The sequence below is a fragment of the Amycolatopsis sp. NPDC003676 genome (genome assembly GCF_053587275.1).
Map to the genome: position 1 here is coordinate 1 of NZ_JBSFNS010000035.1, position 83,143 is coordinate 83,143.

Below are 83,143 nucleotides of genomic sequence, written 5' to 3' on the forward strand. Positions count from 1 at the left end.
GCGTACCCGGCCCGGGGGGCCGTGCACGCAGCTCCGTCAGACGCCGACGCGATCCCGCGTTGGGGTGAGTGGGGTGCGGCCGCTGTCTCTTCGGAGTCAGCTTTCAGCAGGTCAAGGCTGGCGGTAAGCGGTTCGCGACGGCAGTCCGGGACGGGCTGATCGCGAAGCACCACATGTACGAGGACAGCCTCGCTGTCGAGGCTGCCTTCGGGGCGCGCCCGGCCTGACCCCTGTCTGGGACGCCATCGGCCCAGGTCATCACCCCTAACCTGGGCAAGTTCAGCCAAGCGCCGGAGCCCGCCGCCGCCCCGGGTTTGAAAAGATCGGCGCATGGCACAGCGACCCGCAACCGACAACCAGGTCCTCGCCGGACGGCCGTTCCCGCTCGGCGCCCACCCGGAGGCGGGCGGCGTCCGGTTCGCGGTGACGTCCGCCGTCGCCGACGCGGTGGAGGTGTGCCTCGTCGGGGACGACGGTTCCGAGCGGCGGATCGAGTTGACCGAACGCACGTTCGGCGTCTGGCACGGCCTCGTCCCTGGCGTCACGGTCGGCCAGCGCTACGGCTACCGCGTGCACGGTCCGTACGACCCGGCACGCGGCTACCGCTGCAACCCGGCCAAGCTCCTCGTCGACCCGTACGCGCGCCGGATCGACGGCAGGCTCGCCGGGCTGCACGCCGCGCAGGGCTTCACCGGCGACCCCGAGCGCGGTCCGATGTCCACTGTGGACTCGTTGGGCGCGGTGCCGCTGTCGGTGGTCACCTCGCCGGGCGGGCAGGACACCGGGATCAAACCCGAGGTGCCGTTCGAGGAGTCGGTGATCTGCGAACTCCACGTCAAGGGCTTCACCCAGCAGCATCCGTTCATCCCGGAGGCGCTGCGCGGCACGTACCTCGGCCTCGCGCACCCGGTCGCGATCGAGCATCTGACCCGGCTCGGCGTCACGACCGTCGAACTGCTGCCGGTGCACGCGTTCGCCGACGAGCCGGCGCTGATCCGCTCGGGACGGCACAACTACTGGGGCTACTCGCCGCTGGGCTACTTCGCGCCGCACGCCGGGTACGCGAGCGAGCCGGGCCGCGAGGTCGAGGAATTCCGCACGATGGTGGCGGCCCTGCACGCGGCCGGCATCGAGGTGCTGCTCGACGTTGTCTTCAACCACACTTGCGAAGGCGGCCCGGACGGCCCGACGCTCTCGCTGCGCGGCCTCGACGCCCCGGCGTACTACCTGCACACCCGCCGCGGCCACATGGCCGACCTGACCGGCTGCGGCAACACCCTCGACGCCGGTTCGCCGACGGTCGTCCGCCTGGTCACCGATTCGCTGCGGTACTGGACGCAGGAGATGGGCGTCGACGGCTTCCGGTTCGACCTGGCGAGCACGCTCGGCCGCCCGCGCGGCGAGATGTTCGACCGCGAGTCCATGATGCTCACCGCGATCACCACCGACCCGGTGCTGTCGCGCTGCAAGCTGATCGCCGAACCGTGGGACGCCACCGGCGAGGGCTACCGGGTCGGCGATTTCGGCGCGCAGTGGGCCGAGTGGAACGGCCGCTACCGGGACACGGTCCGCGATTTCTGGCGCGGCGCGACCGGCGTCCGCGACCTCGCGTACCGGCTGTCCGGCTCGTCCGATCTGTACGACCACAACCTGCGCCGGCCGTGGCAGTCGATCAACTTCGTCACCGCGCACGACGGCTTCACGCTGCGGGACCTGGTGTCCTACAACGAAAAGCACAACGAGGCCAACGGCGAGGACAACCGCGACGGCACGAACGACAACCGGTCGTGGAACCACGGCGCGGAGGGCGAGACCGACGACGCGGCGATCGTCGCGCTGCGCACCCGCCAAGCGCGCAACCTGTTCGCGACGCTGCTGCTGTCCACCGGCACGCCGATGTTCACCGCGGGCGACGAGATGTGGCGGACCCAGCAGGGCAACAACAACGCCTACTGCCTCGACGACGAAACGTCGTGGGTCGACTGGACCCCGACCGAGACCTCGGAGCCGATGCTCGAGTTCGCCCGCCGCCTGATCCGGCTGCGCGCGCACAGCCCGGCGCTGCGGCAGCCGGAGTTCTTCGAGGGCCGCACGACGGTCACCGGCAAGCCCGACCTCGTGTGGTTCCGCCCGGACGGCGAGGAGTTCGACGAGATCGACTGGTTCGACGAGGACCGCCGCACGCTCTGCATGTGGATCGACGGGTCGAACAGCCAGGCGCGCAACCGCGAGGGCGCGCTCGTCACCGACCATTCGTGGCTGCTGGTGCTGCACGCGGGCGCGGAACCGGCCGAGATCGTGCTGCCCGGACCGGAGTACGGCGAGACCTTCAAGCCCACTTTGGACACCAGCACCGCCGACGGCACTCCGGCGAACCCCGGCGTGCTGGAGCCGAAGGCGCGGATCACGGTCGAGGCGCGGTCGTTGCTGTTGCTGCGCGCGCCGCGGGACACGGTGGAGATCCCGCAGCTTTAGTCCCGCACGCTCCGCTCACGGGCGTCAGTATCGATACTCGCGGGTAATCACCGGAACGTGGCGGGCGATTGTTAACGCAATTCGGCGTTCGTGTTGCGGGCGGGAGACGGGAATGCGTCCGGGAGTTCCGCCGAATGGGCGCGTTTCGCCCGACCGGGTGGCGGGAATTTCCGAAAAAGGCCCCGCTGTCAACGGCTTTGGAGGAATCAGGCACACTGACCGTGCTCGCGGAAGCACACTCCGACCACCCTCCCACCCACCGTGAAAAAGGGGCATTGCCATGACCGGCAGGCTCGGGATCGACGACGTCGCACCCATTGTCAGCTGCGGCCGATATCCGGCCAAAGCCGTTGCAGGCGAACATTTCCCCGTCACGGCCACGGTCTGGCGGGAGGGCCACGACGCGGTGGCCGCCACGGTCGCCTGGCGCGGTCCCGGCGACCGCGCCGCGCGCCAGACGCGGATGGCCGAGCAGGGCCGGGGGCTCGACCGGTTCGGCGCGGTGATCGTGCCCGACGCCGAGGGCATGTGGACCTATCGCGTGGACGCGTGGAGCGATCCGTGGGCCACCTGGGAGCACGCGGTCGAGGTGAAGATCGCCGCCGGGCAGGGGCCGGGGGAGCTGGCCAACGACCTGGAGAGCGGGGCGCTGCTGCTCGACCGGGTGTCGCGCCGCCCGGAGCGCCGGGCCGAGCGCCCGCTGCTCGCCGGGGCCGCGGCCGCGCTGCGCGACGACGAACGCGATCTCGCCGAGCGCGTCGGGCCGGCGCTGTCGCCCGAGGTCCGCCAGCTGATGCACGATTTCCCGGTGCGCGAGCTGATCACCAAGGGCCGCGTGCTGAAGCTGTGGGTCGACCGCAAGCGCGCCGCTTTCGGTTCCTGGTACGAATTCTTCCCCCGTTCCACCGGCGGCCTCGACGCGCAGGGCCGCGCGGTGCACGGCACCTTCGCCACCGCCGAGCGCGAGCTGGACCGCGTCGCGGGCATGGGTTTCGACGTCGTGTACCTGCCGCCGGTGCACCCCATCGGCCGCGTGAACCGCAAGGGCCCCAACAACACTCTCGACGCGACGCCGGACGACGTCGGCTCGCCGTGGGCCATCGGCGCGGACGAGGGCGGGCACGACGCGATCCACCCGGAGCTCGGCACGATCGAGGACTTCGACTCCTTCACCGCCCGCGCGGAGGAACTCGGCCTCGAGGTCGCGCTCGACCTCGCGCTGCAGGCCGCGCCCGATCACCCGTGGGTGGTCAAGTACCCGGAGTTCTTCACCACCCGCCCGGACGGCACCATCGCCTACGCGGAGAACCCGCCGAAGAAGTACCAGGACATCTATCCGGTCAACTTCGACAACGACCCGCGCGGCATCTACGACGAGGTGCTGCGCGTCGTGCTGCACTGGGTGTCGCACGGGGTGCGGATCTTCCGGGTCGACAACCCGCACACCAAGCCGCCGGACTTCTGGGCGTGGCTCATCCAGTCGGTGAAGGACGCGCATCCGGACGTGCTGTTCCTCGCCGAGGCGTTCACCCGCCCGGCCCGGCTGTGGGGGCTGGCGAAGCTCGGCTTCACGCAGAGCTACACGTATTTCACCTGGCGCACCACGAAAGAAGAGCTGACCGAGTTCGGCACCGATCTCGTCGCGCACTGGGACCACGGCCGCCCGAACCTGTTCGTGAACACTCCGGACATCCTGCACGAATCGCTGCAGCACGGCGGGCCCGGCATGTTCGCGCTGCGCGCCGCGCTCGCCGCGACGATGTCGCCGACCTGGGGCGTGTACTCCGGCTACGAGCTGTTCGAATCCGAGGCGGTGCGGCCGGGCAGCGAGGAGTACCTCGACTCGGAGAAGTACCAGCTGCGCCCGCGCGATTTCGCCCGCGCGCTCGCCGAAGGCCGTTCGCTGGAACCGTGGCTGACCCGGCTCAACGCCGTCCGCCGCGCGCATCCGGCGCTGCAGGGCATGCGGTCGCTGCGCTTTCACCACGTCGACAGCGAAGCGCTGCTGGCCTACTCCAAACAGGACCCGGCGACCGGTGACACGGTCGTCACGGTGGTGAACCTCGACCCGCACGGAGCGCACGAGGGCACGCTCTGGCTCGACCTTCCCGCGCTCGGCTTCGACTGGTCCGAACGGCTGATCGCGCACGACGAGGTCACCGGCGAGACGTGGGACTGGGGCCAGGCGAACTTCGTCCGGCTCGAACCGTGGCGGGCGGTCGCGCACATCGTGGCTCTGCGCCGCAGGTTAGCGGCCTGAACCCGACAACAGCACTTCGCGAGTGGTTATCCCGGGTCCGTTCGGGATAACCACCATTCAGCACACGCACTCACGACAAGGTGGAACGATGGACGAGGACAGCCGGCCCGGCGCCGCGGCGGGACTGGCGGACGTGCCGCACACGGGGGAGGCGGTGACGGCCGACGGCTTGCTGGTCGAGCCGCAGGCGGACGACTTCGCGCACGCGCACGCGGCGCCGAAGGACCCGGAATGGTTCAAGAGCGCGGTGTTCTACGAGGTGCTGGTGCGCGCGTTCGCCGATTCGAACGGCGACGGCACGGGCGACCTGCGCGGGCTGGCGGGCAGGCTCGACTACCTCGAATGGCTCGGGGTGGACTGCCTGTGGCTGCCGCCGTTCTACGCCTCGCCGCTGCGCGACGGCGGCTACGACATCAGCGATTTCCGTGCCGTGCTGCCGGAATTCGGCAGCGTCGAGGACTTCGTGTACCTGCTCGACGAGGCGCACCGGCGCGGCATCCGGGTGATCACCGACCTGGTGCTGAACCACACGTCGGACGCGCACCCGTGGTTCCAGCAGTCGCGCTCGGACCCGGACGGCCCGTACGGCGACTACTACGTGTGGAGCGACGACGACTCCCGCTACGCCGACGCGCGGATCATCTTCGTCGACACCGAAACGTCCAACTGGACCTACGACCCGGTGCGCGGCCAGTTCTACTGGCACCGGTTCTTCTCCCACCAGCCGGACCTCAACTACGAGAACCCGGCCGTGCAGGACGCGATGATCGACGTGCTGCGGTTCTGGCTCGACATCGGCATCGACGGCTTCCGCCTCGACGCCGTGCCCTACCTGTTCGAACAGGAGGGCACCAACTGCGAGAACCTGCCGCGCACGCACGATTTCCTCAAGCGCTGCCGCAAAGTCGTCGACGACGAATACCCCGGCCGGATCCTGCTGGCCGAGGCGAACCAGTGGCCGACCGACGTGGTCGAGTACTTCGGCGACGCGGAGTCCGGCGGCGACGAATGCCACATGGCGTTCCACTTCCCGCTGATGCCGCGGATCTTCATGGCGGTGCGCCGGGAGTCGCGGTTCCCGATCTCGGAGATCCTGCTGCAGACGCCGCAGATCCCGTCCGGCACGCAGTGGGGCATCTTCCTGCGCAACCACGACGAGCTCACGCTCGAGATGGTCAGCGACGAAGAGCGCGACTACATGTACTCCGAATACGCCAAGGACCCGCGGATGAAGGCCAACATCGGCATCCGCCGCCGGCTGGCCCCGCTGCTGGACAACGACCGCGACCAGCAGGAGCTGTTCACCGCGCTGCTGCTGTCGCTGCCCGGGTCGCCGGTGCTGTACTACGGCGACGAGATCGGCATGGGCGACAACATCTGGCTCGGCGACCGCGACGCCGTCCGCACCCCGATGCAGTGGACCCCGGACCGCAACGCCGGGTTCTCCACCTGCGACCCCGGCCGGATCTATCTGCCGGTGATCATGGACCCGGTGTACGGGCACCAGGCGCTCAACGTCGAGGCGCAGGCGGACAACGCGTCGTCGCTGCTGAACTGGACGCGCCGGATGATCGAGGTGCGCAAGCAGCACCACGCGTTCGGCCAGGGCGATTTCGCCGACCTCGGCGGCTCGAACCCGAGCGTGCTCGCCTACCAGCGCCGGTGGCTGCGCCCGGACGGCCGCGAGGACGTCGTGGTGTGCGTCAACAACCTGTCCCGGTTCCCGCAGCCGGTGGAGCTGGACCTGTCCGCGCACCAGGGCGCGACGCCGGTCGAGCTGACCGGCGGCGTGCGGTTCCCGGACATCGGCGAGCTGCCGTACCTGCTCACGCTGCCCGGCCACGGGTTCTACTGGTTCCAGCTGCTCGAGCCGGAAGAATGAGGTGAGTCCGCTGTCGCACCACGGTTCCCCGCCCGAACTGCCCGAGGTTTCCCGCGCGCTGACCGCCCTGCTGCCGGACTGGCTGCCCGCGCAGCGCTGGTTCGCGGGCAAGGACCGGCCGGTCGACGAGGTCCGCCCGGTCGAGCTGACCGCCTTGGCCGGTCCCGATCCGCTGCTGGTGCACGCGGTCGTCGACGTGGTGCAGGGCGACCGCACCGAGCCGTACCAGCTGCTGGTCGGCAGCCGGTCCGGGGTTCCCGAGGTCGCTTCGGCCGCGGTGCTCGGCGACGGGCTCTACGAGGCGAGCGGCGACGCGGACCTCACCGCCGGGCTGCTGGACCGGATGGCGGCGGGCGAGTCCGCCGGGCCGCTGCGGTTCGCGGCGGAACCGGACGCGACGCTCGAGCCCGGCCTGCGCTCGCGGCCGATCACCGCCGAACAGAGCAACACCTCGCTGGTGTACGGCGGGCAGTACATCCTCAAGCTGTTCCGCAAGCTCAGCGCGGGGACGAACAAGGACCTGCTGCTGCACCGCGCGCTGCAGGACGCGGGCTGCAAGCACATCGCCCGCGTGGTCGGCTCGATCTCCGGCGATCTGCACGGCGAGCCCGCGACGATGGGGATGCTGCAGGAGTTCCTGCCGGACGCGGTCGACGGCTGGGCGATGGCGACCACGAGCGTGCGGGACCTGCTGGCCGAACCGGACCAGGCCGCGGCCGAGGCGGGCGGCGATTTCGCGGGCGAATCCGAGCGGCTCGGCGCCGCGGTGGCCGAGGTGCACGCGGACCTGGCGACCGCGCTCGGCACCGAGCCCGCGGACAGCGACGAGCTGGACCGCACGGTGCGCGCCATGACCGAGCGCCTCGACCAGGTGTCCAGTGTGGTCCCGGAGCTGGCCGTGCACGCGCCCGCGCTGCGCGAAGTATTCGAGACGGTGCGCGCGCACGAGTCGCCGATAGTCATGCAGTACATCCACGGCGATCTGCACTTGGGCCAGGTGCTGCGTACCGTCAACGGATGGCTGTTGCTGGACTTCGAAGGCGAACCGGCCGCCCCGGTCGCGGAACGGCACGCGCTGCGCTCGCCGCTGCGCGACGTCGCGGGCATGCTGCGGTCGTTCGACTACGCGGCGCACCAGCGGCTCGTCGGGCAGCCCGAGAACGCGGACGTGACCCGGCACGCGATGGAATGGGCTCGGCGCAACCGCGCCGCGTTCTGCTCCGGGTACGCCCGCGCCGGCGGCCCGGTCGGCGACCCGCAGGCGCACGCGGGCCTGCTCCGCGCCTTTGAACTGGACAAAGCGGTGTACGAGGTCGCCTACGAGCACGCGAACCGGCCGGACTGGCTGAGCGTGCCCCTGGCGGCGATCGCCCGCAGCACCGACGGAAGCGAGTGACCCCCGTGAACGCTGTCCCCGCGGATCTGCCCTCGGCGGCGCCGTCTCCGCTCGACATCGACCGGCTGCTGGCAGGCGAGCACCACGACCCGCACTCGGTGCTCGGCGTGCACACCGACGGCAGCGACATCGTCGTGCGCGCGCTGCGCCCGGGCGCGACGTCGGTGTCGGTCGTCGCGGGCGAGCGCCGCGTTCCGCTGGAGCGCGTGGCGGACGCGCTGTTCGCCGCGGCGCTGCCGGAACATCCCGGCGACTACCGGATCGAGGTCGGCTACGACAACCACACGGTCGTCACCGACGATCCGTACCGCTGGCTGCCGACGGTGGGGGAGCTGGACCAGCACCTCATCGGCGAAGGACGGCACGAGCGGCTATGGGACGTGCTGGGCGCGCACGTGCGCCGGTACGACACTCCGAACGGCGTCGTCGAAGGCGTGTCCTTCGCGGTGTGGGCGCCGACCGCGCGCGGCGTGCGGGTGATCGGCGACTTCAACGCGTGGGAAGGCCGCGGCCACCCGATGCGCTCGCTCGGGTCTTCGGGCGTGTGGGAGCTGTTCGTCCCCGGTGTTTCCGTGGGCAGCTGCTACAAATTCCGCATCCTCGGCGCGGACGGGCACTGGCACGAGAAGGCCGACCCGATGGCGTTCGCCACCGAGGTGCCGCCCGCGACCGCGTCGAAGGTGACCGAATCGTCGTACGCCTGGGGCGACGACGACTGGGTGGCCCGGCGCGAGGCGACCGACTGGGCGGACGCGCCGATGAGCGTGTACGAGGTGCACCTCGGCTCGTGGCGGCCCGGGCTCGGCTACCGAGAGATGGCCGACCAACTGGCCGACTACGTCGAGGAAACCGGCTTCACGCACGTCGAATTCCTGCCGGTGGCCGAGCATCCGTTCGGCGGCTCGTGGGGTTACCAGGTCACGTCGTACTACGCGCCGACGTCGCGCTTCGGTTCGCCGGACGACTTCCGGTACCTCGTCGACCACCTGCACCAGCGCGGCATCGGCGTGCTCGTGGACTGGGTGCCCGCGCATTTCCCGCGCGACATCTGGGCGCTGGCGCGCTTCGACGGCAGCCCGCTGTACGAGCACGAAGACCCGCGCCGCGGCGAGCAGCCGGACTGGGGCACGCTCGTGTTCAACTTCGGCCGCAACGAGGTGCGCAACTTCCTCGTCGCGAACGCGCTGTTCTGGCTGGAGGAGTTCCACCTCGACGGTCTGCGCGTCGACGCGGTCGCCTCGATGCTGTACCTCGACTACTCGCGCAAGGACGGCGAGTGGCTGCCGAACGAGTACGGCGGCCGGGAAAACCTCGACGCCGTCCGGTTTCTGCAGGAGCTGAACGCGACTGTCTACAAGCGACACCCCGGCGTGGTCATGGTGGCCGAGGAATCCACCGCTTGGCCCGGCGTCACCCGCCCGACGCATCTGGGCGGTCTGGGCTTCGGCTTCAAGTGGAACATGGGCTGGATGCACGACACGCTCCGGTACCTGTCGCACGAGCCGATCCACCGGGCGTACCACCACAACGAGATGACGTTCTCGCTCGTGTACGCGTGGAGCGAGAATTTCGTTTTGCCGCTGTCGCACGACGAAGTGGTGCACGGCAAGGGTTCGCTGTGGGAACGGATGCCCGGCGACGACTGGAACAAGGCGGCCGGGCTGCGCTCGCTGCTGGCGTTCATGTGGGCGCATCCCGGCAAGCAGCTGCTGTTCATGGGCGGCGAATTCGGCCAGCCGAGGGAATGGTCGGAGTCGCGGTCGCTGGACTGGCACCTGCTGGAAACCCCGCTGCACCGCGGCGTCCGCGGCCTGATCCGGCAGCTGAACGCGATCTACCGCGACACCGCCGCGCTGTTCAGCGGCGACGTCCGGCCCGACGGCTTCCGCTGGATCGACGCGAACGACTCGGCCGGAAACGTGCTGAGCTTCCTGCGCCTGGGCGCGGACGGCTCGCGGCTGGCGTGCATCGCCAACTTCGCCGGGGTCCCGCATCACGACTACCGGGTCGGCCTTCCGGCCGCGGGCCGGTGGACCGAGGTGCTGAACACGGACGCGGAGTCGTTCGGCGGTTCCGGGGTCGGGAACCTGGGCGCGGTGGAGGCGACTGAGGAGCCGTGGCACGGTCAGCCCGCGTCGGCGGTGTTGCAGCTTCCGCCGAGCGGGGTGCTGTGGCTGCTGGAGGAACGCGCCTCCGCCGACACCGAGGCTTGATCCGCCACCTGCCACTCCGGCGCGCCGCTGACCCGTGCGGGTCGTGAGGGGAACCCTGAGGGAATCAGATTCCGTGAAGGTGGCCCTCACGTACCCTGCCCTGCCCCGCTCGAGTCCGTCCGGTATTGATCGAGCCGGATGATCTGACCGCTTGCCCGTCCGGTCACCCGGCCTTGCCCGGAATGCCTCCCGGGAGCACCTTTCCCCACCGTCGGTCGGAAAATGACCCACGGAACGTCTTGCCGGTGAAGGCGCTGGTGGGCATACTTTGTTGCCATCCACAACAAACCCGGGGTGGCGCCGCCAGGCCGCCCCTCGAGTGATTGAGGGATGACAATGACGTCCACGCACACCTCTTCCCGGTGGCGGCTGCTCGCGATTCCCGCGGCGCTCGCCGTCGCCAGTGCGGTCGCGCTGACGCCCGCGGGGAACGCCGCCCCCGCCGCCGCTCCGGCCGCCGGGTTCTCCGACGACTTCGACGGCCCGGCGGGCGCGCCCGCCGACGGGGGCAAGTGGAGCTACGAAACCGGCGACAACAACGGCAACAACCACGAACGGCAGTGGTACACCTCAGGCGCGGCGAACGGCGCGCTCGACGGCCAGGGCCACCTCGTGATCACCGCCAAGAAAGAGAACTCCGGCAACAACTGCTGGTACGGCGCCTGCCAGTACACCTCGGCGCGGCTCAACACCGCCGGCAAGTTCAGCCAGGCGTACGGGCACATGGAAGTCCGGATGAAACTGCCGCGCGGGCAGGGAATGTGGCCGGCGTTCTGGATGCTCGGCGGCGGGCAGTGGCCGGACGACGGCGAGATCGACGTGATGGAGAACATCGGCAAGGAGCCGAACACCGTGCACGGCACCATCCACGGCCCCGGCTACTCGGGCGCGGGCGGCATCGGCGCGGCGTTCAACGGCCCGAACTTCTCCGACGATTTCCACACTTACGCGGTCGACTGGTCGCCGAACAAGATCGTCTGGCTGGTCGACGGACAGGCCTACCAAACCCGCACCCCGGCGGACCTGAACGGCAAGAAATGGGTGTACGACCACCCGTTCTATCTCATCTTGAACCTCGCGGTGGGCGGCGACTGGCCGGGCGACCCGGACGGCAACACCCAGTTCCCGCAACAGCTGGTGGTCGACTACGTGCACGTGAGCTGACCACCCTCGCCGCCGGAACCCCGGCGGCACGGAGAAGGCGCGGTCTCCGCGGGCCCCGTCCGGCTCTTTCCCGAGCCGGGCGGGGCCCTCTTCGCGCCGCCCGCGCGGGTACACAGCTTCCGCACGGACGACGGCAAGGAAAATCTCAGGTACCGGGTGTTTGCTGAGCTGGCGGAGGGTCACGAGACGCGGGAGCGGACCATGAACGAGCAGGAGCGAGGCGGGCAGGACCAGGGACAGCCCGGCTACGGCGGACCGGCGCACCCCTATTCGCCGGGAGCGGGCCAGCCGTACCAGCAGGGCTGGGGACAGCAACAGGCCTGGAACCCGCCGCCCGGCGCGTACGGCCCGCAGCCCGGCGGCCAGTACGCCGGTCAGCCGCATCCGACGCAGCAGTTCGCGACGCCGTACCACCGGCCGCAGCGGGCCAGTCACCCGTTGCGGACCGCGGCCGTCACGGTCGGTGCGATCGCGGTGGCAGTCGCCGTCGGGCTCGGGGTCGGGCACTTCGTGTGGACGCCGTCCGCGCCGCCCGGGGTCTCCGGAAACCAGAACTTCGGCTCGATCGGCAACCAGACCAACCCGCCGTCGAACACGGCCATCGACCCGCAGGCGATCGCGAAGAAGGTCAGCGCGGGCATCGTCAACATCAACACCGAACTCGGTTACCAGGGCGCGGCCGCGGCGGGCACCGGCATCGTGCTCACCGCCGACGGCGAGGTGCTCACGAACAACCACGTCGTCGAGGGCGCGACCAGCATCAAGGTCACCGACATCGGCAACGGCCAGACGTACACCGCGTCCGTGCTCGGCTACGACCGGAGCCACGACGTCGCGGTGCTCAAGCTTGCTGACGCGTCTGGGCTGGCCACGGAAACGCTCGGCGATTCGTCCTCGGTGAAGGTCGGCGACGCGGTCGTCGGTCTCGGCAACGCCGGCGGCGCCGGGGGAGCGCCGGTTCCGGCCGGGGGCCGGGTGACCGCGCTGAACCAGTCGATCACCGCGTCCGACGAATCGAACAGCTCGTCCGAGCAGCTGAAGGACCTGATCCAGGTCGACGCGAACATCCAGTCCGGCGATTCCGGCGGCCCGCTCGTGAACGCGCAGGGCCAGGTCGTCGGCGTGGACACCGCGGCCTCGGCCGGGTACCAGTTCAACGGCGGCGGCGGACGGCGCAGCCACGGCGGGCTCGGCAACGGCTTCCCCGGCAGCGGCTCCCAAGGCGACTCGCAGGGCAACGGTTCTCAGGGGTCCAGCGGGAACGAGGGCTACGCGATCCCGATCAACCAGGCGATCTCCATCGCCCACGAGATCGTCGGCGGCACCGGTTCGGACACCGTCCACATTGGAAAGAGCGCGTTCCTGGGCGTGACCGTCAGCGATGCCGGACAGCAGCAACAACAGCAGCAGGGCGGATCCGGCTCCGGCGCGGCGATCCAGCAGGTAGTCCCGGACGGCGCCGCCGCGAAGGCAGGCCTGGCCGCCGGCGACGTGATCACCGCGGTGGACGGCAAAGCAGTCGACTCGCCCACCGCGCTGACCACCCTGATGGATCAGCACCACCCGGGCGACAAGCTGACCGTGACCGTCGTCGACCAGACCGGCCAGCAGCAGAACGTCACCGTCGTGCCCGCCGAAGGCCCGGTGGGCTGACGCGCCGGATTGTCCGGACGGCTGAGTTCGTTCAGTCGTCCGGATAACGCGTGTCCAGCGAAACTTTCTCCCACGCCGCCAGATCCGCGAGCTGCTGCTCCAGCTTCGCCCGGATCCGGTTCACCGCCTCGGGCCCGAGCGGCAGCCGCAGCGGCGCGTCCGGCGTGTCGACCAGTTTAAGAATGGCCTCGGCAGCCTTCGCCGGATCATTCGGCTGCGCGCCGTCCTGTGCGGAAAACCGTTGGCGCATAACGCCTGCCGGAGTGTCGCGATAGTCGTCGATGGGCTCGGAAAACGCCATCGACCGCCCGGCGAAGTCCGTCCGGAACGGCCCCGGCTCCACCAGGCTCACCCGGATCCCGAGCGGCGCGACCTCCCCGGCGAGCGCCTCGGACATCCCTTCCAGTGCGAACTTCGACGTCGCGTAGAGCGCGTGCCCCGGATTCCCGACCACCCCGCCGACCGACGACAACTGCACGATGTGCCCGCTGCGCTGCGCCCGCAGATGCGGCAGCACCGCGCGCGTGACGTTCAGGACGCCGAACACGTTGGTCTCGAGCACCTGCCGCGCCTGCGCGTCGGTCAGTTCCTCGAGCGCCCCCACCAGCCCGTGCCCGGCGTTGTTGACCAGCACGTCGATCCGCCCGTACTCGCTGATCGCCGCGCTCACCGCCGCTTCCACCGACGCCGGATCCGTGACGTCCAGCCGGGCTTTGAACGTCTTCAACCCGTCGAGCGCCGTTGTGTCGCGCGCTGTCGCCACGACCTTTTCCCCGCGCGCCAGCAAGGTTTCCGCGAGCACGCGGCCGAACCCGCTGCTCGCTCCCGTGATGAACCAGACGCGTCCGGACATGCGAACCTCCCCAGAACCAGATAGCTTGATACTCAAACCAAACTACCTTGAGCTTCGAGGGAGTGTCCAGTTGGACTCAGTGGAGGCAGGCCTGCCCGAATGGCTGGCCGTGATGCCGGACGGCGTGGAGGAGCAGGTCGAAGCGGCCCGGCAGCGAATCGGCAGGCTGTCGCGGCAGTTCGAACAGGTGCTGCGCGGCGTGGCGGAGGAATACGGCTTCAGCACGGGGGATTGGCAAGCATTGTCGGCTCTGCACCGATCCGGCCGTGCCGCGGTGCTGACGCCGAAGGAACTGGGAGACCGCCTGGGCGTCACCTCCGGAACCGTCACCGTCCGCATCGACCGCCTGGAACGAGCGGGCCTGGTGGAACGCGTCGCCGCCGCTTCGGACGGCCGCAGCCGCCCCGTCCGCCTGACCCGCAAAGGCCGCGCCCGCTGGGCCGCCGCCACGAAGAAACGCACCGACCGTGAGCAGGCCCTGTTCACGTCGGCCCTAGGCGCGGACGACCTGTCCGACCTGAACGCCCTCCTGTCCCGCCTCCTGACCCGCTTCGAAACCGAATTCGGCCCGTCTTCCCCGCACGATGCCCTCCGTCCGGAGTGACTTCGCCGTTTTTTGTCGGTGGTCGGGTCTAGCGTGAGCGGTACCTGACTGGAGGGAAGATCCATGACCACGCTCAACGACCGCCCGAACACCGCACTGCTCGTCGTCGACGTACAGAACGGCGTCGTCGCAGACTCCCACGAGCGCGACGCCGTCGTCGCGAACGTAGCCGCCCTGGTGGACAAAGCCCGGGCTGCTGACGTCCCTGTCGTCTGGGTCCAGCACTCCGGCGAGGGCCTGGAGAAGGGCAGCCCCGAATGGGGCCTGGTCCCTGAGCTGACGCCCTCGCCCGCCGAACCGCTGGTCGAGAAGTCGTATGGCGACTCCTTCGAAGACACCACCCTGGAATCAATCCTTGCTGACCTGAAGGTCGGTCACCTGGTGGTGAGCGGAGCCCAAACGGACGCCTGCATCCGCTCCACCCTCCACGGCGCCTTCGCCCGAGGCTACGACGCGACCTTGGTGAGCGATGCCCACACGACAGAAGACCTCACCAAGTGGGGAGCCCCGTCGCCCGCGCAGGTCATCGCGCACACGAACCTGTACTGGGGCCACCAGACCGCTCCGGGCCGTACTGCGGGCACGGTCGTCACGGAGGAGGTTGTTTTCAAGACTGGGGCGTGATGCTGTCGCCGCTCTGTTCCTGGCAGGAACGTGGGCACGGTTGCCGCGGAGGGGGTCGCCTTTAAGCCGGGAGCCTGACGCCGTCCCTGCTTTGTCTCCGGCGGGGTGGCGTGCGGGGTCGCCGAGGAGGGGGCGCTTTCAAGGCTGGGGCGCAGTGCTGTCGTCGCTCTGTTCCTGGCAAGAGCGTGGGCAGGGTTGTCACGGAGGAGGTCGTTTTCAAGCTGGCAGCCTGATGTCGTCTCTGCTCTGTCTCCGGCTGGATGGCGTGCGGGGTCGCCGAGGAGGGGGCGCTTTCAAGGCTGGGGCGTGACGCTGTCGCCGCGCTGTTCCTGGCAGGAGCGTGGGCACAGGCGTCACGGAGGAGGTCGCCTTCAAGCCCGGAGCAAGCGGCCGTCGCAGCTCGGAGCGCGCGACCGGAAGCCGGGAACTGGAGCAGGCCCGACAAGCCGGGTCGGTCGGTTCCCCATCGCCGAACCTGAGCCGGGCGGGCCGGGCAATCCGCCAGCGCGGTTCGACCGGCAGCCGAAAGCCGGGTTGGCTCGGTCGAGCCGGTCGGCCCGGGTCCGCCGCAACCGGGTCCGGCCAGCCGAACCTGCCGCGGCACCGCTCTGAGCGCGGCGATCGACCGGGCGGGCGTCGTCAAGCCCAGCCCGCCGGGATCCGCGAACTGGCGACTTGGCTGACGGCGTCCGCGAACCCGCTCGCCGGGCCGCGCCTCGCCCGCAGCGGCGTCCGGCCGATGATGTCCGCAACTCGCGGCCGAGGTCCCAAAGCGCCCAAGCCCGGCAATCCGCCCGATACCGCCTCCCCGCGGCCCACGCAACGCGACCACCCGCAAGACCGATTCAGCCGCGACCCGTATCACTTCCCGCCGCCTCCCGATCACCACCGCTCACGGAAACCGAGCAATCATTTGTCCGTCACATCCAACGGGTGAATCCCGCTTGCCCCCAACCTAAAACCTCTCACTCACCGGAACCCCGCGCCGCACAGCGACAGCCTCGCCGCCCGCAAACCACGAGCGACCCCGGGCCAGAAACCCCTCTGCCACCACGGATTTCCCGGAAACACGCCCACCCTTGGACCGCGAACCCGGGCCCCTGTACCGGAAATACCCCGCCCAACACGCCCCAGGGTCCCTCCCCGCCCCGCGAACCCCACCAGTTACCGTGGCGCGCGTGTCCTCGTTCCGTCCGGTGAGCGTGTCTTCGGGGAACCGGCGGATCAGCTGGGACCTCGTGCGCGGTGGGTGCGTCGTGCTGGTGCTGCTGTACCACGCGACGTTCATGAGCGTCGTCGTGCATCCCGAGCTGGGGCCGCGGCGGTTCGTCTTCCCGCATCAGATCGGGGCGAGCCTGCTGCTCGTGATTTCCGCGTACTTCGCCGCCGTCACGATCGGGCGCGGGTCGCTCGGGCGCTACTGGTGGGGCCGGATCGCGCGGTTGCTGCCGCCGTTCCTCGCCGCGGTCGTGGTGATCTACTTCGCCCTGCGGTACCTCTCGCCGCCCGGCTGGTTCAGTCCGCGGTTCGGCGACCTCGCCGGCAACCTCCTGATGCTCTGGAACTGGAAGCCCGCCGAGTTCCCCTTCCTCGACGGCTCCCACTGGACGATTCCCCTCCAGCTCATGGCGTTCACCGTCGCCGCGCTGCTCTTCCGGAGCAGGTGGGGCCACGGCCGCAAGTTCCGCGTCGTCATGTGGGCTGCCCTGCTCGTCCCGCTCGCGCAATGGCCGCTGCGCATCGCCGGCCCGCCCGAGTGGTACCGCGTCATCGTCGACGGCTTCGGCTTCCACCGCTGGCACCTCTTCGTCGCGGGCATCGCGGTCCGGCTCTGGACGACGAAACGCGTGTCCACGACGGAGTTCGCGTTGCTGGAAGTCCTCTGCGTGACCGCGCACGCCCTGCACGGCGCGACCGTCACCCCCACCGGAATCGACATCGAATGGGGCTCGACGATCGGCATCGCGATCGGCATCGCGGTGATCTCCCTCGCCGCGGCCGGTCCCGACTGGAACCGCTTCATCCCGCCGTTCGCCCAGCGCGCGATCACCTGGTTCGCCGGCGTCTCCTACGGCGTCTTCCTGATCCACCAGGCCATCGGCTACCTCGTGCTGCACTGGCTGTCCGGCCTCGGCCTCGACCCGCTGCTGCAAACCGCCGGGATGATCACCGCCGGCATCCTCCTCGGCTGGGCCCTCACCCGCCTGGTCGAACGCCCCGCACACCGCTTCCTCCTGCGCGGCTACGACTCCTGGACCGCCCGCCGCCGCTCCGACGACGAACCGGCCCCGGTCACCGCCGGAAAGCCCTGACACTCAGCACCCGATCGACGGCGCCCTTCCCTCCGCGTTTGCCCGCGGGTCAGCCTGATCCCGCGCATCCCGTTGCAAGTGCCGCAACGAACGCCCGGGACCTCGGCGGTCCAGCAGAAAACCCTGGTCTATGTCCGGGTCATCCCTGATGCCCGAAAACTGATCATGGCCATAGCGTGAAAGTCCGTCTTGAAGAGAAGAGGACGAAAACGTGCGAAGTGGTCGGTTGGTCGCGGCTGGTGTCCTGGCAGCGAGCGTCTCGGCGTGCCAGCTCCCCGTGCAGCAGGACGGAGGTGACGGCGTCTCCGTCGGGATTTGGCACAACACCGTGAAAGACACGTCGACGCTCACCGGTTCGCCGACGGCGATCAAGATCGACAGCCCCGCCGGATACGTCCGGCTGCGTTCCGGCGGTGCCCGCGACTCGATCACTGTCGAGCGCGAGATCCGTTACCAGGGCGCGAAACCGGAGGGCGTCTGGCATCGCTTGGCCGGCCCGACGCTCGAACTCGACGGAACCTGCGGAACCCAATGCGTAGTCTCCTACACCGTCACCCTGCCTGACCGGGCAGCGGTGACCGGGAAAATGGGAGCAGGCGAATTCGAGGCGGGCAAGATCAGCTCGCTGGACCTGACGATGTCCGCGGGCAGGGTCGCCGTCCAGGACTCCGCCGGGCCGGTCAAGGCCGTGACCTCCGTCGGAGAAGTGGACATCACCCTGACCGCTGCGGCCGACGCCACCATCAGAACCGACGTGGGCGCCGTGTCCCTCACCGTCCCGGGCAGGGACTACGCGGTATCGGCGAAGACCTCGGTCGGCGAACGAAGCGGCACCCTCCCGGACCGGCCGACCGGCGCCCACCGCATCGAGGTCACTTCCAGCGCCGGGGAAATCCGGCTCGACTCCCGCTGAACCAGCCGCTACCAGGCGATCGGGTGCCGCGCCCTGGAACCCTTCCAACCAGCGTGACACGGCAATTCGACTACCACTTCAACCGCTATCCGCCAGCAGGTACGAACCCCGCCCAGCGTACGAGCGCATCCGCGGGTTTCAGTTCGCAGTGATGGGTGGAGGGCTCGGCGCGGAGCCGTTCACCCTGTCTGACGGCAACCGGTCGGCTGGGCGCGGGTGCTGCTGATTTCCACAGCAGTATCCGCGACGTTCCACTGTGGACACCCCGCCGGACCCGGGAATCCTCAGCCCGGCCTCGCGGCGTGACCGCACGGCTCACGACGCGAGCGCGCTCCTCGGAACCCGAGTGCACGGCTTGCAACGCGATCGCGCGGCTCACGATGTGAGTGCGTTCTGCAGAAGGCGGCTGCGTTCCTCGCGACGCGATCGCCCGCCTCGCAGCCCGAACGCCCGCTGCAGAACCCGAGCGCACGGCACGCGACGCGGGTGCGCGCCCCAGAACGAGACCGCTCGGCTCACAACGCGCCCGCACTGATCAAAACCAGCCCGCCCACCTCACAACGCGAACGCCACAGACCGCACCACCAACGCCGCCACGAACACCACCGTGAACGCCAAGTCAATACCGACCCCACCAGCCCGAATCGGCGGCAGCACCCGGCGCACCGGGGCGATCACCGGCTCGGTAGCGCGGTGGGTGATCCGGCGCGCTTGCCCGAGCCACGCGGGTCCGGTAGCGACCACACGCGTCCAGTCCAGCACCATCCGCACTATCAGCACCACGATGAACACGGTCAGGACGTACCCGACCAGGGTCCCGATCAGGCTCATCGCACACCTCGCGTTGTCCGGCGACATCTTTCACCCCCTCCAACGCCCGGCGCCCCCGCGAAGTGTCCGGTTCACCGGAATTCTCAGTCGATTGCCAGAATCCCCCCGATCGGGTATCGAGGAGGGCTCCAGCGAAGGGAGCCGGCGAGTGCGCAGTGCGGCGTGGTTCGGGGCGTCCGGCCGGGCGGGGATGATCCATCGGTCCTGGATGCGGTCCCAGGGCTTCGGCCCGGAAGTATTCGACGGCCGGCCGGTGATCGGGATCGCGGTGAGCGCGTCCGAACTCGCCCCGTGCAACGTTCATCTCGACCGCGTCGCCGAGGCGGTCAAGCGCGGGGTCTGGCAAGCCGGCGGCTTCCCGCTCGCGTTCCCGACGATGGCGACCGGCGAGACGCTCATGCGCCCGACCGCGATGCTCTACCGCAATCTGATGGCGATGGAGGTCGAAGAGCTGATCCGCGCCAACCCGCTCGACGGCGTCGTCCTCCTCTCCGGCTGCGACAAGACGACCCCGGCGATGCTGATGGGCGCGGCGAGCGTCGACTTGCCCGCGGTGATGGTCACCGGCGGCCCGATGCTCAACGGCAAGTTCCGCGGCGGCGACGTCGGCTCGGGCACGCACGTCTGGAAGTTCGAGGAAGAAGTCAAAACCGGGCGGATGACCGAGGAAGAGTGCTTCTTCGCCGAAGGCTGCATGGCCCGCTCGAACGGCCACTGCATGACCATGGGCACCGCCTCGACGATGGCCTGTCTCGCCGAAGCGCTCGGCATGCAGCTGCCCGGTTCGGCGACCTGGCCCGCGGTCGACGCACGCCGCTTCGAGACCGCGCAATCAGCCGGTCAGCGCATCGTCGCGATGGTGGAGGAAGACCTGCGGCCGTCGGAAATCCTGACCCGCGCGGCGTTCGAGAACGCGATCCGGGTCAACGCGGCGATCGGCGGGTCCACCAACGCGATCGTGCACCTGCTCGCGCTGGCCGGGCGCGTCGGCGTCCCGCTCGCGATGAGCGACTTCGACGAGCTGGGCCGTGAAGTCCCCACGTTGGTGAACCTGATGCCGTCAGGGCAATTCCTCATGGAGGATTTCTGTTACGCAGGAGGCATTCCGGTGGTGTTGAGCAGGCTCGCCGAAGCGGGGCTCCTCCGCGCCGACGTCCGCACGGTCACCGGCAAGGCCCGGGAAACCGCGGAATGCTGGAACGACGAGGTCATCACCACGGTCGAGGCGCCGTTCCAGCCGCCGGGCACCGGAACCGCTGTGCTCACCGGGAATCTCGCCCCGGAAGGCGCGGTGATCAAGCAATCCGCCGCGTCTCCGGGACTGCTCGCGCACACCGGCCCGGCGCTCGTCTTCGACACCGCGGAGGACTACCACCGCGTCGCCGATGATCCACAACTGCCAGTCACCCCCGACACGATCCTCGTGATCCGCGGCGCGGGCCCCAAGGGCTACCCGGGCATGCCGGAGGTGGCGAACGTCCCGGTCCCGAAGAAGCTGCTCGACCAGGGGGTCACCGACGTGGTCCGGATCTGCGACGGCCGGATGTCCGGCACCGGCTACGGCACGGTCGTGCTGCACGTGAGCCCGGAATCGGCGGTCGGCGGCCCGCTCGCGCTCGTCCGCACCGGCGACCGGATCACGCTCGACACCCCGGCGCGCGAGCTGACCCTGCACGTGCCCGACGACGAACTCGCCGCCCGCCGCGCGGCGTGGACGCCGCCGGAAAGCCCGTACCGCAGCGGCTACACCTGGCTCTACCGCGAGCACGTCACCCAGGCCCATCTCGGCGCGGACTTCGATTTCCTGCACGGCAACCGCGGTTCCGCCGTCCCGAGGGACTCGCACTGATGCGCCGCCTCGTGAAGACCGCCGCGGGCTGGCAGGTCACCGACGGCGAATCCACCGGCACGCTCCCGCCCGGAACCACACTCGGCTCACTGCTCGCCGGAGACTTCGCCGAAGCGCTGGCGGTCGAGTTGACGCCAGGCGAACCGGGCGAGCTGCGAGCGCCGGTCGACGACGACACCGAAGTGTGGGCCGCCGGAGTCACCTACGAGGTGTCGCGCGAGGCGCGGATGGAGGAGAGCGGCGACGCCGACGTCTACGCACGGGTCTACGAGGCAGAGCGGCCGGAGCTGTTCTTCAAGAGCGTCGGACATCGGGTGCGCGGGCCGGGGGAGCCGATCGGTGTCCGGGATGATTCCACTTGGGACGTTCCGGAACCCGAATTAGCGTTGGTGTGCAACGCGAACGCGGAGATCGTCGGCTACACGATCGTCAACGACGTCAGTTCGCGCAGCATCGAAGGCGAGAACCCGCTGTACCTGCCGCAGGCCAAGACGTACCGCGGCTCGTGCGCGGCCGGGCCGTGGATCGTGCCCGCACAAGACATCCCGGACCCGTACGCGCTCGGCATCACTGTGGAGATCCATCGCGCCGGAGCACGGCGTTGGGCGGGGGAGACGTCCACCTCGCGGCTCCATCGCAGGATCCCGGATCTGGTGTCGTGGCTCTACCGCGGCGACGTTTTCCCGCGCGGCGCCGTCCTGGCCACCGGTACATCAGCCGTCCCCGGCCCGGACGTCACGCTCGAGGAAGACGACGAGGTCACCATCATGATCGAGGGCATCGGCACCCTCCGGAACCCGGTCCGGCGCGGCCGCTCCGCCTGACGTCCCCTTGACGCGGCCCCGCGCGTTCGGCTATTCAATCTCAGTTCACATATCTGTGGAGTATTCATATTCTTGAACGGAGTTGCGGTGCTGCCTCCTTTCCGGTCTACCCGTCCGCGTCGTCTCGCGGCGGTTCTCGCGACGGTCGCAGGGCTGCTCGCGACCACCGCCGGAGCGGCGACCGCCGCGCCCGCGCCGCGGTCGTGTTCGTTCGTCTGCGTGCCGGACACTGTGGTGCTCGACGGCCTGCACCTGGCAGGCAACAAAATCGGCCTGATGGCCGGGAACCCGACGCTGCGCACATCCCTGTCCAATCTGCTGAAGCAGGCCGACGACGCGCTGACCAAGGGCCCGTGGACGGTCGTCGACAAGGAGCGCGTCCCGCCGAGCGGCGACAAGCACGACTACCTGAGCCTCGCCCCGTACTACTGGCCCAGCCAGCCGAAAACGCCGGAGAATCCGCAGGGCTGCCCGTACGTCGACCGTGACGGCCAGGTCAACCCCGAGATGAAGAACGTGCCGGACAAGGCCGAGCGGCTCGTCGCGTTCAACTCGATCTACCAGCTTTCGCTCGCCTGGTACTACACCGGCAAGGCCGAGTACGCCCAGCGCGCCGCGCTCGACCTGCGCACCTGGTTCCTCGACGCGGCAACGAAAATGAACCCGAACCTGAACTTCGCGCAGGGCATCCCGTGCAAGACCGACGGGCGGGGGATCGGCATCATCGAGTTCTCCTACACCTTCACCCAGGTCCTCGACGCCGCCCGGATCCTGGAGGCGGGCGCGCCCGGCTGGACGAAGGCCGACGGCAAAGCGTTCCGCGGCTGGTCGTCGGACTTCCTGACGTGGTTGCGCACCAGCAAGAACGGCACCGACGAGGCAAAGGCGACCAACAACCACGGCACGTTCTACGACCTGCTCACCGCGGCGACCGCGAGCTACGTCGGGCAGCGCGACCTCGCCCGCCGGATCGTCCGTGACTCCGGCAAAGCCCGGATCGACCACCAGATCGCCGCGGACGGCGGCCAGCCCGAGGAGTCGACCCGCACCCGGACGTACCACTACCACACGTTCAACCTGGTCGCCCTGACTCGCCTCGCGCAGCTGGGCAAGCACCTGGGCGTCGACCTGTGGTCGTACCGGAACCCCAATGGCGGCAGTATTTTCGCCGCTGTCGACCACCTGCTCCCCGCGGCGACTGGTGCCGCACCATGGCCGTTGCCGGACATCCACTTCATCCAGTACGCCGCCCTCGACAGCGTGCACGCCGCCGCTGACGCGGGCGACTGGAAGGCCCGGGCCGCGGTCGGCCGCATCCCGGCCCCGCCCGGCGGCGACCTGTTCCCGGTCCGCCCGGCGGCCGAGCAGTTGGACGACGTGTCCACCACCTGACCCCGGTTTCACCCGGACGCGGCACTCGTCGCGTCCGGGTTTCCGGCGGCGGTCGTGAAACGATTCAGAAAGACCGATTCGCCGGAACGGGAAAGGGAAACGCCGTGATCAAGACCAGCCGGAGCGCCGGCTCGCAGGCCCGGCGGGTGACGTTCGTGCTGCCGCTCGACACCCCGCCCGGCCCGGTGAGCGTGGTCGGCGACTTCAACGACTGGCAGCCCGGCCGCCACGAACTCCGCAAACGCTCGAACGGCACGCGCTCGGCCGCCGTGGAGGTCCCGCCGGGCGCCCGGCTCCGCTTCCGCTACCTGGCCGACGGCGGCCGCTGGCTGGACGACCCGGACGCTACTGCCCGGGACGGGCGGGATTGCCTGTACATCGCGGACTGACCGGACCGCATCGGTTCCGCGAGCCAACCCTGCCGCGACCGCGACCCGACCCAGCCCGGCCCCGGCTCGGCCTGGCCTGACCTGCCCCAGCCGCGATCCAGCCCGGCCTGGCCTAGCCCGACCCAGCCCGGCCAAGTCCCGGCCAGGACTAGCTCGGCCAAGCCCGGTCCGATCCAGTGGCCCGGCCCTGCCCGGCGAACGGCCCTGCCCGCCCCAGCCCGGCCAAGCCCCAGCTCGGCCAAGCCCAGCCAAGCTCGTCCGAGCCCGGCCCGGCCAAGCTCGGCGCGGCTAAGCCCGGCCCGGCTAAGCCCGGCTAAGCCCGGCCAAGCCCGGCCCGGCTAAGCCCGGCCAAGCCCGGCCCGGCTAAGCCCGGCCCGGCTAAGCCCGGCCCGGCTCGGCCTAGTCCAGCCCAGCCCAGCCCGGACTGGCCCAGCCCGGCCCGGCCCTGTCGGCCCAGCCCCGTCCGGCGATCAGCCCTGCCCGGCGCAACTCGGGGAACCGCCCGGCCCTGCGGCGCAGTCCGGATCGCGGAAAGCCCGCACGACCCGCGAGCACTCTCGCCCCGCCGCCCGGGACCCGCTGGCACCGCCGCGCGGATTTCGCCGGTGCCAGCGGAAACGCGGCGTCTCGTGCACGACAATCCCGGTTCTCACCGGCACCGGCACCGGCACTCACGAGCCCTGAGCCGCACATCACGTCCCCCTAGTTTTGGAGCACCTGCTCCTTTATTCTCGAACCCATGCCCCGCCCCCGGATCCACGACCCCGAGCTGATCCTCGACGTCGCCGAGCGCCTCATCGCCGACACCGGCCCCGAAGCGCTCACCGTCCGGCGGCTGGCGCAAGAAGCGGGCGTCCCGAACAGCACGATCTACCACTCCTTCACCAATCTCCCCGCCCTGATCGGCCGCACCTGGCTGCGCGCGGCCACTTTCTTCCTCGACGAACAAGAGCGGCTGGTCGACGAAGCCGGCGACCCGGTCGAAGCGGTAGTCGCGGCGGCCGACACCTCCGCCGTAGTCGCCGACGCCCGCCCGGACGCCGCGCGCATGATGATCGCCGTCCCGGCAAAGCGCGTCCTGGGCCCGCAACTTCCCGAAGAACTCGCGGAAGCCTTGCACGCCTTGGACAAACGCCTGGTCCGCCTCCTCGTCCGCCTCGCTCGCCAGCTCTGGGACCGAGGCGACGGCCAGGCCGTCGAGGTCGTCACCGCCTGCGTAGTCGACCTCCCGACCGCTCTGCTCCGTCGCGAACTCGCCACCGGTCCCGCCAGCAGGGAGAGCCGGGAACGGCTGGCCGCGGCCGTCCGCGCGATCCTCGCCCTGGAACCACCGAAAAAGTCCAGAAAGGACTGAAATGCCCACTCTCGCCACCACCGGCGCCGTCCACGTCCTCGACTTCGGCGCGGACGAAAACCGTTTCGCCCCAACGTGGCTGGAAGAAGTCCACACTCACCTCGACACCGTCACCGCGGGCAAGGAACCCGCCGCGCTCGTCACCATCGGCAGCGGCAAGTACTACTCCAACGGCCTCGACCTCGAGTGGCTCACCAGCCACCCCGACGACGCCGGCAAATACGTCACCAGCATCCACGAGCTCTTCGCCCGCGTGCTCGCGCTGCCGGTCCCGACAATCGCCGCGGTCAACGGGCACGCCTTCGGCGGCGGCGCGATGCTCGCGATGGCCCACGATTTCCGCCTCATGCGCGAGGACCGCGGCTACTTCTGCTTCCCCGAAGCCGACATCAACCTCCCGTTCACCCCAGGTATGGCCGCGCTCGTCCAGGGGAAGCTCACCCCGGCCGCCGCCATCGCGTCGATGACCACGGGGAGCCGCTTCGGCGGTCCGCAAGCGAAAGCGCTCGGCCTGGTCGACGAGACCGCCGCGCTGGAAGATCTGCGGGCCGCAGCAATCGAACGGGTCGCGCCGCTGGCGGGCAAGGACCGCGGCACGCTCGCCGCGATCAAGTCCACTATGTTCGGTCCGGCGCTGACCGCGTTGCGGGAGGCGGGAAACTGATCAGGTAGGCTCGCGTACGTGCGGCGGTGGGGCTCGCCGCTCCGGGAATCTCCCGGACAACCGCGGTCGAGACCGCCAACAGTCCCTACTCGAACGGCGAACCGTGTGTCCGTGGAGTAGGAGAAGACTGTGCCTGAAGAACCTCTCGACCCTGACGTCGATCTCCGGGATCCAGTGCAGCAACGCGAACTCGTCCGGCACCACGTGTCGGTGCTCGGCGTGATCGCGCTCGGCGGCGGGCTCGGCGCGCTGGCCCGCTACGGCCTCGCGCAGGCCCTTCCCGCCGCGACCGGCGGCTTCCCGTGGGCGACGTTCTGGACGAACGTCGCCGGCTGTTTCCTCATCGGCGTGCTGATGGTGCTGGTCACCGAGACGTGGTCGGCGCATCGGCTGGTGCGGCCGTTCCTCGGCGTCGGCATCCTCGGCGGCTTCACCACGTTCTCCACCTACGCGGTCGAAGCGCGCAACCTGCTCCAACCGGACACCGTGCCGCTCGCCTTCGGCTACCTCGGCGGAACGCTCGCCGCCGCGCTGCTCGCCGTCCTGCTGGGACACGCGATCACCCGCAAACTCGTCCCGGCGGAGGTGGCTGTCCGATGACCGTCCTCCTCGTTTTCCTCGGCGCCGCGGTCGGAGCGCCGATGCGGTACCTGACCGACCGGGCCGTCCAGTCCCGGCACCAGAGCCTGTTCCCGTGGGGGACGTTCACCGTCAATCTCGTCGGCTGCGTCCTGCTCGGCGGCCTCGCCGGCGCCGGGACCGCGCTGCCCGCGGCGGTCTACTCGCTGCTCGGCACCGGATTCTGCGGCGCACTGACGACCTACAGCACCTTCAGCTACGAAACCGTCCGGCTGGTCGAGCGCCAGTCGTACTTCGCCGCCGCGGCCAACGTCGTCGTCAGCATCGCGGCGGGGGTCGGCGCGGCGGCGTTCTCGTACGAGGCTGTCCACGCCTTGGTCGGGTAGGAATGCGATCTGCACAGCCAGGCTGGCCGGACTGTGCGGATCGCACGGTGACCTCGCTGGAGCTGCTGCTTACGGTGCTGGGAACCGTTCCCCTCCAGGATGAGGAGGTCGCCATGGCCTCGGCTGTCGGTGTCGACGATTACGCGCTGACCAGGGTGCCCGATTCCGCCCGTTACTCGTGGTGGTCGGTCGCTGTGCAGCGGTTCGGCCAGGTTTCCGCGCTGTCGCAGTTCCTGCTCGGCGCCACGATCGGCTTCGGGATGAGTTTCGGGAACGCCGTGCTGGCGTTCACACTCGGCTCGGTCATCCTCGAACTGATCACGATCCTCGTCGGCGTGATCGGCGTCCGCGAGGGCCTGACCACCTCGATGATCGCGCGCTGGACCGGCTTCGGCCGCGGCGGCTCCGCGCTCATCGGGCTGGCCATCGGGATCAGCCTGATCGGCTGGTTCGGCATCCAGTCCGCGGTGTCCGCGCAGGGCCTCGCCGCGCTGGTCGGCGGCCTGCCGGAATGGGGCTGGGCGCTCGTGTTCGGCCTGGTGGTCACCGCGATCGTGGTCCGCGGCTTCCACTCGATGGCGTGGACGGCGTACCTGATGGTGCCCGCGTTCCTGATCCTGGTCGGCTGGTCGGTGGTCTCCGAACTGACCCGGCACGACCTCGGCGCGCTCGTCGCGTCCGCGCCGCCCGGCCCGCACCTGAGCCTGCTGCAGGGCACGACGCTGGTCGCGGGCGGGTTCATCGTCGGCGCGGTGATCACGCCGGACATGACCCGCTTCAACCGCACCACCGGCGACGTCGTGAAGCAGACGCTCGTCGGCGTCACGCTCGGCGAGTACGTGATCGGCCTGGCCGGGGTGCTGCTCGCGCACGCGGTCGGTACGGCGCAGATCACCACGATCGTGACGTCGTCGGTCGGCTGGGTCGGGCTGCTGATCGTCATCGCGGGGACGATGAAGATCAACGACTGGAACCTGTACTCGTCCGGGCTCGGCGTCGTGAACTTCATCGGCACGGTGTCCGGGAAACGGGCGCACCGCGGCCTGGTCACCGCCGTGCTCGGTGTGGTGGGCAGCGTGCTCGCCGCGGCCGGGATCCTGTCGAAGTTCACCGATTTCCTGACCGTGCTCGGGGTCGCGTTCCCGCCCGTCGCCGGGATCATGGTGGCCGAGTACTTCGTGGTGAAGCAGTGGCGCGGCGTCCTGGAGGAGGCGCGGGCCCGCGGCGCGGTGCCCACCGACGCTCCGCTGTGGGTGCCCGCGACGATCGTCGTCTGGATCGCCGCCGCGCTCTTCGGCGAGTTCGTGGACTGGGGCCTGCCCAGCATCAACTCGCTCGTCGTCGCTTTCGTTCTGTACGTGGCCGCCGGGAAGCTCGGCCTGGTCCGCGGGGTCGGCAGGAGTGCCACCGCGGACGCCGAACCCGCCCCGGCCGCCTGATTCCGTTACCTGGAAGGAGATATCTCCGTGCGCATCGGCATCGACGTCGGCGGCACCAACACCGACGCGGTCCTGCTGGACGGCCGCGAGGTGCTCGCCTCGATCAAGACCAGCACCACCGAGGACGTCACCTCGGGCATCGTCGCCGCGATCGACGGGCTGCAGCGGCAGCGCGCGTTCGACCCGGCCGCCGTGCGGGCGGTCATGATCGGCACCACGCACTTCATCAACGCGCTCGTCGAGGCGCACCGGCTGGCCCCGACCGCGGCGGTGCGGCTCAGCCTGCCCGCCGGCGCGTCGCTGCCGCCGATGGTGGACTGGCCGCAGCGGCTGGTCGACGCGGTGTCCGGGCGCAGCTACCTGGTGCACGGCGGCCACGAGTTCGACGGACGGCACATCGCCGAACTGGACGAGAGCGAACTGCGCAAGGCCGCCGACGACATGGGCTCCGCCGGGGTTCGCAGCGTCGCGATCACGTCGGTGTTCTCGCCGGTGAACGCGGAGTTCGAGGCGCGGGCGGCGGAGATCATCGCTTCGCAGCTGCCGGACGTCGCGATCTCGCTGTCCCACGAAATCGGCCGGATCGGCCTGCTGGAGCGGGAAAACGCGACCGTCATCAACGCGGCGCTGCGCGAGCTGGCAGCGCACATTGTGGACGGTCTGGCCGCGTCGGTCACCGGCGCGGGCATCACCGCTCCGCTGTACCTGAGCCAGAACGACGGCACGCTGATGGACGTCGATTTCGCTCGCCGTTACCCGGTGGCGACCTTCGCGTCCGGTCCGACCAACTCGATGCGCGGAGCGGCGGTGCTGTCCGGTTTGGACACTTGCGCGGTGGTCGACGTCGGCGGCACCACCAGCGACGTCGGCGTGCTGCGCCAGGGTTTCCCGCGCGAGGCGACCACGGACGTGAGCGTGGCCGGGATCCGCACGAACTTCCGGATGCCGGACGTCCTGTCGATCGGCATCGGCGGCGGCAGCCGGGTGCGCGGCGACGCGTCCGGCGTAACCGTCGGACCGGATTCCGTCGGCTACGAGCTGACCTCGAAGGCGCTCGTGTTCGGCGGAGACACCTTGACCGCCACGGACATCGCGGTCGCGGCCGGGCGGGCCGAGATCGGCGACCCGTCGCTGGTCGCGCACCTCGATCGGGATTTCGTGAAGGCTGCGCTGGACCGCATCGCGGCGGACGTTTCCGACGTCGTGGACCGGATGCGCACGTCGTCCGAGCCGCTCCCGGTGGTCGCCGTCGGCGGCGGTTCGGTGCTGCTGCCGGACGAACTGGCCGGTTCCGGCGAGGTGCGCCGGCCGGACCACTACGCGGTGGCCAACGCGATCGGCGCGGCCATCGCGCAGATCGGCGGCGAGGTCGACCGGGTGTACGTGATCGAGCCCGGCCGTCGCGAGGCCGTGGTGGACGAGGCGAAGCAGGAAGCGGTCGACCGCGCGGTGGCGGCCGGGGCGAGCCCGGCGTCCGTCGGCATCGTCGACTTCGACGAGGTGCCGATCCCGTACCTGCCCGGCAACGCCACCCGGATCCGGGTCAAGGCGGTCGGCGACCTGCAGCTGGGGGCGTGAACGATGGCTGAGATCACCGAGAAGGACCTGGACGACATCGCGCGCGGCGCCGCGATCCTCGGCACCGGCGGCGGGGGAGACCCGTACATCGGCCGGCTGCTGGCGCATTCCGCGGTCCGCGAGCACGGTTCGGTCCCGCTGGTGGCACTGTCCGAACTGGACGACGACGCGGTGGTGCTGCCGGTCGCGATGATGGGCGCGCCGACCGTGATGGTGGAGAAACTGCCGTCCGCCGAGCAGGTCGGGCTCGCCGCCCGGACGCTGGCCACCTACCTGGGCAAGGAACTCACGCACATCGCCTGCGCCGAAGCGGGCGGCGTGAACTCGCTGATCCCCGTCGTCGCGGCGGCGCAGCTCGGCCTGCCCTTGGTGGACGCGGACGGCATGGGCCGCGCGTTCCCGGAACTGCAGATGGTTTTGCCGACCCTGTACGGAATCCGCGCGACCCCGATGTCCATTGCGGACGAGAAGGGCAACCGCGGCGTACTGGACACTGTGGACAATCACTGGGCGGAGCGGCTGGCCCGGTCGGCGACCATCGACATGGGCTGCTCGGCGATGATCAGCAACTACGCGATGTCCGGCGCGCAGGCCCGGGAGTCGATGGTGCCCGGCACGCTGACGCTCTGCGCGGAACTCGGCGCGCTGGTTCGGCAGGCGCGCGAGGCACACGAGAACCCGGTGGACCGCGTCGTGGCGCGGCTGCGCGGCCGGACGCTGTTCAGCGGCAAGGTCGTCGACGTCGCCCGCCGCACCGTCACCGGGTTCGCCCGAGGCGAGGCCCGGCTGTCCGGAATGGACGGTGACACCGGGACGGAAATGTTGCTGCGCTTCCAGAACGAGCACCTGGTGGCCGAAGTGGACGGTGAGGTGCGTGCTTCGGTGCCGGACCTCATCTGCACGCTCGACCGCGAGTCCGGCGAGGCCGTCACCACCGAGGGCCTGCGCTACGGCCAGCGGGTGACGGTCATCGCGGCCCCGGCGGATCCGCGCTGGCACACGCCGGAAGGCATCGCGCTGGCCGGTCCGCGGTACTTCGGCTACGACCTGGACCCGATCGGGGTCGCCGGATGAGCTGGACGCTGACCGAAGACCACCTCGAAGACCTCGCCCGCGGCGCGGCTGTCCTCGGCACCGGTGGCGGCGGCGACCCGTATGTCGGGCGGCTGCTGGTGCGCGAGGCGATCCGCGAGCACGGACCCGTCACCGTGCTAGACCCGCAAGACCTGGACGACGACGCACTCGTCGTCCCGACCGCGCAAATGGGCGCGCCGACCGTCGTGCACGAGAAGCTCCCGAACGGCGCCGAGCCCGAACTTGCCTTGCGGGCGCTGGAAAAACGCCTCGGCGCGAAGGCCGACGCGACGATGCCGATCGAATGCGGCGGGATCAACTCGATGATCCCGCTGGTCGTCGGCGCGCGGCTCGGCCTGCCGGTGGTGGACGCCGACGGCATGGGCCGGGCATTCCCGGAACTGCAGATGGAGACGTTCGGCGTGTACGGTGTCTCCGGTTCGCCGATGGGCATCGCCGGAGAACGCGGTGAAACCACGGTGATCGACACCGGCGCGGACAACCGGCGGATGGAATGGCTCGCGCGCGGGATCACGATCCGGCTCGGCGGCGTCGCGCACATCGCCGAGTACTCGATGAGCGGCGCGGACGTGAAACGCACGGCCGTGCCGCGGACACTGTCGCTCGCGCTGAGCGTCGGACGAGCGATTCGCCTTGCCCGCGAAGAGAATGCCGATCCGATCGCGGCATTGGCGACCGCGCTCAGCGACACGTTGTACTCGCATCTGCGCGTGTTGTTCCGCGGCAAAGTGTCCGATGTGGAACGTCGCACCGAAGAAGGATTCGCCCGCGGTCGCGCCGCCGTCGTGTCCTTCGAGGGCGACCACAAGCTGGAAATCCTTTTCCAGAACGAAAACCTGGTGGCGCTCGTCGACGGCGACGTCCGTTGCCTCGTCCCTGACCTGATCTGTGTGCTGGAGGCGGAATCCGCCGAGCCGATCACCACCGAGACGCTGCGCTACGGCCAGCGCGTCACCGTGGTCGGGATCTCGACGCCGCCGCTCATGCGCACCCCGGAAGCGTTGGCCACGTTCGGCCCGGCGGCCTTCGGGCTGTCGCACGATTTCGTACCCGTGGAGGTGGCTTCGTGAGTTCGCTCGACGGCCGGGCGGTCGTGGTGCTCGGCGGCGGTTCCGGGATCGGGCTGGAGGTCGCCCGGCGCGCGACGGCGGCGGGCGCGCTCGTCCACCTCGGCGGCCGGTCCGGCGACAAACTGCGGGCAGCAGCGGCGGAACTGGGCCCGACCGCGACCTGGCAGGCCGTGGACACCACCGACCAGGCGTCGCTGGCCGAGTTCTTCGGCGCGCTGGACCGGGTCGACCACCTGTTCACGCCCGCCGCCTCCTACACCGTCGGCCCGATGCGCGACCTCAGCGACGAGGAGGCGGAAAGCCCGTTCGTCACGAAGTTCTGGGGCCAATACCACGCGGTGAAGCATGCCGCGCCGAAGCTGTCGCCGGACGCTTCGGTAGTGCTGATGTCCGGCGTTGCGAGCGTGCGCCCGCCTGCCGCGGCACCGGCGTACGTGGCGTGCAACGCGGCGATCGAGGGTCTCGGACGCGGGCTCGCGGTGGAGTTGGCACCGGTACGGGTGAATGTCGTGTCGCCGGGCACGATCGACGGGAACCTGTGGGCCGGGCGTCCGGCCGCCGCGCGGGAATCGAGCTTCGCGCAGTACCGCGCGGACACGCTGCTGCACCGCGTGGGCCGGGAGTCCGAAGTGGCCGATGCCGTGCTGTACCTGTTCACCAGCACTTACACCACCGGCTCGACGCTGTATCCGGACGGCGGGTACAGCTTGCGCTGATACGCTGACCAGCCATGCGCATCACCGCCGCGGACGTGCCGGCACTCGAACGCGGCGTCGCGCTGCTCGGGTCCGGCGGGGGCGGGGACACCGTCACCGCGGCGGTGCTGCTGCGGCGGCTGACCGAATCCGGCCGCGAACCCGTCGTGCACTCTGCCGCCGACCTGCCGCCGGACACCCTCGTGGTGCCGACCGGCATCGTCGGCGCGACCGCCGCGTTCGCCGAGAAGCTGCCCAGCGGCGACGAATTCGCCTCGGCGATCGCGGCGATCGAACGCTGGACTGGGCAGCGCGCGCAGGCGTTGATGTCCATCGAGATCGGCGGACTGAACGGGCTGCTGCCGCTGGTGGTCGCCCAGGAACTCGGTCTGGCCTATGTGGACGCGGACCTGTCCGGACGCGGGCTGCCGCGGCTCGATCAGCTCTCGGTCGCCGCGACCGGCCGCGGCGTCGCTCCGGCGGCGATGGCCGAACCCGGCGGCCGGGTGGTGGTGCTCGCCGCCGCCGCGGCCTCGGTGGTCGAGAGTGGGATCCGCGCGTTCCTGGCCAGCTCCGGCGGCTGGGCGGCCATCGCGCTCGCCCCGATCCCCGCCGGTGAACTGGCCGAGCACGCCGTCCTCCACACAACGAGCGAGGCGCTCGCCCTCGGCGCCCGCGTGCTGGCGGCAGGGGAGAGCCCGGACCTCGCCGCGCTCGAAGCCGCCCTCGACGGCCAGGTCCTCGCCCGCGGACGGGTGCTGGAGGTGTCGCGGCACATCGGCCCCGGACAGCACGGCCACCCGGGTTTCGGCCGGGGCTCGGCGACGCTGACCGACCATCGCGACGGCGCGTTGCTGCGGCTGGAAATGGAGAACGAATACCTGCTGGCGCTGCGAGACGGGCTGCCGGTTGCGTCCACTCCGGACGTTCTGTCGGTGCTCGACCGCCGTACCGGCGTCCCGCTGCAGTGCGACACTATTCGCGCCGGAGTGGAGGTCGACGTCGTGTGCCTTGCCGCTTCGCCGTTCTGGACCGACCCGCGCCGCCGCCCGCTGCTGGAACCGCGCGCCTACGGAATCGACTGCGATCCGGTGGCAGCCCAGTGATTCTCCGCCAGCTGCTCGCTCTGCCCTCGTGGTCCGGTCCAGTTCGCGTCTGCTCCGGCGAGTCCGGTTTAGACAGTCCATTGAAGACAGTCAAAGCCGCCCTGGACGCCTCCGGCACTCCCGCTCCCGGCGAACTGGTAGTGGTAGTCCGCGCGCTCGGTTCCGACTGGCAGATCGACGCCCTCCTGCGCCGGTGCGCGGACGCCCGCGCCGCCGGAGTCCTGCTCCCCGGAGCCGAACCGCTTGCCGCGTCCCGACTTCTGGCCGAACGGCTGTCGGTGCCGCTGCTGGTCACGTCCGCCGATCCGCTCGATCTGCTCGTGGACGCCCGCCTCGCGCTGGCCGCCCCCGACATCGACCGCGCGGACGCCGTGCTCGCCGCGCACCGGGCGCTGGGGGAGCGGTTGCGTCCGCCGGAAGAAATCGTGACCGTGCTGCGTCGGCTGCTGGACGCTCCCGTCGCCGTCCTCGACGATCGCGGCGAGGTGCTCGCCGGTGAACTCGCCGACGCCGCCCGCGTCCGAGTGCACGAGCCGGTCCCGCAACGCATTTCTCTCCCGGACGGCGTCCTGCTCGCACACCCCGCTGTGCTGCCGCAGCCGTCCGTGTGGCTGGCTGCGGAGCTGCCCGGAGCCAAGTCCCCGCGCGCAGACGTCGCCGCCGCGACCCTGTCCGTCGCGGCCGGTGCCGTGCAACGCTGGCTGCTGGCCCACCGCCTGGAACTGGAACGCGACGCCCGCTCCCGGTCCGCCCTGCTGGGAGATTTGCTGCGCCAGGACACCGAACCCGGCGCTGACCTGCGCCGTCGGGCCGCTGACGCTGGTTGGCGACTAGGCGGCTGGCATGTCGGCCTGCGGATCGGCGTGCCCGCGGACGTCGACACCGTCTCCCGCACGCAGGAAGTCGTGCGCGCTCTCCGGGCCGAGTCAATCGACGCGGTCACCGTCGAACACGGCGAGGGCTGGACCGGCTGGGTCACCTTCGAACAGGAGCCGACTGCCGAACGCGTGCGTGCGTTGTCCGCGCGGCTGCGCGCCGTCCATCGCAGCCTGCGCCGCACGCTCGACGCGCACCTAGGCGTCGGCCGCCCGCACGCCGACGGTCTCACCGCGACAGTCGCCGAAGCCACCGACGCCGCCCGCCTCGCCGCGGCGCGTCCGGAGACCGGGCATTTCCTGCATGTGGACCAGCTCGGCATGGCGCAGCTGCTGCTGGAGTGGACGCGGACGGACACTTTCGAGCCTGCCGCGCGTGCGTTGCTCGCTCCGTTGGTCCCGGTGCCTGGGGATTTGATCCGGACTCTCGCGGCTTATCTCGACGCGGAGTCTTCGCTGGCGGAAACTGCGACGGTGCTGGGGATTCATCGGAATACGGTGGCTGCGCGGATCGGGCGGATCGAGCAGTTGCTGCACGTCGATCTGTCGCGTCCGGACGAGCGGCTGGCCCTGCATCTGGCCGCCCGCGCAGTCATCCTCGCCAGGCCAGCTGAGTAGTACTGGCAGGACCAGCTACGCCCTTGGTGATCAACCGCCCGGAAGGCAGACTCGAGGCATGGGCAAGAACGACTTGGGCGATTTCCTCCGGGCCCGCCGCGCCGGGCTGACGCCGGACGAGATCGGGCTTCCGGCCGAGTTCGGGGCCGGGCGGCGGGTCGCCGGGCTGCGGCGCGGCGAGGTCGCGCAGCTGGCCGGGGTGAGCACCGAGTACTACACCCGGCTGGAGCAAGGCCGTGCCCGGCAGCCGTCCGAGCAGGTGCTGCATGCCCTCTGCGACGCGCTGCGGTTCGACGACATCGAGCGGCGGCATCTGTTCGCTCTCGCGGGCGCCACCGCCGAGCGCACGGACCGGGCCGAGCATTCGTCGCGGTTGCGTCCGGGGCTGCGGCAGGTGCTGGACTCGATGGAGCTCGCGTCGGCGTTCGTCAGCGACCGGAATCTCACGGTCGTCGGCGGGAACGCGTTGTGGGCCTTGCTGTTTCCCGACGTGGCCGAGCTGCCGCGCCGGGAACGCAGCATGGCGCGCTGGACGTTGCTGGATCCGCGGGCCCGCCTGGTGTGGCGGGACTGGGAACGCGTCGCCCGCGACTACGTCCACGGGTTGCGGCTGGCCGCGGCCGCGCAGCCGCGGAATCAGCACATCGCCAACCTCATCGGCGAGCTCATGATGCGCTCGCCGGAGTTCCCGGCGTGGTGGTCGGAACACCGCGTCCAGGAACGCAGCACCGGCCTCAAACGCCTGCGCCACCCGGTCGCCGGCGACCTGGAACTGCAGTACGAGATCTTCACCGCGGTCGCCGATCCGGGCCAGTCGATGGTCGTCTACAGCGCACCGGCCGGTTCGCCGTCCCAGGAACGCCTTCGGCTGCTGGCCAGCTGGGGCCGCGAACCCGCGCCTGCCCGGGATATCGCCGAGTCCTGACCTTCGCTCCTGTCAACCGGGCCCCGCTGTACCTGCGGGGTCCATGCAGTCATGCCCCACGAAAGGACACTTCGCAATGAGCAAGACAATCCTGATCACCGGCGTCAGCACCGGCCTCGGACGCGCCATCGCCCAGCGAGCCCTCGCGGCCGGGCACCGCGTCGCGGGTACTGTGCGCACCGAACAGCACGCGGCCGATTTCCGGGCACTGGACCCGGAACGCGCCCGGGCTTTCGTCCTCGACCTCGCCGACGCGGACCGGATCGAGCCCACCGTGCGGGAGGTCGAAGCGGAACTGGGCCAGATCGACGTGCTCGTGGCCAACGCCGGATACGGTCTCGAAGGCACCTTCGAGGAGTCGTCGATGGAGGATCTGCGCCGCCAGTTCGAGGTCAACGTCTTCGGCACCGTCGCGACCATCAAGGCAGTCCTGCCCAGCATGCGCGAACGGCGCGACGGCCAGATCTTCGTCATCACCTCGATGGGCGGGCACACGACGTTCCCCGGGCTCGCGTTCTACGAGGGCAGCAAGCACGCACTGGAAGGCATCACCGACACCCTCGCCCAGGAGGTCACCCAGTTCGGCGTGCGGGTCACCGCCGTGGCTCCCGGCGCGTTCAAGACCGACTGGGCGGGCCGGTCGCTGGTCCGCGCCCCGCGCAGCATCGCCGACTACGACGCCCTGTTCGACCCGATCCGGACCCGCCGCCAGGCTCTCGCCGGACAGGGCATCGGCGACCCCGAGCGCGCGGGCGACGCCATCCTCAGCCTCCTGGACGAGGAAAACCCGCCCGTGCACCTGCTGCTCGGCTCGGACGCACTGCGCCTGGTCACCGCCGGACGCCGACGCGTCCAGGACGACTTCGACGCCTGGCAGGACCTCACCCTGTCCACCGACTCCGTCGAAGGCGGCGTAACCGTCGCCTGACCCGGTTCGGGAGGGGAACCCAGCGTTCCCCTCCCGGCAGGTCAGACGCGTCCGCGAACGAGGTCGATCAACCGTCCGAGCACGTGATCGCCTCCCGCGCGCAGGCCGTTGTGCTCGTACTCGTTGGTGATCCACGGCCGCAGCGTCGGGATCAGCCGCGCGGTCTCTTCGGAGAACACCCGCTCGACGTACATGTCGTTGGCGTAGATCGCGGCCGCGGCCGGGACCGTGCACTCGCGCAGCACGTCGGCGTCGTACAGCCGCGGCCATTCGTGCGCGGCAAGCAGTTCCGCGGTCTCCTTCATCGGACGGAGGCTGTGGAGGTCGTCGAAGAGCGAGGGGAACACGTGCTCGCCGGTGAACAACGTCCGGTCGGTGCGGAACTCGTCGGGCAGCACCCGCTCGGCGGACCAGCGGGTGGCGAACCCATCGGAGTACGACGACTCGTGAATCACCGAATACAGCGGATTGCGCGCGCTGAACGGCAGCGAGCTCGCGACGTCGTACGCGAAAGCCGGGGATTTCGGGTCTCGCTCAAGCAGATAATGCAGCGCTTCCTCGCCGCCGCTGGCACCGAGGACGTAACCGAGCTGCTGGAACAACCGCGCGGTGAGCGGACTCCCGTCGGGCAGGAGCACGGCCCCGTCGTCGAGCAACGGCAACAGCGCTTCGACGCGCGCGCGATCGCCGGGGTAGCGGAGGTAGTACTGGCGGTTGCGCTCGAGCAGATTGGCGAACGTCGCGGTGTAAACCTCGTCCGGATGCCGCGCGATCGGCGGCAGCCCGCCGGTGAAGAACGCCTCGGCCAGCCCTTCGGGATACTGGGAAAGGTAAGCGAGCGTGCAAAACCCGCCGAACGACTGCCCGAGCACGCTCCACTTCTCGACCCCCAGCTGCCGCCGCACGAACTCCGCGTCGCGCACGATCGCGTCGGCGCGGAAGTGCGTGAGGTATTCGGCCTGCTCGGCCGGCGTGCCGGTGAGCGTGCCGACCGGCGTGGACCGCCCGGTGCCGCGCTGGTCGAGCATCAGAACCCGATACTCCCGCAACGCCCGCGGCAACCAGCTGGGCGTCCCGCGCGACGGCCGCGGCGCCTCGTGCCCGGGACCGCCTTGGAGATAAACGAGAAACGGCCGGTCGAGCCCGTCGGGATCCGCGACCTCCCTGGCGAAGACGGTGATCTTCGCGCCTTCCGGGCGGGAATGGTCGAGGGGAACGGAGAACTCGTGCTCGGTGAGCACCAGGCCGGAAACGCGCACGGTGGTTGCCATACGGGCGATTCAACCAGAACGGGCGCGGGGGAGGCCACGGAAATTGGCGGCTCCGGTCTATTGTGGACAGTTCGGCGCCGGATTCCCGAGCGGTCCGTCGCGGTGTTTCCGGGAAGCCCGCGGCTTTGCCCGGGTCCTGCGGCAGCCGAGCCCGTGCGTGCCGCGGACGAGGGCCGGCACGGCGAAGCTGCTTCCTGCCGGATCGGTCTGGCTGGTTGCGGCGTTGCCGGGAGCCCGAAGGGCGGCTGCGGCGGTTCCTGCGGCAGCCGAGGCCATGGCGAGCGTGGCCGACGGCGAGGTTCGCGGCGGCCTGCTCGCTGAGGCACCCGGCCTCGACTCGCCAGGGCACGCGTCTGTCCAGCACCCGGCCCGGAATCCCCCGCCGGGCGAGCGCTATTCCTTCCCCATCGACCGCCGGATCTCGGCCAGCTTGTCCTTCGCCGCCTCCTTGCGGTCGGCGATCTTCTTGTCCAGCGACTGCAGGTCCTCCGGCCCGCCGATCCCGGCGAGCTCCTGCGAGCCGACCGACGTCGTGTACCGCTTCTCGATCCGGTCCCGCACGAAGTCGAACGACGGGGCGCCGTTGTCGCTGTAATCGGGTTCGGGCAGGGCAGCGGGCGGCGGCGTGCCGGGGCTCTCCACGATCTCCGCGTCGAGCGGCTGCTGCTCGCCGGGCTTGTCCGCGCTCATCGTCTCGCCTCTTCTCGGTTCGTCGGCTCCGCCTTCGACCCTAGCCGACCTCGACGGGGAAGGGCGGATGTTTCGCCGCCGCCGGTCTGCGGTAGCCCATCAGGGAGTGAAAGGAGTCCGCGATGCTTCGCCCCCGCTCGACCGCGCCGCCCGCCCCGCCCGAGCCCGTCCCGCCCGGTCCGGTGGAGCCCGACCCGGTGACGCCGGGACCGGACCGCCCGCTGCCCGACCCCGAACCCCTCCCGCCCGAATCGGAACCCGGCCCCGAGCTGGCGACGGCGGGTCCTTTGTGGACAGTCCGGCCGGAATGAACCGGACGGAAGTCTCGGCAGCCGAGATCCTCGGCTCGTGAAGGGTCCCAGCCTGGCGGGACGGACGGCGCAGGTCGGCCCGTCTGCCAAGATGTCTGCTGATGCCGGTCGGCCCGCTTGCCTAGACGCCCGCTGACGCCGGTCCGCCCGCTTGCCTTGGTCCCTGCTGACCCCGGTCGGTCCGCCTGCCTCGACGCTTGCTGACGCCGGTCGGCCCGCCCGCTAAGGCGCGTGCTGAGGCCGGTCCGCTGCCTGCCTAGATGCCCGCTGAGGCCGGTCCGCCCGGCTGCCTAGAGCCTGCTGGCACCGGTCAGCCCGCCCGCCGAGACGCCCGCTGCCCTCTCCGTTCCGGGCCCGGTCAATCGCCAGCCTCACCGGCGATTGCTTCGCGCAGGCCCCGCCGAAGCCCGAGCACTCCGGGCGTCCCGCCTGCCCGGCGATCGCTTCAGCCGCGAAACCCGCCAGCCTCCAGCGCCGCGTCCACCTTCGACCGGTGCGCCTCCGCCCATTCGTCGAGCGTCTGCGCCTCCTCCTTGGCCAGCTTCGCCCGCGCGTCCACCAGCACCTGCGCCGCGTCCGGCCCCGGCACCACGACCACGCCTTCCTCGTCCGCCACGACGATGTCCCCGGCGTGCACCGTCACCCCGCCGCACCGCGCGGGCTCGCCGAGCGGCGTCACCGCGGCTTTCGTGCCGGGAATCGGGATCACGCCGCGCGCGAACACCGGAAACCGCGCCTCGCGGACCTCCTGCAGGTCGCGGATCACGCCGTCCAGGACAAAACCCGCGATGCCGCGCCGCTGAGCAGTCGCGCAGACGTTGCCGCCGGCCAGGGCGTAGTCGACGTCGCCGGATTCGGCCACGATCACCGCTCCGGCGGGCGCGCGGTGGATGGCCGCGTGCAGCATCAGGTTGTCGCCCGGCGGGCAGCGCACCGGGTACGCGGGCCCGGCGATCCTCGGCACCGGCCCCCACAAGGGGCGCACCCCGTAGTCGAGCACCTGGCCGCGGCCGAGCAGGTCGGCGAGCGTCGTGGTCGGGATGTCGGCGAAACCGTCGTCCATGGACGGCGATGCTCTCACGCGCGGCCCGGCCGGATACCGTTCCGTGGCACCGATCACGGAGGAGAAGATGGCTTTCCGGCACACCGTCGCCGCGTCCCCGGTCGGCGACCTCACTCTGGTCGCCGACGGCAGCGCGCTGGTCGCCGTCTACTTCGACAGCCACAGCCGGACCCCGCGCTTCCCCGACTTCGGCCCGCGCGCCGACGACACCTTCGCCACCGTGACCCAGCAGCTCGACGAGTACTTCGCCGGCCGGCGCCAGACCTTCGACCTCGAACTGGACCTGCGCGGGTCCGACTTCGAACGCCGCGTGTGGCAGCTGCTGACCCGCATCCCCTACGGCGAGACGCGCACCTACCGAGACCTGGCCGTCGAACTGGGCGAACCCGGCGCGGCGCAGGCGGTCGGCAACGCGAACGGCTGGAATCCGCTGAGCATCGTCGTGCCCTGCCACCGGGTGGTCGGCAGCAGCGGCGGCCTCACCGGCTACGCGGGCGGCGTCGCCCGGAAACGGTTCCTGCTGCAGCTGGAGGAACCGCCTGCCGACGATGCCGGACGCCTGTTCTGACGGCCTCACCCCAGCGCGGCGCGACCGTGTTTCCAGTACCCCTGGAACGCGATCGCCTGCTTCGGAACCCCGCGCTCCCGCGTGAGAAACCGCCGCGCGCCGGTGGCCAGCCCGCTTTCGCCCGCGACCCACGTATAGCCCGGCGGATCGGACAGATCGAGCTGGGCGAGGACGTCGAGCGCGAGCCGCCCCGGCAGCCGGTCGTCCTCACGGACCAGCCAGTGGACCTCGGCGCCGAGCGGCACGTCGACCGCGTGGATGTCGTCCCGCGCCCCGACCTCCAGCAAAACCGTGGCCCGCAGGCCAGGCGACGACTCCAGGATCGCCAGCGCGGCGGGAATCGCGCTCTCGTCGGCAAGAAGCAGTTGCGTCACGCCAGCTGGCGGCAGATAGGTGATCCCCTCGTCGAGAATCCCGATCTCGTCGCCGGGCCGCGCGTTTTGCGCGAACCTCGACGCCGGACCGCCGTCGCCGTGCACCGCGAACTCGATGTCCACCTCGCCGGGCCGAGTCGCGCGGATCGTGTAGTTCCGCACCCACGGCCTGGACGCGCTGCTCATCAGCATGTGCTGAACGAGCCAGCGGTTGCTCGACGCGGTGGGAAGGCGCAGCTCGCGCTGGCCCTCGCGCGGGAAGAACAACCGGCACCATTGATCGAAGCCGAGCGGCGCGAAGTCCTCGAGGTCCTCCCCGCCGACGGTGAGGGTCACGAAATGCGTGGACGTCCGTTCGGCGCGCAGCACGGACGTCCGGAGCAGCCGCCTGCTGTCGGGCGTGCGGCGCTGGGGGAGGGTCGGCATGGATGGTCCCGATTCAGTTAGGTAAGGCTTGCCTTCTGAACGGTAGCCGCAGTCCTCATCGGACGGCAAGGGTGCGCGTCCTCGCCTCGAATGCACCCGTCCGTGGTCCTCGCTCCCGGCGGATACCTCCATCCGGGCCAGTTCGCCGAGAGTCGTCTACGCTCGATGATCACTCTCCGTGTCACTCATGTGGGTGACGGTTGACTGCTCAATAACCGGACTGGCCGTGACACTCTGTGTATCACCGGCTGGCGACCACCTCTGGTCCGGCCGAGTTTCTCCACCTGGCGAATGTGCGGATGAACGTGCATATTCCCGTGTCAGGGTCGGTTCTGTGCTGTTCGCGGAGGTGCCGAGAGGTCTGGACAAGCCGTCGAGGGAGTGGCCGCCGGGTGTCGAATCGGTGACAGCGAAGAGTAGCGAAAACCGTCACTCGAACCGTTGGGCGACGCTGAGGGACCGTTCACCGCGACACTGCCAGTAGAACTGGTCGGTGACGCACCGTTTTCGCCAGGATGAGCCCATCCGGGGCGCGCGCCGCACGAACGGCCGGGGTCCGGACAGCCGTCGGAACCGGTCCGCCGGCCGGAAGAGAAAGGGACGACGACCTCATGACGGTGGTTCCCTGCCTCGCCGACCAGCCGCTCCGCACCGGGCATCCGCGCCAGACCGGCGCGCCGCCCGAACCGGGGGAAGAAGCGGTGCTGGTCCGGGCGCCGCAGCAGCTTGGCCGCGAGTGCGAACCGGAGTCCGCTCCGCGACCGCGCGGCGCGGCGAAGCGGGAGAAAGCGGCCCGGCCTGCCGCGGGGAAGCAGTTCGGCGGCGCGGACGAGCAGGCGACGCAGCAGCCGGACGGCGCGGCGGAATCGGATGCGTCGGCCAAGCGCACCAGCTCCGAGCGGCCAGCCGGGAAGACGCTGCCGGAGAAGGCTGAGCCACGTGAACCGGCTCGGTCAGCCGCGGCTGTTCAGGAGGCCGAAGCCAGCCAGCCGAGCGGAACGGCCCGCGTCGGCGGCGTTCGGGAAACCGGTGCCGTCCAGCCGGGCGAGGCAGCCGCGAGCAACGCAGCCGATTCTGCCCAGCCGGGCAACAAGGTCGCGACTGAGGCGGTCGGAAGCGACGCGGCGAAAGCCACCACAGCCGCAGTCAGCGCGGCCCAACCGTCCGAACCGCTCCACCCTGATCCCGAGCACCCCAGCCGGGTCCGCGTAGTGGTCGACTGGGATCCCTTCTCCCGCCCGCCTCGCCGGATCGCCACGCGGGACGAGATGGTCGCCTCCGCGCACCGCGTTCTCGCCCGCCGACAGCACGGCCGCCATCGCAAGCCCGACACCCGCGACCCCTGGGCCACCCGGGCCGCGGACTTCGTCGTCGCCTGGGCGGCCACGCTCCGGATGGCGTTGCTCCTCCTCGCCGGGACCGCGTTCCTCGCCGGCCTCGTGCTGATGGACAGCCCGATCGCGGGCGTCGCGATCACCTCCGTGACCCTCGCGGCGGGCGTCGCGGCTTGGGTCGCCCGGCCGCGAAGGTCACCGTCGCATCGCTGCTGAGAGAAAACCCGGCGAGGTGTCGATCTCGCGCCAGTCCGTTCGACGAGGATGCGACGGCCGGACGAAACCGGCCACCGACCCCGAGGAGCGGGCAATGCGTTTCCTGCTGATGCACCGGCTTGACGAGAGCGCCCCCGAGGCCTGGAACCCGAGCCCCGAGTTCATCGAGAAAATGGGTGCCTTCATCCAGGACTGGACCGAACGCGGCATCCTGATCACCGCCGAGGGCGTGCACCCGTCGGAGAAGGGCGCGATCGTCCGCAAGCCGCGCGGCGCGACCCCGGCGGCGACGGACGGGCCGTTCACCGAGGCCAAGGAGGTCATCGGCGGGTTCGCCCTGGTCAACGCCGCGGACCGGGCCCAGGCGGTCGAGTACGCGCGGCAGTACGCGGACCTGTTCGACGAGATCGAGGTCGAGGTCCGCCAGGTCGTGGAGTCCGAAGACCTCGAGGCCATGGGCGCGCAGTAGCCCAGCGCGCACGGCATCCGGCCTATTCGCGGGCCAAGTCTTTGTCATTCGTTGACCCGCACCGCGCCTCGCGGGGATCTTCGTCCTGGGGACAGGGCGGGGATCCGAGGAGGCAGCGGTGCGGGTCATGCTCACGGCGGTCTTGACAACGATGTCGGCGCTGGCGCCGGTCCAGGCGAAAACAGCCGAACCGGCGGCGAATATCGTGGTGTGCAACAAATACTGCGACGACCGCGCCGCCGACCAGGCGTCCAGCGACCGGATCGCGGTCACCACAGCGCTCGACGACCGCGTCCTCCAGCTGCACTTCGCCGACGGCGACCCGATGGGCTGGGCGGTCGTCGACCACTCGCGCCCGGGCGACCAGGTGTGGCTCGACCGGTCCTTCGACGGCGGCGCGACCTGGGACGGCGGCGCGCAGCTGGGCCTGACCACCGCGCCGTCGGGAGTCGGCGGCTGGCGCACCCAGATGTACAACAACGACGACTGGAACAACCGCGGCGTCGGCGCACTGCGCGCGTGCGGCAGCGCGATCGACAGCGGCCGGATCGCTTGCACGCCTTGGGCTCGCACCCGCTGGAACGCGGCGAACCGCTCGCAAGCGGCGGCGACCGCGATGATGGCGCTCTACGACAACGGCACCGGCTACTTCCGCAACGGCGGCGGCTGGGGCACGGCGGTTTCGCTGGCCGCGGTGATCCGCAACGCCTCGGTCAGCCGGATGGCCAGCTACGACTACGCGATGGCCACGACGTACGACAAGAACGTCAACGCCGGCCGCGGCCAGTTCCGCAACGAGTTCTCCGACGACACCGGCTGGTGGGCGATGGCGTGGCTCGACGCCTACGACCGCACCGGCCAGCAGCGCTACCTCGCCACCGCCAAAGCCGGCGCCGACCACATGCAGACCTTCTGGACCAGCGACTGCGGCGGCGGCATCCGATGGAAAGAAGGCCTGACGTACAAGGCGTCCATCTCCAACAGCCTGTACATCCAGGTCAACGCCACCATCGCTGACCGCACCGGCGACTCGACCTATCGGACACGGGCGCAGCAAGGCTGGGATTGGTTCCGCGGCAAGGGACTCATCGACTCCGACGGCCTGGTGGTGGACGGCGTCGACGGCGCCAGTTGCGCCGCGGCAGGCCAGCGCTACACCTACAACCAGGGCGTCTTCGTCTCCGGCCTCACCGCGCTGTCCAAGGTGACCGGCGACCAGGACTTGATCGGCACCGCGCGTTCGGTCGCCGACTCGACGACGCGCACCGGGTCGTTCTTCACCGGCTCCGACGGCATCGTCCACGACCCCGGCGAGGGCAGCAGCTGCAGCGACGACGGGTCGTACTTCAAGGCCGGACTGGTCCGCGGTCTGGCCGAACTGGACGCCGCGACACCGGACGCGCCGTACCGGGATTTCCTGGCCAGGCAAGCGGATTCCGCCTACGCCCATTCCCGCAACGACTTCGACCAGTACTCGCGCTCGTGGTCCTCCGGCGCGGAAAACGGACCGGGCTGCCAGGCCGCGGCGCTCGCCTTGATGAACGCGACGTACTAGCCCGGCGAGTGATCGACAGCACACCCGTCTCCGCAAGGTCCATCCGGGTACGGTTGACGGTGCCACGGAATCCTGCGTGGTTCATGCGGACGGGGAAGGGCGATCGTGGAGCTGAAGGTCGGGTACAAGGCGTCGGCGGAACAGTTCGGGCCTCGTGAGCTGGTGGAGTTCGCGGTGCGGGCGGAGGAGCTGGGGCTGGACTCGGTGTGGGTGTCGGACCATTTCCTGCCGTGGCGGCACGAGGGCGGGCACGCGCCGTGGGCGCTGGCGTGGATGCCGGCGGTGGCGGAGCGGACCAGCCGGGTGCTGATCGGGACCAGCGTTTTGACGCCGACGTTCCGGTACAACCCGGCGGTGATCGCGCAGGCGTTCGCGACGATGGCGCTGCTGTCGGGCGACCGCGTGATCCTCGGTGCGGGCACCGGCGAGGCGCTGAACGAGATCGCGGTGTCGGGCCGGGAATGGCCGGAGTTCAAGGAGCGGTTCGCCCGGTTGCGCGAGTCGGTGCGGTTGATGCGGGAGCTGTGGAGCAAGGACAGCGTCGATTTCGAGGGCGACTACTACCAGCTGGTCAACGCGAAGATCTACGACCGGCCGGAGCGTCCGGTGCCGGTGTACATCGCGGCGGGCGGTCCGGTGGTGGCGAAGTACGCGGGCCGCGCGGGCGACGGCATGATCTGCACGTCCGGCAAGGGCATGGACCTCTACACCGAGAAGCTGATGCCCGCGATGGCGGACGGCGCGGCCGCGGCTGAGCGCGACGCGTCCAAGGTGGACCGGATGATCGAGATCAAGATGTCCTACGACCGCGACCCGGAGAAGGCGCTGGCGAACACCCGGTTCTGGGCGCCGTTGTCGTTGAGCGCGGAGCAGAAGCACACGGTGTCGTCGGCGGAGGAGATGGAGCGGCTGGCCGACGAGCTGCCGATCGAGCAGGTCGCGAAGCGGTGGATCGTCGCCTCGGACCCGGACGAGGCGGTCGCGCAGATCAAGCCGTACCTCGACGCGGGCCTGAACCACCTGGTCTTCCACGGCCCGGGCCACGACCAGGAGCGGTACCTGTCGCAGTTCGCCGAGGACGTGCTGCCGCGGCTGCGCGCGCTGTCCTGATCACTGTTGCTGCGAAAACCCCCGTCCGGCCGCGCGCTGGGCGGGGGTTTCAGTCTTCGCTGGGGAAGAGGATCGGGCTGAGCAGGTACCGCCTGCGCCCGGGTGCGGGCTCGTTGACCAGCATCGGCGCGATGGCTTTCCGCATGCCGTCGATCATGTCGAGCAGTTCGTCGCGGTCCAGCCAGACGGTGTGCTGCCGGTAGCCGACGAGATCCTCCACCGGATTCGCCTGGCCCCGGCTGAGGTACGCGTCGAACTCGGCGACCAGCGCGGCGGTCGCGGCGGCGAATCCGCGACGGTGGTCGTCCGGGGTCAGCTGCGCGATCGCGTCCTGGCCGATCGACGCGTTTTCCTTGCGCAGCCGGTAAGTGCGCTCGACCGCGCCGCGCACGCGTTGCTCGTCGGCCACCTCGAGGATGCCGCCGTCGGCGAGGAGGTCGACGTGCCGGTAGACCGTCGCCTTCGAGACGTCCGGGAGCAGTGCGCCCAGTTGTGCGGTGGTGAGCGTCCGGTCGCCGCGCAGCGCGTGCACGATCCGCAGCCGTACCGGGTGTCCTAAGAGAGTCAATACGTCCACCCCCGAATGTTCTCACATGGTGCTACTATTCGCATAACTTGAGAACGATGGGGGTCGGGATGAAGGCGAGCGAGGTGGCGACGGCGGTCGTCGAGCAGGCGCGGGACGGGCGGTTCAGCGAGATCGCGACGCGGTTCTCGCCGGAGTTGCGGGCGGCGGTGTCCGGCGCGGCGCTGGAAGCCGCGTGGACTGCGCAGATCGGTGAGCACGGTCCGGTGACTTCGCTGGGCGAACCGGTCGCTGAGCCGGCGGGTCCTGGACTGACCCGGGTGCAGGTGCCGGTCGGCTGCGCGCGGGGCGGGTTTCTCGTCGTGATGTCTGTCGATGCGGCGGGAACCGTTGCGGGGCTTCGGCTTGCTGCCGCCGTGGGGTGGACCAAACCGTCCTATGTGGATGGAACGGTGTTCGTTGAACGGGACGTCGTTCTTTCCGCGGAACCCCATTCGGTGCCTGGAACACTGACCGTGCCGCGAGGGGAAGGTCCATGGCCGGGGGTGGTCCTGCTCAGCGGCGGCGGGATCTTCGACCGCGACGAGACGGCCGGGCCGAACAAGCCGCTCAAGGATCTCGCGTGGGGCTTGGCTTCCCGGGGCGTGGCGGTGCTGCGCTTCGACAAGGTGACACACGCCCATCCCGAGCTGGCCAGCGCGCCCGGGTTCACGATGTCCGCGGAATACGTGCCGCATGCTGTCGCGGCCGTTCGGCTTCTGCAGTCGCAGGACAGCGTCGATGCCGCGCGCGTGTTCGTGGCGGGGCACAGCATGGGCGGGAAGGTCGCGCCGATGGTGGCGCTCGCCGAGCCGTCGGTCGCGGGGCTGGTTCTTCTGGCGGCTGATGCCGAGCCGATGCACGAAGCCGCTGTCCGGGTGGTCCGCCATCTGGCGGCGTTGGACGCCAAAGTCGAGGCGCTCGTCGAGCCGATCACCCGGCAGGCTGCGGCGGTCGCTGAGCCGGCGTTGTCGCCGACCACGCCGGGGGACGGGTTGTTGTTCGGCTATCCCGGGTCGTACTGGCTGGAACTGCGCGAGTACGACCCCGTCGCGACCGCCGCCTCGCTGTCGGTGCCGCTGCTTCTGGTGCAGGGCGGCCGGGATTATCAGGTCACGGTCGAGGACGACCTGTCCCGATGGCAGAACGGACTGGCTGGACCGGCGGTGGACATTCGGGTCTATCCGGCGGACGACCACGAGTTCTTTCCCGGCACCGGGCCGTCCACACCGGACAGTTACCGGCAGCCGCAGCACGTCGACCCGGCGGTGGTGGCCGATCTCGCGGAGTGGCTGACGCGGTGATCGAGGCCCGCGCGGACCTCGACCACCGTGGCGATCACTGCCGCCTGAACCGCCTTCTCCGGCTCGCCACCAGGAATCCGGTGCCTCCGGCGAGGAGGGCTCCGCCGAGGATCAGCAGCATCGGCAGCAGCGGAATCCCGGTCGAGGCAAGGGAATCCGTGCCCGTCGCGCCCGGAGCGGGCGGATGGGCGACCGGAGGAACCGCCGGGCTCGTCGCCGGGGGAGCGGACGACGTGGGCGGGCCGGGCGGCGCGGGCAGGTAGACGCCGGCGTCGATGGTGTGGTCGACCCCGCCCGCCTGGGCGGGAGCGGTCACCGGCGCGTAGCCGTTGCAGAGCCGTCCGGTCTTGGGCGGCACGACGTTCGAGTCGTGCGCCCGGTCCGGGCCGGCGGTCGGGAGCGTGAATCGCAGATCGGTCGCCGGCGGGGTCCCGGGCACGTTGTCCGTCGCCGCGGTGCAGACGTCGAACTGCACGGTGTACTTCTCGCCCGGCTTCAGCTGGTACTCCGCGCCGACGCCGCCGAAGTAGTACTCGCCTGCCTTGTCGGTCTGCGTGGTGGCGACCTTCTTGCCGTCGACGTCGAGCAGGTTGACCGTCGCCTTCGCGAGCGGGACCTCGTCGGTGCGGTTCGGGCCCTGGATGCCGTTGTGGTCGCCGTCGAACCAGACGAGGTTGCCGATCTGGATCGGCGCGTTCGCGGCCTGGTAGGCGATGTCGCCGAGCCCGCCCGCCTTGCCGAAGCTGTTGGCCGGGCCCACGAACGCGTACCCGTGTTTCGGATTGTCCTGCCCGGGCCCGATGCCGGAGTCGACGTCGTAGTAGCCGACGCCGTCCGAGCTGACCGCCTGCGCCGGGTCCAGTTCGGTGCTGATCACCCACTGCTGCTGCGGGATGTAGGCGACCGAACCCTGCGCGGCCTCCTGGTGCAGGCCGTTGCCGGAGCGGTTGGGGTCGTAGAAGTCGCCGTGGAAGTACTCGACCGTGCCCGCCGGTTCGTGGCCGTTGGTCGCGGGCGTGCCGTGGTTCGGGCAGACCCCGGTGCCCTCCCAGTCGTATCCGCCGCCGGGCGCCGCGCACGCCATGGTGATGTCGCCGCCGGACATGCCGGTCGCGACCCCGGTGCGGCCTGGCCGCGGGTCGATGCCGGAGCCGAAGACGTCCATGAACCGGTCGCGGAAGCCGAGGATCATCGAGCCGTCGCGGGTGAACGCGAGGCTCGCCAGTTCCGGCTGCGGATTGATCCCGGGCCCGTGCTTGATGAACTTGTCCCACGAGGCGAACGAGGTGTCCCACGGGTTCCAGTGGTCCATGTCCTCGTCCTGGAAGCCCGCGATGACGTTGCCGCGGAGATAGTCGAGACGGTGCTCGACCACCGGGGTGAACTTCGTGCCGTCGTAGGTGTAGACCACGGCTTTCAGGTCCTCGCGCCGCTTCGTGCTTTCCGCCGAGCAGATGCCGCCGACGTACAGCTTCGCGTCGTGCGCGGCGACCGCGAACGGCCGCCAGTCGTCCGGGCCGGCGCAGTCCGGCATCGGGATCGGCGTCTGCTTTTCGATCTTCGCGGTGTCTCCGGTCGCGTCGAAACTGAGCAGGTTCCGGGTCACCAGGCTGATCGCGTACAGCGTCTTGCCGTCCTCGGTGAGCGCGATCCCGCCGAGGCTTTCCTTTCCGGGGACGTCGACGAAATGCTCGTCCTTGCGCATGTCGACCGCGCCGTGTGCGGTGATCTCCGCGCCCGGCACCTTCGCGAACAGCTTGGGCGCGCCGCCGCCGAGCGGCGTCGTGTAAATCGCGCCGCCGCCCTCGGGGCCGTACGTGGTGAAGCGTTTCGCGAACGCCGACTGGAAAATGCGCTCGCGGTATTTGTCGTATGCCAGCCCCCAGGTGGTGCCGACTTGCGCCTGGGTGTTCAGCACAGTCGGACAAGCCGAGTCGGCGGGGCAGGTGCCGCGGAGATTGCGGTCGAACGCGACCAGCGCGCGGGTGTTCGGATCGGGTGCGCTGCCGTCGCTGTTCACCGCCGGGTTTTGCACCGGCACGTAATAGCGGGCGTCGGGGAGCGTGTGGTCGGCCGGGTTCCAGACGCCGGTGATCACCGAAACGTCCTTGGCCTCGCGCAGATCCACGAACGTCGTGAAACTGTCGAAGTGGTTTTTCTCCGTGGACGCGGGCGCGGCTCGCAAATACGCGCGGTACGGATCCGGAACCGAAACGTCGACGCGGTACCGGCCCCCGGCGAGCGGGGCGGCCGGGTCGACGACGACCTTGCCCGCGGCGTCCGTGCGGCCCCGCACCTGATGCCCGGCGGGGTCGGTGACCAGCACCGACATGCCCGGCTGCGGCGTGTCCATGGTGGCGTTGACGATGCCGGTGCCGAAGAAATCGCGGAGCACTTGGACCGTCAATGTGCCGTCTTGCGCGGCCCCGGCGCTGCCGGCGGCGACCGTCATCGCGCTGCCGCCCAGCACCAGGGCAGCGGCGGCTAATCGGGCCAGCCGGAATCTGCCGCTGGTTCTTCTGCCACCTCTGTTCATGACTGCGGGATCTCCGTTCTCTGCGCGGAATATTCGCGCGGCGTGCCGCAAAGTGCGTAACAGTGAACCAGAAAACGACCTTTCCGGGTACGGCACCGGGATAAACGGACCGGGTGAATCGAAATCCCTGCTACGGTCACTCGCTGTGCTTGCCCAACGGATCGCGCGCCGCTGGCTCGTCGTCGCTGTCGCGGCGATAGTCGCAGTCGGCGCAGGAATATTCTCGTATGTTGCCGCCAGTTCGCCCGATTCCGGCCCGCGCGCGGTCACCGCGGACGAGGCGAGCCGGCTCGCGATCGCGCGATTCCGCAATTACCAGAAACAAGGCCGCGCGGTGACGATCAGTGTCCCCGGCGCGGCGGGCGAACTCGTGATCACCGGTTCGGCCGATTACCGCGCCAAGACCGGTTACGGAGTGCTGAAAGGCAAAGGACGCAACGACTCCGGGAATGGTCTGATCCGGTGGACCGGTGCCCGCGTCGAACTCCGCCCGTTGCCCGCGATCCCCGATCTGCCCCCGGCGAACCCGCCCGCCGACGGCTGGTTCGGCCGCCCGCTCGATCCGACCGCGGGCCCGCTGGACCGGTCATTGGCCATTCTGCTGGGCCTCGGCAGCGACCGGCCGGACAACGCGCAATTGCTGCCGCAGAACGGCGCCGAATGGGTAGGGTCCGATCAGGTGAACGGCCACGCCGTCGACGTCTTCACCGGCCCGGATTCCCGGGAACGGCCCGGCAGCGCGGAATCCGTCCGGTACTGGCTCGACGCGGACGGGGTGATGTACCGGGTGCGGACTTCGGTCCCGGGGGAAAGGAATCCGGTGGTCATTGATTTCGACACGCACGAATTCACTGCGGTTCCGGTTGGCCGCTGATATTTCCTCAGGATTTGGCTAGAGGTCCGGTCCGCCTGTGAGGGCGGCGAGCGTCAGCGCGAGGAATCGCGACACTGCGATCCGTGCCCCTAGACGGCAGTCACCGAGGCCCGGTCCGCCAGCAACGACGCGCCGGGCACCTGGATCTTCGCGACGTCCGGAAACTCCGGCACCGCCGGGACAACCGTAGGACCCGCCGTGCTTGCGGCCGGAAATTGCGGCTGCAGCGGCGGTGCCGCGACCTCGGTGAACGGAATGCCCGCGGGCGGGTTCGCCCTGGTCCAGCTGCCCGAAGGGGAGTCCGCCGCTGCGGGACAGGCAGCACTCGCCGCCAATCCCTCCGGAATCGTATGCAGTGCCCCGGAATCAACGCAGTTTCCGCTGCCCTTGGTCGCGCCGGGGAACGTCCAGCCGACGTCGAGGCCGTTCGCCGCGAAGACGTCGCCGACGATCCGGTTGCCCGTCGGCGGCACGTCCTGGGTCGCGGTGAGCACGAGCCCGGCGTTCGCGTTCCCGGCGATCCGGTTGCGCAGCACCTGGTTGCCGCTGCCGCCGTCGATGCCGATCCCGATGCCCCAGCCGCCGTCGGCCTGCTCGGGCGTCGCCGCCTGCCCATTGGCCGCGACCAGGTTCCCGGCGACCACGGAATCCCGCTGCGGCAACAGCTTCTCCTGATGGTCGGAGTTGGCGGTCAGCCCGACCCGGTTCCCGCTGAACCGGTTGCCGGCGACGTACATCTCGCCGCTGGCGTTCGTGCCCTCGAAGCCGACCGCGTTGAGCTCCGCGACGTTGTCCCGCACGACCGTCCGGCACGGTTTGCATTGGCCGACATAGATTCCGGAATCGGCTCCGCCGGACGTGTACGACTGCTCGATCACCCCGTTCTGCGCGGAAAACGCATAGATTCCGTAGAGACCGTTGCGGGTGGCGGTGACGTGCGAGACCAGGAACGAACTGAGGAAACGGATCGGCTCGTCGCCGGTGTCGTAACCGCCTCCGTGCCCCGGCAGCCCGTCGGCGGCCTTGACCGAACCCGTGACGAGGACGCCGTTCTGCGTGTGATTCCGGACTGTCAGATTCTCCACCGCGACGCCCGGCGCGGACACGACGACGCCGTTGTCCCGCTTCAGCTGTCCGTCGACGACCACCCGTTCCCGCACTTCGCCGCGCAGCGTGACCTTCGGCGTCGTGAGCTTCACCGTTTCGTGGTATTCCCCGGGCGCGACAAGCACGAGATCCCCGGACTGCGCCAGGGAAACGGCGGCGGAGATCGTCGGCGCGTCGGCGGGAACGCGGATCGTGACGCCCGCCCCGTCCGGCCGATGCCCCTCGGCGGAGGAAGAACCGCAACCGCTGACCAGCGCGGCGGAAAGCCCCAGGATCGCCACCATGGCGGGAAAACGCATCCGCCCAGTCTGGCACGAGCGCCGGATTCCGTTGGGGTGATTGTTCGCCGGGCTGGCGGTCGTGCGCTTGGTTGGTGCGTGCCGCGGTCGGCCTGGCTGCGGGGGAGCGGCTCCCTCCCGCTTCCCGGCCAGACACCCGTTCCGCCGAGCCGAATTCGCCTGACGCACCGGAATCTGTCACGCTGCCCGTCGTGAATTCCGCTGAGCGCCGCCCTTCCCGCCGCGCTTTTCTCGGGGCCGCGATGACCGCCGGCCTCGCCGCCGGCTGCCACGCGGCCTCCGCCCCCGACTCCGCCGAGACCCGGCCCGGCCCGATCCCGCCCACCGGCGCCCACCAGGCCGGGATCACCACGCCGCAACAACCACAACCGCACCTGCTGATCGTCACCGCGGATTTTTCCGTTGCCCCAGGCCCCTTTCTCGCCGAATTAGGCCGCACCATCGTGGCCCTGACCGCGGGAACGGAAACCCGCTTCCTAGGCCTGCCCCCAGGCGACCTGACCGTGACCGTCGGAATCGGCCCCCGCCTCGTCCAGACCCGCGACCCGCAACTGCCCGGTGCGAGAGACCTCCCGCCAGCCGCGCACGAGACGATCGACCCGTCCGACCGCGGCGGCGATCTGCTGCTCCAGATCTGCGCCAGCGACCCACTGGTCCCGCCCGTCGCCGCAGCCGCGCTCCTCGCGAAGCCCGGCGTACGCGAACGCTGGCGGCAATCCGGCGCACGCGGACCGCACGTCCCGGTCGCAGCCGGACAGACCGCGCCGAGGAACGTCCTGGGTTTCGTCGACGGCATCATCGGCCCGCACACTCCCGCCGAGCAGCAACGGGACCTGTGGCTCCCCGGCCCGCCTCCGGTCGCGGGCGGCACGATCGCCGTAGTCCGGCGGATGGCACTGGACGTGGCCCGATTCGCCGCGTTGCCGGTCGCCGCGCAGGAATCCGTCTTCGGCCGCCGAAGAGACTCCGGAATCCCGCTGTCCGGCGGCTCCATAGCGGACGGTCCGGACCTGGGCGCGAAAACCCCGGACGGCCGGTACCTCGTCCCCGCCGACGCCCACATCCGCCGCGCCCACGCGAACGTCGTCGGGGCCGGGCTCATGCTGCGCCGCAGCTACAGCATGGACACGCCGGCCCCGGGGCTCCTCTTCGCGAGCTTCCAGAACGACCTGCACACGTTCACCGCCACCCTGGCGAGCATGGAGGCCGCGGACGCGCTGCTGCCGTTCACGACCACCACCGCGAGCGGAACCTTCCTGATCCTCCCGGGCTTCGACGAACACCGGCCGCTGGGATCGACGCTGTTCCCGTCCTGAACGGGCGGCCGGGCCCCGACGGGAGATCTGTTGGCGGAGGGCACGTCCGCTTCAGCGGGAGACGTCTCTGCACAGCAGCTCCGTCGAGCGATGAAATTCCTTATGATGAGGCAAATGAGGGGAAAGATCGCTTTCGACCCACATCTGCGGCGGACGAGTTCGGCGGAGTCCTTGCCCTGGCTGGCCAGGACGGTGACTTTGCTGCGAGTGGGTGAGGACGGCTTGGTCACCCAGGCCAAGACAGATTCCGAAAAACGGGCGATGCTTGGTACCGCCACAGGGCAGGAACTGCTGGTCGTGGCGTGGCCCGGCGAGTGGAGCCAGGACCTCTTCGTCGTCGACGACCTACCGGCGGCACGGCTTGCGGTCGGCCTCCCGCGTCGCAGGGTCGCAACTGCCGAGCCTGCGGGCGAGCGCTACGTGCCCAGCTTGAGCAGGGACTGGTCTCCGTCCGAGTCGCGTGACCTGTGGGCGCGCCTGGCCGGCTTGCCGGATCTGCCCGCAGAGGGAAAGCGGCAACTCGTCGACAAGGAGGCCGAACGGGTATCGGCTCGGCGGATCAAGCCGCTGCTCGCCCGGGAGGATCTTGACCGCGAGGCACGCCAGCGCCTGCTCGCTGGCGTGGAGTGGTGGGACGCGGGGGACCTCGTCGCCGACGACTGCTGCTCTGATGAAGAAGCACTCGAATTGCTGAGCCGGTTTCCGGCCAAGGCCAGTGTTCTCGCAGCCGCGCTGCGGCGGGAGAACGCCAAGCAAGCGGCCATGCACAAGATTGCCGAGCTGTCCGGCGAGGATGCTGCGGAGCTCTGGTGGGACGCCGAGAAATGGCCCGCTGAGGCGAAAGCGCAACTCGCCTCGAGTGTTGTTGACGCAGTGCTCCGTTCGCGGCCGGCGAAGCCGTCGGCTGAAGTGCCAGGGTGGCACAACCGGCGCGACCCGGAGAGTCTGCTCAGGGGTCTGATCGAGCATCTGCCGCCCAGCCGGCGCGGGGAACTACTGGCTCATCCTGAGCACGGCCCCCGTATTCAGCGCGCGTTCCTCGCCGCGGGCGAACTCGCCGATGCCGAACTGCTTGAGTGCTTGCCGGAAGTGAAGGCAGCAGAGGCGGCTGACCTCCTTGCGTACCTGAAGCGGTTTCCGCAGCTCGTCGAGCTGGCTCGAGACGAAACAGGCGACGCGGTGGCCAAACTGGTCGCTGACGGATGGGATCCAGAACAGGCTGCCCGAACCGGCCAGTGGGCTGATCTTGCCGCGGTCGCTCGCGCGGCCAACACGTCCGCCTGTATTGACGCCTTAGTCCGTGCTGCGGTTGTCGAGGGACGACCTGGGCCGCGGGCCGCCTACTACCGGTTCGTCGACCTGATCGCGGGAAACCGGGCGGCATCGCCGTCGCAGCTCCGGAATCTGCTCGATCGTCTGCCGGACGATCACATCCTGGACATCGAGGAGCAGCTTCCCGCCCGAAGCCGCACACGGCGCCTGTGCTCTGAAATCCTTGCCGCGAGGGAGCCGCGCGCCGTGTCGTCTGCCAAACCGGCACCCCCTGAGGAGAGTCTGCCGACGGATGAGGAACTCTCGACAGTGGCAGACCCGCAGGCCGTGCTCGCAGACCTGCTCCGCGACCGAAGCAGAAACAGAGACGCGGTCGTTGCCCATGTTCTCGAATCCGCTTATATGACCGACGAGTTTGCTTGGCGCATGCCTGTGCGCGAGATCGAGCGGCACCCTGTCTACGGGCCGCGGCTCGCGGCGAAAGTTATCGAGATCTGCGGCGATTCGCCGAGCAGATGGCAAGCACTCGCCGCTGCGTGGGGAGCGCAAACGCAGCTTCTTACCTCGACGTTGTTTAAGCGAATAGAGGTGTAGCGGCCGAGGTAGCAGAAACGCGGCGCGGAGAAGCTGATCGTGCTGGTCTGGCCATCGGCCATGTCGTCAGGGGCGGAGTGTCAGCGTCGTGAGCGACGGCTGCGGCTGACAGTCGGTCTCGCGAATTCTTCGCCCTGCATCGCAGCGCGGAGTGCAGTGTCGCAGTCGCCGATCGTCAGACCAAAACCGTAGCCTCGGGTGTTGAATCCCCTTTGGCTCAACGCTCTTGCCATGTCGTATTCGCTGTCCGTCACTTCGCGAGACTGCTCGCTCTGTTCCGGCATTCGCCCGCGGACGTGCTGCGCAAGCTCTGGATATCCCGCTGCTCGGACAACGTTGCGCAGGAACAGCTCGCAGGTCTCGTCGGTGACTCGGTAGCCCGGGTTGTCCAGAAGAATCAGGCGGCCGGTTCTGCCGGAGCTCGCGAAGGCGACCCGGCAGGCAGCGGGCACCACAGCGACCGTCCAGTCGATGTGGGCGATTTCCAAGCTCGCAGAGGGGCCCAGCCGTGCGACGAGCTCGATCAAGTCGGGATCGATTTCGCTGCCGTACCTCTGAAACAAGGCCAGAACAGACCCTGGATGGGCGAGTGCCATCGATTCCAGCATCAGCTGCCACGAAGCGCCTGCCGCGAGCCAGGCACCCTGTACTTGATCGGGAAGGTCTTTCTCGTCTTCCCGGCTCATCCTCCTGGCAAGCGCGTGCTCTTTCTCGGCGAGCGTCGTTGTCGCTGACTCGAAGGTTTTGCCGCTCGAGACAGCATCGAGCCAGTTCGGCAGACTGTCACGGTTGACTGAGTAGTGCATGCCCATGTTTGTCGTGATCTCGGCGTCGTCGAAATGACGCACCGCCATCGCCACGAACCGGTCGTAGTAGCGCTTGTGCTCGCGGGGAGTCCGCCCTCGGCGGACCCAATCGGCGAGAACCATCGCCGCCAACCGCTCGTCGTTCGAGCCGAGAAACCGGTCTATCCGCGCGATGAGGCGTCCTCGACGGGCAAGCTCGGCTTGCCAGAGCGACGCGAGCGGTTCTTCCTGGAGTCGATCCTCGACCTCGCCGCGACCCCACCTCAGATGGGTCTGAAACGCTGACACGGGGACGTTCCCTGCGGCCCATTCCCGTTCAGCTTTGTCGGTCTTGGCGGCAAAGCTGGCGAGACGGCGAGCGGCGGTCAGGTAATCGCGGAGCAGACCCAGTGGGTCACAATGCAGTCCGTCTGGCAGATTCCGGTCTCCGAGTGTGCCGTCTGCGGGCTGTACTAACTCCCGGGTTCGAGCCTGTGACTTCAGCGAACTGCAGTTCGGGTCGGCGTGCCAGCGAGTGCCTGTCTTCGTGCCCCACACCTGCAGCGTGGCACTGGCCCATGGACCGAGCGGAAGATCTTCCTCAAGCAACTGAGGATCTGAAGCACGATCACCGATGACAGGCACCGCCATACAGGTCTCCCACGAGTCGTCGACGTGTTGTGGGAGCGATATCGCGCCTGGCCGCCAGGTTCGTTACGACGAAGGCCAAATCTCCTGGGAACGACGGAAGCCCTGCCTCTCCGCAGAGAAGCAGGGCTTCCGGGCAACGCTGGTGCGCGATACTGGGATTGAACCAGTGACCTCTTCCGTGTCAGGGAAGCGCTCTCCCGCTGAGCTAATCGCGCGAGGTGGAGACGGGATTCGAACCCGTGTACACGGCTTTGCAGGCCGTTGCCTCGCCTCTCGGCCACTCCACCGCATGGGGCTTGAGCCCTCCGAGCGGACGACGGGATTCGAACCCGCGACCCTCACCTTGGCAAGGTGATGCGCTACCAGCTGCGCTACGTCCGCACTACCGTGGCTCCGCAGTCGCGGGCCGGAAGCCCGCACCCCGTCGCCGTGGTGTGAAAGAACCATATCCGACCCCGGCGACCGGCGCGGCACCGGGGGGTTGTTGGCCCGCTCGCGGGGCGGTGATCAGGTCAGATCGTTCGGGATCAGGTGGGTGAGCGCGTCGTCGACGTCGACCCACAGGTGCTCGTTGCCCGGCAGCACGACGTCGTACGTGCGGTCGAGGAAATCGGCCAGCTCCTGCGCGGACGCCTCGAACATGGCGTGCCCGGACGGCGAGTTCAGCTCGATCAGGACCGACTCCGGGTCCTCCACCGAGGGCCGGATGCGGACGTCCCCGTCGCCGGCGTCGGCGAGCAGGCCGTCGGCGAGCAGGTCGCGCGCGTAGACCCATTCGACCCAGCCGGCCCGCCCGGTGCGGAAGGCGGCGACGACGGCATACGGGTCGCGGGTGTCGTAGCGCAGCTCCACCTTCACCGGAACCGCCGGGGTCCGCGGCGCCAGCAGGTCGAAGACCGCCGTCGAGCGGAGCGTCACGTGATCGTTGCGCATCGTCCTACCCTTCGTCTCCCTTCCCGGTCCGGACGACCGAGGACAACGGTGAGACGCACCAGGAGCCCGGATCCGTCGCGAGTGCGCTCGAGATCACCCGTTCGAGACCGTCTGCCCCGAGGTCCGTCCGGTCCGTCGCCGTCCGTGCCGCGCAGCCTTCAGCGGGCGCCCGGTGGGGAGCCACCAGTACATCTTGCGCGGTTCGGCCGCTGTGCGATAGCACCGTCGCACGGATGTCGCGGACGCCCGCACGCGCCCCCGCCCGCGCAAGGCCTTGGTTAGCTCGGGGTTGTTCGGACGGTATTCGCAGGCAGACGCGCTGTAGTCGGATCAAACCACCCGTTTGCAGGCCCCCGAAAGTCGTGGGGTAGGCTGAGAACGCACCGCGAGCGGGCGATTAGCTCAGCGGGAGAGCGCTTCGTTCACACCGAAGAGGTCACTGGTTCGATCCCAGTATCGCCCACCATCAGGTCAGAGGCCCTTTCCGGACATCCGGGGAGGGCCTTCTTGCTGTCCGTACGGCAGCGAAGCGCCGCAGCGGCCTCGCGGAGGCGGTTCCCGGGCCTCTTGAGCGCGGCGCTGGCCGGTCCGGGGAAGACGTCCAGGCGGCTCTCCGTCGCCGCGCACTGCGCCTCGCGGGGCTCGACGACGACCTGGCCGCGCGCCAGCGACGGCCGGCGCTGAGAACGTGCAAGCTGCCCTCCGGCTCCGCCCGGTCGTCGATCGACGGGCGACCACCCTGACCACGGGCCGGGAGCTGCGGCTCCAGGTGCTCCCGCAGCCTGTCCTCGAGCCGCCGCCGCTGCTGCGTCGGCCTCGCGACGAGGCGGCGTCCAGCCGAGAACATCGGCGCTCTGAGCGGCCGTCCGGCGGGTGCGCCGATCGGTTACCCGGATCGGGATGCCTTCCGGTACTCCGTTGTAGCCAGTCGAACGATCTGCCGCTCGCTTCAATCGTGCGGCGAAGATTGAACTGCCCAATCGCGACCTCGCTGTAGCCGGTGAATCAAAGGATGGTCCCGTGAGCCTGCCCGAGAATTGGTGGAGCCCCAGTCAAAGTTATGTCTCGGAGATCCTTTCGCTGCTCGCGGCAAAGCCGGATCGCGATGTCTTTTACTGGCGTGGCGAAGCCTTCTCCGGCGGCGACCTGGTCCGGTCCGTGACCGAAACATTTCGCGCGCTGCGCGATCGCGGGGTGGGCAAGGGGGATGTGGTGGCGATTCTGGTCGCGCCGAACAGCCCTGAAATGCTCACCGCGCGGTACGCGACACATCTGCTCGGCGGAGCCGTGTGCTATTTGCGGACCACCAACCCGGGCACCAGGACGACGGTCCTTCCGCTGGATCAGCAGATCCAGATCCTGCGCGACACCGAAGCCATGACCGTCTATGTCGATGCCGAAAATTCTGAGCGCGCGCTGGAGCTCGCCGACGGCAGCGGGATCCCGGTGACGCGAATTCAGCCCGGGGAACGCGACGAGGCCGAATCTCTGGACCCGGCGCCGTGGGACCCGGACGCGTTGGCCGTCATCGGCTTCACGAGCGGCAGCACCGGGCGGCCCAAGGGCATCCAGTGGCCGGGCCGCGCTTGGGAAGCGATCGCGCGCGGATGGAGGGAGCTCGGCCGTGAATTCGGCTGCGCGTCGATGCTGGTGTCGACCCCGCTGAGCCATGGCGCCGCCGCGATGGCGGACGCGGTGTTCGTCTTGGGCGGGGTGCTCTACGTCCAGGAGAGCTTCGACGCCGAGAAAGTGGTCCGCGCGGTCGCCGCGGAGAAGGACATCTCCTGGACGTTCATGGCCACGAACCACGTGTTCCAGATCATCGACCACCTGCTCGAACGGGGAATCCGCGACCGGGCCGCGGTGGAAGCCGCGGGCTTGTCCTCGCTGAAGCGGATCATCTACGGCGGCAGCCCGGCGGCGCCCGCTCGGACCGCGCAGGCTTTCCGGCTCTTCGGTCCTGTTCTGGCGCAGGGGTACGGCGCGAGCGAGGCCGGCCGGATCACGACCCTCACCGCCGAGGAGCACGGCGACCCGGAGCTCGCGGCCACTGTCGGGCGCCCCTTCCCCGAGGTCGAGGTCGTCGTCTGCAACTCGGACTCGGGCGAGCGATTGGCCGCGGGGGAAATCGGCGAGGTCCGCGTCCGCGGGCCGCAGATGATGGACGGCTACACCGGCGACCCGGAACTGACCGCGCGAGTGCTCCGGGACGGCTGGTATTTCACCGGAGACATCGGCTTTCTCGACGAGCGGGGATATCTGACCCTCCTGGGCCGGGTGGGCGACGTCATCAAGGTCGGCGGCGTCAAGATCCATCCGATCGTCGTCGAGGCGGAAATTCTTTCCCATCCGGGCGTCCGGCACGCTGCCGTCTACAGCGTCCGGGACGAGGACGGCAGCGACCACGTGCACGCCGCGATCGAGTGCCACCCGGACGAGATGGCCGACGCGGAGAGCATTCGCACGAGAATTGCCGAAGCACTTTCCGAATTTCATGTGCCCGAGAAGATCAACGTCCTGGAAAACCTCCCGATGAACGGCATCGGGAAACCGGACCGGGCGCTCCTGCGGTCGAAATTCGCGTGAGGCGGGCCACGTGATTCCTCGTTTAGGCACACCGTTGCAGAGAGAAGGCGGGCAGATGAACTTTCACCTGAAGTCGTACCTGAGCGGCAAAATAGCCGAGGACGTGGCCGAGGGCAAGCGCGATTTCCTCGAGATCGGCCGTCGTTCCGGGGATTACCCCATGGCCACCGCCCGGCGGGACGGGGTGGATTCGGAAGTCAGCGTCTGGTGCAGCAACGACTACCTGGGGATGGGGCAGAACCGCCAGGTCGTCGCGGCCGTGCAAGCGGCGATCGACTTGCACGGCGTCGGCTCCGGCGGTTCCCGGAACATCGGCGGGAACAACCACTACCATGTCCTGCTGGAAAACGAACTGGCGGACCTGCACGGCAAGGAAGCCGCGCTCCTTTTCGTGTCGGGATACACGGCCAACGAAGGCGCCCTCACCGTGCTGGCGAGCATGCCGAAAGACACCGTCGTGTTCTCCGACGCGAAAAACCACGCGTCGATCATCGACGGTCTCCGGCACAGCGGCGCGAAGAAGCACGTCTTCAGGCACAACGACGTGGCCCATCTGGAGGAGTTGATCGCCGCCGCTCCCGCGGACTGCCCGAAGCTGATCGTCGTGGAATCGGTCTATTCGATGTCGGGCAACGTCGCACCGCTGGCCGCGATCGCCGACATCGCGGACAAGTACGGCGCCACGACCTTCGTCGACGAGGTCCACGCGGTCGGCATGTACGGGCCGCAGGGCGCCGGGATCGCCGCGCAGGAGGGCATCGCCGATCGGTTCACGGTCGTCATGGGCACCTTGGCGAAGGGTTTCGGAACGGTCGGCGGCTACATCGCGGGACCGGCCGCCCTGGTGGACGCGGTGCGGACCTATGCGCGCTCGTTCGTCTTCACCACCTCGCTGCCGCCGGCGATCGCGGCCGGTGCGATGGCGTCGGTTCAGTACCTGCGGTCCTCCGACGTCGAGCGAAAGCTTCTCTCGGAGAACGCGCGGCTGCTGCACAGCCTGCTGATCGAGGCCGACATCCCGTTCCTTTCGACCGATTCCCACATCGTTTCGGCCTTCGTGGGCGACGACGAACTGTGCAAGCGGGCGTCCCGGATGCTGTTCGAGCGGTACGGGATCTACGTCCAGTCCATCAACGCCCCCAGCGTGCCCGCGGGGGAGGAGATCCTGCGGATCGCGCCGTCCGCCGTGCACCACCAGAACGACGTCGAGCACTTCGCCCGCGCGCTTCGCGAAATCTGGCAGGAATTGAACATCCCCGCGGCCACCGCCCGGGACTGGGCCGTGTCCGGGTTTCGCGGCGGCGCCGTGCCTGCCGCGGCCGGCGGACTCCTGCCGTAATGACCACGTCAGTCGCCGCCGTGCTGGCCGACGCCGCGGCGCGGCGGCCCCGCCACTCAGCCGTGATCTACGAGTCCGAGCACTTCACCTACGAGTGGCTGTGGGAACAGGCGCGGCGCTGCGCTTCCGCGCTGCGTGCCAACGGAGTGCGGCCGGGCGACCGGGTCGCGCTGCTCCTGGCCGACACCCCGCAGTTCCCGGTGGCGTACTTCGGTGCGCTGGCCGCGGGAGCCGTGGTGATCCCGCTGAATGCCCTGTCCGCCGCGGCGGAGATCGATCACGTGCTGACCGACTCCGCCGCGCAGTTCCTGGTGTGTGCCGCCGCCCTGGTCGTCCAGGCGGCAGAAGCGGCGGAACGGCTCGGCACGGTGCTCTTCACCGTCGGCCCGGGCCCGGCGGGCACGGTCGACCTGGAGAACGCCGCGAGCGAGACGGAGCCGGTTGACGACGCGGCGCCGCGGAATGCCGACGACATCGCGGTCGTGTTCTACACGTCCGGCACGACGGGAAAGCCGAAAGGGGTGATGCTCACCCATCGGAACATTCTGTACAACGTCGAGAAGATGGTCGTCGACCCGTACGCGTTCAGCAGTGCCGACGTGCTGCTCGGATGTTTGCCGCTGGCGCACAGCTTCGGTCAGATCTGCGTCCTGCTCACCGGTTTCCGTGCCGGTATTTCCATCGTCCTGATGTCGAGGTTCTCCGAACGGGCGGCGCTGGCACTCATGAGGGAACACCGGTGCACGGTATTCATGGGCGTGCCGACGATGTACGTCAAATTGCTGGACGCGGTGGCCAAAGGCGAGCAAGTTCCTCGGCTCGACCGCGTGTACAGCGGGGGATCGGCGCTTCCCGCCGCAATCCGGGAGGACGTCCAGGCCGCATTCGGATGTCCGGTCTACGAGGGCTACGGGGCGACCGAAACCTCGTGCAGCGTCGCCTATCACCACCCCGGTCTGCCCTTCCGGCCCGAGACGGTCGGAGTGCCGATCAACGACATCGCTGTCGGCATCGCGCGACCGGAAGCGGGCCGGATCGACCTGCTTCCCGCCGGCGAGGTGGGCGAGATCGTGGTGAGCGGCCCGACGGTCATGGCCGGCTATCTCGGCCTGCCGGACCTCACCGCCGAGACGGTGGTGGACGGCTGGTTCCGCACGGGGGATCTGGGCAGGCTGGACGAGGACGGCTACCTCTCGGTCGTCGGCCGCAAGAAGGACTTGATCCTGCGCGGCGGCTACAACGTCTATCCGCGCGAGATCGAGGAGATCCTCCTCGGGCACCCGGCCGTGGCGCAGGTGGCGGTGATCGGCGTTCCGCATCCGGCGCTCGGCGAGGAGGTGTGGGCGATCGTCGTCCCCGCCCGGCCGGAGGACGCGACCGCCGGCGCGGGCGAATCGATCGTCGAATGGGGAAAGCAGCGGCTCGCCGCCTACAAATACCCCCGCCGGGTCGAGTTCGCCGATGCTCTCCCGACCGGGGGAAGCGGAAAAGTGCTCAAGCGGGAGCTGGTCTCCCGCTACGCCGGGACCACTGTCTGACCGAATTGTTCTTCCTGTTCCTGAGAGCAACTTGCTGTTTCTGGGGAAATTCATCGCTCGCGGCCGATCGCGGCGTGAATCGGTGGCGCCCGCGGCACGACCGCGGGCGCCACGCCTCCGCCCAGACTTCGTGACGCGACAAGAGGTAGGGCAGCTCAACCATGGCTGAATTCCAAGCTGACACGCGGACCTCGACCGAGGCGATCGCCATCGTCGGCATGTCCTGCCGGCTGCCGCACGCGGAGAACCCCGCCCGGCTGTGGCAGCTGTTGCGCGACGGCCGCAGCGCGATCGGCGCGCCTCCGGCAAGCCGGCCGGAGCTGCCGTCCCGGCCGGGGAGCTACCTTGCCGACGTCAGCGGCTTCGACGCGGGCTTCTTCGGCATCAGCCCGCGCGAGGCCTCGTCGATGGACCCGCAGCAGCGGCTCATGCTCGAGCTCGCCTGGGAAGCGTTGGAGGACGCCAGGATCCTCCCGGCGGATCTCGCTGACAGCCGGACCGGCGTCTTCGTCGGCGTCATGGCCGACGACTATGCGGCGCTCACACATCAGCGTGGGGCCGACGGCATCACCCGCCACACCTTGACCGGCCTCAACCGCGGCGTGCTCGCCAACCGGATCTCCTACGCCCTGGGCCTGCACGGGCCCAGCGCAGCCGTGGACACCGGCCAGTCCTCCTCGCTGGCCGCCGTGCACCTCGCGGCCGAGAGCCTGCGCCGCGGCGAGTCGGCCATGGCCATCGCCGGCGGAGTCAACCTCGTGCTGACGCCTGACAGCACCATCGGCGCCGAGCGGTTCGGCGCACTCTCTCCGGACGGTCTCAGCTTCACCTTCGACGCGAGGGCCAACGGATACGTGCGTGGTGAGGGCGGCGCTTTCGTGGTGCTCAAGCCGCTGCGGGCGGCTGTGGCGGACGGCGACCCGATCTACTGCGTGCTGCACGGCAGCGCGATGAACAACGACGGCACGACCGAAGGTCTCACCGTGCCGAGTCCAGCCGGCCAGCAGGACGTGCTGCGTCAGGCGTACGAGCGGGCCGAGGTGTCCTCGGACCAGGTGCAGTACGTCGAACTGCACGGCACGGGCACCAGGCTGGGCGACCCGGTCGAAGCGGCCGCGCTGGGCGCGGTGCTCGGCGACGGCCGCCTGGACGGGGCCGAGCTGCGGGTCGGTTCGGTGAAGACCAATGTCGGGCATCTCGAGGGCGCGGCGGGCATCGTGGGCTTGCTCAAGGCGGCGCTGTGCGTCAGCCACCGCGAACTCGTGCCGAGCCTGAACTTCGAAACCCCCAACCCGGATATCCCGTTCGACGAGCTTAAGCTCGCCGTGCAGCAGCGGCTCGAGCCGTGGCCGCGACCGGACGAGCCGCTCTACGCGGGCGTCAGCTCGTTCGGCATGGGCGGGACGAACTGCCACGTCGTGCTCTCCGACTGGCGCGTCGAGCAGGCGGCGGCAGCGGAGCCGCCGGGTGCCGAGTCCGGCGCGGGCGTCGTGCCGTGGGTGGTGTCCGGCAGGTCGGCCGAGGCCGTGGCCGGTCAGGCGGCCCGGCTGGCGTCGTTCCTGGAGGAGCGCCCTGAGCTGGATGTCGCGGCGGTGGCCCGGTCGCTGGTGGTGTCGCGCACTAGGTTCGATCACCGCGCGGTGGTCGCCGGAACGACCCGTGAAGACCTTCTCGCCGGTGTCCGGGCGTTGGCCGAGGACCGGCCCTCGGCCGGTGTGGTGTCGGGCCGGGTGGCACCGGACGACGCGGTGGCGTTCCTGTTCTCCGGGCAGGGAAGCCAGCGCGTCGGCATGGGGCGTGAGCTGTACGAAAGCGAGCCGGTGTTCGCGGCTGCTTTCGACGAGGTCGCCGCGGCTCTTGACGGCCACCTGGATCGTCCCCTCGCGACGGTGATCGCGGGCGATCCGGAGCTGCTGGAGCGGACGTTGTTCACCCAGCCGGCGCTGTTCGCGGTCGAGGTCGCCCTGTTCCGCCTGATGACGCACTACGGGGTGACGCCGGATTATCTGGTGGGTCATTCGGTGGGCGAGCTGGTCGCGGCTCATGTGTCGGGTGTCTTGTCGCTCGAGGACGCGGCCCGTCTCGTGTGCGCGCGGGCCCGGTTGATGGACGGGGTTCCCGCAGGCGGGGCGATGGTCGCCGTGAACGCAGGCGAACGCCGGGTCTCGGGCTGGCTCGAGGGTCGTTCTGGGGTGGACGTCGCGGGAATCAACAGTCCGGCAAGCACGGTGATCTCGGGTGACGAGGCCGCGGTGCTGGAAGTGCTGGACCTGGCTCGTGCCGAGGGGGTGAAGGCGACTCGCCTGAAAGTGAGCCACGCTTTCCACTCCGCGCATCTGGACGGGATGCTGGAGGAGCTCACCGAGGTCGCCCGCGGGCTGACGCATTCGGCTCCGCGGATTCCGGTGGTGTCGAACGCGACCGGCGAGCTGATCGAGGAGTTCACGCCGGAATACTGGGCCGGACAGGCCCGGGCGGCGGTGCGGTTCGCCGACGGCGTCACGACGCTGGCCGGACTGGGCGTCGCGGTTTTCGTGGAACTCGGGCCCGATGCGACGCTGGCGGGGCTCGCGGGCGAATGCTTGGCGGACGTCGAGAACGCGCTGGTTGTTCCGGTGCTGCGAAAGGGCGTTCCGGAAACCCGTTCTCTGGTAACCGCTTTGGCCGCGGCGCACGTCCGCGGCTGCGGCGTGGACTGGGAGCGGTTCCTTCCGGCTTCGGGTGTGGTGGACCTGCCCACGTATGCCTTCCAACGCCAACCCTTCTGGCTGGAGGGTTCGGCGATCGAACCGGTGCGGCCCCGGACCGGGCGGGCGGTGCGGGGCCGCCCGGAGCGGCCCGCCCCTCGAGGCGACGAGCTGGAGCTGGTCCGTGCGCACGTGGCCGCCGTGCTCGGCCACGGTTCGGCCCGCGACGTGGACGCCGACACGACGTTCAAGGACCTGGGCTTCGACTCCCTCTCGGCCGTCGAGCTCCGGAACGCGCTGCAGAGGGCCACCGGGCTTTCGCTGCCCTCCGGCCTTCTCTTCAACTACCCGACCCCAGCGAGGCTCGCCGAACACCTCGGCGGCTCGGACCGGCTCCAGGACGACGAGGGGCACGAGGCGACGGCCCTCGACGAGCCGATCGCGATCGTGGGCATGGCGTGCCGGCTGCCGGGCGGGGTCGCTTCGCCGGAGGACCTGTGGCGCGTGGTCAGCGGCGAGGTCGACGCGATCGGCGAGTTCCCGGCCGGCCGGGGCTGGGACCTCGATGCGCTCTTCGCCGCCGATCCGGACCGGGCGGGCACGACCTACGCCGCGGGCGGCGGGTTCCTGTACGACGCGGACCGGTTCGATGCCGAGTTCTTCGGGATCAGTCCTCGCGAGGCGGCGGCGATGGATCCGCAGCAGCGGTTGCTGCTGGAGACGGCGTGGGAGGCCTTCGAACAGGCGGGCATCGACGCGACGGCGTTGCGGGGCACCCGCACCGGCGTGTACGTCGGCGCGACGGGGCAGGAGTACGGGCCGCGGCTGAGCGAGGCGTCCGGCGGGCACGACGGCTACCTGCTGACGGGCAACACCGCCAGCGTCGCGTCGGGCCGGGTGGCCTACACGTTCGGCTTGGAGGGCCCGGCGGTCACGGTCGACACCGCGTGCTCGTCCTCGCTGGTCGCGCTGCACCTGGCCGCGCAGTCGCTGCGCGAGGGCGAGTGCTCGATGGCCCTCGCCGGCGGGGTGACGGTGATGTCCGCCCCGGGCATGTTCGTCGAGTTCGCCCGCCAGCGCGGGTTGTCCCCCGACGGCCGGTGCAAGGCGTTCTCCGCGTCGGCGGACGGCACCGGGTGGGCCGAGGGCGCGGGGCTGCTGGTGCTGGAGCGGTTGTCGGAGGCGGAGCGCAACGGGCATCGGGTGCTCGCGGTGATCCGCGGCTCCGCGGTGAACCAGGACGGCGCCAGCAACGGCCTGACCGCGCCGAACGGCCCGTCCCAGGAGCGGGTCATCCGGGCCGCGCTGGCGAACGCCCGCCTGTCGGCGTCCGAAGTGGACGCGGTGGAGGCGCACGGCACGGGCACGAAGCTCGGCGACCCGATCGAGGCGCAGGCGCTGCTGGCCGCCTACGGCCAGGACCGCGAAGAGCCGCTTCGACTCGGCTCGCTCAAGTCGAACATCGGCCATACGCAGGCCGCGGCGGGCGTCGCGGGCGTGATCAAGATGGTCGTGGCCATGCGCAACGGGCGTCTCCCCGCGACGTTGCACGCGGACGAGCCGACCTCGCACGTCGATTGGTCGGCCGGCTCGGTGGAACTCCTGACGCGGGCCCGGGAATGGCCTGAGGCCGGCCGCCCGCGCCGGGCGGGCATCTCGTCCTTCGGCATCAGCGGCACCAACGCACACCTCATCGTCGAGCAGGTCGCGGAGATCGAAGCTCCGGTGGCGGAGCGGTCGGCGCCGGGTCCCGTGCCGTGGGTGGTGTCGGCGAAATCGGAGGCCGCGCTGGCGGGGCAGGCGGAACTGCTGGTGTCGTTCCTGGAGGAGCGGCCGGAGGCGGACGTCGTCGCCGTCGGCCGCTCGCTGGCCGTATCGCGTGCTCGTTTCGAGCACCGCGCGGTGCTCGTGGGGGAGACCCGCGAGGAGTTCCTGCACGCGCTGCGGACGCTGACCCCGGGCAGGGTTGTCTCGGCGGGTTCGGTCGCGTTCCTGTTCTCCGGGCAGGGCAGTCAGCGAGTGGGCATGGGCCGAGCGCTGTACGCAGCGGAGCCGGTGTTCGCGGCCGCGCTCGACGAAGTTGCCGAGGCGTTGGATGTCCACTTGGACCGGTCGCTCGCCGAGGTGATCGAGGGCGAGCCGGAGCTGCTTCAGCGCACGGTGTTCACTCAGCCGGCGTTGTTCGCGATCGAGGTGGCCCTTTTCCGCTTGCTTTCCCATTACGGCGTGACCCCGGATTACCTGGTGGGTCATTCGGTCGGTGAACTGGCGGCGGCCCATGTGGCGGGCGTGCTGTCTCTCGCGGACGCCGCGCGTCTGGTGTGTGCACGGGCGCGTCTGATGGACGGCGTCGCCGAGGGCGGGGCAATGGTCGCCCTGAACGCGGGTGAAGCGCGCGTTTCCGGATGGCTCGCGGGACGGTCCGGGGTGGACGTGGCCGGGTCCAACAGCCCTGCCGCCACAGTGATTTCGGGCGACGAGGCGGCAGTGCTCGAAGTTCTCGAGCTGGCTCGCGAAGAGGGCGTGAAGGCGACGCGGCTGCGAGTGAGCCATGCTTTCCATTCCGCGCACCTGGACGGGATGCTGGCGGAGCTCACCGAAGTCGCCCGGACTCTGACCTATTCGGCTCCCCGGATCCCGGTCGTTTCGAATGTCACCGGCGAGGTGATGGAGGCGTTCACTGCCGAGTACTGGGCTGTTCAGGCCCGTTCGGCGGTCCGCTTCGCCGACGGGATCGCCACGCTCGCCGGCCTTGGCGTGACGGCGTTCGTGGAGCTGGGGCCCGACGGGACGCTTGCGGGGCTGACGAACGAGTGCCTGGCTGACACCGAGGGCACCTGCGTAGTTCCGGTGCTGCGCAAAGACCGTGCCGAGAAGCGTTCCCTCCTCGCCGCCTTGGGCGCGGTGCACGCACACGGCATAGACGTGGACTGGGCGGGATTCCTGCCGGGTTCCGGCGTGGTGGAGCTGCCGACGTACGCGTTCCAGCGCGAGCGGTTTTGGCTGAACGCCCCGCGTTCCGGTGATGCGGGATCGCTGGGCTTGACGGCGGTGGACCACCCGCTGCTGGCCGCGGTGATCGCGGAGCCGGACGGGGACGCCGTGCAGTTCTCCGGGGCGGTGTCGTTGCCGACGCATCCGTGGCTGGCCGATCACGCGATCGGCGGGGCGGTCCTGGTTCCGGCTACGGTGTTCCTCGAGCTGGCGGGTCATGCCGCCGACCGGCTCGGATACGCCGCCGTCGAGGAGCTCACTCTCCACGCGCCCCTCATGCTGACCGGCAGCGCGGCAGTCTCGATCCGGCTGACCGTCGATCGGGGCGACAAGCACGGCGAACGCCGGTTCACGGTGTACTCGAGGACCGGCGAAGAGCAGTGGACCGCGCACGCGGCCGGCCTGCTCGCCCCCGTGGCCGCCGCGGCAGGGGTTTCCCTGGAGCAGTGGCCCCCGGCCGACGGCGTCGCCATCCCGCTGGAGGGCGTCTACGACCGCCTCGCCGATCTCGGTTACGGGTACGGGCCGGCCTTCTCCGGTCTCCGCGCGGCCTGGCGTGCCGGAGACGACCTGTTCGCCGAAGTCGTGCTGCCCGATCAGCTGCGCGGCGAAGCCGGACGGTTCGGCGTGCACCCCGCACTCCTCGACGCCGCGCTGCACCCGCTGATCCTCGTGCTCGAAGCGACGCAGGACGAAAGCAAGATCCACCTGCCGTTCTCGTTCTCGGGCTTCGCTGTGCACGCGGTCGGCGCCACGGTGCTGCGGGTCCGCTGGACTCATACTGGCCAGGACACCGCGCGTCTCGCCGTCGCGGACGGGGCCGGCGCGCCGGTGGCGACGTTCGAGGCGGTCTCGCTGCGGCCGATCAGCCGCGATCAGCTCGCACCAGCGGGCCGGGCCGCGGAATCCCTGTACCGGGTGGCGTGGGAGGCCGTGCCCGCGGCCGGGCCGGTCGACGAGCAGCGGTGGGTCCGGGTCGGCGGCAAGGGATCGCACGCGGACCTCGGCGAGCTGCGCGCCGCTGTCGACGCGGGCCTTCCGGCTCCGGAGTTCGTAGTGCTGAACGGTCAAGAACTCTCGGCTGACCCGTCGGCCGAGGTGCTTCCCCGGACCCACGCGACGGCGGCGCGCGGTCTTGAGGCGGTGCAGGAGTGGCTGACCGCCCCGCAATTCGCCGAAAGCCGCCTGGTCGTCGCCCTGCGGGACGGCGCGCTGCACACGGCCGCGCTCGCGGGCCTGATCCGCACGGCCCAGTCCGAGAACCCGGGCAGGCTGGTCCTGGCCCACCTGGACGACGACGGGGCGGAGTCGCTGCCGGCGGTGCTGGCCTCGGGCGAGCCCGAGGTCGCGGTGCGGGGCGGTGAGTTGTTCGTGCCGAGGCTGGCGCGCGCGGCGGACGCCGTGGCAGGTGTGGCGGAGGGGCTGGATCCGGAGGGCACGGTCCTGGTGACCGGTGCTCTGGGAACGTTGGGCCGGTTGGTGGCGCGTCGGCTGGCGACGCATCACGGCGCGCGGCACCTGCTGCTGGTGTCGCGTCGTGGCAACGAGACTCCTGATGCCGCCGAGTTCGTGGCGGAACTGGCGGAGCTGGGTGCGCGGGCCCGGGCGGCGGCGTGCGACGTGGCGGACTTCGACGCGCTGGCAGGCTTGCTGGCCGAGGTTCCGGCCGAGCGTCCGCTGACCGCCGTGGTGCATGCCGCGGGTGTCTTGGACGATGCGACGGTCGCGTCGCTGTCGCCTGATCAGCTGGAGCGGGTGATGCGCCCGAAGGCGGACGCGGCCTGGAATCTCCACCGCCTCACCGAGTCCCTCAGTCTCGCCTCGTTCGTCCTGTTCTCGTCCGTCTCGGGGCTCATCGGGAATGCCGGCCAGGCCAACTACGCGGCCGCGAACACGTTCCTCGATGCCCTCGCGCAGCATCGCCGCTCCCGGAACCTGCCCGCCGTGTCCCTCGCGTGGAGCCTGTGGGCCGGTGTCGACGGCATGGCAGGCACCCTTGCCGACGCCGACGTCGCGCGGTGGAAGCGGAGCGGAATCGTCCCGCTGACCCCGGAACTCGGTCTCGATCTGTTCGACGCGGCGTTCGCCTCGGCGGAACCGCTGCTGGTCCCCGCCGAACTCGACCTCGGCGCCCTGCGCGCCCGTGCCGAGGAGAACGCGCTGCCCGGACTGTTCACCGGCCTGGTTCGCGTCCGCCGCAGGCAGGCGGCCGGCGCCGGGTCGTCGTGGGGCCAGCGGCTGATCGCGCTGCCCGCCCCGGAGCGCGCTCGGGCTGTGCTCCAGACCGTGCGGGAGACCGTGGGCCTGGTTCTCGGGCACGGGGCGAACGCCGACATCGACCCGGCCGATGCCTTCAAGGAGATCGGCTTCGATTCCCTCACCGGCGTCGAATTGCGCAACCTGCTCAACTCGGCGACCGGCCTGCGACTGCCCACCACCCTCGTGTTCGACCACCCGTCGCCCCAGGCGGTGGCGGACTTCCTGCTGGACCGGCTCGAAGCGACCGGAACGGCCGCCGTCCCGCTGGCGGCCGCGCACGCCCTGGGCTCGGACGAGCCGATCGCCGTGGTCGGCATGGGCTGCCGCTACCCGGGCGGGGTCTCCTCGCCGGAGGACCTGTGGCGGCTCGTGGCGGAAGGCCGGGACGCGATCGGCGAGTTCCCCGCCGACCGCGGCTGGGACGTGGAACGCCTCTACGACCCGGACCCCGGGAAAATCGGCACGTCGTACACGCGCAAGGGCGGATTCCTTTACGAGGCCGCGGAGTTCGATGCCGAGTTCTTCGGGCTGAGCCCGCGCGAGGCGATCGCGACCGACCCGCAGCAGCGGGTGCTGCTGGAGGTCGTGTGGGAGGCGCTGGAGCGCGGGGGAATCGACCCCGGCTCGCTGCGCGGTTCCTCGACCGGGGTCTACGCGGGGGTGATGTACAACGACTACGGGGCGCGGTTGGGGAGCGCGCCGGACGGCTTCGAGGGGCACCTGCTGACGGGCACGATCAGCAGCGTCCTGTCGGGGCGGGTGGCTTACACGTTCGGTCTCGAAGGGCCGGCGGTCACGCTCGACACGGCGTGTTCCTCCTCGCTGGTCGCGGTGCACCTGGCCGCTCAGGCGCTGCGCCAAGGCGAATGCTCGATGGCGCTCGCCGGCGGGGTCACCGTGATGTCCACGCCGACGACCTTCGTCGAGTTCTCGCGTCAGCTCGGTCTGTCGCCCGACGGGACCTGCAAGTCGTTCGCGGCTTCGGCGGACGGTACGGGCTGGGCCGAGGGCGCGGGCATCGTGGTGCTGGAACGCCTGTCGGACGCGCAGCGGCTCGGGCACGACATCCTCGGGGTGATCCGCGGTTCCGCGGTCAACCAGGACGGTGCGAGCAACGGCCTCACCGCCCCCAACGGGCCCTCGCAGGAACGGGTCATCCGCCAGGCCCTCGCCAACGCCCGCCTCGCTCCGCACGAGGTGGACGCCGTCGAAGCGCACGGCACCGGCACCCGGCTCGGCGACCCGATCGAGGCCAACGCGCTGCTGGCCGCCTACGGCCAGGACCGCGAAGAGCCGCTGCGCCTCGGCTCGGTCAAGTCGAACATCGGGCACACGCAGGCCGCCGCGGGTGTCGCGGGCATCATCAAAATGCTGATGGCGATGCGCAACGGGGAGCTTCCGGCGACGCTGCACGTCGACGAGCCGACGCCGCACGTCGACTGGTCGGCAGGCGCGGTGGAGCTGGTCACCGAGCATCAGGCATGGCCGGAGGCGGCGCGTCCGCGTCGCGCGGCCGTCTCTTCCTTCGGCATCAGCGGCACGAACGCGCACGTGATCCTCGAGCAGGGCCCGGAGCCGGTGGTGGCCCGCGAACCGGTGGCGGCGGGGCTGCCGCTGATGATCTCAGCGAAGAGCGAAGCGGCCTTGGCGGCGCGCGCCGGCCAGGTCCGGGAGCTGCTGGCCTCGGCGGACGCCGATGCGGCGCGAGTGGCTTCGGCTCTCGCCACCCGCGTCCCGCACCTTCCCTTCCGGGCGGCGATTTCGGGCGCCGGCCGGGACGAGCTGCTCGCGGGTCTCGAGGCGTTGGCCTCGGACGGCTCCGCGGCGAACCTGCTGCGGGGCGCGGTCGCCGGCTCGGGCAAGACGGTGTTCGTCTTCCCGGGGCAAGGTTCGCAATGGCAGGGCATGGCCCTGGGACTCTTCGACTCCTCCCCGGTGTTCGCCGAGCGGCTGGCGGAGTGCGAGCGGGCGTTGGCTCCGTTCGCGGACTGGTCGCTGCTGGACGTCCTGCGCGGCGCGGAGGGAGCTCCCGGTCTCGATCGGGTGGACGTGGTGCAGCCGGCACTGTGGGCGGTGATGGTTTCCCTCGCCGCGTTGTGGCGTTCGACGGGCGTCGAGCCGGACGCGGTGATCGGCCACTCGCAAGGGGAAATCGCGGCGGCCGCGGTGTCGGAGGCGTTGTCGCTGGACGACGCGGCGAAGGTCGTGGCGTTGCGCAGCCAGGCGATCGCGAAGCTGGCCGGCACCGGCGGGATGGTCTCGGTGGCCCTGCCCGCCGACGAGGTCCGCGAGCTCGTCTCTCGTTGGGACGGCGCCATCGATCTCGCCGCGCACAACAGCCCGCGTTCCGTGGTGGTCGCCGGCGAGGTGGCCGCTCTCGAGGAGATGGTCGCCTACTGCAAACACAACAATGTGCGCGCCAAGCGCGTCCCGGTCGACTACGCCTCCCACTCCGCGCACGTCGAAAGCCTGCGCGACGAACTGATCGACGCCCTGTCCTCGATCACCCCGCGCGCCGTCACGGTGCCCTTCCTCTCCACCGTCACCGGGCGGCCGCTCGACGGCACGGAGCTCGACGGCTCGTACTGGTTCCGCAACCTCCGCCAGACCGTCCAGCTGGAGGAAGCCACCCGGACCCTGCTCGACGAGGGCCACCGCTTCTTCATCGAGGCCAGCGCCCACCCGGTGCTGACCGTCGCACTCCAGGAGACGATCGACGACACGCCGTACGACAGCGCCGTCACCGTGCCCTCGCTCCACCGTGACGAGGGCGGGCTCGACGATTTCCTCGCCTCCGCGGCGCAAGCCCACGTCTCGGGCGTCCGGCTCGACTGGGCTGCCGTGGCCGGCGGACCCGGCGCGGCCGTCGACCTGCCGACCTACCCCTTCCAGCGCCGCCGCCACTGGCTGGAGGGCCCCGCGCCGGCCGGGGACGCGGGCGGGCTCGGCATGGCCGCCGAGCGGCATCCGCTCATCGGCGCCGCGCTCTGGACGGCCGACGAGGACAAGCTGGTCCTGAGCGGCCGGATCAGCCTGACCACGCAGCCCTGGCTGGCGGACCACGCCGTGGCCGGCACCGTGCTGCTCCCCGGTACCGCCTTCGTGGACCTCGCCGTCCGGGCAGCCGACCACGCGGGCCTCGACCAGGTCGACGAGCTGACCCTCCAGGCGCCGCTGGTGCTGGCCGGCGGCGGCGGAGTGCAGCTCCAGCTCGTGGTCGGCGCTCCGGACGAGGAAGGGCGGCGTGCGCTCTCGGTCCACTCCCGCCCGGAGCCGGAACCCGGCGACGCCGCGATCCGCCCGTGGACCCTGCACGCCAACGGCGTACTGGGCCGCGCGGAAGGATCGCCGGGAGCACCGACTGGTACCGCCTGGCCCCCGGCCGGTGCCGAGCCGGTCGACCTGACGGCGGCGTACGACACGCTCGCCGAGCGGGGTTTCCAGTACGGACCGGCCTTCCGGGGCCTGCGGGCGCTGTGGCGCGCCGGCCGGGAGATGTACGCCGAGGTCGCGCTCCCGAAGGACGTCCCGCCGGGCGAGTTCGGGATCCACCCGGCTCTTCTCGACGCCGCTCTGCACCCGCTGGCGCTCGCGGAAGACGGCCGCTTGGTGCTGCCGTTCGTCTGGACCGGCGTCCGGCTGCACGCGGTGAACGCCAGCGTGCTGCGGGTGCGGATCACCCCGGAAGGCTCGGGCGCCGCCCTTTCCCTCGCCGACGCGAGCGGTGCGCCGATCGCGTCGGTGCAGACGCTCAGCCTGCGGGCCGCGGACCCCGCGCAGCTGGCCGGCTCGGGCACGCCCCGCCAGCCGCTGCTCCAGGTGGAATGGACGACCGCGCCGGAGGCGGCCCCGGCCGCCGGATGGGCCGTCCTCGACGAGACCGGCCGCGGGTTGCCCGCTCCGCTGGGCAGCTGCTCGGACCTCGCCGGCATTGTCGGGACCCCGCCGCTCGTCGTGATCCCCGTCTCCGGCGACGACGGTCCCGGCGCCGCGGCGCACGGGGCCCTGCGGCTGGCTCAGGAATGGCTCGCCGAGGCGCGATTCGCCGAGTCGCGCCTGGTCTTCGCAACCCGCGACGCGACCACCGCCCGCACCGAGGCCGGACTCGGCTCGGCCCCCGTCTGGGGGTTGGTGCGTACCGCGATGACCGAGAACCCCGACCGGTTCGGCCTGCTGGACTTGACGGACTGGGACCTCTCCGAAGCCGATCTCGCCCGTGCGCTGGCCGTGCCGGACGCGCAGGCGAGCCTGCGCGACGGAGCGCTCCTCGTACCGCGGATGGTCAAAGCGCCCGCGACGGGCGACGCAGTGCCCGCCCTGAACCCCGGGGGCACCGTGCTCATCACCGGCGCCACCGGCACCCTGGGCCAGCTGTTCGCTCGCCACCTCGTCGCCGAACACGGCGTGCGGCACCTGCTGCTGGCGAGCCGCCGCGGCCGGGACGCGGCGGGCATGCCGGAGCTGGAAGCCGAACTGACGGCCCGTGGCGCCGATGTGTCCGTGGTCGCCTGTGACACGGCCGAACGCTCGGCGGTCGCCGCGATGCTGGACGCGATCCCCTCGGCGCACCCGCTGACCGCCGTCCTCCACACCGCTGGCGTCCTCGACGACGGCACGCTCCACGCCCTCACGCCCGAGCAGCTCGACACCGTGCTGCGCCCCAAGGTCGATTCCGCCTGGAACCTGCACGAGCTGACGGCCGGGCTGGAACTGGACGCGTTCGTCCTGTTCTCCTCGCTGGCCGGAACGGCCGGCACGCCAGGACAGGCCAACTACGCCGCGGCCAACGCCTATCTCGACGCCCTCGCGCACCACCGCCAAGCCCACGGCTTGCCGGGCACGTCGTTGGCCTGGGGCTTGTGGGCCGAGGGCAGCGGGATGACCGGCCACCTGACCGATGCCGACCTCGCCCGCATGTCCCGGGGCGGCATCGCGCCCATCGGCACTGCGGAGGGGCTGGCGCTGTTCGACGCGGCTCTCTCGACCGGTCAGCCGGTGCTCGTTCCGGCGCTGCTGGACTACCCGGCATTGCGGGCACGGAGCGAGAGCGGCGCCCTGCCCGGGCTCTTTCACAGCCTGGTGCGCCCGGCCCGGCGCGCCGCCGCCGGGGAACAGGCGGGCGGGAACTCCCTCCGGGAACGCCTGGCGCTCCTGGCCTCCGCAGACCAGGAGCACACCGTGCTGGAACTGGTCCGCGGTGCGGTGGCCTCAGTGCTGGGGCACACCGATGCCAGTCAGGTGGCGCTCGACCGGGCCTTCACCGAACTGGGCTTCGACTCGCTCAAGGCAGTGGAACTGCGCAACCGGCTGAACGCGGCCGCCGGTCTGAAGCTGCCCGCGACCCTGGTGTTCGACTACCCGAACACGGCCGAGCTGGCCGGTTTCCTGCGAACCGAACTGCTCGGCTCGGCCGCCGCGGCGGCGGTGACCGAACCGGTCGCCGCAGCCGTCGACGAGCCGATCGCGATCGTCGCGATGGCCTGCCGCTATCCGGGCGAGGTCAGCTCTCCGGAGGAGTTGTGGGCGCTGCTGTCCGACGAGCGGGACGCCATCGGCCCGTTCCCGGACGATCGCGGCTGGGACCTGGACAGCCTGTACGGCACGGACCCCGACCACCCCGGCACTTCCTATACCCGGCACGGCGGATTCCTCTACGACGCCCCGGAATTCGACCCGGAGCTGTTCGGGGTGAGCCCCCGGGAGGCCACCGCCATCGACCCGCAGCAGCGCCTGCTGCTGGAAATCTGCTGGGAGGCCTTCGAACGCGCGGGCATCGACCCGACTTCTCTCCAGGGCAGCCAGACCGGCGTTTTCGCCGGCGTCATGGCCAACGACTACGCGGCCCGTCTGAAGGACGCCCCCGAAGCCTTGGAGGGCTACCTGGCGGTCGGCAGCACGGTCAGCGTCGCCTCCGGTCGCGTGGCCTACACGTTCGGCCTGCAGGGACCGGCGATCACCGTCGACACCGCCTGCTCCTCCTCGCTCGTCTCCATCCATCTCGCCGCGCAGGCGCTGCGGAACGGCGAATGCGGGCTGGCACTGGCGGGCGGGGTGACTGTACTGGCCGCGCCCACCCTGTTCGTCGAGTTCAGCAGGCAGCGCGGGCTGGCTCCGGACGGCCGGTGCAAGTCCTTCGCCGGGCAGGCGGACGGCGCGGCCTGGGCCGAAGGCGCCGGAATCCTCCTGCTGGAGCGGCTCTCCGACGCCCGGCGCAACGGCCGCCGGGTCCTCGGCGTGATCCGCGGAACCGCCGTCAACCAGGACGGCGCGAGCAACGGCCTCACCGCCCCCAACGGCCCGTCCCAGGAGCGGGTGATCCGCCAAGCCCTGGCCAACGCGGGCCTGACCGCCGCGGACGTCGACGCGCTGGAGGCCCACGGCACCGGCACCACGCTGGGCGACCCCATCGAGGCCAAGGCGGTCATCGCCGCCTACGGGCAGGAGCGCCCGGCGCCCCTGCTGATGGGCTCCCTGAAGTCCAACATCGGGCACTCCCAGGCGGCCGCCGGCGTGGCCGGGGTCATCAAGATGGTCATGGCGATGCGGCACGGAGTGGTTCCCAAGAGCCTCCACATCGACGAGCCCAGCCCGCACGTGGACTGGTCCGCCGGGCAGGTGGAACTGCTGACCGAGGCGGTGCCGTGGCCCGAGTCCGGCCGGCCGCGCCGGGCAGGCGTGTCCTCCTTCGGCATCAGCGGCACCAACGCCCACCTCATCGTGGAGCAGCCGCCGGCCGAGGCGACGGCGCCGCCGGCCGAGCCGATGCCGGTCGTGCCGCTGCTGCTGTCCGCGCACAACGACCCGGCCTTGCGCGCGCAGGCCGACCGGGTGGCCGCGGCCCTCGTCGGCACCGGACAGCCGGACCTGGCGTCAATGGGCCGAACCTTGGCCCTCGGCCGGGCCGCACTGCCGCATCGCGCCGCCGTCGTGGCCGCCACCGCCACCGAAGCGGTCGACGGACTCGCGGCATTGACCGTGCGGGGCACCCCGGTGGAAGGCCGCACCGCGTTCCTCTTCACCGGGCAGGGCAGCCAGCGACTCGGCATGGGCCGGGAGCTGTATACCGCCTTCCCCGCCTACTCCGAGGCGCTGGACGCCGCGTGCGAACAGCTCGACCGGTGGCTGGAAACGCCGCTGCTCGACGTCCTCTTCGGCGAGGACCCGGCGCTGCTGGACCAGACTGGCTTCGCGCAGGCCGCGCTGTTCGCCACCGAGGTCGCGCTCTTCCGGCTCCTCGAAAGCTGGGGCGTCCGGCCGGACTTCCTCGCGGGCCATTCCATCGGCGAGCTGGCCGCCGCGCAGGTCGCCGGCGTCCTCTCGCTGGCCGACGCGGCGCAGCTCGTCGCGGCCCGCGGCCGGCTGATGCAGGCACTGCCCGGCGGCGGCGCGATGCTCGCCGTGCAGGCGGAGGAGCAAGAGGTCCTGCCGCTGCTCGCCGAACGGGAGGACCTGCTGGGCATCGCCGCCGTCAACGGCCCCGCTTCCGTGGTCCTCTCCGGCGACGCGGAGGCCGTCGAGGCCGTCGGAGCCGAACTCTCCGCACGGGGGCGCAAGACCAAGCGACTGCGCGTGAGCCACGCCTTCCACTCGCCGCGCATGGACGCGATGCTGGACGAATTCGAAACGGTCGCGAAGGGACTCACGTTCTCCGCACCCGCCATCCCGATCGTTTCCACCTTGACCGGACAGCCTGCCGGCGCCGAGGACCTGACCACGCCCGAGTACTGGGTCCGGCACGTCCGCCAGCCCGTGCGGTTCCTGGACGCGGCCCGTGGCCTGGAAGCCGCTGGCGTACGGACCTTCTTGGAACTCGGCCCGGACGGCGTGCTCAGCGCGATGGGGCAGGACTTCCTCGACGCGGGATCGCTGCTGGTCCCGGTGCTGCGCGGCGGACGCGATGAGCCGCACACCGCCGTCACTGCCCTGGCCCACGCCCACGTACGGGGCGTGCCGGTGGACTGGCGCGCGCTGTTCGGCGAGAACGCCGGGCCGGCCGCGGACCTGCCGACCTACCCCTTCCAGCGCCAGCGCTACTGGCTCGCGGACGGGCCTGGCGGCGGCATCGCTTCGGCCGGACTCGACTCCGCGCGGCACCCGCTGCTCGGGGCCGCGGTACCGCTGGCCGACTCCGACGGGGTGCTGTTCACCGGCCGGATTTCGGCCCGCAGCCACTCCTGGCTCGCCGACCATGCCATCGGCGGGACCCTGCTGGTCCCGGGCACAGTCTTGGTGGAGCTCGCGCTCCACGCAGGTGCCGCACTCGGCTGCGAGCGCTTGGAAGAACTGGTCCTCCAGGCACCGCTGGTCCTTCCCGACGAAGGTGCGCTCCAGCTCCAGATCACAGTCGGCGAACCCGACGGGGACGGCCGCAGGCCCGTCGCCGTCCATTCGCGCGGGGACCAGGATGGCGACGTCTGGAACCGGCACGCCGCCGGAACCGTGATGGCCGCAGTTCACGTTGGCCCCGAGCCCGGCCTCGCGTCCTGGCCGCCGGCCGGCGCCGAAACCCAGCCGGTCGAGGACCTGTACGACCGCCTGGCAGACCAGGGCTACGGCTACGGGCCGGCCTTCCAGGGCCTCCAGGCGGCATGGCGCTCGGGCGAGGACCTCTACGCCGAGGTACGGCTGCCCGTCGACACTGACGGATTCGCCTTGCACCCGGCACTGTTCGACGCCGCGCTGCACACATTGCTCCTGGAGGAGCGGGCCGAACTCCGGCTGCCCTTCTCCTTCGGCGGCGTTCAGCTGGCCAGGCCTCGGACAGACACCCTGCGGGTCAAGCTGTCACCCGGTTCGGACGGAACGGTCGCGGTCAGCATCGCTGACGAGACGGGCGCGCCGGTCGCCGCCGTCGCATCGCTCGCTTTGCGTGCGCTGACCGAGGGACCCGCGCTGGCCCGCCCCAGCGACCAGCACGTGTACGCGGTGGAGCGGGCCGATGTGGAACTCCCCGCCGGCGGCGACCCGACCATCGCGGTCCTCGGAGAGGCCGACCTCGGATTCGCCGCCGACCACTACGCCGACCTCGCGAGCGTGGCCGCCGCGACGGCGGACGGCGCGGCCGTGCCCGACGTGGTCGTCCTTCCGGTACGCCCGGCCGCTCCGCAGGAATGCGGCCAGGTGACGGGGGAGGTGCTGGCGGTACTGCGGCAGTGGCTCGCCGCCGACTCGCTGGCCGGAGCGCGGCTCGCTGTGGTCAGCACCGGGGAACTGGCGCACAGCGCGCTTTCCGGGCTGATGCGGACCGCCGCGTCGGAGCACCCGGGACGTTTCCAGCACGTGCTCGCCGACGGTCGGCCGGCCAGCCGGGAGTTGCTGGCCGCGGCGCTGGCCGACCCCCGGCCGCAGCTCGAACTCCGCGAGGGAAGGGCCTGCGTGACCCGTCTCGCGAAGGTCCCGTACCCGGTCCGGACCCAGGACGCCGACGACGCGTTCGACCCGGAGCACACGGTGCTGATCACCGGCGGCACCGGCGCGCTCGGCGGCCAGGTCGCCCGGCACCTGGTGACCGGCCGCGGCGCCCGGCGCCTCCTGCTCGTCAGCCGGGGAGGCGGGGCGGAGGACCTGGTCGCCGAATTGACGGCACTCGGCGCGGACGTACGGGTCGCGGCGTGCGACGCGGCCGACCGCGACGCGCTGGCCGGGCTGCTCGCCTCGATCCCGGAGGAGCACCCGCTCACCGCTGTCGTGCACGCGGCCGGGGTCGTCGAGGACGCCACGCTGGCGGCCATGAGCCCGGAGAGCCTCGCCCGGGTCTTGCGGCCGAAGGTGCAAGCCGCCTGGAATCTGCACGAGCTGACCGCTGGAACGGAGCTGACGGACTTCGTCCTCTTCTCTTCCGTAGCCGGCCTGGTCGGCAACGGCGGACAGGCGGGCTACGCCGCCGGCAACACTTTCCTGGACGCGCTCGCCCAACACCGGCGCGCCGAGGGTCTGCCCGCCGTGTCCCTCGCCTGGGGCAGGTGGCAGGACGGAATGGCGAGCGACCTCGACCGGGCCGGCCGGGCCAGGCTCGCCCGCAACGGGATCCTGCCGATGCCGGCCGACCGGGCGCTCGCCGCCTTCGACGCGGCGCTGGCCGGGCCCAAGCCGCCAGCCGGCGGCGAGGCCGAGACCCGGCCGGTGCTCGCGCCGGTGGTACTCGACCTCGCGGCGCTGCGGAGCCTCGGGGACGCACTGCCCGAGCTGTACCGGGGCCTGGTGCGCACCGAACGCCGAGCCGGCCGGCGGACCTCCGCTCCGGCGGAGATCCCGCTGGCGCGGAGGCTCGCCGGCCTGGACGCGGAAGCGCAGCGGCAGCTGCTGCTCGACTTCGCCAGGGAACAGGTCGGCCTCGTGCTGGCCCATCCGGCCCCGCGGACGATCGACGTCCGGCGCGGCCTGCTGGACCTCGGCTTCGACTCGCTCACCGCGGTCGAGCTCCGCAACCGGCTCAACGCCGCCACCGAGCTGCGGTTGCCCAGCACGCTCGTGTTCGACCACCCGACCACCGAAGCCCTCGCCGCATATCTCCGGGACCGGCTGATCGGCTCGACGCCGGACCCGGTCCAGCAAGCACTGGACGCCTTGGAAGCCGTTATCGCCGCCCCGGACACGCCCGACGGCGCCGCCTCCGCGGGAACGACCGCCGCGCGATTGCGCAGCCTGCTCCGGATGGTGGACGGGAGCTCCGCCTCCGCGGCCCTCGCGCTGGAAACCGACGACGACCTCTTCGCGGCACTCGACAACGAACTCGGAAGGCAGACGTGAACAACGAGCAGAAACTGCGGGACTACCTGAAGCGGGCGACGGTCGACCTGCGCGAGAGCCGCCAGCGTGTCCAGGATCTCGAGGAGCGCGCTCACGAGCCGATCGCGATCGTGGGAATGGCGTGCCGCCTGCCCGGCGGGGTCGCCTCCCCGGACGACTTCTGGTCGCTGGTGAGCGCCGGGCGCGACGTGGTCAGCACCTTCCCCGAGGGCCGCGGCTGGGACCTGGAAGGGCTTTACCACCCCGATCCCGACCATCTGGGAACCTCGTACACCCGCGAAGGCGGGTTCCTGCACGACGCCGACCGATTCGATGCCGAGTTCTTCGGCATCGGCCCTCGCGAGGCGGCGGCGATGGATCCGCAGCAGCGGTTGCTGCTGGAGACGGCGTGGGAGGCTTTCGAGCACGCAGCCATCGACCCG

The 83,143-nt window shown here is 70.4% G+C and carries 52 protein-coding genes, 4 tRNA genes and 1 pseudogene; 43 read left to right on the forward strand and 14 right to left on the reverse strand.

Annotation, left to right across the window (positions count from 1 at the left end; translation table 11 throughout):
* Nucleotides 1–330 precede the first annotated feature (330 nt).
* From glgX to ACWDNU_RS21490, 7 genes and pseudogenes are all read left to right on the forward strand, one after another.
* Complete coding sequence (gene glgX / locus ACWDNU_RS21460; protein ID WP_370936409.1) at nt 331–2,475, forward strand: glycogen debranching protein GlgX; 2,145 nt, start codon at nt 331–333, stop codon at nt 2,473–2,475.
* A 280-nt stretch (nt 2,476–2,755) separates the two neighbouring features.
* Nucleotides 2,756–4,735, forward strand: coding sequence for an alpha-1,4-glucan--maltose-1-phosphate maltosyltransferase (locus tag ACWDNU_RS21465; protein WP_449670186.1), 1,980 nt, complete (start codon nt 2,756–2,758; stop codon nt 4,733–4,735).
* Between the two features lie 88 nt (nt 4,736–4,823).
* On the forward strand, nt 4,824–6,617 hold the full coding sequence (treS, locus tag ACWDNU_RS21470) for a maltose alpha-D-glucosyltransferase (RefSeq protein ID WP_449670187.1): 1,794 nt from the start codon (nt 4,824–4,826) through the stop codon (nt 6,615–6,617).
* A gap of 1 nt (nt 6,618) precedes the next feature.
* Nucleotides 6,619–8,013, forward strand: a complete 1,395-nt coding sequence (locus ACWDNU_RS21475) for a maltokinase N-terminal cap-like domain-containing protein (protein ID WP_370936412.1) — start codon at nt 6,619–6,621, stop codon at nt 8,011–8,013.
* 5 nt (nt 8,014–8,018) lie between these two features.
* Complete coding sequence (gene glgB / locus ACWDNU_RS21480; protein ID WP_449670188.1) at nt 8,019–10,226, forward strand: 1,4-alpha-glucan branching protein GlgB; 2,208 nt, start codon at nt 8,019–8,021, stop codon at nt 10,224–10,226.
* Between the two features lie 336 nt (nt 10,227–10,562).
* Nucleotides 10,563–11,387 (forward strand): annotated as a pseudogene (locus ACWDNU_RS21485) (glycoside hydrolase family 16 protein); the annotation flags it as partial.
* Between the two features lie 204 nt (nt 11,388–11,591).
* Nucleotides 11,592–13,043 (forward strand): S1C family serine protease, encoded by a 1,452-nt coding sequence (locus tag ACWDNU_RS21490; RefSeq protein ID WP_449670189.1) that lies wholly within the window; start codon nt 11,592–11,594, stop codon nt 13,041–13,043.
* 31 nt (nt 13,044–13,074) lie between these two features.
* Here ACWDNU_RS21490 and ACWDNU_RS21495 read toward each other — a convergent pair whose 3' ends face one another.
* The gene (locus ACWDNU_RS21495; RefSeq protein ID WP_449670190.1) at nt 13,075–13,896 is read right to left on the reverse strand and encodes an oxidoreductase; all 822 of its coding nucleotides are present in this window, start codon (nt 13,894–13,896) and stop codon (nt 13,075–13,077) included.
* A gap of 79 nt (nt 13,897–13,975) precedes the next feature.
* Between ACWDNU_RS21495 and ACWDNU_RS21500 the strand changes: the two genes are divergently transcribed.
* The 4 genes from ACWDNU_RS21500 to ACWDNU_RS21515 all read left to right on the forward strand — a co-directional run bounded on the left by ACWDNU_RS21500 (nt 13,976) and on the right by ACWDNU_RS21515 (nt 18,349).
* The gene (locus ACWDNU_RS21500) at nt 13,976–14,500 is read left to right on the forward strand and encodes a MarR family winged helix-turn-helix transcriptional regulator (RefSeq protein WP_449670229.1); all 525 of its coding nucleotides are present in this window, start codon (nt 13,976–13,978) and stop codon (nt 14,498–14,500) included.
* A 63-nt stretch (nt 14,501–14,563) separates the two neighbouring features.
* The gene (locus tag ACWDNU_RS21505; protein ID WP_449670191.1) at nt 14,564–15,124 is read left to right on the forward strand and encodes an isochorismatase family protein; all 561 of its coding nucleotides are present in this window, start codon (nt 14,564–14,566) and stop codon (nt 15,122–15,124) included.
* 1,178 nt (nt 15,125–16,302) lie between these two features.
* Nucleotides 16,303–17,436, forward strand: a complete 1,134-nt coding sequence (locus ACWDNU_RS21510; protein ID WP_449670193.1) for an acyltransferase family protein — start codon at nt 16,303–16,305, stop codon at nt 17,434–17,436.
* Between the two features lie 211 nt (nt 17,437–17,647).
* Complete coding sequence (locus ACWDNU_RS21515; RefSeq protein ID WP_449670194.1) at nt 17,648–18,349, forward strand: hypothetical protein; 702 nt, start codon at nt 17,648–17,650, stop codon at nt 18,347–18,349.
* Between the two features lie 555 nt (nt 18,350–18,904).
* Here ACWDNU_RS21515 and ACWDNU_RS21520 read toward each other — a convergent pair.
* Nucleotides 18,905–19,180 carry a YggT family protein gene (locus tag ACWDNU_RS21520; RefSeq protein ID WP_354749448.1) on the reverse strand — a complete coding sequence of 92 codons (276 nt, stop codon included), beginning with the start codon at nt 19,178–19,180 and terminating at the stop codon, nt 18,905–18,907.
* A gap of 148 nt (nt 19,181–19,328) precedes the next feature.
* On the opposite strand from ACWDNU_RS21520, the gene ACWDNU_RS21525 reads away from it, so the two are divergent.
* The 17 genes from ACWDNU_RS21525 to ACWDNU_RS21605 all read left to right on the forward strand — a co-directional run bounded on the left by ACWDNU_RS21525 (nt 19,329) and on the right by ACWDNU_RS21605 (nt 36,946).
* Nucleotides 19,329–21,029, forward strand: a complete 1,701-nt coding sequence (locus ACWDNU_RS21525) for an IlvD/Edd family dehydratase (protein WP_449670195.1) — start codon at nt 19,329–19,331, stop codon at nt 21,027–21,029.
* Nucleotides 21,029–21,853, forward strand: coding sequence for a fumarylacetoacetate hydrolase family protein (locus ACWDNU_RS21530; protein WP_449670196.1), 825 nt, complete (start codon nt 21,029–21,031; stop codon nt 21,851–21,853). Before ACWDNU_RS21525 ends, ACWDNU_RS21530 begins: the two co-directional genes overlap by 1 nt.
* 87 nt (nt 21,854–21,940) lie before the next feature.
* The gene (locus ACWDNU_RS21535; protein WP_449670197.1) at nt 21,941–23,245 is read left to right on the forward strand and encodes an alginate lyase family protein; all 1,305 of its coding nucleotides are present in this window, start codon (nt 21,941–21,943) and stop codon (nt 23,243–23,245) included.
* 104 nt (nt 23,246–23,349) lie between these two features.
* On the forward strand, nt 23,350–23,634 hold the full coding sequence (locus ACWDNU_RS21540; RefSeq protein ID WP_370936422.1) for an isoamylase early set domain-containing protein: 285 nt from the start codon (nt 23,350–23,352) through the stop codon (nt 23,632–23,634).
* A 739-nt stretch (nt 23,635–24,373) separates the two neighbouring features.
* On the forward strand, nt 24,374–24,988 hold the full coding sequence (locus ACWDNU_RS21545) for a TetR/AcrR family transcriptional regulator (protein ID WP_449670198.1): 615 nt from the start codon (nt 24,374–24,376) through the stop codon (nt 24,986–24,988).
* 1 nt (nt 24,989) lies between these two features.
* A complete protein-coding gene (locus tag ACWDNU_RS21550) occupies nt 24,990–25,652 on the forward strand; it encodes an enoyl-CoA hydratase/isomerase family protein (protein ID WP_449670199.1) in 663 nt (220 codons plus the stop codon).
* Nucleotides 25,653–25,781: 129 nt separating this feature from the next.
* Entirely contained in the window at nt 25,782–26,252 is a 471-nt protein-coding gene (locus ACWDNU_RS21555; RefSeq protein WP_344277319.1) for a fluoride efflux transporter FluC, read from the forward strand.
* Nucleotides 26,249–26,617 carry a fluoride efflux transporter CrcB gene (crcB, locus tag ACWDNU_RS21560; RefSeq protein WP_344277316.1) on the forward strand — a complete coding sequence of 123 codons (369 nt, stop codon included), beginning with the start codon at nt 26,249–26,251 and terminating at the stop codon, nt 26,615–26,617. Before ACWDNU_RS21555 ends, crcB begins: the two co-directional genes overlap by 4 nt.
* Before the next feature lie 113 nt (nt 26,618–26,730).
* Entirely contained in the window at nt 26,731–28,056 is a 1,326-nt protein-coding gene (locus ACWDNU_RS21565; RefSeq protein ID WP_449670200.1) for a purine-cytosine permease family protein, read from the forward strand.
* Nucleotides 28,057–28,083: 27 nt separating this feature from the next.
* Nucleotides 28,084–29,634 (forward strand): hydantoinase/oxoprolinase N-terminal domain-containing protein, encoded by a 1,551-nt coding sequence (locus ACWDNU_RS21570; RefSeq protein WP_449670201.1) that lies wholly within the window; start codon nt 28,084–28,086, stop codon nt 29,632–29,634.
* A 3-nt stretch (nt 29,635–29,637) separates the two neighbouring features.
* Nucleotides 29,638–30,708 carry a DUF917 domain-containing protein gene (locus tag ACWDNU_RS21575; protein WP_449670202.1) on the forward strand — a complete coding sequence of 357 codons (1,071 nt, stop codon included), beginning with the start codon at nt 29,638–29,640 and terminating at the stop codon, nt 30,706–30,708.
* Nucleotides 30,705–31,799 (forward strand): DUF917 domain-containing protein, encoded by a 1,095-nt coding sequence (locus tag ACWDNU_RS21580; protein ID WP_449670203.1) that lies wholly within the window; start codon nt 30,705–30,707, stop codon nt 31,797–31,799. Before ACWDNU_RS21575 ends, ACWDNU_RS21580 begins: the two co-directional genes overlap by 4 nt.
* Complete coding sequence (locus tag ACWDNU_RS21585) at nt 31,796–32,515, forward strand: SDR family oxidoreductase (RefSeq protein ID WP_449670204.1); 720 nt, start codon at nt 31,796–31,798, stop codon at nt 32,513–32,515. The genes ACWDNU_RS21580 and ACWDNU_RS21585 overlap by 4 nt, the downstream gene beginning before the upstream one ends.
* 14 nt (nt 32,516–32,529) lie before the next feature.
* Nucleotides 32,530–33,600, forward strand: a complete 1,071-nt coding sequence (locus tag ACWDNU_RS21590) for a DUF917 domain-containing protein (protein ID WP_449670205.1) — start codon at nt 32,530–32,532, stop codon at nt 33,598–33,600.
* A gap of 80 nt (nt 33,601–33,680) precedes the next feature.
* Nucleotides 33,681–35,093 (forward strand): PucR family transcriptional regulator, encoded by a 1,413-nt coding sequence (locus tag ACWDNU_RS21595; RefSeq protein ID WP_449670206.1) that lies wholly within the window; start codon nt 33,681–33,683, stop codon nt 35,091–35,093.
* A gap of 58 nt (nt 35,094–35,151) precedes the next feature.
* A complete protein-coding gene (locus ACWDNU_RS21600) occupies nt 35,152–36,018 on the forward strand; it encodes a helix-turn-helix transcriptional regulator (RefSeq protein WP_449670207.1) in 867 nt (288 codons plus the stop codon).
* Nucleotides 36,019–36,094: 76 nt separating this feature from the next.
* Complete coding sequence (locus ACWDNU_RS21605) at nt 36,095–36,946, forward strand: oxidoreductase (protein ID WP_449670208.1); 852 nt, start codon at nt 36,095–36,097, stop codon at nt 36,944–36,946.
* A gap of 41 nt (nt 36,947–36,987) precedes the next feature.
* Here ACWDNU_RS21605 and ACWDNU_RS21610 read toward each other — a convergent pair whose 3' ends face one another.
* From ACWDNU_RS21610 to ACWDNU_RS21620, 3 genes are all read right to left on the reverse strand, one after another.
* The gene (locus ACWDNU_RS21610; protein ID WP_370936436.1) at nt 36,988–38,217 is read right to left on the reverse strand and encodes an alpha/beta fold hydrolase; all 1,230 of its coding nucleotides are present in this window, start codon (nt 38,215–38,217) and stop codon (nt 36,988–36,990) included.
* Nucleotides 38,218–38,610: 393 nt separating this feature from the next.
* Complete coding sequence (locus tag ACWDNU_RS21615) at nt 38,611–38,907, reverse strand: hypothetical protein (protein WP_449670209.1); 297 nt, start codon at nt 38,905–38,907, stop codon at nt 38,611–38,613.
* A 756-nt stretch (nt 38,908–39,663) separates the two neighbouring features.
* Entirely contained in the window at nt 39,664–40,281 is a 618-nt protein-coding gene (locus ACWDNU_RS21620; protein ID WP_449670210.1) for an RraA family protein, read from the reverse strand.
* A gap of 43 nt (nt 40,282–40,324) precedes the next feature.
* Between ACWDNU_RS21620 and ACWDNU_RS21625 the strand changes: the two genes are divergently transcribed.
* Complete coding sequence (locus ACWDNU_RS21625) at nt 40,325–40,849, forward strand: methylated-DNA--[protein]-cysteine S-methyltransferase (RefSeq protein WP_449670211.1); 525 nt, start codon at nt 40,325–40,327, stop codon at nt 40,847–40,849.
* Between the two features lie 5 nt (nt 40,850–40,854).
* Here the strand turns inward: ACWDNU_RS21625 and ACWDNU_RS21630 are convergent, their stop codons facing one another.
* Nucleotides 40,855–41,649 carry a siderophore-interacting protein gene (locus tag ACWDNU_RS21630; RefSeq protein WP_449670212.1) on the reverse strand — a complete coding sequence of 265 codons (795 nt, stop codon included), beginning with the start codon at nt 41,647–41,649 and terminating at the stop codon, nt 40,855–40,857.
* A gap of 611 nt (nt 41,650–42,260) precedes the next feature.
* Between ACWDNU_RS21630 and ACWDNU_RS21635 the strand changes: the two genes are divergently transcribed.
* From ACWDNU_RS21635 to fgd, 4 genes are all read left to right on the forward strand, one after another.
* On the forward strand, nt 42,261–43,199 hold the full coding sequence (locus tag ACWDNU_RS21635; protein ID WP_449670213.1) for a hypothetical protein: 939 nt from the start codon (nt 42,261–42,263) through the stop codon (nt 43,197–43,199).
* A gap of 94 nt (nt 43,200–43,293) precedes the next feature.
* A complete protein-coding gene (locus ACWDNU_RS21640) occupies nt 43,294–43,668 on the forward strand; it encodes a YciI family protein (RefSeq protein ID WP_449670214.1) in 375 nt (124 codons plus the stop codon).
* A gap of 127 nt (nt 43,669–43,795) precedes the next feature.
* Nucleotides 43,796–45,223, forward strand: coding sequence for a glycoside hydrolase family 76 protein (locus ACWDNU_RS21645; protein WP_449670230.1), 1,428 nt, complete (start codon nt 43,796–43,798; stop codon nt 45,221–45,223).
* 105 nt (nt 45,224–45,328) lie between these two features.
* Entirely contained in the window at nt 45,329–46,333 is a 1,005-nt protein-coding gene (gene fgd, locus ACWDNU_RS21650; protein ID WP_449670215.1) for a glucose-6-phosphate dehydrogenase (coenzyme-F420), read from the forward strand.
* Between the two features lie 49 nt (nt 46,334–46,382).
* On the opposite strand, the gene ACWDNU_RS21655 is transcribed toward fgd, so the two are convergent.
* On the reverse strand, nt 46,383–46,910 hold the full coding sequence (locus ACWDNU_RS21655) for a helix-turn-helix domain-containing protein (protein WP_449670216.1): 528 nt from the start codon (nt 46,908–46,910) through the stop codon (nt 46,383–46,385).
* 47 nt (nt 46,911–46,957) lie between these two features.
* Here ACWDNU_RS21655 and ACWDNU_RS21660 point away from each other — a divergent pair, with 47 nt between their 5' ends.
* On the forward strand, nt 46,958–48,202 hold the full coding sequence (locus tag ACWDNU_RS21660; RefSeq protein ID WP_449670217.1) for an alpha/beta fold hydrolase: 1,245 nt from the start codon (nt 46,958–46,960) through the stop codon (nt 48,200–48,202).
* 34 nt (nt 48,203–48,236) lie between these two features.
* On the opposite strand, the gene ACWDNU_RS21665 is transcribed toward ACWDNU_RS21660, so the two are convergent.
* Nucleotides 48,237–50,738: an SdrD B-like domain-containing protein gene (locus ACWDNU_RS21665; protein WP_449670218.1), complete on the reverse strand. Its 2,502-nt coding sequence runs from the start codon at nt 50,736–50,738 to the stop codon at nt 48,237–48,239.
* A gap of 145 nt (nt 50,739–50,883) precedes the next feature.
* Here ACWDNU_RS21665 and ACWDNU_RS21670 point away from each other — a divergent pair, with 145 nt between their 5' ends.
* Nucleotides 50,884–51,612, forward strand: coding sequence for a hypothetical protein (locus tag ACWDNU_RS21670; RefSeq protein ID WP_449670220.1), 729 nt, complete (start codon nt 50,884–50,886; stop codon nt 51,610–51,612).
* Between the two features lie 89 nt (nt 51,613–51,701).
* Here ACWDNU_RS21670 and ACWDNU_RS21675 read toward each other — a convergent pair whose 3' ends face one another.
* Nucleotides 51,702–53,018 (reverse strand): right-handed parallel beta-helix repeat-containing protein, encoded by a 1,317-nt coding sequence (locus tag ACWDNU_RS21675; RefSeq protein WP_449670221.1) that lies wholly within the window; start codon nt 53,016–53,018, stop codon nt 51,702–51,704.
* 191 nt (nt 53,019–53,209) lie between these two features.
* Here ACWDNU_RS21675 and ACWDNU_RS21680 point away from each other — a divergent pair, with 191 nt between their 5' ends.
* Both ACWDNU_RS21680 and ACWDNU_RS21685 read left to right on the forward strand, forming a co-directional pair.
* Nucleotides 53,210–54,334 carry a Dyp-type peroxidase gene (locus tag ACWDNU_RS21680; RefSeq protein WP_449670222.1) on the forward strand — a complete coding sequence of 375 codons (1,125 nt, stop codon included), beginning with the start codon at nt 53,210–53,212 and terminating at the stop codon, nt 54,332–54,334.
* A 114-nt stretch (nt 54,335–54,448) separates the two neighbouring features.
* Nucleotides 54,449–56,200, forward strand: a complete 1,752-nt coding sequence (locus tag ACWDNU_RS21685) for a hypothetical protein (RefSeq protein ID WP_449670223.1) — start codon at nt 54,449–54,451, stop codon at nt 56,198–56,200.
* An 80-nt stretch (nt 56,201–56,280) separates the two neighbouring features.
* Here ACWDNU_RS21685 and ACWDNU_RS21690 read toward each other — a convergent pair whose 3' ends face one another.
* The 5 genes from ACWDNU_RS21690 to ACWDNU_RS21710 form a co-directional block, all read right to left on the reverse strand.
* Nucleotides 56,281–57,636: a hypothetical protein gene (locus ACWDNU_RS21690; RefSeq protein ID WP_449670224.1), complete on the reverse strand. Its 1,356-nt coding sequence runs from the start codon at nt 57,634–57,636 to the stop codon at nt 56,281–56,283.
* Between the two features lie 140 nt (nt 57,637–57,776).
* A tRNA-Val gene (locus tag ACWDNU_RS21695) sits at nt 57,777–57,851 on the reverse strand.
* Nucleotide 57,852: 1 nt separating this feature from the next.
* Nucleotides 57,853–57,923 (reverse strand) — tRNA-Cys (locus tag ACWDNU_RS21700).
* A 21-nt stretch (nt 57,924–57,944) separates the two neighbouring features.
* Nucleotides 57,945–58,017 (reverse strand) — tRNA-Gly (locus ACWDNU_RS21705).
* Between the two features lie 126 nt (nt 58,018–58,143).
* Nucleotides 58,144–58,569 (reverse strand): SsgA family sporulation/cell division regulator, encoded by a 426-nt coding sequence (locus ACWDNU_RS21710; RefSeq protein WP_220241370.1) that lies wholly within the window; start codon nt 58,567–58,569, stop codon nt 58,144–58,146.
* 391 nt (nt 58,570–58,960) lie between these two features.
* Between ACWDNU_RS21710 and ACWDNU_RS21715 the strand changes: the two genes are divergently transcribed.
* The 6 genes from ACWDNU_RS21715 to ACWDNU_RS21740 all read left to right on the forward strand — a co-directional run.
* A tRNA-Val gene (locus ACWDNU_RS21715) sits at nt 58,961–59,035 on the forward strand.
* A 554-nt stretch (nt 59,036–59,589) separates the two neighbouring features.
* A complete protein-coding gene (locus tag ACWDNU_RS21720; protein WP_449670225.1) occupies nt 59,590–61,155 on the forward strand; it encodes a class I adenylate-forming enzyme family protein in 1,566 nt (521 codons plus the stop codon).
* A 55-nt stretch (nt 61,156–61,210) separates the two neighbouring features.
* Nucleotides 61,211–62,494, forward strand: a complete 1,284-nt coding sequence (hemA, locus tag ACWDNU_RS21725; RefSeq protein WP_370936453.1) for a 5-aminolevulinate synthase — start codon at nt 61,211–61,213, stop codon at nt 62,492–62,494.
* Nucleotides 62,494–64,032: an AMP-binding protein gene (locus ACWDNU_RS21730; RefSeq protein WP_449670226.1), complete on the forward strand. Its 1,539-nt coding sequence runs from the start codon at nt 62,494–62,496 to the stop codon at nt 64,030–64,032. Before hemA ends, ACWDNU_RS21730 begins: the two co-directional genes overlap by 1 nt.
* A gap of 161 nt (nt 64,033–64,193) precedes the next feature.
* A complete protein-coding gene (locus tag ACWDNU_RS21735; RefSeq protein WP_449670227.1) occupies nt 64,194–82,721 on the forward strand; it encodes an SDR family NAD(P)-dependent oxidoreductase in 18,528 nt (6,175 codons plus the stop codon).
* Nucleotides 82,718–83,143 (forward strand): beta-ketoacyl synthase N-terminal-like domain-containing protein (locus ACWDNU_RS21740; RefSeq protein WP_449670228.1); only part of this gene is annotated, 426 nt, incomplete at its 3' end. The genes ACWDNU_RS21735 and ACWDNU_RS21740, both read left to right, overlap by 4 nt.

Bases quoted from the DNA above. Each gene is read 5' to 3' on its own strand.
- ACWDNU_RS21580 (WP_449670203.1), top strand. From the start codon at position 30,705: ATGAGCTGGACGCTGACCGAAGACCACCTCGAAGACCTCGCCCGCGGC.
- ACWDNU_RS21565 (WP_449670200.1), top strand. From the start codon at position 26,731: ATGGCCTCGGCTGTCGGTGTCGACGATTACGCGCTGACCAGGGTGCCC.
- ACWDNU_RS21690 (WP_449670224.1), bottom strand. From the start codon at position 57,636: ATGGCGGTGCCTGTCATCGGTGATCGTGCTTCAGATCCTCAGTTGCTT.
- ACWDNU_RS21675 (WP_449670221.1), bottom strand. From the start codon at position 53,018: ATGCGTTTTCCCGCCATGGTGGCGATCCTGGGGCTTTCCGCCGCGCTG.
- ACWDNU_RS21615 (WP_449670209.1), bottom strand. From the start codon at position 38,907: ATGAGCGCGGACAAGCCCGGCGAGCAGCAGCCGCTCGACGCGGAGATC.
- hemA (WP_370936453.1), top strand. From the start codon at position 61,211: ATGAACTTTCACCTGAAGTCGTACCTGAGCGGCAAAATAGCCGAGGAC.
- ACWDNU_RS21635 (WP_449670213.1), top strand. From the start codon at position 42,261: ATGACGGTGGTTCCCTGCCTCGCCGACCAGCCGCTCCGCACCGGGCAT.
- crcB (WP_344277316.1), top strand. From the start codon at position 26,249: ATGACCGTCCTCCTCGTTTTCCTCGGCGCCGCGGTCGGAGCGCCGATG.
- ACWDNU_RS21735 (WP_449670227.1), top strand. From the start codon at position 64,194: ATGGCTGAATTCCAAGCTGACACGCGGACCTCGACCGAGGCGATCGCC.
- ACWDNU_RS21730 (WP_449670226.1), top strand. From the start codon at position 62,494: ATGACCACGTCAGTCGCCGCCGTGCTGGCCGACGCCGCGGCGCGGCGG.
- ACWDNU_RS21490 (WP_449670189.1), top strand. From the start codon at position 11,592: ATGAACGAGCAGGAGCGAGGCGGGCAGGACCAGGGACAGCCCGGCTAC.
- ACWDNU_RS21550 (WP_449670199.1), top strand. From the start codon at position 24,990: ATGCCCACTCTCGCCACCACCGGCGCCGTCCACGTCCTCGACTTCGGC.
- treS (WP_449670187.1), top strand. From the start codon at position 4,824: ATGGACGAGGACAGCCGGCCCGGCGCCGCGGCGGGACTGGCGGACGTG.
- ACWDNU_RS21685 (WP_449670223.1), top strand. From the start codon at position 54,449: ATGAGGGGAAAGATCGCTTTCGACCCACATCTGCGGCGGACGAGTTCG.
- ACWDNU_RS21630 (WP_449670212.1), bottom strand. From the start codon at position 41,649: ATGCCGACCCTCCCCCAGCGCCGCACGCCCGACAGCAGGCGGCTGCTC.
- ACWDNU_RS21660 (WP_449670217.1), top strand. From the start codon at position 46,958: ATGGGGGTCGGGATGAAGGCGAGCGAGGTGGCGACGGCGGTCGTCGAG.
- ACWDNU_RS21575 (WP_449670202.1), top strand. From the start codon at position 29,638: ATGGCTGAGATCACCGAGAAGGACCTGGACGACATCGCGCGCGGCGCC.
- glgX (WP_370936409.1), top strand. From the start codon at position 331: ATGGCACAGCGACCCGCAACCGACAACCAGGTCCTCGCCGGACGGCCG.
- ACWDNU_RS21640 (WP_449670214.1), top strand. From the start codon at position 43,294: ATGCGTTTCCTGCTGATGCACCGGCTTGACGAGAGCGCCCCCGAGGCC.
- ACWDNU_RS21520 (WP_354749448.1), bottom strand. From the start codon at position 19,180: ATGAGCCTGATCGGGACCCTGGTCGGGTACGTCCTGACCGTGTTCATC.
- ACWDNU_RS21530 (WP_449670196.1), top strand. From the start codon at position 21,029: ATGCGCCGCCTCGTGAAGACCGCCGCGGGCTGGCAGGTCACCGACGGC.
- ACWDNU_RS21495 (WP_449670190.1), bottom strand. From the start codon at position 13,896: ATGTCCGGACGCGTCTGGTTCATCACGGGAGCGAGCAGCGGGTTCGGC.
- ACWDNU_RS21465 (WP_449670186.1), top strand. From the start codon at position 2,756: ATGACCGGCAGGCTCGGGATCGACGACGTCGCACCCATTGTCAGCTGC.
- ACWDNU_RS21505 (WP_449670191.1), top strand. From the start codon at position 14,564: ATGACCACGCTCAACGACCGCCCGAACACCGCACTGCTCGTCGTCGAC.
- ACWDNU_RS21610 (WP_370936436.1), bottom strand. From the start codon at position 38,217: ATGGCAACCACCGTGCGCGTTTCCGGCCTGGTGCTCACCGAGCACGAG.
- ACWDNU_RS21620 (WP_449670210.1), bottom strand. From the start codon at position 40,281: ATGGACGACGGTTTCGCCGACATCCCGACCACGACGCTCGCCGACCTG.
- ACWDNU_RS21710 (WP_220241370.1), bottom strand. From the start codon at position 58,569: ATGCGCAACGATCACGTGACGCTCCGCTCGACGGCGGTCTTCGACCTG.
- ACWDNU_RS21665 (WP_449670218.1), bottom strand. From the start codon at position 50,738: ATGAACAGAGGTGGCAGAAGAACCAGCGGCAGATTCCGGCTGGCCCGA.
- ACWDNU_RS21590 (WP_449670205.1), top strand. From the start codon at position 32,530: ATGCGCATCACCGCCGCGGACGTGCCGGCACTCGAACGCGGCGTCGCG.
- ACWDNU_RS21545 (WP_449670198.1), top strand. From the start codon at position 24,374: ATGCCCCGCCCCCGGATCCACGACCCCGAGCTGATCCTCGACGTCGCC.
- ACWDNU_RS21645 (WP_449670230.1), top strand. From the start codon at position 43,796: ATGCTCACGGCGGTCTTGACAACGATGTCGGCGCTGGCGCCGGTCCAG.
- ACWDNU_RS21600 (WP_449670207.1), top strand. From the start codon at position 35,152: ATGGGCAAGAACGACTTGGGCGATTTCCTCCGGGCCCGCCGCGCCGGG.
- ACWDNU_RS21605 (WP_449670208.1), top strand. From the start codon at position 36,095: ATGAGCAAGACAATCCTGATCACCGGCGTCAGCACCGGCCTCGGACGC.